Source organism: Acinetobacter sp. AOR14_HL, from assembly GCF_027855175.1.
GTDB lineage: Bacteria > Pseudomonadota > Gammaproteobacteria > Pseudomonadales > Moraxellaceae > Acinetobacter > Acinetobacter calcoaceticus.
Genome location: NZ_JAKTII010000002.1, coordinates 57,672 through 163,417, shown reverse-complemented (window position 1 = coordinate 163,417; position 105,746 = coordinate 57,672). Strand labels below are relative to the sequence as shown.

The window sequence follows — 105,746 nt, the reverse complement described above, 5'->3', positions numbered from 1 at the left end:
CTGGCAGATGAGATTTTTAGGGCGGGGATGAGCTATAACTTTTACGAAGGGTATAGCGCCTATCTGGGATATAACCAGATCAAATATAGCGACAATTCTTATAAATTAGTGTCTGCCAATTTGAGTGGAAGTTTGAACAAGAACTGGGGATTTTATACCTCAGCGTATAAAGATTATGAAAATCACAAAGACTATGGCATTTACTTTGCATTGCGTTATACACCATCTACCAGAGTCAATGCGATTACAAGTATTTCTAATGAAAGTGGTAAAACAACATATAGACAAGAAATAAATGGATTTAATGACCCGCAAATCGATTCATTTGGATGGGGAGGCTACGTTGAGCACGATCAGGATGCCAATCAAAACAATGCATCTATCTATGCATCTTACCGTGCCCGTGCTGCTTATCTGACAGGTCGATATAACAGAATAGGAGAGAACGATCAGGTTGCACTTTCAGCAACAGGATCGTTGGTTGCGGCAGCAGGGCGGATTTTTGCAGCCAATGAAATTGGAGACGGCTATGCGGTCGTGACCAATGCTGGACCACAAAGCCAAATTCTAAATGGTGGAGTCAATTTAGGAGCGACTGATCGAACTGGTCGATTCTTAATTTCAAATTTAAGACCTTATCAGCTTCATCATATCTATCTAGACCCATCATATTTACCTTTAGAATGGGATGTTACTTCAACTAACCAAACAGCATTCGTAGGTTATCGCCAAGGAACCTTGGTTGACTTTGGCGCTCATCAGGTCATTTCAGGATTAGTGAAACTTGTTGATTCGAATAACTCAGCGTTATTGCCGGGTTATAGCGTTCGAATTAATGGACAGCAAGATGGGGTAGTTGGCTACGATGGTGAAGTATTTATTCCAAATCTATTAAAACAAAACAAACTTGAAGTAGATCTTCTGGATCATGGTTCATGCCAAGTTAATTTTGCGTATGAAAATAAGCAATACAGTGCTAAAAAGTTGGGGCCTTATGTATGTCGATAACTACTGTCAGTCATAGTTTTTGGATGAAGGGTAAAAAGCTTTCATTGGCCATAAAGTATATTTTAGCAATTGTTCTGTCTTTTATATTATATGCATTTTTTAGCTCTGCACATGCGGCTTGTACGGTAACTGGAAACACTAATAGTACATATACCTATACGGCTGCCACAATTAATAGTGATGCAAACATCAACTTTTCCGGCACGATTAGATGTCTTGGCGGACGTACTACTCCTGAAATTTCAGCTTATATGTGTATGAAGACGGTATTTACCGGAACCACAAGCGTAAATAATAGCGTTTCATTACCTTATACGGTCACTGCAACTGTAGGTGGCGCAGGTTCTTCTACCACAAATCAGACCTCAAATGTTTGGTATGGACCAGTGAGGACAGTCGCTTCAAATAATATTATTAATTACTCTGTAAATGTAAAAGTCCCAGCACGCACTGGTTCGCTCATTGCATATCCTAAAGGTACATATACTGGTACGGTTCAGCTTTTTTGGGACATGCAGGCAAGCTCTAGTAGTGTCTGTGAAGGTAATAGCGGAGGTGGTTGGGATTCAGGTAATACCACTATAACGGCTAATTATGTTGTACCAAGTTTATGCCAATTAGATTCAACCTCAAATGTAGATTTTGGCAATATTAATGATATTGGTTCGACTAGTCGTGATTACAACGGGCAAGGTGCTGTGAATACGACTTGTAACAATGGAACGCCATATAGTATTTACTTGGGGGATGGAAATAACCGTATTGCTGGAGGTTTTAGACGTATGACAAATGGTAGTAGTCAATATATTCCCTATCAGCTATATCAGAACTCGACTTATAGTACGGTATGGGATACTACAGGTGGTGTAACCGCGGTTGGAGGTTCTGGAGGTGTTTCCAAGACGGGATTGGGGAGTGCTCAAAGCACAAATGTGTATGGAAAAATTCCACAAGGTACTACTATTTCAACGACTCCTGGTAATTACTCAGATACGATAGTTGTTACAGTAACTTATTGATTAAATTTATAAATTTAATGTTAAATATGTTTTTGGTTGGTAATGTGAATATCCGTGATTTTTTAATGTGATGCCTTTAAGCCAAGTTTGATTCGCACATTTAACTCTACCTAAAGGAGCTATCTATAAATTTGATTATTAATTGTTCTAATTTAAAGGAAGTAGAAAAATTTTTAAAGAAAAGATAGTTGAAAAAAAAAACGGTTAACGGTAATGTTGTTTTAGAATAAGTAAAAACAGAAAAAGACAAATTAAAAAAATAAGAAAAAACATCTGATGAATAAATACCTTATGAATATTAAATGTATTTTTACACAAGTTAACACATTGTACAAATTAAATTACAGTTCTCTTAGCTTTATTTAATCTTTCTTATCAATAAAAAAAGCTTTCAGAGGCAAAGTTGGTTATTAATAAATTAGTTATTTGCATTGAAAAACAAAGTATTAGAATTGTAGGGCTGGGAGTTTTTAGATAACTTGTGATATGACTTTGATTAACTAAAGGCCCTCTTCTGAGGTTCTTTAATATTTGATTTCAATTTGCCGAGCATTTGGGTACTGGTTACAAAGATTCCCGCTAAATATCGATTATTGGCGGGGCCTTTTACTTTATGTGTTAAGCTGATCTTTATAATTATATGGATTAGTACAATGTTCATTTGCATTGGTGGTGATTTAGACGGTGAAGTTATAAATAACCGTGAAGGTACGTACTTAGAAGCCAGTGAAATAGATTCAAGTAAACAATCAACATACAATCGCCAGAGCTATATTATTGGTGAAAATACATATCGATTTTGGTTGTGTGCGGAGTTGACCTATGCTGAGACAACAAAAATAGCGAATGATTACTTGGCGCAAAAACATCCATACCTTTCATAATTCGGATATTAAAAGTAAGCCCGCCAATTTTTCTGGGCTTAACCTATCTAAGATGAGTCGGCTAAATACAGCTTAAGTGAAAAAAACAATTAAAAAAGCCCCTCATATCTGAGAGACTAGTCATATCAATTTTCTGGGATGAGTGGCTGTAATTTCTTAAATAACTAAACAAATCAAATTGATAAAAGTAATTAATAGTATAATAAATCAGTGCACTAATTTATTCTTTATAGTAGCAGAGCCTCAAAACAACTTCCAAGGCACTGTTAATAAGAAATTATTTGTTATTAGGATCAGGCTGTTCATTATTCTCAGGCAGATCTTTTACAGTGCCAGGAACTTGTGAAGGCTGAGTTTCAGTAGGTGGTGTTGCTGCAGAATGCTTATTCATTTTAGCTTTGATGACATTGGCATGGTTAGTTGTATTTTGAGAAAAACTTTTAAAACCCGACATTTTTATCTTCTTATCTTCACTAGGGAGAGTTCATAGTACGCTTTAAAAGCCTTTACATTGCGGTAGTTTTAAGACTTATGTGTGTTGATTTGTCCCAGAAAAGATCTTTATCTCGATGACTTATTTCATAAATAAAATCAATTATATATAACCTGTTGAGTCTTATCCTTTAAATTTTGAAATTACGTTATCCAAGTTTCAAGTAGGGGTACATAAAGCACACATATCTAAATTTTTTCAAAGTATGGGTTTAATAAAGTTTTAAAAATTAATTCAATCTAGTTTCCTACAAAATATTGATAGTATAAAAATAGTGTTGAGCATAATATGTATGATTAAATTGGAGCATATTAATGCTAAAAGACATTACAATTATTGATTTCCAAGGTAAAGAAAAAAGAGCGCAGGCAAACTATATAGAAGTAAATACTAATAAAATCAATCACTCATCTAGAGTTCAGAGACCCAAAGTTGAATATATTTTGTTAAAAGGTGAATGTATTTACCCTACTTTAAATTTGGTTTTCAATAGTTCTGATGGAAACAGCTATTATATAGAGTAAACATGACCCACTTCGGTGGGTTTTTTAATAGTTGATTTTAATTTGCCGAACGTTTTATGGCACAAGAGGCCTTGCTAAATATCGATTATTGGCGGAGCTTTTATTTTTAAGTACTCCTTTAAGATTATCTGTTTGTCTTAAACTACTTCCATTGAGAATCTTAAAGTCAAATTTGAAGAAAATATTTTATATGTATTTAATTTTATAACTATGAATTAAATACTAGCGCGTATTTGTTAGTCTAATTATTATGGTAATTCAGTAACATAAGTTCATCTTATTTCGGTGACTTTATCAAATAAAAATATATTAAGAGTTGTTTAATGGAGTTTTAATAATGTTTAAAAAAAATAAAATATTGATCGCTATGTGTTCAAGTCTATTGCTAGTGGCTTGCAATGATTCAGATGAAAATATTGAAGAACCTAAACCAAAAGTTTTTGAACAATGGTCAAGTTTTCATTTTGCTGAAAGAGTTATAGTTACTGGATTAGACGAGCCTCCTGTAAAGCGCGTAATTGCAACAGTAAGGTCTACTTTAACAATTGATGATAATAATTTATTTGAAAAAAAGGATTTCTTTAACTTAAATGAAAAAGAACAAAGATTGACACCTAGCTATGCCACTTATACAGGTTTTTATGGTAGCAATGAAAAACATCAAAAATATGGTGATCTTTTAGGAAAAATTAATACATCGACTATTAATCAATGGACTTTGTCTCCAACACTTTTAAATGGAACAGGCGAATTTAACAGGATTACTAAGTACAAAGTCTTAGATATATCAGGCCAAAATGTTTTTGATACTTTTGATCCTAATTTATCAATTAGATTTAATGGAGTCCCACTATTTGATGATGTATACGGTCTTGCTGCATTAAAATTTTATAAAAAATTATATAGTAGTAATTTTCCCGTAGGATCAAAATGTATTCAGCTCATATCAGTTGAGCAAAATAGTGATGTATTAACTTTAGAAAGGTACCCAGAACCTAATAGTGAAGTCTATAACCAAAACTCAATTAAAGAATGGTGGGAATATAGAAAATCAGAAGGAGACAAGCTTTCTATATATAAGGATACAGAAGCATACATCCTAGATTCTTACACCACAGGGGCAGCAAAAGTTAGCGATACATATTATTGGGCTAACCTGAGTTTGAAAGGAGAAGTTTTTTCATTTGCAAAAACTGTAGCCAAGAATAAAGAAAATTTCGTGGATGAGGAGGAACTATATGAATCAGAAATAAAATACTCTGAAATCTATGATGAGTTATCAAAAAAATCATGTCATTATTTTAATCCTGAAGCTACGATGTTTATTAATAAGTTGGCTGATTTGTAAGATGTTAAGTAAAGATTAAAATTAATTAAATACATGTGCATTTAATTAATTTTAATAAATTGGTATAGTTAAGGCTTTAATTATATTAGGCTAGACCATATAGATAAGTGGAAATCTATTTTTTTCGCTTTTTTATAATCTGCTTTTATATATCGTTAACCTTATATTAATTTTAATTTAAGGTTAACTTGAAATGAAGGCCTTTTTGTTTTTATTTGCTTTTTTATTAGTTATCTGTAAACCAGTTACCTCACATGCTGATACAACTTACGAAACTTTTGATGTACATTTTGTTATTCTTACTTCTAATCCCTCGGCTCAAATGGTCGCAACATTAAATCAAATGCAAGAAGAAGTTAATATTTTAAATAATTACTTTGTCAAAGAAGATCGATCACCTGTAATAAAGTTTCGCTTCAAAAGTGTATCTTTTTATAATGATGTAAAAAATTCAACATGTTCATTTGTTTCAACAGTTAATTCTGCTACTCCATATGATTCTGATGGGTGGGCGACTTTATTTAATAATTGCAATGACCCCAAAGTTAGAGATAAAAATGCTTTAAATTTTTATGTTTATGATGGTTATTCTGAAGCAAACGGTTTTAATGAAGCAGATAGTCATGGAAAAAGAAATTCTAATCGACCATACGTAATGTTGGACTGGCAAAGAATCAATCACAATATTCAATCACCTGAAGAGCATGAAATGGGACATGCTTTTGGCTTAGAGCATGTATGTGCTCCCGGGGCTACCTATAACACTTCAACAAATATCATGACTACTGTTTGCACTGGATCATCAGGAGGTAAGAGAGATATAGGATTTAATGCAGCGCAAGTTAGTACAATTATGTACTATGTGCCATTAATAAAAGCAAAATTATCGTCGCTTTAATTTTTTCTTGATAAAAATCCCCATTATATGGGGATTTTTATAGCTGGGGGCCATGGTCTGGCGGTCGTAGGGGAAAGCTTGTAACAAAGGCGTAGAGTCTTGATTGTTATGATGTAGCTGAAGAGATGGGCTATACCATAGTTCGCCTGAAAGCAGCAGCTAGATTTAAGATTAATGAATTTGGGTCATTACAAATACGAGCAACTTTTGCCAGCCAATCCGCACATGGCCGCAGCAATACATGACTATTTCAATGGCGGAGGTTTTATGGCTTGGTTATTTATTGAGAAAGAAAAGGGGACTGCGTTATACAAACGCATAGGTACTTTTCCTTGGCATTTACTCCCAATGGACCGTTATCATTTATTAAATAGAAATTAATATTTCGGTGTAAATAGTGGGAGTTGAACCCGTGTCCGCAAACTGCTCTCTTCGGAGGGCTTTTTTATGCTATGAGCTAATACAATTTGAGAAAATTAATACTTTTAGGTTTTTAACTCAGATAAACATCGGCACCTCTTTATTATCCCTATCAACAATAAATCAATTTTGTTTTACCCAAAATGATAGAATTGCGCAGATCAGTAATTTGATGTGTAGTTTCTGCTTTAAAAGCATGCAGTCTACAAATTTTTTAAATTGATTGGAAATTAGATTTGTAGACTAGTGAAATGCAACATTCAGCATATCAGTACAAGTGGATGCAACTTTAATTATGATTAACTTTTTGAAAATGCAAGATAAAGCAACTTAATGCAACCACTTACAATCCAAACTAGACTCGGCGGATTCTACTTCTTTTATTATTCCATCGTTGGCACATTCATGCCTTACTGGAATTTATATCTTCAAGATCAAGGGTTTAATTATCAAGAAATTGGTGTTTTATCATCAATTGCCATTGTAACGCGTTTTTTTGCACCTTTAGTATGGGGATGGATTGCTGACAAATCTGGTAAGCGAATGCTATTAGTACGGTTGGCGACTTGGATGGAATCATGTATATGGTTGGCTATTTTTATAGTTCCCAATACGTTTCAATCCATTGCTTTACTCATGCTTATTTTTAGCTTCTTTCAAAATGCTATTTTAGCTCAATTTGAAGGGGTTACTTTATTTTGGTTGGGCGATCAAAAAGCTAAACTTTACGGCAAAATCCGTAAGTGGGGATCTGTTGGATTCATTGTAGGTGTTTTCGTTATTGGTGCACTTCTAGAAATAGTACCTATTTCGATGCTTCCGATTTTATTATTAATTATTGCTTCATTGGCATTTATTTGGTCTTTCACAATTCGAGAACCGGATGGTGCGCCTACCTCACAAAAGCAGTTAGAGCCTTTACTTCCCGTGCTTAAACGCCCGACAGTAGCTGCATTTTTTACAATTGAATTTATTTTACTTTTTTCGCATGCGCCTTTTTATAGTTTTTATAGTAATTTTCTAAAATCTTTGAATTTCAGTACAACTGAAATTGGATTTTTATGGGCTATAGGTGTTTTTGCAGAAATTTTTATGTTTTCAATTGCGTCAAAGATTTTTCAACGTTTTTCATGGCGTAGTTTGGTGATTGTGTGTTTACTAGTGACGAGCATACGCTGGATGTTAGTTGCACTATTTTCACATTATTTTGTTGGTCAACTTTTTGCACAGTGTTTGCATGCTTTTAGTTTTGGTCTATTTCACTTAATTGCGATGCGAGTTATTTTTCAAAATTTCTCGGCTGGACAGCAAGGACGGGGACAAGCTCTTTACAGCACCATGTGGGGCTTAGGGGTGGCTTTTGGCAGTGTTCTGGCTGGACATTTTTGGAAAATTCTTTCCGGTGAAATCATCTTTATGTGTGCCAGCTTGGTTGTACTCTTAGGCTTATGCTTTGTAATGTGGCTTCCTAAACAAATCGATTCTTCAACGGCATAAGCTCGAAATAATGAAAAACAAGGTATTTATATTGAAAAAAGCAAGTAAATATAAAATTGTTTGATGACTTGTTGTAGCACGTTACAGTTGAAAAATATTGTTTTTATATGGTTATGAACCAGTGAATTTGTCAAAAAATATGCTAACTTAAGTTCATGCGTTTAATGATTAATAAATCTATGAAAAATATTTATATTATTGGATTATTGTGGGCTTGTTCTGGTTTAGCTGTGGCAGAAACGGCGACTCAGCAGCCAGCCGAACAACCCGTTCGGACAGCAAGTAATCCTAATGCTATACGTATTGTTACGCGTCCTGAAATTATGGGATTATGGGGAATGGAAATTCCAAATAATAAGAAATGTGTGGAATATTATAATTTCCGTAGTAGTAATGATGTAGTGATCAAAAGTGGTCAAGAATGGTCATATGGCTTATATGAATATCAACCGTCCGATGATCCTAAAGAACAGTTAGCTGCTTTAGTCATGCAAATTAAATTTGATAATAATAAAATGGATTGTTCTGGACAGAAACAAGATCAAACAGGTGATGTTTCTCAATATTTTGTACAGTGGAAAAATGATCATACTATTAACTTCTGTTCAACCGCTAAGGGTGAGCAGTGTTTTGCGACTTTGCGTAGAGTACTACCATAAAGTAATAGATATAAAAAAAGCCTCTTATTTATAAGAGGCTTTTTTTATTATGCAGTTTCAGCTTTCTTCTTTTCTTCCAATTGCTTTAGCAAGTGTTTTTCAAGGTAATGGATGTCCATTGCTTGAGAGCAGAAGCTCTTATCTTGCAAAATAAGATCTTTATGCAGAGGAATATTGGTTTTAATTCCTGTAAGGATCATTTCATCTAACGCTTGACGCATACGTGCAATTGACGTTTCACGGTCTTTACCATGAGAAATCAGTTTGGCAATCATAGAGTCATAGTAAGGTGGAATGCTATATTCTGGATAGATATGAGAGTCTAAACGAATACCTGCACCGCCTGGCGCATAGAAACTTTCAATTTTACCTGGCGAAGGTAAGAAAGTTGTTGGATCTTCTGCATTGATACGACATTCGATTGCATGTCCTTGAACTTTGATATCTTCTTGTTGAAGTTCTAGTCCTAGGCCGCCTGCAATACGTAGCTGTTGTTCAATAATGTCAACACCAGTCACCATTTCAGTAACAGGGTGCTCTACCTGAACACGAGTGTTCATTTCAATAAAGAAGAATTCACCGTCTTCAAATAAAAATTCAAACGTACCAGCACCGCGATATTGCATTAGCTGACATGCATGAACACACGCTTCTAAAATATCAGCTCGAGCTTGTTCTGGCAGGTTTGGTGCAGGCGCTTCTTCTAGCACTTTTTGGTGACGACGTTGTAATGAACAGTCACGGTCATATAAATGAATCGCATGACCATTACCGTCACCAAGAATTTGAACTTCGACATGGCGAGGTTTTTGTAAAAAACGCTCCATGTATACAGTATCGTCACCAAACCACATTTCTGCATCGCGTTGTGCTGCTTGAACTGATTCAAGTAGTGTATCTACACGCTCAACAATACGCATACCACGTCCACCGCCACCAGATGCCGCTTTAACAATAAGCGGGAAACCGATTTCTTTAGCTTCTGCTAAGGCATTGTGGATGGTCACGGCATGGTCGCAACCCGGTACAGTAGGTACGCCAGCTTTTTTCATGGCAACAATCGCAGAAACTTTATTCCCCATGAGGCGAATATGTTCTGGACGAGGACCAATAAAAGTAAAGCCTGAACTTTCTACAATTTCAGCAAACTCAGCATTTTCTGAAAGGAAACCATAACCAGGGTGAATGGCATCAGCACCAGTAATTTCTGCAGCAGTAATAATTGCCGGGATATTTAAATAGCTATCACTACTTGCGCCCGGACCAATACATACTGCTTCATCAACAAAACGTAAATGCATCAAATCCTTATCAGCATCTGAATAGATACCAACAGTCTTGATTCCTAATGTTTTGCAAGCCCGGGTAATTCGTAAAGCGATTTCACCACGGTTTGCAATTAAAACTTTTTGCAACATAGACGTCCCCGAGGTAATTACGCGCGATAACGGAATAAAGGTTGACCGAATTGGATAACATCACCATTTTTCACTAAAATTTCTTCAACCACGCCACTTTGAGTTGCTTCAATTGGGTTCATGATTTTCATTGCTTCAATAATACCCAAAGTTTCACCAGCAGATACAGTTTGACCTACTTTAACAAATGGTGCTTCGCCTGGGCTTGGAGCAGCGTAGAACACGCCAACCATTGGAGAAGGTTCAACTGCTCCACGTGGTGTTTTTGCAACTGGTGCTTCTGCAACAGGAGCTGCCGGAAGTGCTACACCAGCCGCAGCAACGACTGGACTACGACGAGTTAAAGCGATTGATTGATCACCTTCTTTAACTTCAATCGCTTGCAAGTCAGACTCAATCATTAAATCGATGAGTTTCTTAATTTTGCGGATATCCATGGGCGACTATTCCTAAACTAGTTTGGGTTAGATGGTTGAATTTTTTCAATAGCGTAATCGAGTGCAAAACTATAGCCCTTTGCACCTAGACCACAAATCACGCCAATTGCTTTATCAGATAAATAAGAATGGTGTCGGAATGCTTCTCGTGCATGAACATTCGACAAATGTACTTCAATAAATGGAATGGCAACGCCTAGTAGAGCATCGCGTAGAGCAACAGAAGTATGAGTGAGGGCGGCCGGGTTAATAATAATAAGTTTTACGCCTTCAGTTTGTGCCTGATGAATACGGTCAACAATGGCACCTTCCCAGTTGCTCTGGAAAGTATCTAATGTAATTGATGCGTGTTGAGCTTGGGTAATAAGTTGTTGGTTAATATCACCTAAGGTAAGATGACCATATACTTCTGGTTCGCGTTTTCCCAGCAAATTCAAATTCGGTCCATGAATCACCAAAATGGTCGAACTCATTCAGATTGCTCCAGCTCTAAAGTTGCAAATATTCTTTGCAAGATGTCTGCAAAGTTTGCTTATTATGGCATATGTTTCTACAATTTTTTTATAATTTGTTTTAATTGTCGCAGAAAGGGTACGCCAAATTCGGCTTATATATTGTAAATTTTGCGATGATTTAGCAATGTTAAAAAATGACAAAATTTCAAGTAATTTAATGAAGCTTATTTTAAACTGAATTGACAAAAACAGTTCATGTATTTTGTGTAACGGTTGTAGAGTTCTCTTCAATTACGAGTAGCTCATTCCATCGAGTTAGATAGTTTTTTGAACGGTGACATTGTTTCATATGCCAAGATGGGCTACGCGAATGATAGCCCACTTGTAAATAGTGACTACCGAATCGATTACGGACTGTACTTAGTGTTTTCATTAGTTGTTGTCTTTGCTGGATCAGCTCAAGAGGTTGCCATAAATCATCAATGTGATGTTGACGGGCGTGCAAACCACAAAATAAAACTCCAATCTTAATGTATCTTTTATTTTCTTTATATAAAACATCAATTTGTTGCATTGCTGCTTTGGTTAATATGCATAGATCATCTGTTGCATACGTTAAGCCAATTGCTTGAGATGACGCTTTTTTATAAGGTGGTTTATCTGTTTTTTCATAAAGCATGACTTGAATGCAGGCACAGAGTTGTTCTTGTTTCATTAAACGCCGATGAGCACGATTGAGATGAAAGATAAGCGCTTGTTTAATAATCTCAATACTGGATAAAGCTTGAGCGAAACTTCGTGATGCTAAAATTCGTTTTGTTAGGATGGCAGGATCATCAAGTTGAATGCAGGATTGGCCTTTTAGCTCACGAATGGTACGTGCCATAACCACAGAAAAAGCTTTGGCTAGATGGTATTCATTGGCAAAAGTTAAGTCTAGGCATGAATAAATTTCATAGCTTCGTAGTTGTTTGACCAATTGGTAGCCAATTCCCCAGACTTCTTTAACAGAAGTTTGTTGCATGAGGTCTTCAAGAAGTAGGGGATCTAAAGTAGTGAAATTACAAATCCTATTAAAGCTTTTAATTTTTTTGGCATAGTGATTGGCTAACTTTGCCTGAGTTTTTGAATATCCGATGCCAATACAACAAGGTAAGCTTAACCATTCATCTAGAGTTTCTACGACTTTGCCACAATAAGAATGGATCTCTAGAGATTGAAGATAAGGAGTCAGACGTATAAAGCACTCATCAATAGAATAAGCCTCTAAATCATCGGATGAGAAAAACTCCCCAAGAACCGAAAAAAAGCGACGAGACATCTCGGCATATAAAGTGTAGTTGCTTGAATAAACGTGTACGCCTGCTTTGAGAGCTTCTTCTTCAATTTGATACCATGGGGTTGCCATCTTTATACCCAAGTCTTTTGCTTCTTCGCTGCGTGATACAACGCATCCATCATTGTTAGAAAGTACCACAACAGGCAAACCAATAAGTTTGGGATTAAATAGTCGCTCACAACTGACATAACAATTATTAATGTCTACAAGCGCATAAATTTCTCGATGTGAAATTTCCACTATGATTTCCCCTTAAAAATATTGGTAAAGCCACATGCATGAATTGAGTTTCATAAACACGATGTTGAAAAGTGTTGGGAGATAAAATCACATCTTGAATATGTAACGAAATCAAGTTAACAAAATTTCTGGTAGAAAGCTAGGGTAGTCCTGACAGTCGGTTTCAAGTCGACAAAGAAAAAATAGAAAGCTTAAATAATTTTCAAATAAAAAAAGGAGACCGTACTAGATCTCCTTTTTTGTGGCACATTCTATCTAATTTTTAATTACCATTTATGACTATAAGAAACTTTAAGCGTTGCTCCATTTGCCACCAAATGACTAGTGTTATTGCCAGATCTTAATAATTGACTATAGAGAGGGTAGTATTTGCGGTTAAACATGTTCTCTAAACCAATCGTCACAGTGTCTTTTTTGTTAAGCGCAAAGCTACTGATTAAATCGGCTGTTGTATAAGTTTTTACATCGGAGCGACCAAAACTATTTACACCATTCAAGCGGTAATCTTCTGAACCGAAGTAAGTTGCTTGTAGACGGTTGGTCCAAGTTTCAGTTGGGCTATAAGAAACGTAAGCTGTAAGTTTTAATGGTGGAATACGGAAACCTGTCATGTCTTGTTCAGCACCGTTTTGAGGTTTTTCACGGCCTTTCATCCACGTAACACTACCACCAGTTCCCCAAATATTTGCATCGTCAAGATAATCAAGTGTTGCTTCAACACCAGTGACTTTCTCTTTGGTTCTAAGCATAACCAAACTATTACTTACTGGTTGCACAGCACCAAGGTCAGAAGTAGAGTGGAATACCGCTAAACTTGAAGAGAAGTTATTGAAATTTCCTTTCCAGCCCAACTCATAGTTATCAACTTTTACAGGCTCTAAGAATGATGAGCCAAGGTTAAAACCTGTGTCGGCATTTCGGATGATCACACCGACATCAGGTAACTGAGAGCCTTGGTTAAACGATGCATAGATCGAGTGTTGATCATTTGGAGAGAAAGTCACATTAGTATTATACAACCATGCATCAGCTTTCACTTTTCCGCCCGGAACAGTGTAAGGGTTAGTTTTGCCTAATTGTGATAATGGAACAAAGCTATCAATTTGTGCATAGCTGTCTTCATAACGCGTACCAGCTTCAGCTGACCATTGATCATTAAAGCGGTGTTTTAACTGTAGAAAACCACCCACACTTTGCGTGGTGAGTTCAGGTAAATAAATCAGCTTACCAATTTTTACAAACTCTAAACCACCAGATTGATCATAAATTTTTTGATCGAAAATATCCAAAGGCATTTCGCTTTTTTCACGGCTAAAGTCGCCACCCCAAACCAATGAGGTATCACCTAAAAACTCAAGTGGTGTGGTAATAGTTAAACGGCTACCGAGTACGTTATTTTCTTGATAGACCTGATCCACTTGTCCACCGCGTGGGCTGACTTTATCTGGGGCAACACGTGCGTCAAATGGTGAAAAACGAGTAAAGAAGTCACGGTAATAAATTTGAGCATCAACCTTATTACCAAACAGGTCTTTATGGTTATAGGTTAGATTATATATCTGGTTTTCATTTTTAGTCTGGTCTTTGAGTTTTAAGCCTTTAATGGCTTTGGCTGGTACAGTTCCAGCAGGGGTATTCTTAACACTTGTGTCAGATGCATAATCTGAGTCTTGTTCGGCATTATAATAATTAGCAGTAAATTGTAGGTATTGATTGTCATCAATATGGTAACCAAGCTTACCGCCTACGCTGTAGGCATCGGCATCATAAAGGTCGCCCTGACTTGGTTCCGGTGCAACACGGTCACCACTTGCATCGTATGGGCTACCAATACGTTGATAACCAAAGTCGAATGCATAATCAAAGGCATTAAAGCTGCCTGTGAAATATTGGTGAATATCTCCACCCAAAGCATCAGAACGGAAATTCGTTAAAGGTGTTTGTAGCCCAATGACGGTTTTTGCAGTAGGTTCACCACCCGCAGCTTTCGTGGTAATTGAAATAATACCGCCAGAAGCACCGCCACCATAAATTGCATTACTGCCTCGGATCACTTCAATATTTGCAATGCTTTCAGGGTCAATTGAGGAAAGTCCTCTTGATGTGTCCCGTGTAAGGTTCATTGGAACGCCATCGACCAAGATGAGGGCATTACGACCACGTAAAGTTTGACCGTAATCTGTAATAGTACGGCTTGAGTCAGACAGGCCCGGTACAGCTTTTGCTAATACAGTCGCAATACTTCCAGAGGAACCATTTCTTAAAAGTTCAATTTGTTTTTCATCCAACTTGGTGACTTGCTTAGCAGAAGTAGAAAGTTCATCTGCGCGTGAAGCGGTAATTGTAATTGTAGGAAGGGCTTCAGGCTTTTTTTCTGTTTCTATGGTTTCAGGAGATGAAGCTGCAAAGGCAGAGTTTGAGAGAAAAATGACCCCACCAAGTGAAAGGAGTGGAATGATATTTTTAACTTCAGACTTTCTTTTAAAAAGTTTATTACTTTTTATCTTATTTACCATTTTCTCGCCCTGAGAATGATTTTAAATTGAGCGAATTATAAATGAGAATCATTGTAGTTAACAATATTATTAATTGCTTAAAAATAATATATCTGAAATTTATTCAATAGATTAGGGGAATAGATATTTATTCCCCCACAATATTTGAACAGTTATGAGATTTCCTTATAGGCATTCAAATGATTTTGATGCGCACGGCGAATAATGCTTCGGTCATCACCGAGCACAAAAAGCTGAACAGATTGTTGTTCCCAAGCCGCAATATCTTCCGGTAGTCGGGGAATTGCACAGAAATGCTTATTGCTCATTTTTGTCTTTGCATACATCTCTTGAACTTTATCTTTGATCTTCGGATGGCTGGTTTGCCACTGCATTCCCATAGATTGGGAAAGGTCAACAGCACCTTCAAGAATAATATCGATGCCTTCGACTTTTAGAATTTCATCTAGTTGTTCTAGTCCTTCAAAGTGTGTTCCAAGTCGATAATGATAAAATCATAGCTCGCAAGTGCCAGTTGCTCGACATTAATCGGAGAGGCTACGGAACAAATTTGGAGAATGGGTTTCCAAGAATGAGTTTGTATTAATCTTGGCATGTTCATTTGGCGCATCTTGTAAATTTGGTAGAAGGTCTGGCTCGCATAAAAGATGACGACTAAAACGAATACCGTCATGAAAATCTTTCAAGGCTGCCTTAACTGGTAGGCCATTTTTATGAAAAAGTACTATGTGACTCCACGCTAATGCCTTTATTTGCAAATAGTTCAACTAATAGAATAAGCGAAACGTTAATGTATTGTTTCCACCAAAAAGTAATGAAGTCTTTAGCATCGTTCGATTGTAAATTTTGGTTGGGTGCAGCTTGTTGAATAAAGCTTAATAGAGGAATTTCATGGTTCTCCTTAAAATATCTAGTTTTTGAGCTAGAGTTTAATGGTCTGCATGGAATAGATGGATTTTGTTTAGATAAATATTAATTCAATTTTGAAGAGGATAATCCATCAGACCACATAGAATAATTCCACTCACTAACAAGAATTTTTACTAGGCTCTATAGAGTAGGTTTACACATGATATTCCGTAGAGCTTATTTTTTACTCGGCTTTTATCATTTCTTTCAACTAATCCTAGCTAATTGCTTTTTTGTTTTTAGTAATTTGTTTCTCGCTCTATTCAGGAATGAGAAGAAAGCATTGAGGAGGCAAAGTTTCTATTCGTTTGTTAAAAATTACAAAATAATTGTGATTTATATCACACTTAATCAGGATAAATTCATCTGATCCAGTTGTGCATTGATCAGTATTTTAGGAAATTTAAGGTTGAATTTTGCAGTGTGAGTGATTTGACTTGATTTTACTGTGTGAAAAAAATGAAGAGTTGTTAAGTTAATGTAATTTTTTATTATTGAATGTAAATAATAATAATTATCATTTGTATTTGCAATTAAGTGTGGATATTCTCCGTAGGTATTTATCCCTCCACAGAGTAATCCTGATGAGATCAATCACAAATAAAATTGCCTTGCAGCATTTAGTGAACTCATATTTACAAGAAACAGGTCATGGACGCTTTCTCTCTTTAACAGAACAATCCCCTCATTTAACAGAAAGAGGTAAGGGTAAAGTTTTACTGAGTATCCCTTTACACGCAATCAATGGGGTTCTTTATGCACCGATTGAGTATTTCAGTCAGGTGGGGCGACACCGTTTTGCTGACTTACCGTGGGTCGAGCGGGAAGGTCAATATCTGGCACTTAGCCCTGTAAATATTGCGTCAAATCTACTGGAAAATTTAATTGAACAATCCAAAGCTCAGCAACTTGATGCATCTTCATTGCTAGAGTGTTGGATTCAGAGTCACAGAGCACTGCAGCAATTTCTCAGTCATCGTGAACCAGATTTTGATCAGATTATAGCAAAACAGCAAAATTTTATTCAGAGTGAACAGGCATTGGTTCTTGGCCACAGCATGCATCCTTCACCTAAAAGCCGTCAGGGTTTTGTACAGGATGACTGGAAGATTTTTTCACCTGAAACACAGAATACCTTCAAAATGCAATTTCTATATGTGCACCCAGAACATATTGCTTCGGACAATGCACATAAAATTGATATTCCTACACAGTTCAAACATGATTTAGAACCATATTTCAATGCGTTTCACCGAGCTAAAATAGCCCAGTTTCCTGAATATGCATTGTTGCCTTTACATCCATGGCAGGCACGTTATCTAAAGGATAAGGACTGGTATCAACAGCTTCTACATGAAGAGAAATTGATTGATTTTGGCGCGCTAGGCTGGGATGTCAAAGCAACAACTTCAGTACGTACGCTGTACAGTGAGCAATCACCTTGGATGTTCAAGGCATCTATGACTGTGGCTGTGACTAATTCAGTTCGGGTCAATTTGTACAAGGAATGCCACCGTGGTTTGTTGAGTTATCAGCTGTGGCATGATGATTGTCTAAGTGAATTCAGGCAGCGAAATCCGAACCTTCAGGCTTTGAGTGATCCTGCTTGGATTGCATTGAAATTTGATGATCAGGTACTAGATGAAACCATCTGTATTTTGCGTGAAAATCCATTTAAGGTCAGTGATGATGTGACTTGTATTGCTTCATTGTGTCAAGATCATCCTGTATTAGCAAAAAATCGTTTCAGTGAAATTTTTGCAGATATTTCAAAACAAACAGGCCAGTCTCAGTCACAAGTTGCCTTGCTATGGTTTGATCGCTTCCTAGAAATGACTATTCTACCATTGATGGAGTTGTATCATGAATATGGAATGGCTTTTGAAGCACATCAACAGAATACCTTGATTGAACTGGAACAGGGTATGCCTAAAACAGTATGGTTTAGGGATAATCAAGGATTTTACTATATCCGTGAGCTTGCCACAGAAATTTTGAAACATTATCCGACATTGGCAACAGATGGTCAGGCAGTGTGCCCATTGTCACTGGTGGATGAGCGTTTCCGTTATTACTTTATTGGTAATACCTTATTCGGTCTGATTAATGCCATAGGTATGACTGGCGCCGTTCAGGAGCAACAATTAATTGAAATGCTGCAATCTTACCTGTTGCAGGCCTATCAGAAATATCCTGAAAGCAATTTATTAAAGACTGTTTTACATCATGAAACTTTCCCTTATAAAGGCAATATGATGACACGTCTGTATGAGCTGGATGAGTTACAAGCTGATATTTCTCAGCAATCAATCTATGTTGATTTAAAAAATCCACTCTATGTTAGACAAGTTATTGAGGAGGCCGACTATGCTTGATTTCATCGGTGTTGGTCTGGGGCCTTTTAATCTAAGTCTTGCTGCGTTGGTGAATCAGCATGCTTCATTGAAGTATTGTTTCTTTGAAAAACGGGAAAATTTTGACTGGCATGCAGGATTACAGCTACCAGGTGCGATGTTGCAAGTCCCTTTTATGGCCGATTTGGTTAGTCTGGTTGAGCCGACAAGCCCTTATAGCTTTCTGAACTATTTAAAGGCACAGCAACGTCTCTATAAATTTTACTTCCGTGAGAATCTGTATATTCCACGCAAGGAATATAACCATTATTGCCAGTGGGTCGTACAGCAGTTGCATGATCTACATTTTGGTCAGCGAGTGGTGGACGTTGCTCCAATCTCTGGAGGTTTTCAGGTGATTGCTGAACAGTGTGGGCGATTGTCCATTCATCAGACCCGTAAACTGGTATTGGGGGTAGGAACGGTGCCGCGATTACCCAAACCATTACAAGCAATTTCAGAACAAACCGCATCTTGTCTGCACTCTTCCAGCTATCTACAGCAGTGTACCGATAATCTTTCTGGCAATGTGGTACTGATTGGTTCTGGTCAGTCTGCGGCGGAAATCTTTATTGATTTATTTGATCAGCAGATTTCATCAGAAACAGGCAAGCCTAAATTCCATTTGTATTGGTTGACCCGCTCCGCAGGTTTTTCACCCATGGAAAATACACCATTGGGTCTGGAAAGCTTCAGTCCAGATTACATGCGTTATTTCTACCATTTACCAGAAGCTCTCAAGGATACTCTGCCAACTGCACAAGCCCACTTGTACAAGGGCATCAGTAGCAGAACTATTCAGGAAATCTATGAGCGCCTTTATCACCGTAGTATTGGACAAGCGGATACCTGTGTGACTATTGCTGGCAACTATCAGTTGGAGAATGCACAGTTACATGGTCCGAATAATATTCAACTTGAATTTTTACAGATTCAGCAACAGCAGATGTTGAAAATCCGAGCAAGTACCGTGATTGCAGCAACGGGTTATCAATATCCTGCACAGACGTTCTTGAATAAGCTAAATGACGGGATTGTATTAGATACTCAGCAACGCTGGAAAATTAGTGAGCATCATCAACTGCAGTATCAAGGAGATGGTGAGATCTATATACAGAATACCAGTCTCCAACACCATGGCGTTGGTACTCCAGATCTGGGATTGGGTGCATTCCGTTCTGCAAGGATTGCCAATCAGATTCTGAAAGAAAACTATTTTGATGTAGACGGAAAACAAGGCTTTCAGGATTTTCAGCTGGGTAGTCAGGCCTTGACGACTGAATTCCAGATAAATAATTCCCGAACAAATACAGTCATGCCGCGTCCCTCTGGGAAAACCGATGATCAGTATTTAAAAGTCATGAGCAAATAACACAGGGGACAGGAGATGGCTGAACAGCCACAACCACTGTTGCAAACAGAAAATCCTGTATCTTCAGGGTTACAACGTTGGGTGATGATCTGTGTGATGTTGGGGACTGGCACCGTCAGTATAAACAACAGTAGTTTTAACCCCGCTATTCCTCAGTTGATGCATGATTTTCAGATTAATGAAACAGCAGTCAGCTGGGTGATGGTTATTTTTCTGCTGAGTATGAGCCTGAGTTTATTGCTCACAGGTTATTTGAGTCAGCGATTTGGTAAACGTCAGGTATATCTGACTGCGCTGATAGTCTTTGGTTTGAGCTCGCTGTATGGTGCTTTTGCAGAGCATTTTGAAACTGTACTGCTGGTTCGTGCCTTACAAGGCTTTTCAAGTGGATTAATGATCCCATTGTCTCTGGGAATTATATTTATGGTAACTCCGTCTGCGCAGCGGGGTGCTGCTACAGGGCTATGGGGTGCCATGATCATGCTGACTTTGGCATGTGGACCCATGCTGGGTGCACTGGTTTTGGTGTGGTGGAACTGGCAGGCGTTGTTTTTATTGAATGTTCCGCTGGCGATCTTTGCATTAGTGATGGGGTTAAGGTGGTTGCCGTCACAGCAGACTAATGTGAGATTGTTGCGTTTTGACTGGAGTGGTTTTGTACTGCTTGCTGTGGGTATTGTAGCGTTGCTGCTCAGCTTGAGTGGAATTCAGCAGTTGAGTGACATCCAAACGCCTGAGTTTCTGCTGTTGTTCAGTACAGGTATTGCGGCATGTTGCGGCTTTTTCTTGTTCAGTCGTAATAAGCCCAATGCTTTAATTGACTGGCAACTATTTACCAATAGGGGTTTTAACTACAGTGTCATTATTTCAGTTGTGCATACCATCGGACTGTTCATTACCTTACTCCTGATCCCACTACTGTTACAGAATACTTTAAAACTCAGTCCAGTGTGGACAGGGCTGATTCTGATGAGCAGTGCACTGACCACTAGTCTATGTAGTCAATGGGCGGGTAAATATCTCGATCAACATGGTGCCCGACAATTAATCTGTTTTGGTCTTCTGTTGACTGTTGCTGCATTTGCTGGTCTGGCATTGATTCCTGGCACACATGTTATATCCCTGATGTTTTGTATGATCTTACATGGGCTGGGATTTGGTTTGTCCTATATGCCAGCGACAACAGCAGGGTTAAATAGTCTGGAAGATCAGGAACTGGTAACTCAGGGAGCAGCTGTTAATAACTTACTGCGGCGGATCTGCGCTGCAATTGCTGTCGTGATTGCTGCGCTCTATCTGCAAATTCGTACACACAATATTTCATATTCACCAGAACTCGCAATTGCTCAAATTCATGCAATACGGGAACTGTTTTTGATCTGTGCAGGAGTGATGCTGTTGGCATTACCCGCTGCATGGAAGTTTCCGAGTCAAAAGCAAGCGGACGTTTTGGTCCAAAATCAATAAAGGTAAAAATAATGGGTAATTTACATCCAGCACTTTCTACGACCACACATTCTGTGAATGCAAGCACTTTGGCTTGGCAGCAGCCTGATCAAGCCACGATGAAAAAAGTTGAACAGCGTGTGATCAAACAATTGCTACAGGCATTGATTTATGAAGAGGTGATTCCAGCCCAGTTTGAGGATGGTGTTTTTTATATAAATGTGATCAATCCACAAGGGCAATCGGTACGTTACATAGCTGCAGGACAGCGACATCTCAGTTTTGGGCTAGTACGCATGAATGCTACAGATGTTATCCGTGAAGATTATCAGGGTCAGAAAACGGTTGCACAGTTGAATTTAGTGATTGATGAGGTTATCCGAAGTATTCCACAGGCAGCCCAGATTGATGGTTTTATCAGTGAATTGAAGCGAACTTTTATTCATGATGTGCAGTCTCAGCACTGCCAGAATGAGTATGCACTACCAGCAGCACAATATAGTTATGATGTGCTGGAAACCTATTTGATGGATGGCCATCCCTATCATCCTTGTTATAAATCCCGAGTGGGTTTTAATCTGCAGGATAATCTGAAATATGGGGTTGAATATGCACAACCTATTCATCTGGTGTGGATTGCAGTACATCAGTCCATATTTTCCCATAACGCATCCAGTCATTTAAATGCGGATGATTTTCTGCAGCAGCAGTTGACTGAACAGGATCAGCAAGAGTTTACAAAGGTTTTGGATCAGCAAAAAAATGCAGATGAGTATACTTGGTTACCCGTTCATCCATGGCAATGGGAAAATACTATTGTGCATGTGTTCTTTGAGGAAATTGCTGAACAGAAGATTGTTTATCTGGGACGAGGGGAATATGCCTATATTGCTCAGCAGTCACTGAGAACACTGACCAATTTACAACATCCTGAAAAGCCTTATATCAAAATGTCCATGAGTCTGACAAATACCTCAAGTTCACGGATATTGGCGACACATACAGCAATGAATGGGCCGCTAATTACAGATTGGCTACAGGGTTTAAAAAAGAACAGTGAAATTGCCCAAAAATTGGATTTTGATATTCTTGGTGAAGTACATGCCTCAGCAGTGGATTTTACTCGTCTGCCTGCATCACATGCCAAGCAGGCATATGGAACTATTGCCAGTCTGTGGCGTGAAAGTGTTCAGCAGTATCTAAAATCTGGTGAAGACGCTATTCCTCTGAATGGAATTGGTCATGTTCAGCAGGATGGGAAGTTACTGATCGCACCTTGGCTGGATCAGTATGGTGTGGATGCATGGGTTGGGCAATTGCTGTCTGTGGTTATTCAGCCAATTCTATATTTACTCTTTGCTGAAGGAATTGGAACTGAATCGCATGGTCAGAATATTATTTTGGTTCATCGTAATGGCTGGCCAGTACGGATCATTTTAAAGGATTTTCATGATGGAGTACGCTTCAGTCCTGATCATCTGACCCATCCAGAAGCTTTTCCGGCCTTGCATGCATTACCCGCGGAACATGCGAAAGCTAATCGCATGTCATTTATCCTCACGGATGACCTAAATGCAGTGCGGGATTTTAGTTGCGCTTGTCTATTCTTTGTTGCATTGAGTGATATCGCCATAACACTACAACAGCAGCTTGACTTTAGTGAGCAGGTCTTCTGGCAAAAAGCAGCAGATATTATTCATCATTTTCAGCAGCAATATCCTGAACACCAGTCACGCTATGCAGTGTTTGATGTCTTTGCAGAGCAATATTGTATTGAATCGCTAACCCGCCGCCGCTTATTCGGTGATGGTGATGTACAGATGCGTTATGTCAATAACCCTCTGTTCCATTTCCGTCAGCTTGTTTAGGGGAGATAAACGAATGAATACCATGGTATTTTCACCTGCTGTTTCAGGGCAGGAGATATTGATGGATTTGGTCAATAGTCTACTTGCTGAGCAATATATTTCAGAATCGGAGATCCTGACAAAGGATCAGGCTCAACGCCTATGCAGACAAAGATTTCAGCATGGCTTTGAAACACTTTTCGACAGTTATACAGCTGGGGAGCATTTTGCAGTTTTATTTAATTCTGCGCAGACTGAGTGCTTGATTCTATCGCTGAAACAGGGTTTGAAACAGCGTTGGCAGATGCATGTTGGAGCATCGATCTGTAAGCTTAGCATGGACGAAGCACAGGATTATCATGTTCAGAAACTAAGCGCATTGCAGTTATTTGACTTCATGCAGCAATTACAGTGCTTCAACTCTGCTGATACATCAAAACTGGCAGATTTTCGTGCAGATTTAAAACAGGCAATGCTGCATGCAGAATTGTCTCAGCAACATCAATTGTCCTCTTCAGAGTGGTTAACGCAGCATCCCGCAGACTTATTTATACAGCTGGAACAGTATGCCGCTTTGCGGGATCGTCCCTATCATCCTCTGGCCAAATTAAAGGACGGTTTTAGTCCCGATGAATATCAGTATTTCAGTCCTGAATTTGCTCACGATATGAATGTTCACTGGGTTGCAGTAAATAAAGAAAAGTTGGTCTATGGGAAGGATGTTACTGAGATCAGCAGGCAGCAACCTGCACGTATTTTTCTGAATGCGGAACAGTTCCTGATGTTGAAACAGGAATGTGATGAAAAAGCGCTGGGGGATGGTTATTTGGCGATTCCCCTACATGCGTGGCAGTTCAAGCATGTGCTGTCCAACAAATTTTCTGAAGAGTTGCGCCATAAGGATATTGTCCCCTTAGCGTTCCAGTCTAGCGGCTGGTACGCCAGTTCGTCACTAAGAAGCCTTCTTTCAGCGACACAGCCACAGGATAGTCTGAAATTGCCACTTGCAGTTAAATCACTGGGTTCATTGCGTTTTTTACCAATTGTAAAAATGATCAATGGGCAAAAGAATCAGCAACTGTTGCAGCTTGCTAAGCAAAAAGATGAGGTATTGAAAAGACGTCTGTGGTTATGCGATGAAAATCAATGGTGGGCTTATCTTCCAGAACAACAGGAGAATTTAACGCCAGATAATTTAATGCTGTTCAACGAACGACCGATGCATCTCGCTGCACAGCGCCGTAGAATTCCTGCTGAGTTGTTACAAGCACCTTATCAGATTATTCCTATGGCTAGCTTAGGGCAACTGATGGATGGGCAGGGATGTGTATTTGATTTGATTCTAAAATGGCAGAATTTAACTGTTACACCACAGCATATCTACAATACTTTTGCTGCATTATGCCGTGATTTCTTTGAGGTAAATTTGCGCCTGTTCCGTCTTGGTCTGATGGGCGAAATTCATGGTCAAAATATTTGTATTGTACTGGAACAGGGGCAGTTCGCTGGTTTCATGCTCCGCGACCATGATTCTGTCCGTATTTATCAGCCGTGGATGCAGCAGCAGGGCCTGCCTGATCCTGAGTACCTGAGTCCACATGATTTTCGTATTACGTTGTATCACGACAGCGTGAAAAGTTTGATTCTCTATCTGCAGACACTCGGTATACAGGTCAATCTGGCCAGTATCTTGGAAACTGTTGCAGAGTTCTATCAGGTTGACTCGGCTGATTTATGGCGCGTATTGGCTCAGCAGTTACAGCAAGCGCTGGATGATGTGCCATTTACGGATACGGCCCGCGCTGAATTAAAGCATATCCTGTTTGATAGTGAGTTGTGGCCATATAAGCAGCTGATCCGTCCGCTACTTGAGCAAGATAATCGGGTGGGAAGTATGCCAAGCAGTATGGGAACAGTGCCGAATGTATTCAGGAGTGTTGTTTAATTTCATGAATAGAGAAAACTCAGGCGTGCAGTCAAAGATTGCAGTATTGAATATTGGGTCTGATTTTAAAATGACAGAATCTGATATGCCAGTACTTAGGCAGTTGCTGGCTGAACGCCTGAATATTCAATTTGATGTGCTGCCTGTAGAGGGCCAGCAGATACTGAGTTTTACAGATCTGCTAAATCCCTCTGCATGTCTGACAGCATTAAATGATTTTGGTTCCCGTGTGGGTGCAGTGAATTTAACCTGCACTACATCCATGTTCATTAAATACTGGGCTGTTCCTCTGTTATTCCCATATTTTTATGCACTGAGTTCTGAGGAAATTGATTTGCCATGGGAAATATCCTGTATTTCCACAGTGTTGCCTCCTGACTGGTATTGGGACAGAACACTACATCTGATTAATCTGCCTCAATTACAGCATGGGGTCAGTAGAAAACAGCAATCTTTTGAAGGATATGTGCGATTTATACTGGATGACCTGCAAAAGTTATTTGATGTCCTCACCCGTATAGGGAAAGTACAGAAATTTTTGTTGTGGGAAAATACTGCATTACGAATTCTGCAATTTTACGACATGATGAACAGAAAAGGGGGGAACCAAGCTTTCCTCAGCCGTATCCAGTTTCAACGGCAGTTTTTGATAGATTTACCTGCATCTGATCTGGGCCTAAAACAGAACCCATTTTATTTACTGGATCAGAGTCGGCAGCAATCGTCCACGACCTATCAACGTAAAAAATGCTGCTTTTATTTTCAGTTACCTGAAGCACAAAAAGAATATTGTGCAAGCTGTCCATTACTGAGACAGGATGAACACAGAGGTCAATACTCATGCAAGACCAGTTAAATAATTTAATCCAGAGCTATGCAGGTATTGCCAGCTCAACCATTGGTCATGTACTGGACCAAGGGCATTTACCACAGATTCATGCGATTAACCAAATTGGGCATGCTGTGGGGCGAGTGCGTACGGCTACATTGCATTCAGTCAATGGTATGGCACTGCGTCAGGCTTTGCTGAACAGCCAACCGGGTGATGTACTGGTTATTGATGCACGTCAGTTGGAACATCGCGCCTGCTGGGGAGAACAGCGACATCGCGCTGCCATATATCATCAGCTTGCCGCTGTAATCATATTGGGTGCAGTAACGGATGTAACTGCCTTAAGAAACATGAAGGTCCCCGTTTTTGCTTTATCGGTCAGTTGTCTGACTACACGTCAGCAGGGAGAGTGTGTGGTGGAGTTTGACCAGCAAATACAGATGGGAGATACCTGTATTTCCCCTGGCGACTTAATGGTTGGAGATGCTGATGGTGTGTTTATTTTGAGTCCAGATATTGCCCGCCATCATATCGAGCAGTTTCAGCAAATGGAAATCCAAGAAAGGCAGAAACGGGACCAGTTTTTCAGCGAACATTCAGCACAGGATTATTACCACTTTACTGCATCTGCATAAAATTGAATTGAGGAAATATTTATGATGACATTATCTTCACAGCTGTTGGATGAGTTTCATTACGAGGAAAGAGGAATAGCCTATGGATTAAGGGCTGTGCAACTCCCGCAGGATTTTCCATTATTGTATAAATGGATGCATGAACCTCATGTGATTCCCCAGTGGCAGCTAAATAAACCGGAGCTTGAACTGGCAGTTTATTTTGAAAAGATGATTTGTGATGATCATCAGCGGTTATTTATTATTACGATTGAACATACTGATGTTGGTTATCTTGAGATATATGAAGCCAAGCGTGATCGGCTGGCGCTTTATTATGATGCTGATGACTCTGATCTGGGCTGGCATATTTTATTTGGTGAAAAACATGTGCTTGGGCAAGGGCATTTCAGAGCAGTTATGCGCATGATGAGTTATTTTATTTTTGAAAATTCAACTGCCAGTAGAATAGTGGGTGAGCCGGATGAAAATGTAAAATCTTATGCCTATATTGCAGAAGATATTGCTTATCAAGCGCAGAAAAAAATAAAGATGTTAGAAAAAACAGCAGTTCTATATCATTGTTATCGAAATGAATTTTACTCACGCTGTGGAAGTTATCGGCAACGTGATAGACTAAATGAATCAGAAATGAAAGTACAGTAAAATATAATAAATCAACAACTTAATTTTTTATCTCAAATAGTCAGGACCAGTTTGATATACAGCATCATTTTTCATAATCATATGCTCTTACATACCATCTTAATCCATGATCGATTAAAGAAAGAGGGGCAAGTTTTTTTTGGGAAAACCTAAATCAGACTGTTAAAAAAAGTCGAATTTTAATATCTGTATTTCTCTCTAATAGAATAAGAGAGGCTACATGAAATTGTGAAAAATTGATTGATAATTAACCGTTAAACGTGACAAATCATTAAAAAAGTCCAGACACTAGGGTTGGACTTTTTATTAAAAAATAAGGCGTATTATGTTAATTTTAGAAAATTTAGAACAGTCTCTCCCAGTTCTAAATTTAATAATTTATAGTATAACTTAGCACAAAAGTACGACCTTCGGCTGGGATTGCTAACAATGAGTTAGCATTGGTTACTGCTGCTTGTTGAGCGAATACAGTTTTATATTGATTTCCCCATAGATTATAGACACCAAAGTCCACACGACCTTTCGCCACAGGGAAATGTGCTAATACATCCATGGTTGTATAACCTTTAATCTCTGCTGCGCTATTACTATCACTCAGTCCAGCTGATTTTAACTCTAGATCGTCTTTATAAGCTTTATCAGTTCCTTTGATCGCAAGCATTTGAGCACGTACACCATAGCCTTCATTATTCCATTCAGCAAACAACGTACCTTTCATTGGTGAAACTGCAAAAGCATTTAATTCATGCCAATTATTGGCTCCATCCTTGTACTGGCCTCTTGTATAACCTAAAGTCCCACCTACCTTATAATTTTCCATGAATGGGTAACTTACTGTTGCTTCAGCCCCATAAATTCGCTGGTCGGTATCAACAACATTTACAGAACGATCCGAGTTAAATTGAACGACTTTATCAGAAGTATTATAAAAACCTGTTAGGCCCAAATTTAAACCTTTATCTTGGTTCAAGCGCCAGCCTAGTTCATAGCTATTCACAGTGATCGGAGCAATACCAGACGTAGTTAAGGTATATGCTGCAACATCACGTAATACACGTTGCACATCTGGATAACTGTAGCCTTGTGAAAAGTTAGCATAGACTTGCTGAGCATCATTGAGTTTATAGACAGCACCTAGGTTAAACAGGAATTTATCTGAATCTGTAGAGTCTGCAGCCATTAATGTATATGGCTTACGTGCAGTTAAATAGCTGTCTGTATCCGCTTGAACATATTGGTAACGCACACCAGCTTGAATATTAAGCTGATCTGTTACTGCATAGTCTCCTTGTATAAAAGTACCAATATTCTGAATTTCAGTATCTGGTCCTGAGCCTTGTTTTTCTCCAGTTGGGGTATAAACTAAACCATTATTGCTTGGTATGTAGTAGTCCGCCCACTGATGATCTTTTTCCCAGTCATAGTCTAAGCCATAAGTTAGTTTTAAATCACGGTCAGCAACCACAAGATCAGACTGTAAAGTTGAACGAATACCTGCATAATCCACATTTGATTGACTTTGCTTTACACTAACACCGTCAGCTGAATAACCATAAGGTACAAAGCGTGACTTCTCCTTTCGATAGTAAGCTTCCACATTCAGAACTTGACCTAAGAAATCCTGATTTTGGTACTGTGTATTAAAAGCATAACGTTCAGTAAACGGCTGATTATCTAAGCTCCAACCTTTGACAGCTTTGTAGGATGGATCTGTTTTTGTGAGTAAATAAGAATAATCAGGTCCATATTCTGTATCTTGCTCATCTTTATAATACTGAGCACCAAAACTAAGAGTCTGATTATCTGTTAAATTAAAGTTAACACGACCATTCACATCAATGGTGTCGGTATCCATAGTGCTACCCTGCCAAGGGCTTAATGAAATACGATCCCCATTACCATCAAATTGAGAACCTCGATTGGTATAGTCTATGCCAAGAAAACCGTCGACTTTATCATTTGAAAATGAAGCCGTTTGGCCAACTTGATAAGCCAGACTATCACCGCGGAAATTATCGGCCGATGTCACACCTAATTTTGTTTGAAAGCTAACAGGCTTAGACTTGTCAGCACGTTTGGTAATAATATTAATAATTCCGCCAGTCGCACCTGAACCATAGATACTGGTCGCACCTGAAACTACCTCAATATGATCAATCATATTTGGGCTAATACTATTCAACTGACGTGCTACATCACGTGAGCCCGTTTGTGATACGCCATCAATCATCACCAGTACATTACGTCCACGCATAGTTTGACCATAATTACTACTCGTTCCACTGCTTGGTGCTAAAGATGGAATTAGTTGTGCCAAAACATCTGCAACTTTACGACCTGGACCAGCCTGTTGCGCAATTTCATCAGCAGAAATGGTTTGAACTGTTCCCGCAATTTCAGAAATGCTTTTGGGTGTACGTGTCGCTGTTATCACAATTGTCGGAAGTTTAGCTTCAGCATTTTGTGATTCAGTAGTTGTTTTAATTGAACCATCGGCATAAAGATGGGTACAAATTGCTGTTGTAAGGAAGCAAAGACTGAAGTGTGACAAGCGCATTGTTATTCCCAATTAGTAAGTATTAATATTGATGCAAATAGTATTCATTATCATTACAGATGTAAATAGTAGTCATTACTATTATGGATATAAAATCTTTATTGGTTATTTAACATGGTAAGCCCCCCTAAAAATACAGGGTTATGCGATTATGGACGCCCTAGTGAATTTTCCAGCTTATAAGGGGCGAGTGGATTTTGGAATTTATAACGTGTGGAATAAAGACTATCGCACGGTTTATAGCCAGCAGTCAGAAATTACCTTCTCACCTGTGTCTAGTATGCGGGCACAAGGGCATACCTTTGGTTTGAGTTATACTTTTAATTATTAATTGATTTTAGCTAAAAGCTGGTGCTGAGTGTTTAATTTTCACTTATCACCAGCTTTTTTATTATTGATATAATTCAAATTTTTAACTGGATGTAAGTATCGCCATGATCATGGTTCAAAGCTGTTTAGTTTCCCCAAATCTCAGCAACTACTACGATTCACAAGCCAAATAATTTACAGCCACGTCAACAGTACGAAATGCACATGTTGGCTATTAGTTTGAATTGTAAGAATGATTAAGAGAGGGGATTTTGATCAAGTGTCAGTTATTGATATGAAAATGTCTGAAAATGATACGTTTAGATGGATATGATCATGTCCATAAGCGCTATATTTTAAATGGATCAATTGAGTCCAAAAAGTATAGTAATGCGTGTTTCGCATTTTGTCTTATGGGTCTTTCAAGCTGTCTTTTATATAAAAGACAGCTTTTTTTTGTTGATTGATAGGGCCTGTTAGACGAAATTAAGCTGCTTAGCTTGTTCATAAGCCGCAAGATTGATGCATTTATGACCCAGTGCGTTGATTTGCGTTTGGTCTAGTTGAAGGTCATCCCACTTCTGCATTTGCTGAAAGAGCCAATAAAAGTCTTCTACTTTCGGAAGAGCGCTTTCTTTTACCAAATGACGGACAATATTCTGAATCATATAGTATTTGTCGACATGCACTTCTTCTGAGCAATGAAAACGAACAATTCCAAATTCGACCAATAATTTTAAAATTGGAGCAAAGTCTTCTAGTTCGCTAAGTTCTTGCTGAGCTTTCATAATTGCAGCGGTGAGTGCAACCAGCGTTTGTGGATGCTGTTCAGCCCATTCCTGCGTTACGGCTAAAACCTTGTCAGCCACAGGTGGAATAATGTTCTGGCTTGAGCAAATCATTTTACTTAAACCAAGAAGCTCGCCCTGAGTATTCCAAGGTTCTCCGACACAGAAACCATCAATCACATGCTTATCTAGTGCTTCGACCATATAAGGTGGTGGTAAGGTTTTGAGCTGAATCGATTGAGCGAGTTCAGGGTTTGCTAAAGCTAACCATTCTCTTAAACAATAATGATGAATGGAGTGCTTAAATACATGTGCTAAAGAAAGGGAATGACCTTGTTCAATGTAATGCACCACTTTTTGCGCCGTTACTTGAGCTGTATCATTTTCTTGAAGTTTAAGTTGATGTGTTAATTTTTGGCTTAAGCTGATAAATGCACGATTTTCACTCAAAACTAGCGATGTTTGCAGTGGCGTACCAATCTGATCTGATCCTACTGCGGCTGCAGGTAACATTGCAGATAAGCAATGGGCTGCATCTAATAAACCAAAAGCAAGGCGGTCGCGAAGACTTGCCCATGAAGCTTCTTTGACTAAAGTAACATCGAGCCCTACTTCGTCAAAGAAACCTCTTTGTTTAGCCCAAAGCAGTGCAAGACAATCAAGCAAAGGAATATAGCCGAGTTGTAATTGAGTCTTTTCTAATGTGCTCATTTATTCATCCTTTAGTTGATTGCCAAGTAATTTTTGGGCGTCAAGTAAACGCCGTGCCATTTCCCCAATCGTAATGCGGTGGCTCATGGCATTTTTTCTGAGCAGCTGGAATGCTGTATCTTCAGGAAGGCCATGGAGTTGCATAAGTAAAACTTTGGCTTTTTCAACATCTTTACGATCAGCGAGTTTAGTTTGAGCATCTTTTAAATCTCCTTCGAGCTTTTTGTGTTTTTTATATTGCTCAATGGAGATTTCTAAAATGGTATGTAAGCGGGCAGGGTCTATGCCATCAACAATATAAGCAGTCACCCCCGCATCTATGGCTTGTTTGATTGTGTCTTTATCTGAATTTTTCGTGAACAGAACGGTAGGAAGGTCATAGCTACTGACACAGCTTTCAATAATGTCACGGTGAGGATGGTCCATATCAAGCAAGATCACATCAGCTTGTAAATGTTCGAGGCGAAAGATATTCAAGTGGTCCAAAGTAAGGCAAGCGACCACTTCAAAATCATTTTCAAGCAGACTTTTTCTTATATAGTCGGCTCGCGCATGATCATCATCAATAAGGGCTATTTTGAGTTTTGGCATAAGTTCAGAAAATCAGGCTAAGAAAATGCGCCAATTCGACGCGTTTTTTGTTATCAGTTTTTTAAGCAAGATTAGTGCCATCGAAAACTAAAGAAAAAATCAAGCTTTAATGGCACTTTAGCATGCCAAAGCATGGGTCTGATCAATCTTGGTGCAAAAATACGATTCATTTTGTAGCAAGGCGTATTTTTATTTAAACCATATAAGTGTGCAGTGATAGAGCACGCAAAATAAGACGTAATTCTTTATGTGCACATTAAAAGTAATTATCTATATGAAATTAAAGATAAAAAATATTATCTTATTAAGTTTTTAAAATATTGGCATGCAAAGTGCTTACTTAATTACAGGTCGAAGACGACCATGAGTTTTAAAGACGGCCAACGATGTCCGTTCTGATCGAGTTTGTGAGTGCAACCGTACACACAAAGAAGTTACGTTCAGTCGGAGTGAAGGTCATGTCTTTATTTTTATTGCATAAAAAAGTTACATCTGAATTATTTAAATTTTCAGTTCCAGCGATGCGAGCCTTCTCTATGAGGGGGCTCGCTTTTTTTATTTCTTTTTATGACTTTGCTGTGCATTGGGCGTTGTCAACGAGTGAAAAAAATTGGTTTCAAGCAGCTACATGCTTCGTGATGTTGATTCGCTTCTCGGTAGAGCACAAAGCAAAAGAACAACGTCTATTTGAGAACGCAATAACGCAGCTTAAAAGCAACGTGATTTGAGGAGAAACACTATGAAATTGGTAATGATTGGTCATGGTATGGTGGGCCACAAATTCATCGAAGCCATTTTAGAAAAAGCAGATGATGAACTGGAAATCACTATCCTCGCGGAAGAACCTCGTATCGCGTATGACCGCGTACATTTGACTGAATATTTTTCGGGGAAATCGGCAAAAGATTTATCTTTAGCTCGTTTTGACTTTGCTGATGCTCATGGCATAGACCTGCGTTTAAATACAAAAGCAACTGCAATTGATACTGCTGCACAAACAATAACAACCAATCATGGCGATGTGATTAGCTATGACAAATTGGTGTTGGCAACAGGTTCGTATGCATTCGTTCCTCCAATTTCGGGTAATGACCGTGAAAACTGCTTTGTTTACCGTACCATTGAAGACTTAGATGCCATCCGTGCAGCGAGCTTGAACGCTAAAACTGGTGTGGTGATTGGCGGTGGTTTGCTCGGTCTTGAGGCAGCCAAAGCATTACGTGACCTAGATTTAGAGACACATGTTGTTGAGTTTGCTCCACGTTTGATGGCAGTTCAAATTGATGACTTGGGTGGTAAAGTTCTACGCCGTAAAATTGAAGATTTAGGTGTAAAAGTTCACACGCAAAAAGCCACTCAATGCATTGAATGCGGTGATAGCACAACGCATGTCATGAAGTTTGCTGATGGTAGTGAACTTGAAGCAGATATCATTTTATTCTCGGCAGGCATTCGCCCACGTGATGAGTTAGCACGTAATAGTGGTCTGGCGATTGGTGAGCGTGGCGGTATCGTGATTAATGATTACTGCCAAACTTCAGATAGCAACATTTACGCAATTGGTGAATGTGCACTTTGGCAAAACAAAATCTACGGTTTGGTTGCACCGGGCTATGACATGGCACGTATTGCAGCTAAACATGTGCTAGATGAAGAGTGTAATTCTTTTGCTGGTGCGGACATGAGCACCAAGTTGAAATTGATGGGTGTTGATGTTGCATCTGTAGGTGACGCACATGCAATGACTCCGGGTGCATTAAGCTACTTCTATACAGATGAGCATGCACTGGTTTATAAAAAGATTGTTGTAAATGCAGACAAAACTAAATTGCTTGGTGCAGTTTTAGTGGGCGATGCCAAAGAATATAACGACCTTTTACAAATGATGTTAAACGGTCTGGATTTACCGGAAGTACCTGAAAGTTTAATCATGCCGGGCTTTGAGCAATCAGCAGGTAAATCTGGTGGTAGCGGTGTAGATTTACTTCCAGATAGCGCAACGATCTGTTCATGTAACAACGTATCGAAAGCGGACATTTGCCAAGCAATTAGCGATGGCTCGACTTCTTTAGGTGCACTGAAGAAATGCACCAAAGCAGCAACTGCATGTGGTGGTTGTGCACCATTAGTGACTCAAGTATTGAAATCTGAGTTGCAACGTCAAGGTGTGACCGTTAACAACCACATTTGCGAACACTTCCCGTACTCACGTCAAGAGTTGTATCACTTGGTTCGTGTTAATGAAATCAAAACATTTGATGATTTGATTGATCAACATGGTCATGGTTTAGGGTGTGATATCTGTAAACCTGCTGCTGCAAATATTTTGGCATCTTGCTGGAATGACTTCGTACTTGAACCAAGTCATGCCGGTCTGCAAGACAGTAACGACTACTACTTGGGTAACATCCAAAAAGATGGTTCTTACTCGGTCGTACCACGTATGGCTGGCGGTGAAGTGACTCCGGATGGTTTAATTGCCATTGGTCAAATTGCCAAGAAATATAACCTCTATACCAAAATCACTGGTGGTCAACGTGTCGATATGTTCGGTGCACAAGTTCATGAGCTTCCATTCATTTGGGAAGAATTGAATGCTGCTGGTTTTGAATCGGGTCATGCATACGGTAAGTCATTACGTACCGTGAAATCTTGTGTCGGTAGTACTTGGTGTCGTTATGGTGTAGACAACTCAGTTGGTTTAGCGATTGAACTAGAAAACCGCTACAAAGGTTTACGTTCACCACATAAATTAAAAATGGCGGTGTCTGGCTGTACACGTGAGTGTGCGGAAGCGCAAGGTAAAGACGTGGGTATTATCGCGACTGAAAAAGGCTGGAACCTTTACGTGTGTGGTAATGGGGGTATGAAACCGCGTCATGCAGAATTGCTTGCATCTGACCTCGATAAAGAAACATTGATTCGTTATATCGATCGTTTCTATATGTTCTACATCCAAACCGCAGACCGTTTACAACGTACCAGCGTATGGCGCGACAACATGGAAGGTGGTTTGGACTACCTTAAATCTGTGGTGGTTGATGATTCTCTTGGGTTGGCTGCTGAGCTTGAGCGCCGTATGGAACATGTGATTGGTACATATCAAGATGAATGGCGTACTGCGGTAGAAAATCCTGAAGTTCGTAAACGCTTCCAAACTTATATCAATGCAAGTGCAAATGAACAGGCCGATCCACACATTCAATTTACGACTGAACGTGGCCAAATCCGACCATTAACAGACGTTGAGCGTTCAGAAGACCGTATTCCAATGGTTGAAGCATAAGCAGGAGAATTTCTATGAATATTGTACAAGACAAAAATATGCTTCCTGATGGCGAATGGATTGATGTGTGTGCACTAGATGATTTAACCCCAAACACTGGCGCAGGCGCGTTAGTAGGTGATCAAGCAGTTGCAATCTTCAGAGTTGGACATGAAAAACGCGTTTATGTGTTAAGCAATAAAGATCCGTTTAGCCAAGCAAATGTCATGAGCCGCGGCATTATTGGTGATTTACAAGGCGAGCGTGTGATCGCATCACCAATTTATAAACAACACTTTAGTTTGGCTACTGGTCGCTGTTTAGAAGATAAAGACCAGAAACTTTCAGTTTATCCAAGCAAAATTGTTGATGGTCGTGTTTTGATCAACCCCGTGCCACAAAAAACTTATATTACCAATACAGGTGTGTCTCAAGACAAACTTAAACTGGTACTGATTGGTAATGGCTTAGCAGGTATGCGTTGCCTAGAAGATTTACTCGACATGGCGCCAGATCGTTATGAAGTCACGGTGATTGGTGAAGAACCTTGGGGTAACTACAACCGTATTATGTTATCTCCGGTTTTATCGGGTGAAAAAACCATTGAAGACATTATGCTGCACCCGCCAAAGTGGTATAGCGACAAAGGCATCAAATTTATTGCAGGCGACAAAGCTGTAAAAATTGATCGCCCACGTAAAGTGGTTTACACCGAAAAGGAACAAACAGTTGATTATGACCGTTTGATCTTGGCAACCGGTTCTGCGCCATTTATTCCTCCAGTTCAAGGTGTCGATTTAAAAGGTGTTTTAACCTTCCGTGATATTTATGACGTTAACACCATGATTGAGTACTGCGGTTCAAAAACCAATGCAGTAGTGATTGGTGGTGGCTTACTTGGTTTGGAAGCAGCTTACGGTTTAAAGCAACGCGGTATGAATGTGACCGTATTGCATTTAATGGACCGCATTATGGAGCGTCAACTCGACGGCCGTGCGAGTCAGTTACTACGTCATAGCATTGAACAAAAAGGTATTAACATTATTACCGAAGCCAATACAGAAGCATTGGTGGGTGATGAAAATGGTCATGTAAAACAGATTCGACTAAAAGACGGTACTGTTTTAGATGCAGACCTTGTGGTCTTTGCAGTTGGTATCCGACCAAATATTAGCTTGGCACAAAGTGCAGGTTTACGCTGTAACCGTGGCGTATTGGTGAATGACACTATGCAAACCTTTGACCCAAGTATTTATGCTGTGGGGGAGTGTATTGAACACCGTGGGCAAACATTTGGTCTGGTTGAGCCATTATGGGGCCAAGCTTTTATCTGTGCGACGCACTTGGCTGAGCATGGTAGTTTGACCTTTAAGGCACCGACTGTACCGACCCAGTTAAAAGTCAGTGGTGTCGATGTATTCTCTGCGGGCAATTTTGAACCGAAAGATGATTATGAAGATATTATCCTGAACGATGAAAAACGCCAGATTTACAAACGCATTATCATTCAAAGCGATCGGGTAATTGGTGCAGTATTGTTTGGTGATACTGAAGATGGCATGTGGTATGCAGAGTTAATTGCAGATCAAACCCCTGTTTCTTCATTCAGAAATAAACTGTTATTTGGTCGAGATTTTGCATTAAAAAATGCAGGCTAAATAGGGAAAGGAGCAGTTATGAACAGTATTCCAAGCGTTGAAATCGATAGCTCCGATCATGTGGCAAAAACAACTAAAACAACATGTCCATATTGTGGTGTTGGTTGCGGTGTCAGTGTACACGTTCAACAAAAACCTCAAGGGCCTGTGGTTCAAGTTGAGGGGGATGCAGAGCATCCTTCCAACTTTGGACGCTTATGCATTAAAGGTAGCCGTCTTGCGGATACTTTGGGATTAGAAACACGTGTTTTACAGCCAATGATGGGACGTAAGTCTCATCGGACTGTAACTACATGGGACGATGCAATCGATAAGATTGCCGATAAGTTTCAGTCGTGTATCGATCAATATGGTCGTGACAGCATCGCTTTTTATGTTTCAGGACAATTGCTTACTGAAGACTATTATGTCGTTAACAAATTTGTAAAAGGTTACTTAGGTACAGCCAACATCGATACTAACTCACGTCTTTGTATGTCATCAGCGGTGGCTGGACACAAACGTAGCTTTGGTGAAGATCTTGTACCAGCAAGCTATGAAGATTTTGAACACGCAGACATGGTGGTATTGGTGGGTTCCAATACTGCATGGTGTCATCCGGTACTTTATCAACGGATTATGCAGGCAAAGAGCCAAAATCCAGATATGTTTGTGGTGGTGATTGACCCACGCTTTACCAGTACCTGTGAACAAGCCGATTTACATTTGCCGATTTTACCGGGCCAAGATGTCGCCTTGTTTAATGGTTTATTTCAATACTTATATCAAAATGGTCATGCCGATCAGGCGTTTGTAGATACCTATACCGAAGGCCTACGAGAAGTTTTGGCGAGCAGTCAGCCAGAAACTGATATGGAGTATGTGGCAAAGCGGACAGGAATTGCACTAGATAAGTTACAGCAGTTCTTTGAGAAATTCGCTCAGACAGAAAAAGTGGTAACCCTATTTTCAATGGGTGTGAATCAATCCACTCAGGGTGTAAATAAAGCCAATAGTATTATTAACTGTCATTTACTCACTGGAAAAATTGGCAAACTGGGTGCAGCACCGTTTTCAATGACAGGGCAACCCAATGCGATGGGTGGCCGAGAAGTAGGTGGCTTGGCAAATATGCTAGCAGCTCACATGGACTTAGATAACCCACTGCATCAAAAAGTCGTGCAAACCTTTTGGGATAGCCCATTCATTGCTAATCAAGCGGGTTTAAAAGCAGTTGATTTGTTCCGTGCTGTTGAATCAGGAAAAATTAAAGCAATCTGGATTATGGCAACTAATCCAGTTGTGAGTTTGCCAGATGCAGACCAAGTCAAACGTGCATTAGAAAAATGCGAGCTGGTCGTGGTGTCAGATATTTGTGCAGATACAGATACGACAGCATATGCTGATATTTTACTTCCTGCTTTAGGTTGGGGAGAAAAAGACGGTACTGTAACTAACTCTGAACGCCGTATCTCTCGTCAGCGTGCTTTCCTGCCTGCTCCAGGTAAAGCAAAAGCAGACTGGTGGTCAGTGAGCCAAGTTGCGAAAAAATTACGCTTTAATGGTTTTGACTTTGCGGGCCCTAGTGACATCTTTAATGAGCATGCGGCACTATCTGCACAAGATAATGTAGATATAGATGCGCGTGAAGAAAGTAGTATTTTTCGTTATTTCAACCTTAAAGGTTTGATGAACTTAAATGCTGCTGAGTACGATGCTCTGCAACCTCTACAATGGCCAGTGTGGGATAAAACCCAAGATGCTAAAGCCGTTCAGCAACTGTTTGGCAAGGGCCAATTTAGCTATAAAAATGCGAAGGCAAAACTAATACCAACGGTCGCAATTGATCCGGTTCATGCAGTTTCAGAAGACTATCCCCTCATTTTGAACACTGGCCGTATTCGTGATCAGTGGCATACTATGACCCGTACGGGTTTGTCAGCAAACTTAACTAGTCACCGCGCAGAACCGTTCTGTGAGATTCATCCGAGCGATGCGCTAAAGTTTGGTGTACGTGATCAAGGTTTGGTTGAAGTTCGTTCAAAGTGGGGCAGTTGTGTATTGCGTGTGACATTCTCATCAGGTGTACGTCGTGGGCAAATTTTTGCACCGATTCACTGGACTGAACAAGTTGCCTCCGACGCTCGTATTGGTAAAGTCGTTAACCCAGAAGTTGATGCAATTTCTGGTGAACCTGAGTTTAAACATACGCCTGTCACCATTCAGCCGTTCTATACCACTTGGCAAGGCGTACTCTATGTTCGTGAAGGATATGATTCGCATATCCAACAATCGCTACATCACTGTGCATGGTGGACTAAGGTCAAAATGGTTAAAACCAACCGTTATGAGCTTGCAGACCGCCAAACTTTTCATGATACTCAAAAGAACCTGAAAAATTTCTTGCCATTTGCCGATGAAACTTTTGAATGGTTAAGTATTGAAGATATCTCTTCACAACTGAGCCATAGCGTTATTTTGAAAGATGGCATCGTAATTGCAAGCTTATATATTGCACCGCCAGATTTATTGCCAGACCGTGATTGGGTGGCTAGTCTGTTTAAACGCGAACGTTTAAGTGCCTTGCACCGAAAAGCGTTACTGGCTGGCATGCCAATGTCGGCTACTAATAATGATGGGCCTTTAGTGTGTAGTTGTTTTAAAGTAGGTAAGAATAAAATTATTGAAGCGATAAAAACACAAAACATTACCCATGAAAAACAGGTTACTGCTTGTTTAAAAGCCGGTGGAAACTGTGGTTCATGTTTACCTGAAATCCGTGGCTTGATTAAAGCTTGCCAACAGGAGGTGGAAGTGTGAATAAGGGATATCCCGTAACTGATCTGGTCATTCTGGCGGGTGGACAAGCCCGCCGTATGAACGGTTTAAATAAGCTGTTGCAGCAATTTGATGGTGAACCCCAACTTCTTAAAATTCATCAGAAATTAAAATCATCGGTATCTGAACTTTGGGTGAATAGTCATCGCGACTACTCCATCTATCAAAGTATTGTGCCAGATATTAAATATTTTCAAGATGATGCTTCAGGCTTTTTAGGCCCATTGATGGGTATGAAAAGCGCATGGTCAAATGTAGAAGCAGACTATGTTTTGTTTATTCCTTGTGATGTGACCTATATACCAACGCAAGTCGTTGCGAAATTGCATAGTGCACTTCGGAAAAACAAACAAGCGCAAGCAGCTTATGTGTCAATTAATGGAGATGCCTTATACCCATTTTGCTTGTTAAAGCGTGAAAGCCTAATCACGATAACAGAGCAAATTGAAAAACAACGCTTAAGTTTGAAAGAGTGCTTTAAGCTTTTACATGCACAAGTCGCCATATTTCAAAAACAAAATTTATTTTTTCATAGCATCAATTCTCTAGATGAGCTTCAGCAATACAAACAAATCACCGCATTTAAAGAAATTTTTACAGCAAATTAACGATGTATTTGAATAGCTTTTAACCTTACATTGGTCGTGCAAAAAACGTTTTTAATCTTTGTGCCGTTGACTATTTATTATATAAGTTCTATTTTGGAACTTGTTATTTTAGTTCTATCCATATGCATAAAAATAAAGGGAGTCAATCGAAATGGTAGAAGCGCTAAAGGAAAACAAAACGGATGTTACCGCATGTATTTTGTGTTCAAGAAATTGCGGGTTAAGTGTCGAAATTAAAGATAATCAATTTGTCAAAATTAAAGGTAATCCTGAGCATCCATTTTCACAAGGCTACATTTGTCAAAAAGCCGCAAGATTACAGCATTATCAGCAGCATGCGGACCGTTTGACTACGCCGTTAAAACGTCAACCAGATGGTTCATTTCAAGAAATTAGTTGGGATAATGCTATACACGAAATTGCTAATCGATTAGTCCAGATTAGAGATAATTTTGGCGGGACCGCTTTTGCTTCTGTAGGAGGGGGCGGTCAAGGTAATCATCTTGGTGCAGCTTACGGGCGTCAACTTTTGCTAGCCATGAAAAGTTATTATGCTTACAACTCTCTTGCCCAAGAAAAAACGGGTGATTTTTGGCTGAATGGACGTTTATTTGGAAGTCAGGCCTGCCATACGACAGAAGATGTTGAATACGCAGATTATGTTCTTTTTATTGGTACAAATCCGTTTCAGGCACATGGGATTCCAAATGCACGAGACACGCTAAAGCATATTAAAAAAGAGCCCAATCGTACCATGGTGGTATTTGATCCGCGCGTTACCGAAACGGCAAAACAAGCAGATATTCATGTGCAGTTAAAACCTGGAACAGATGCTTTTTTAATGTCGGCCATGATTGCCATTATTATTAAAGAACAACTTTATGATGTGAAGTTCATTGAACAGCATACACAAGGGTTTGAAGAGGTAAAAACAACTTTTAGCCGCGTCCCGATTGAAGAATATATTGCAAAAGCTGATGTACCAGTCGATTTGATTTATCAAGTGGTTCGAGATTTTGCGAAGGCTAAAAGAGGTTGTGTGCGCATCGATTTAGGTATTCAGCATACTTTAAATACGACATTAAACGGATATTTAGAAAAACTACTGTATTTATTGACTGGAAACTTTGGAAAACAAGGCACAAATAATTTACACACCATGTTTATTCCAATTTTAAGTGATACCGATGAAAGAAAATCGAAATATCGACGTAGTGTTTACCATAAAATGTTTCCGATCTCAGGTTTTTTCCCACCCAATATTTTGCCCGATGAAATATTAAAAGCAGGCGAAAAACGAATTCGCGCAGTTTTTGTTGATAGCTGTAATCCTTTATTAACCTATCCTGATACACCTGCATACGAAAAAGCATTTAAAGCATTAGATTTGTTGGTTGTGGTCGATGTTGCCATGACGGAAACAGCTAGGTTTGCAGATTATATTTTGCCGGCACATAATCAGTTTGAAAAATGGGAATTTACTGGGTTTAATCTTGAGTTTCCTAAAAACGGTTTTCACCTGAGACATCCGGTATTCACTGCCCAGGGCAATACGTTACCCGAAGCAGAAATTTATACACGATTACTTGAAGCCATGAAGGTCATTCCTAAAAGCTTTCCAGTGTTAGAAAAAATAGCCGCGGTCGACTCGAAAAAAACAGCCTATTTACCTTATCTGTCGGCTTTAGGTTTAACTTTTGCTCGACATAAAAAATACATTCCTTTTGCAGCTTCAATTCTCTATCGGACGTTAGGTAAACATTTAGAAAATTCGGCGGCGTCAACGGCATTTTTATTACCACTGTCTATTCAATATTCGGTTTTACATGCGAAAGCTGTGCGCCGTGCAGGTTACAAAGGTAATCCTTTAACGTTAGGTGTTCGTCTGTTTGAGCAAATTTTAAATCAGCGTTCAGGTGTAGTGTTATCACAACATGAATATGAAGAAGTTTGGAAGCTCGTTGCATATAAAGACAAAAAAATACGTCTGGCTATTCCTGAAATGTTAAGTGAGTTAGCAAATTTAAAAAATCATCAATTTAGTATTGAAGAGTTTCCTTTCATACTTTTGTCGGGGGAGCGCCGTAGTTATAACGCTAATCAGATTTACCGTGACCCTGCATGGCGAAAAGTAGATGCAGAAGGAGCTTTGCGAATTCATCCTGAAGACGCAACAAACTTGAATGTAGCAGTAGGAGATCAACTCAAATGTATCTCACAACACGGAGAAATTCAGGTAACCGTAGATTTTGATGAGGGTATGCGAAAAGGTGTTGTGTCACTTCCACATGGCTATGGCATGCGTTTTCAAGGTGGAGAGCCAATAGGGCCACAATTAAATCTTCTGGTGTCTGGTGAACATTGTGATCCTTTATCTAAAACGCCATACCATAAATATGTACCCATCCGTCTAGAAAAATGCTAGAAATAATGTAGGGCATATAAGAGATTGAAGTCGCACTAAATTTATACAGTTATAAAATTACAGTTGAAATGGTGCGGCAAAAGATCTATTAAAAAGCTAAAAAGTTATGGATGATAAATAGAATTGGAACAAATTTTGCTTAAACAGCAGAGCACTATAGAAGAGCAAATTTCTATTTTAATTGCTCAGAAAAAGTGCCAGCAATATTTGAACTGTTCTCGATATGAGTGCAAATGATGAAACAATATCACTCTGAAAATACGCCTTTGGTTCTTCAAGACCAATATGGCCGTATAAAGCGAAAGCTACGTATTTCCGTAACTGATCGCTGTAATTTTAAGTGTGTATATTGCATGCCTGAACATCCTGAATGGTTGAATAAGCAAGATCTGCTTGGTTTTGAGGCACTGTTTCAATTTTGTCATTTTATGGTGCAACATGGTGTTGAAAGTATCCGCATTACAGGCGGCGAACCATTAATGCGTCAAGGCATTGTGCATTTTGTTCGTGAGTTACAAGCTTTGAAAGAGTTAGGCCTAAAACGTATTTCAATGACTACAAATGGGCATTACCTTGCAAAATACGCTAGGCAGTTAAAAGATGCGGGATTAGATGACCTAAATATTAGTTTAGACAGTCTTGATGCTATTCAGTTTAAAGAGCTAACCAAGAAAAAATTAGAACCCGTTCTCGAGGGTATTCAGGCTGCTAAGGATGTAGGATTATCATTCAAAATTAACTGCGTACTAATGAAAAATAAAAACGACGATCAGATCTTACCGATGGTTCAATGGTCAATCGCCAATCATATTCCTTTACGTTTTATTGAGTTTATGCCGCTTGATGGCGATGCGCTTTGGTCAAGTAAAGATGTAGTGAGTGAGGCTGAAATTTTACAAGCTTTGCAACCACATTATTCAGTAGAGGTTGTCGAACAACAGCATGAGCCAGCACGCCAATATTTGATCAATAATAGTTACTCTCTTGGGATTATTTCCACAATCACTCATTCATTTTGCCATCAATGCGACCGTATACGGTTAACTGCACAAGGCGAACTCTACAACTGTTTATTTGCCCCGCAAGGTCTAAATATTAAACCGCAGCTTCAATCATTATTACGTGCACGTACTACAGCTGATCATGCAATGTATATTCAACAGTTAACAGATATGGTTATGCCGTATATTTGGCACAAAGCTAAAGGCTTTCATGCCTTACAACATCAACAAACCCGTAAAATCAGTATGCATATGCTTGGGGGATAAATGCAGCAATCTATCCAAATTAAAATCGAAGCGTTTGGCGCAATTGAAAAATTGCTTCCTCAAAACCTTTCGTTGGTTTTTCCCAATCATATTTTGGTTAAAGATGTATTAGATGAAATTGTTTCATTACATCCAGAATCTACACAAGCCATGGAAAAATGTGCATGTGCGATTGGCGATAATGTCATAACGAGACAATCTGCTTTAAGTGAGCCATGTACATTGGTTTTATTGTCACCAGTTGCAGGAGGGTGAGTCATGCGAGATTTTGCACGTATACAAGAGCAGGCTTTAAGTTTAGATACTTTTGATCCTATCCAATCATTTCCTGAATGTGGTGGAATCGATATTTTTATAGGTACGGTTCGTAATCACCATGAGGGTAAAGCTGTTAAAGCGTTGAAATATACGTCATATAAGCCACTTTCTGAAAAAATGATACGTGAAATTGAACTGGAAATTGAGAAAAAGTATCAGGTATCTTATGTGCGGGTCGTTCATCGGATTGGTCATCTGGATGTAGGTGAGACAGCCATTATTGCGATTGCTTATGCAGCCCATCGCCGTGAAGCTTTTCAAGCATGTGAGGAAGCGGTTGAGCGAGTGAAACATGAAGTGCCAGTTTTTAAAGAAGAGTTCTTTACAGACGGTACAAGTCATTATGTAGAAGGTTGTTGTATTCGCAAAGATGCGGCACAAGAACACAAGCATCACCACCATCATGCCGGCCATGAACACCAACACTGAAATATGCACAACTAGGATAAATAATGAAAAACGTAGGAATGAAGCCGGAAAGTTATCGTATTGCTGAAGCACAAGCGATTTTATATGCGCCTCCACATTGTATTGAGTTATTAAGACAAGGGAACACCGAAAAAGGCGATGCATTAAAAACCGCACGTGTGGCAGGAATCTTGGCAGCCAAACGAACTGATGAGCTGATTCCTTTGTGTCATCCACTACCGATTTATCGTGCAGATGTTGAATATGAACTAGAACATGATTTTGTAAAGATTATTACCGTGGTCGAAACGATTGGCCCTACTGGGGTAGAAATGGAAGCCCTCACGGCTGCAAGCCTTGCAGGTTTAACCATTTACGACATGTTGAAACCGCATTGTGAGCCAGAAGAACTCTGGATGGATCAATGTAAACTGCTTAAGAAAAAGGGCGGAAAATCGCACTTTAAACGTGTTCTTCGTCAACCCGTTTCGGCAGCAGTCATTGTGTTATCCGACACTGTTGCAGCCGGTAGAAAACCCGATACAGCCGGAAAGTCTGTGGTAGAAACTTTAACTGAAGCAGGATTCGATCCGATTCATTATCAAATTTTGCCTGATGAGGCGGATACTTTAAAAAACTTAGTGCTTGAGCTGAGTAAGTCATATGCTTGCATTATGACGGTCGGTGGAACGGGAATTGGTAAGCGTGACATTACGGTCGATACGCTAGAGCCACTTCTTGAGCGTAAGCTAGACGGCTTAATGGAAGCTGCACGATCCTTTGGACAAAAACGCACACCTTATGCTGCAATGTCTCGTGGGGTAGCAGGTTTTATTGATCGCTCATTGGTGGTGACTTTACCGGGAAGCCGCGGTGGAGCAAGTGAATCAATGGCAGCTATTTTACCAGCCCTCGTTCATATTTTTGATGTGTGCCGTGATTTACCGCATCCGGGAGGATATGAGTAATGTCAGGTTGTGGTACAGAGCGTGGATTAATTAGTGTAGATGAAGCACTTGAGTTGATTGTTAAGCAGCCAAAAAAGTTGGGTTCGATTAACCAAGTTCTTCAAAACAGTCTAAGCAGATATCTCGCTAAAGAAATTTATTCAGAAATTAATCTTCCAAGCTTTTCTCAAAGTGCTGTAGATGGTTATGCACTTTGTAGCCATGCGGAAGATTTAAATAATCAAAAATTTCAGGTTACGGGCGAGATTCGAGCGGGAAGTGAGAGCCATGACACCCTTCATGAAGGTCAGGCTATTCGTATATTCACAGGCGGTAAAATTCCAGAAGGAACAACACATGTTGCTCGGCAGGAAATTATATCAGTTCTTTCGACCCAAGAAATTTGCTTAACTGAGCATATACGTCCCCAAGCTGATATTCGATTTACAGGTGAAGAAGTCCAGAAAGAACAATTGCTGGCACAAACTGGACAGTTTCTTAATATTGGAAGCTTAGCTGCCTTAAGTATGGCAGGTGTGCAAACGGTTGAAGTTTATCGTGCACCGAAAGTCGCTGTTTTGGTGACTGGTGATGAAGTTGCAGAAACGGCAGAAGATCTTGTCGACGGCAAAATCTTTGATGCAAATGGACCATTATTAAAAGCTTGGTTTGAAGATTATGGCTTGGATGTTGAACTGATTCATGTGGCAGATGAGGCAGAGCAAGTCACGCATTACTTTAATCAGTTAAAAGACAGCCATGATGTCATTATAACCACAGGTGGTGTATCTGTAGGTGATTATGACTTTGTACGACCATGTGCTTTTGAGGTTGGTTTTGAACAAATCTTTTGGAAAGTAAAACAGAAACCTGGGAAACCGCTATTCTTTGCTGAATATTCAAACCTAGAAACAGATCATTGTTGTTATTTGCTCGGTTTGCCGGGTAATCCCGCTGCGGTCTATGTGTCTATGCAGGTGTATGGTAAGGCATTACTAGATACCCTACAGGGAAATCAAACAGGGCCGGAGTGGTTTAGTGCGATTTTAGATCATGACTTAAAAGAAGATGCACGTGAACGTTTTTTACGAATGTATGCTTATTTTGAAAATGGACAGCTTAAAATAAAAAGTCTGGCAAAACAGCAATCACATATGCTGAGTAATTTAATGCAGGCCAATTGTCTGGTTCGTATTCCGGCAGGTGTAAAACTGGAAGCAGGCAATATATTAAAGGGCGTATTTATTTCAAATTAATTATAAAAGATGGTAAATATGACTCATTATGAAAAATGAGTGGGTTATATTTATTTAGCAATTTTTAATAATAACTTTCTCTTTTTTCATAATGAAAATTTTTTTATAAAGTGGATAAGAAGTTATTTTTATAATGAATCTTGCATAAATCGTAGTAAGTGGTTTAGGGTATAAACAATAGGGCCGTTGGGCTAGGAAATATCGAGGAACGCATAAAGATGAAATGGGATGACATCGGTGATCAACCTTGTTCGGTTGCTCGTATGCTATCAGTGATTGGCGATCGATGGACGATGCTAATATTACGTAATGCTTTTATGGGAATACGACGTTTTGACGATTTTCAAAAATCATTAGGCGTAACTCGTCATGTCCTTTCAGATCGTTTAAAACGTTTGGTTGAATATGAAATATTAGCCAAAGCTCCTTATTTTGATCGTCAAGAACGCTTTGAATACAAACTTACGGATAAGGGCTTTGAACTTTATCCAATTATTTTGTCTATGGCGAATTGGGCAGATAAATGGATGGACCAAGGCTTAGGCAAGCCACTAGAATATCGTCATAAAACTTGTGGACATAAGTTTGAACCAGTCATGGTATGTTCGGTTTGCCATGAACCTTTACATGCAAAACAAGTGCAAGTTTCAGCTGGGCCAGGTTATTTTGCATATATTGAACAAAAACAGAAACAAGCTTAATTTTTCTCTCTATAAATTATGAAGACTCTTGTTGAATAGCATCAGCTAGAGTCTTATAAATGTGGTCATGATTTGACTGTGTTACATTAAAACGTATGAATTGACCAGCATTAGGAGCTTGGCTAAAAGCATTGCCTGGCGCAAGAATAACATTATGATTAATACAATATTTCGCAATTTTTGAAGCTTCAATACCCTGTGGCAAATGGCACCAAACAAAAATTCCCGCTTGAGGCTTAATCCATGGCTTTATACCCAGAGGTTCAAGTTTTGTAATGGTATCGTGCATTGCTTTTGCTAAACGAACTTTTAATAGTTCTATATGTTTACGATAAGAGCCATCTGTTAAAGCGGTAAGCAAAACTTCAGCAGAAACACCATTGTGAGAAAAACTGGTGGCAATTTTTAGGTCGGTGAGCTGATCCATCCATTCAGGTTTGGCAATAATATAACCACAGCGAATAGACGCTGATAATGTTTTAGAAAAGCTTCCAATAAAGATGACGCGTGAAAGATTATCTAAAGCCGCGAGCCTAGGTGCTGGTGTATATTCAAAATCTGAGAAAATATCGTCTTCAACTACTATTAAGTTAGATTGCTCAATCAATTTTAAGAGTTGGTGCGCAGTAGAAAGAGAAAGCGTTGCTCCAGTTGGATTGTGAATTCCTGAGTTGGTGATATAAAGACGTGGGTTATAAGTATCAATTGCTTCTTTAAATGCTTCTAAGTCTGGACCTGTTGGTGTGTACGGGATACCAATGACCTTGACTTGATGAACTTTAAGCAATGCATGAAAGTTAAAATAACAAGGATCATCAATCAGAACGACGTCATCGGGCTTTAGTAAAAACCGGAAAACTAAATCGATCGATTGAGTACCAGAATCTGTTAAAAGTACTTGATTCAGATTTGCATCTATTCCTTTTGATTGTGCACGTCTTGCTAATAAATCCCGCAAAGGTGGTAATCCTAACGGGGTTGAATAACCCATTAAACAAGCGTCTGAACTCCTTGCAGCCATCCTTAAAGCTTTACGAATACTGTCTAGTGGCATCCATTCATCGGGTAGCCAACCGCAGCCGGGCTTAAAAACATCTGCTTTCGCTTCTAAAGACTGACGCGAAATCCATAATGGATCAACTGAACGATCTAATTTAGGGCCTAACTCACTTAAAGCTAAGGGTGCGAGCGGACCAACAATATAAAAACCAGATCCAGTTCTTGATTCGATTTTGCCTAAAGCAATTAATCTTTCATACGCTTCTACAACAGTTGATACTGAAAAGCCAAGATCATTTGCTAATTTACGAACAGAAGGTAAGCGTGCTCCGGGCATTAAAGATCGATTTTTTATTTGTTGCTCAATCTCTGAAATGACAATTTCAATTTTTGTTTTGCTCTGGTTCACGGGCTGGCAATCTCAACTGTACTGGTTGTGAGTACATAACAGTTCTTTTAAATTGTACTGCTTTGTATCTGGTTTAATCACCTTAGCACAGCTTAAATTCTTCGTATAGTGACGGAGAAAATTATGAATAGGTTTATGAATGGCTGGGTAAATGGTTTTATTGGCGTGGCTATTTTTGCAGGGTCACTACCCGCAACACGTGTAGCTGTAATGGGGTTTGAACCGGGCTTTCTAACCGCAGCACGTGCGGCAATTGCTGGTATTTTAGGACTTATTCTTATATTGGTTTTAAAACAAAAGAAACCAGCCAAACAAGATTGGTGGCCTCTTGCCATTGTTGCTATAGGGGTGGTGATTGGTTTTCCGTTATTTACCGCCCTCGCTTTGCAATATATGAATGCAGCTCACTCAATTGTCTTTGTTAGTCTTTTGCCACTTGCAACTGCAATATTTGCTGTACTGAGAGGTGGAGAAAAGCCGAATCAATTTTTCTGGATATTTGCAGTCTTGGGGAGTGCGGTTGTTTTCGCTTATATGTTTTTTATTTCTGGTGATACATCACTTGGAATAGGGGACTTTTATATGTTGATGGCGATTATTTTCTGTGGCTTTGGCTACGCAGAAGGCGGTGTACTTTCAAGAAAAATAGGCGGGTGGCAGGTCATTTGTTGGGCGCTCATTTTATCATTACCCTTCATGCTGTTTCTTACTATTTTTTATATGCCTACTTCTTTCCAGAATATATCGGCATCAGCTCTAGTCGGTCTCGTTTATGTGTCTTTGTTTAGCATGCTTATTGGTTTCTTTTTTTGGTATAAAGGACTCGCACAAGGTGGAATTGCTGCGATTAGTCAATTACAACTCTTACAACCTTTAATGGGTCTAGCCATTGCGGCAGCCTTATTGCATGAACATGTGAGCTGGTCGATGTTGGTGGTTACAGCAGCGACCCTTTTATGCGTCGCTGCTGCTAAAAAGTTTGCTTAGCTTTATAAACAATTTGCTGGTTTAGGAACACCTGCCAAACGACTTAAATGGCGGGCAACTAAACCAGTATTAAATTGTTGCTGTAAAACGGCATTGTTAATATCTGGACTTACGGTTTTCATTAAAAATTTAATCAGTGGACGAGTTGCTGGAGAGTGACCAAACTGTTGATAAAACTGACGCACAGCAGCTAAAACTTCGAAATGCCAATCGGTTAGTTCAAGATCAAGTGACTTGGCAAGCTCTTGTGCAACTTCAGGATTCCAAATTGTATAATCAACCAAATGACCATCTTGGTCTAATTCTAAATTCATGAAACTAGCCTAAATCTATTATTTAAGAGAAATACAGCGATTAAAAGTTAAAACTAAATCTGCAAATTGATCATAGTCCAATACATTCATCTGAGCTAAAGTATCTGTATCGAGTAAATCTTTTTCGATGCTTAAGCATGAAACAGATTTAAACTGTTGAATAATTTGAGTTGAAAGCCGCGCAACAGAGTCACCCATAAAAATAATTTGGTCACCTACCTGATAAAGATGACCTAATTCATCAATAACATTCGGTGTATTGTGATAAGTAGATTGCACGAGATAAAGTGTTGATGGATTCATTAAATTTACACCTTCATCTACCAATATAAGACATGGTCAAAAGACTGAATGAACTCATTATTTAACTGAATGAATTCGAGCTCTTGTTCTGTTTGCTGAACAAAAGGATTTTGTTGATTTTTGCTTTCGATAAGAATGGGGCTTAAATCATAAAATTCAAAGCTTTCGACCATATTTGATGCTACTTTGAAGGTATGATGAAACTGGTTAAAGCTCAGGTCATTTTGCAAGAGACTAAGAGCAGCATCTTTCAATAATACTTTGACTGGCGAGCCAAAGGTTGCTAAAACCATAGTAGCGGAAAGGCTTTCATTGATTTGAAGACTAGTTAAGTTGGCTTGGCTTAAAATGACGAGTACAGATTTCACACAATATACCTTTTAAAAGCAACAATCTAAGCAAACAAAGTAACTTAAAATTGAATAAGACGAGATGCTGACTGTACCGCATCAGCAAGTTCACCTAACCCGACGAGTTGAAAGTCTTTGGCAAGGTTGTAATGAGTAAGGTGATGGCGACTGGCATTTTCTGCATCGGTAATACCACGAGCGAGGGCAGCACTCACACATACAGGAAGTCGAATCGAAAGCTTTTGCCATTCATGCGTTAAATTACGCTGGTCGTCAGGAACCCATTGAAAATCATTAGCAACCTGCACACCGTCTTGGTAAAAGAATACACGAAAGTCTTCATTTTTACTTTTGAGTGCCTGGGCAAGTCCTAACGCATGCCAAGCATGAATGGAAGTAGGAGCAGAGGTAATTAGTAGTAATGTACTCATTAAGAATTCACTATGGTCATACGTCTAAATGGGCGTAGATGCATTAAGAGAAAGGTAAGTATACAATGATTTTAGTGACAGGTGGTTTAGGCTTTATCGGTTCACACATTGCTTTGAGTCTAATGGCCCAAGGGCAAGAAGTGGTAATTGTCGATAATTTGGCTAATTCGACCTTGCAAACGCTGGAACGGCTAGAGTTTATTTCTGGTATGTACGTTCCATTTGTTAAACTTGATGTACGTAATACACCAGCATTGAATAAGGTCTTCGAGCAATATTCAATTGATGCAGTTATTCATACTGCTGGGTTTAAATCAATTGAAGAATCTAATCTTAAACCTCTTGAATATTATAATGATAATGTAAGTTGCATCATGAGTTTACTGCGTGCCATGCAACGCACAGGTGTTCGTCACTTTATTCAGCTGTCAAGCCTTGCAGCTTATGGAAAATCTGGTTTGCAATTAAGCGAAACAGAAGAATTTAATTACACTTATCCTAATCCTTATATTAAGTCTCAACAGATGATTGAAGAAATTATCCGTGATACTTATAAAATTGATCATGAGTGGAAAATTGCGATTTTGCGCTTATCTAATATTGTAGGTGCATTTGAACATGGGGTACTCGGAGAGTATGTCGCACAGCTACCTAAAAATATTGTACCGCTTGCGATGCAAGTTGCAGCAATGCAACGCGATTTGATTGAATTACAAGATCAAGCTGAAACATCAGACCATACGACTGAGCGCAGTTTTCTACACGTTTTAGATGTGTGTGAAGCTGTAACTGCAAGCTTACATTGGCTACGTGATCAAACACATTGTTGTGAGGCATTCAATATTGCCCATGACCAAGTTCACTCTATTCGTCAATTACTAGATGAAATTTCACAGGTAACTCAAGCTGAAATTGCGACTCAACCTGCGATTTATAAACATGTTGAGTTAGGGCAGGTTGGGGCAGACATAACGAAAGCAAAAACATTATTGCAATGGACACCTAAACGCTCGTTAAAACAAATGATTGAAGATGAATGGCGTTTTTATCAAAATACATTAAATGGAAGATAAGATAATGATTCTTATTTACAATAATGGAATGCTTGAGTACGATATTAAAAATTAATTAGCCAGAGCAAATACTTGCTTCAGCCCGTAAGTTCTTTAACCAGACAACTGAGGTTTCTATGCAAACACGAATTGAACATGACACTATGGGTGAGATTGAAGTTCCAAATGAAGCATTGTGGGGAGCACAGACTCAACGCAGCTTACAGAACTTTAAAATCGGGCAAGAACGATTACCACGTGCCATGATTCGAGCAATGGGGCTAGTAAAAAAGGCTGCTGCGATAACCAATGCTGAACTTGAACAGTTACCGCAAGATTTGAGCCAATATATTGTGGGCGCGGCTGAAGAAGTAATTGATGGTAAATGGGATTCCCAGTTTCCTTTAGTTGTATGGCAGACTGGTTCTGGTACGCAAAGTAACATGAACTGCAATGAAGTGATTGCAAATATTGCAAACCAAAAATTAGGTCAAGTGTTAGGTGCCCAAAAACCTGTACATCCAAATGACCATGTCAATCGTGCTCAATCAACGAACGACTCATTTCCAACGGCAATCCATGTTGCTGCAAGTTTGCAAATTAATGAATTACTCATTCCAGCTGTAGAGCAGCTTAAAGCGACTTTGCAAAAGAAATCTGATGAGTTTCAATCTATTGTTAAAATTGGTCGTACCCATTTACAAGACGCAACGCCATTAACATTAGGTCAAGAATTCAGTGGCTATGTCTCTCAGCTTGAGCATGGATTAGTTCGTTTGCAACAGGCATTAACAGGCTTATATGAATTACCATTAGGTGGTACTGCGGTAGGTACAGGGCTAAATGCACATCCTGACTATGCAGTGAAAGCAGCGGATCAGCTTGCTTTACTTACGGGCTTACCATTTGTGACTGCTCCAAACAAATTTGAAGCACTTGCAGGACGTGATGCTGCTGTTTTTGCTTCTGGTGCATTAAAAACGCTTGCAGTCAGTTTAAATAAAATTGCGAACGATATTCGCTGGTTGGCCAGTGGTCCACGTTGTGGTTTCGGTGAAATCCGTATTCCTGAAAATGAACCTGGTTCAAGTATTATGCCAGGCAAAGTAAACCCAACACAAAGTGAAGCAATGACCATGGTTGTTGCTCAAGTGCTTGGAAATGATACGACCATTAATGTGGCAGGCGCTTCAGGTAACTTTGAATTAAACGTATTTATGCCAGTGATTGCTTACAACTTATTGCAGTCTATTCAGTTGCTTGGCGATGTTTGTAATAGTTTTAATGATCACTGTGCGGTGGGAATTGAGCCTAATCAGGATAAAATTGATCACTTCTTACATAACTCTCTCATGTTGGTCACTGCTTTAAATCCAGTGATTGGTTATGAAAATTCTGCAAAAGTTGCCAAGACCGCTTATAAAGAAAATAAAACTTTAAAGCAGGTTGCTGTTGAGCTTGGTTTAGTTACGGCAGAGCAATTTGATGAAGTGGTTAAACCTGAAAAAATGGTTTCACCAAATAGTAAATAATCTCTTCTGATGGGCTTTTTTATTGTCAAATACTTCTGTAATATCCGCGAGTTGCTAAGTACAACAAAAGTCCTGAATGATCAGCGCAAAAAATCATAAGGGGAAGGCCTGCTTGAAAAAGTGGGCTTTTTTTATACCTTGAAATACTAATGTCATATCTAGACTTTAATTTTGCTACGTTATTTTATTCTAAGCTCCAATAAATGAAAAAGACTAAATCAATAGTTGTTTTAGCAATAACAGCTTGTACCTTGTCCGGTTGTCTACAAATGTTTCCACCTACTGTAGCTGAGGTGAATCCTGGTGTTTACCAACTTCATGCTCAAAGTAATGCATTTGGTTCAAGAGAAGCTTTGAGGTCAAAGTTAATCGGGAAAGCAGAGGAAATATGTAAAGATAAAGGTTTTGATGAGTTGGATAGCAATAACAAAATCGTAAATCATCATAGTGTCTATAATTCAGCACTGCTAATTCCAGTAAATACCAAAGCAGCCGTTTTAAAAGTTAAGTGTAAAGATTAATTTAAATACAAGTTAGCCCATCGGAGAGTTAGTTCTCTCAGACATATAACGGTATAAGAAACCCGACTAAGTATCGACTAATGGCGGGGTTTTTTATTGTTAAGTATTTCTGTAATATTTATATATTAGTTTGGCGCTGAACGATTAGTGCTAGAAATCAAAAGAAGGGCGGATCTTTTTTCACTAGCTTCATTTCTGCTTGAGAAGAGGAAGCGAGCTTTTTTATTATTTAAGAAAAAACATAATTTTTTAGATGGAATTTAAATAGTGATGTACACAATTAGATATGTTCATCGGAACAATACTTACTATATTGCTTCGAATATCGAAGGGAATTTTATTATTCTTGAGTCAATTGATTCAGAATTCCGTATGGGCCATCAAATTTCTTATGATGGTGAGAAGGTATTTAACCTTACTTTGAATGATGAAACTGATGCAATCATTAAACTACAGAGTGATGAAAAAACAGCATATGAATACTTACTGTCGGTTAAATAAATTAGCTTTTTAGTATGAGATATTTCTGTAAGAACTAATTAAGAGTAAAAAGTACTTCACAGAGTAAAAAAATTAAAAAGCTTTGTTTCTTTTGAAAAAGCTATGGTATGGTTAATCACGCTTTAATTAAGGCAGTTAAAACAAATGAACTGTTTATTGAATAAAATTACTACCACCACCACGACCTTTAAGGAAGGCTGTGTGTGATTTTTTTATTAAAGTGACTTAATAAGATAACCAAACCCAGCCAATAATGGCTGGGTTAATTTTTCTCTGTTCATTATTGGTTTTACAGAGAAAGATTATGAAAAAACTCAGTAGTAACTCAAAATCGGCTTTACTCGTCATTGATATGCAAAATGGCTTATTTAACGGGGACCCTAAGCCACATAATGTCAAACTTGTACTTTCAAATATTCTTAGCCTTATTGAATATTGCTGGTTGAATGATAGACCAATTATCTTTATTCGGCATGTCGGTGAGAAAGGTACACCATTAGATCCAAACGGCCCGAACACTCAACTAATTACAGACTTATCTTTTAATCCACATAAAGATACAGTCATTGAAAAAATGTACCCTAGCAGCTTTAAAAATACTGTTTTAAAAGAAGTATTAGAGAAACTTGATATTGATGAAATCATAGTTACTGGAATGAAAACTGAATATTGTATTGATACTACTGTTAGGGCTGCTTCAGATTATGGATATAAAGTGACACTAATTTCAGATGCACATACAACAACTGATTCGGCAGCTTTAAATGCTCCGCAAATCATTGATCATCATAATCAAGTTTTAAGAAATGCTTTTGCTCAGTTAAAAACTACAGCAGAGTTTATTTCTTAAATTTAATTTAGACATAAAATGAACAATTTTATTCAAAAAGTCTTATTAGCTGTGTATCTATTACGGCACAAGAAACCCTGCTAAAGACAAGTTATTGGTAGGATTTATAGCGATGGCAAGAATTGAGCCTGCATCAACAAAGAGCTCTTTTCGGAGGGCTTTTTGTCAAGAGGGTGTAAGTTTCACTAACTAATGGCGAATTAGCGTTGAATAAGCTGTCATAATTGTTAAAATGCGCACCTTGTCCTGTTTTTATATTGTTTTTGTTTTGCATCTAATTTGCAGAATTGATGATAAAGTAATTAAAAACAGAAGCTTAGCTAAGGATATTTTGAATGCTCTCTATTTATTTAACAGATACCGAACAACATGTGCAATTTAATGATTATCCCGGTGATCAGCCTGTTAAGTTTCTGTTAAATCTTAAAAAGATTTTCCCAAGTACAGGTGACCTGTTATTGCCAGTTTTACCTGATGATAACGATCTAGAAAATGTAACATGGGAATCAACTTCAGAAGATTTTGATGTCTTTAAAAAGCTATTGGCTGGATGGGGTGTTATTGAACTTCGTTTAAATGCAATTACGGCTTATAAAGATAAAAATTTTGCGAATGAGTTAGTGAAACAAGCTCAAGCGAAACGCAAAAAAACTGCCCAAAAAAATCATGAACTCTCTTTGGTTGCACTTGATTATATTTTTATGCACGAAGTTCACGCATTGATTGATGCAGAGTTGGTCACTATTGGTGAGAAATTTTATTTACCAACCTTGCGTGAGCAATGGAAGGGTACAGTTTCAGACCCAGTGCTCAACGGAAAACTCTAATTAAACACAAAAGGTGAATTCATAAAGATTCACCTTTTTTATTTTTATAATTAAATTAATGATTTATAACTTGATAATTATCGGTACAAAAGTTTACAAGAAAAGAATGCGTTTTTTTTAAAGTGGCAGATACATTGCTTATATAAATACAAAATTATTGCGGGAGAGAGGTTCGAAAGAACCCGCCGAAGGAGCAACAAGCCCGGAAACTCTCAGGCAGAAGGACTGTAATAATTAAAAAATCTGGAGAGAAGCTTAGATTTATAAGAAGTGAAAATAATAACTTATAAATTATAAACTCACCGAAGGGGAAGATCTAAACGTTAAAAGGTAACGTTGGGGTCGAAACTCTCAGGTACCAATGACAGATGGGCTGTACTGATGAAATGTTTTGCATTTCTGAGGAGTCTGTTATGCCACATGTTATTGTGATAGGTGCGGGAATCACAGGGGTTACCTCTGCCTATGAATTATCGCAACTGGGTTATCAAGTCACAGTGATTGATCGACATCTATATCCTGCAATGGAAACATCTTTTGCCAATGGAGGGCAATTATCGGCTTGTAATGCCGAAGTATGGAACCAAAAAGCCACTGTAGTTAAAGGCTTTAAGTGGATGAGACAAAAAGATGCGCCGCTATTACTGAATCCTTCATTTAGTTTGCATAAGTATAGTTGGCTGGTTGAGTTCTTATCCCATATTAAAAACTATGAAGCTAATACGATCGAGACGGTTCGATTGGCATTACTCGCCCGTAAGCGCTTGTTTGAAGTTGCAGAAAAAGAGCAACTTCAGTTTGATTTGGAGAAACGTGGCATTCTTCATATGTATCATAGTAAGGCCGATTACGAGATCGCTAAACAAGTCAATGATGTTTTGAATAAAGGTAAATTGGAACGCTATTCAGTTTCACCTGATGAAATGAAAACGATAGAGCCATCGTTAACGGGTGAATATTTTGGTGGTTATTACACGCCAAGTGATGCAACGGGGGATATTCATAAATATTCAACCTCTTTGGCTGAAAAGACTAAACAATACGGTGTTGAGTATAAATTTGGTTTGGAAGTCACAGATATTAAGTGTCATTCAGACAAAGTGATCGTAAGTTGTCAGCCAAGTACAGAGCACCCTTATCTTGTTGAATCCGATAGCATCCAGATCGAAGGTGATGTGCTTGTAGTTTGTGGTGGTGTAGGGAGTTATCAACTCGCCGATATGATTGGTGAGCGAGTAAATGTTTATCCCGTAAAAGGTTATTCAATTACCGTGCAATTAAAAGATGAGCAAAGTGTAAAGAATGCACCGTGGGTAAGTTTACTAGATGAAAGTGCTAAAATCGTGACTTCTCGTTTAGGTAAAGATCGGTTGCGCGTGGCAGGGACTGCTGAATTTAACGGTTACAACCGCGACATACGGGCTGATCGTATTCAACCTTTAGTAAATTGGGTAAACCGTAATTTCGATATTTCAACTGAGCATGTCGTACCTTGGGCTGGACTAAGACCGATGATGCCTAATATGCTGCCTGTGGTGAAGCAGTCTAAACAACCGCGTATTTTCTATAATACCGGACATGGGCACTTAGGTTGGACTTTGTCTGCGGCGACAGCAGTTTTAGTGGGTCAGGATATTGCTCAAAAATATCCGGTCTAGAAAGTAAAAAGCCAGTGTTTAAACACTGGCTTTTATTTTAAGTATTAAATTAATCATATAATCGGTAGATTCCGCTAAATCGCTCACAGCCTTTTTGTTGGGTTTTCACATTAAGTAAAGCTTTTTGAAAATTAAACTGATATTTACAGTTGTGCTCATTGTCCAAAATTTCACTTTTTTGTTCAGGTGAACTATAGGCCATTAGGGAAATCGTTTGAGTTTCTTTACGGTTATTTGGATTGCGGTATGCGATTCCTTCAATCTTGATTTTATCCTTTGCAAGCTGGTGGACTTGAATATGAACAGGTTGTGCAGCTATACGTCCATTTTCAAACTTAAGATAATGTTGGGTAAGCGTTTGCTTAAGTGATGCATAAAAATTTAAGTCATCAGTACGTAAATCAAACTGTTGCTGAATGCATGTATTACTCTTGCATTGCTGAGTATGTTTAGACCATAACTTTTGTGTATCCTGTAAAAGCTGTAAGGGGGCATCAGTAACTAAATATGCGGAAAGATATTTATTATCGAGTTGTTTCTTCGATTCACTAAATGTTTTTGAGCAGATTTTAAGCTCAGTTCCAGAGTTGGAGCAGTCTATTGATTCTGCAAAGACAAGAGATGAACATAAACAACTCAGTGTCACGGCAAAACTTAATCTTTTCAATTGATTCATATCAGTATTAGACAGCATGATCGCTTATACTTTCAGTCTACTTTGCTAGGTGTACTATAGCGAAACAGAAAGGCTGAATACAAGATTTCTTAAGTTTTTATGGAAGGTAATAGTTATATGGTTGCTCAAATTCGAATTGGACAAGGAATGGATGTACATGCCTTTGAAGCGGGGGACTTCGTTACATTGGCTGGCATTCAAATTCCACATACGCATGGCTTGAAAGCACACTCTGATGGCGATGTGGTTCTTCATGCTCTGTGTGATGCTTTGTTAGGTGCTCTGGCACTCGGAGATATTGGACAACACTTTCCTGACACTGACCCAGAATACAAAGGCGCAGATAGTCGAGTATTGTTAAAGCATGTTTACCAACTCATATTGGATCGCGGTTATCAGTTAAATAATGCTGACATTACGGTGGCTTGTGAGCGTCCCAAATTAGCTAAGCATAATTTGGAAATGCGTCAAAGTATTGCTAATGTTTTAAATGTAGATGTTAATCAAATTAGTATTAAAGCGACGACAACCGAAAAACTTGGGTTTACCGGTCGTCAAGAAGGTATTTTAGCTACAGCAACTGTTCTAGTCTCTCATCACACTAAGTGATCGACCTGTTGCAAAGACTGTTGAAGCTCTAGAGTTGCCTTACGGCCTTGTAGCTGTAAGGTAATGCTATGAATAAGCCCTGTCCAGGTTTCATTAGGTTCCCAAATTTCATGGAGTAAATCTTGAGAAGTAGGCATGTCCATATTCATATAAAACTGTCTATAGACATACATGAGGCAACTAGAGCGATCGTTTTTAGTACAGTGAATCCAGACAATTTCATTCTGGACTAAATGATCAATGAGATCGAGTACCAATAAACATTGCTCGGCAGATGGAGTCTCCCAATCAATTGGAATATGGATATAATTTAAACCGAGGTCTAAACAAATACGATCTTCATTTTCAATATGATTTGGTGCGTTACTTAAAGCGAGATTAATGACTGTACTGCAACCATATTCTTTAATCAGTTTCAGTTGTTCGATTGAGGGTTGAGCTGAACTAAATAAGTGCTCATGAATAACAGAAAAAGTAGGGATTTGAGCTAATGATTGTTCAAGAGTGGTCATGATCGTACTCAGCAAGAGTGAGTTTGGCTTATTGTGTTCAATGTTATACACGATTATATATGAGAGATAAAATACGGCTTGCTTATATATTCATCAGCCTAAACAAGAATATTAAAAAAAATATACTAAACAGAAGAAGTAATTTAGAAAATAAAAAACAGCACTATAAAAGTGCTGTTTTTTAATGAAAGAAATTAAGCTTATTTCAGATGTTCATTTAGTAAAAATTCCATCAAGGCTTTTTGTGCATGTAGGCGATTTTCAGCTTCATCCCAGACCACTGCATTTTTATGGTCTAGCATTGTTTCAGAAATTTCTTCACCACGATGGGCAGGTAAACAGTGCATGAACAAACAGTCAGGATGAGCAAGTCCCATTAATTTTTCATTGACCTGAAAAGCAGCAAAGGCTTTTTCACGAAGCTTCTGTTCTTCTTCTTGTCCCATGCTTGCCCATACATCTGTCACGATGAGGTCAGCATTTACAGCAGCGTCTTCTGCATTGTCAAAAACTTCAACACAATGACCAAACTCTGCTAGAAATTCAGGTTTAGGCTCATATCCTTTCGGCGATGCAATTTTGAGTTTAAAGCCCATCATGTGTGCAGCTTCAATATATGAGTTACACATATTATTGCCATCACCAATCCAAGCAACAGTTTTGCCTTTAATGCTACCGCGGTGTTCATTATAAGTCTGTAAATCTGCAAGTAACTGGCAAGGATGATGGTCATCTGTCAAACCGTTAATAACAGGAACTTTTGAATACGATGCAAAACGTTCAACAATGTCATGACCGAAAGTACGAATCATCACAATATCAAGCATACTTGAAATTACACGTGCTGAGTCTTCAATCGGTTCACCACGACCTAATTGTGTGTCGCGAGGCGATAGAAAAATCGCACTACCACCAAATTGATTAATGCCTGCTTCAAAAGAGATACGTGTACGCGTGCTTGATTTCTCAAAAATCATTCCCAATACTTTACCAACAAAAGGTTGGAATACCTTATTGTCATGCTGCATTTTTTTAAGCTCGCTTGCGCGTTCTAAAATGCGATTAAGTTCTAGAGTGGATAGATCACGTAAAGTCAGGAAATGTCTTAGAGCCATGTAGCTACTCCATAATAATTGTTAGGAAATACAACAATTATCTGTTGTTGGCTGGGTGGATGTGGAAAAAAAGAAGTCTACTATACTATAAGCATTTTAAAATGCAAAAGAATTAGACTTTATGGTGGCCCTTGAGGAAGATATCTACGCAATATTCAATATAATCAATAGCTTCTTTCTCGTCTGGTAGAGCAGGCATACCCATAATCATACGCCATTCAATATCGCGTAAAATCCCAAAATACATGAGTGAAGAATAATAGGGAGAATTGCATGTAATTTCCCCTGATTTATCTGCAGACTCTAATGCTTGGGTAAGCGTGTTTTGTAAATTGTGTACCCATTTGTCATATAGGTATTGTATGAGCACAGTATTACACTCGGTCTGTTCGATAATAAGTCGTAAAAAAGCAACATGTTCGGGTTGAATAATGTGAACATAAACACGATTGAGTGTTTGAATAAGATATTCTCTTAAAGTACTTTTTTCTGGTTGGAATGGAATACATACATCTTTAAAAAACATTTCACGTTTATGATCACAAATAGCGGCAAAAAGCCCCTCTTTATTGCCAAAATATTTATAAATAGAAGCCTTAGAGCCACCGGCATGATTAACAATGTCATCAAGTGAAACGGCATCATATCCTTTTTCCAGGAACAGCTCGGTCGCGCTTAACAGAAGAGCTAAACGACGTTCAATACCGCGGCGTGTTTGAGGTTTTTCACATACTGAATGATGTGACTCAAGGACTGAATCATGCATAAAATTTAATAACAACGACTAACTTTGCTTATTTAGTATAGCAAAACTATCTTTAAGGATGGTCATCACTATTTTTTTAGATCAACTGCTGAACAGTAAATAAAATAACTTTAAAATTAACTTATATAAAATAGTTGGTTAGATCTATTTTTAGGGTGCTCTAATGATGTAACCTGATGTTCATTTTTAAATTTAATAAAAAAATAAAGCGGCTAAGACATCCTTAGCCGCTTTTCATTTAGGTAATAAGCTTTTTAGGCTTCAGTTTGGGTAACCTTATGTTCATCTTCTTCATCATCGTCAGCAGAATCCATTCCAAGTTCTTTTAACTTGCGAGTTAAGGTGTTGCGGCCCCAACCCAGTAATTCTGCTGCGTGGCGTTTGCGTCCACGCGTTTGTTGTAAGGCAGCGTTAATTAACGTGCGCTCAAACATTGGTGTAGCGATATCCAAAATCTTCATTTCACCATTCTTAAGTTTTTGAATTGCCCATTGGTTTAACAGTTCATCCCAATGGTGTAAAGAAATGCGTTCAAATGAAGGGGCAGGTTGTCCAGCATCAGTATTCTTTTGCAATGGAACCTGTTTGAGTTCAGAAGGTAAATCTTCTGGATACACTTCACGCCCGGTGATCATTACAGTTAACCAGCGGCATGTGTTTTCAAGTTGTCGAACATTGCCGGGCCATGGCAACTGTTGCATATAGTCTGTTGTCTCGGTACGTAAGATTTTTGGACTTACGCCAAGCTCTTTACCTGCACGCGCAAGAAAGTGCTGAGCCAGCATTGGGATATCTTCGCTACGGTGAGCAAGTTTAGGAATGTGAATGCGAATCACATTTAAGCGGTGATATAAGTCTTCACGGAAACGACCTTCATTTACCAGCTTTTCTAAATCCTGATGCGTTGCTGCAACGATTCGAACATCAACTTTAACTGGGATATGTCCACCTACACGATAAAATTCACCGTCGGCAAGGACACGAAGTAGTCGAGTCTGTGTTTCAAATGGCATGTCGCCAATTTCATCAAGGAATAGTGTTCCGCCATTTGCTTGTTCAAAGCGGCCTTGATGCTGGGTGTTTGCTCCTGTAAAAGCGCCTTTTTCATGACCAAACAACTCGGTTTCAATCAAGTCTTTTGGAATTGCAGCCATATTTAAAGCAATAAAAGGCTTAGCACGGCGTGGAGAGTGCTTGTGTAAAGCATGTGCAACTAATTCTTTACCTGTACCTGATTCACCATTAATTAAAACGGTAATATGAGATTGAGATAAACGACCGATGGCGCGGAAAACCTCCTGCATTGCCGGAGATTCACCAATAATTTCTGTTGATTGAAGAGGTAAAGCTGTTTTTGTAGCTTCTTGCTGTTGTAGCTTGTTGATATGCAAGATTGCACGATTTACTAAAGCTAAAGCTTCATCAATATCAAATGGCTTTGGTAAATATTCAAATGCACCTGTTTGATAGCTTGAAACCGCAGACTCTAAATCGGAGTGTGCAGTCATAATAATGACAGGTAAATCTGGATGAGTGTTTTTGACTTTAGATAAGAAAGTTAACCCATCAATCCCAGGCATGCGGATGTCAGTTAAAATGACATCGGGAGCGTCATGATGCAAACGTTCAAGCGCAGTTTGAGCTTCTTCAAAATTGGTAACATCAAAACCCTCTTCTTTAAAGGTCTTTTCCAATACCCATCGCATGGCGCGATCATCATCAATAACCCATATTTTATTTCGCGACACGGTCTGACTCCCAAGGTAAATATAAGCTAAAAATAGTTTTTCCAGGAACAGATTGGCATTCAATCATTCCGTTATGTTGATGCATAATATTCTGTGCAATACTCAGGCCAAGCCCAGTACCTTTTGCTCGTCCAGTAACCAATGGATAGAACACTGACTCCAAAATACTTTCAGGAATGCCTGGTCCATTATCTTCAATGTCGACCCGAACGGTGGATCGATTCAGTACACCATTAATCGTGACAAGACGCTGTATTCGCGTACGTAGAATTAACTCCGGTTCCTGATCTATAAAAAATGCTTTGTTTTCTGTAATGGCTTGAATTGCATTTACACTAATATTGAGCATGACCTGTATTAATTGATCTCGATCGGCATTAACATCGGGTAATGACAAATCATAGTCACGTATAATTTTAATTTTCTTCTTTGTCTGGTTTGCAATAAGAGAGCGTACTCGTTCTAAGGGTTCGTGTACGTTAACATTTTCATAGCTTGGTAGTTGTCTAGAACCTAACATGGTATCAGCCAAGTTGGTTAAACGATCTACTTCATTAATGATGACATCGGTGAATTCTGCATAAGTCTTATCATTTAAACTACGAGCGAGTAACTGGGTTGCTCCCCGAATACCTGCAAGTGGGTTTTTAATTTCATGCGCAACACCACGCACGAGCTGTCTAGCGACCTGATGCTGTTGAACCAGATTTTCTTCTTTTGAAATCTTTAACATGCGATCGATTGGATTAAGCTCAATCAACAGTAATGGATGGTAGCTTTTACCTGCATTTAATTGAGAAACTGTGTAATCCACATGGAGGTCTTTGAAGTTGACATTAATGACAGCTTCTCGGCGCGTATAGGGTTGTCCGGTTTTTATAGTGTTCAATAAAGCTTCATGCGTATTAAAAGTATCGTCAGGGGCATGAAGCAAGTTTAAAACGGGTTGTCCTGAAGCACGGAGCAAACTAATGTCAAATAGTGCTTCGCAGGCTGAATTTAAATAAAAAATATTCAAGTTACTATCGATTAATAAAATCGCAGTAGTTAAATTGTCTACCAATAGGCGATAGTCGATAGGGTTGTGTTGATCCATTAGCGAATCGTTCCTGTCTTAAAATAGCGCAATGGCATCTTCTTGGTTATCGGATTTTCACCGTTATAGAACATGAACGATGCAAAATATACGCCAACTTTGTTTATGGGTTATTGTAAAGTTTTAAGGTACTTAAAAACGCGCTGAAATCGTTCTTTATATCTTTTGATCAAAGCGGATGGCTCAAGTTTAGATAATAACATGATCTAAATTGGTGCAAAGGTGAGTTTTGGTGCAAATGTTGGTTGTATTTTGGTGCATTACACAAAGAGTAGGCTTTCCACCTATGCTTGAGACAAGAAAAGACATACAATACGCGCATTCAAGTGGAGCGCAGATTCATGAAGACCCCCAAAGTCGGTTTTGTTTCTTTAGGTTGTCCTAAGGCATTGGTAGATTCTGAACGAATTTTAACTCAGTTAAAGACTGAAGGTTATCAAGTTGCATCAGATTATGATGGTGCTGATTTAGTAGTTGTTAATACCTGTGGTTTTATTGAATCTGCGGTACAAGAGTCGCTAGATGCAATTGGCGAGGCCATGAGTGAAAATGGTCGAGTGATCGTTACTGGATGCTTAGGTAAAGACGAAGATAAAATTCGTCAAATGCATCCAAACGTTTTAAAGGTTACTGGTGCAGCAGCTTATCAAGATGTGATGGAAGCTGTGCATGAATATGTACCAGCACCACCTAAACATAACCCGTTTGTTGACTTAGTTCCTGAACAAGGAATTCGATTAACACCAAAGCATTATGCTTACTTAAAAATATCTGAAGGATGTAACCATCGTTGTACCTTCTGTATTATCCCAAGTATGCGTGGTGACTTGGTTTCTCGTCCAGTCGGTAGTGTATTAGAAGAAGCTGCTGCGCTTAAAAGAGCGGGTGTTAAAGAAATCTTGGTTATTTCTCAAGATACATCAGCTTATGGTGTAGACACCAAGTACAAGCTTGACTTCTGGAATGGTCAGCCTGTTAAGACAAAATTCTTCGACATGTGTGAAGCACTAGGCCAACTCGGGATCTGGGTGCGTTTACACTATGTTTATCCATATCCACATGTGGATACGGTAATTGATTTAATGGCACAAGGTAAAATCCTGCCATATCTAGATATTCCATTCCAACACGCAAGCCCACGTATTCTTAAGTTAATGAAGCGTCCGGCTCACAGTGAAAATACACTAGAAAAAATTAAGTTGTGGCGTGAGAAATGTCCTGATCTTGTGATCCGTTCTACTTTTGTGGTGGGTTTCCCAGGTGAAACTGAAGAAGACTTCCAGCTGTTACTTGATTGGCTCTTAGAAGCTCAACTTGATCGTGTGGGTTGTTTTACCTATTCACCAGTAGAAGGTGCAACGGCAAATGATTTGCCAGATCATGTGCCAGAAGAAATTAAACAAGAGCGTTACGAGCGCTTTATGCAAGTCCAGCAAGAAATTTCTGCTGCCAGATTGCAAAAACGCATTGGTCAAACGATGACTGTTTTGGTCGATAGTTTAGAAGATGAATATCCTGTTGCCGTTGCACGTTCTTATGCTGATGCTCCGGAAATTGACGGTAATGTGTTTGTAGAAGATATTGATAAGAACACTATTCAACCGGGCGATATGTTGGAAGTCGAAATTACCGATGCGGATGAATACGATTTATTTGCAAAGTTAATTAAAATTAAATCGGTTTAATCGAAATATATTAAAGAGCATTCAGTTTAAGAGGTTTTGGAGCAAAGTCATGGCGGAAACAATTAGCCCTCGTTATTCACGTATTCTATTAAAATTATCTGGTGAGGCATTGTCAGGTAATAAAGACATGGGTATTGATGCCCAAGTTTTAGATCATATGTCCCTTTCAATTGCACACTTGGTTGGCTTGGGTGTACAAGTGGGTATCGTTGTGGGTGGCGGTAATTTGTACCGTGGTAGTCAGTTGCAAAAAGATGGCTTGGTTGGTCGTGTAACAGGCGATCAAATGGGTATGCTCGCAACTGTAATGAATGGCTTAGCTATGCGTGATGCTCTAGTTCGTCGTAATATCAGAACTCGTCTTATGTCTGCATTGCCAATTGGTACAGTGGTAGAGTCTTATTCAAGTCGTGATGCTATCCGTCATTTGAGCCAAGGTGAAGTTTGTGTTTTCGTTGCGGGTACAGGAAATCCATTTTTCACAACGGATACAGCGGCATGTTTACGTGGAATTGAAATTGAAGCGAATTTGATTTTAAAAGCGACTAAAGTAGATGGCGTTTATAATAAAGATCCAAGTAAATTTGAAGATGCTGTTAAATACGATCATTTAACCTTTGATCAGGTGTTAGATGAAAAACTTGGTGTTATGGATTTGACCGCTATTTGTTTATGTCGAGACCATAATGTGCCATTGCAAGTTTTTGATATGAATAAATCAGGTGCGTTATTGTCAGTAGTAATGGGTGAAAAAGAAGGGACGCGCGTTACTAAATAATGTACGTGTTACCTAAAGCTCTTTATACTAGCGCTAAATTAAATTTGTTAAATATATCTTTGAATAAATAAGTAAGGTAGATCATATGATTAACGATCTGAAAAAAGACAGCGAACAGCGTATGTTAAAAACTCTAGAGTCTTTGGAACTAGGGTTTGCTAAAGTTCGTACCGGCCGTGCACACCCATCAATCTTAAATGGTGTAATGGTTCCTTACTACGGTTCTGATGTGCCTTTAAATCAAGTAGCAAACGTGGGTATCGAAGACTCTCGTACACTTATTGTTCAGCCATTTGAGCGTACAATGGTTTCAGCTATTGATAAGGCAATCCGTGAAAGTGATCTTGGTTTAAACCCGATTACAGCAGATGCAATTCGTGTACCTTTACCAGCATTAACTGAAGAAACGCGTCGTGATATGCAAAAAGTTGCGCGTAATGAAGCTGAAAATGCAAAAGTTGCGATTCGTAATATTCGCCGTGATGTATTGGGTGATATCAAAGCATTGCTAAAAGAAAAAGAAATTTCTGAAGATGATGAACGCCGTGCAGGTGATGATATTCAGAAAATTACTGACAAATATGTTGCAGAAGTAGACAAGCGTCTTGCAGCGAAAGAAGCAGAATTGATGAAGGTCTAATTTTTATGACCGATTCTGAAGAGTATCATCTTCCCAAGCATGTTGCCATCATTATGGATGGCAACAACCGCTTTGCAAAAAAAAATCAAATGCAAAAAGGTGATGGCCATCGGGAGGGTAAAAATGTTCTCGATCCTATCGTTGAACATTGTAAAAAAACTGGTATTCGTGCTTTAACTGTTTTTGCATTTTCAAGTGAAAATTGGAATCGACCGCAGTATGAAGTCGATCTGCTTATGAAGCTTCTTGAAGAAACTATTCATGAGCAAATACCTCGCATGAAGAAATTTAATATTGCTTTGCGTTTTATCGGTGATCGTTCTCGATTATCCTCACACTTAGTTGCCTTAATGGAAGATGCAGAGCAACAGACAGCACACCATGACACTATGACTCTAACTATTGCAATCAGCTATGGTGGGATGTGGGACATTGCAAATGCAGCAAAACAGGTTGCTCAAGCAGTTGCCCGTGGTGAATTTGGTGCTGATCAAATAAATGTTGATTTGTTCGAAAAATATGTCAGTCTAAACGATCTGCCAGCTGTGGACCTATTAATCCGTACAGGCGGAGATTACCGCATATCTAATTTCTTGTTATGGCAAGCAGCTTATGCGGAACTGTATTTTACGGATACTTTATGGCCAGAATTTACAGTAAAAGAGTTCGATCATGCATTGAATGTTTTTTCAGGGCGTGAACGTCGTTTTGGCAAAACATCTGAACAAATTCAGCAAGAGAAAATAGAGAATTTATAATGTTAGAGCGGATTGTTACCGCATTGGTACTTGTTGCAGTTGTTTTAGGCTGTATGTTTGCTACGCAATCACATTATCCAATGTTGGTTCTTATGATTGTTGCAGCAGGGGTTGCGGGGTATGAATGGTATAAATTAATGCCTCGCGAAACTGCAAATGCTGTTAAACCCAAAGCTTGGTGCTACGGTCTGCTTGTTGCATTTGTTTCAGGTGTTGCCCTATTTTTCCATGATATTGCATTACTTTTATGGTCTGCTTCAATTTTGACTTGGATTGTAAGTGTATATTGGGTTAAGTCATTTCCTGAATTTGATGGCTGGTATAACGCGACCTTGTATGTGATTGGCATAATTTTAGTCTGTGCTGCGGTAACGTCAATTTTTGTAGTATGGCAGAGTTCACCATGGTGGTTAATGTATCTGTTCTTGCTCGTATGGGGCGCAGATAGTGGTGCTTACTTTGTTGGTCGCAAATTTGGGAAAAGAAAGCTAGCTCCGACTGTAAGCCCTAACAAATCAGTGGAAGGTTTGTATGGTGGTGTTATTACGACTGTAGTAATAATGTTGGTTGTGCAATATCATTATCTAAATTTAACTTTAATTCAGCAAATTCTGTTTCTTATATTGTCATTAATTACAGTATTTGGTTCAGTTTTGGGTGACTTATTTGAATCAATGATTAAACGTCGTGCCGGTATTAAAGATTCTGGTCGTGTTCTACCTGGTCATGGTGGTGTTTTAGATCGTATTGATTCTTTACTTGCTGCAGCCCCGATCTTTGCAACGGGAATGTATATATTAAAACTTATTGGTGTAGATTTATAGATGACACAATCTGTTTGCATATTAGGTGTAACCGGTTCCATTGGTCAAAGTACCTTAAAAATTTTAAATCAACATCCTGATAAGTATTCAGTGTTTGCAGTTTCAGCTCATAGCCGAATTTCTGAGTTGGTTGAAATTTGTAAACAGTTCCAACCAAAAGTTGTGGTTGTTCCAGAGCAAAAAGTTGTCGAGTTAACAGCATTATTTGCGGATAATAAATTACAAAATATTGAAATTCTGGTTGGTCAGCAAGGTCTGGTAAGCATTGCTTCTCATCCAGATGTTGATGTGGTTATGGCTGCAATTGTTGGTGCCGCAGGTTTGTTGCCCACTTTGGCTGCTGTAAAAGCTGGCAAGCGGGTATTATTAGCGAATAAAGAAGCTTTGGTTATGTCTGGTGAAATCATGATGCAAGCAGCACGTGATCATCAGGCGTTGTTATTGCCAGTGGATTCCGAACACAACGCTATTTTTCAGTCATTACCTCATAATTATTTAGAAGCCGAAAGAAATGGGCAACCGCAGCAGGGCGTATCTAGAATATTATTAACAGCCTCTGGTGGACCTTTTTTAAACCATTCTTTAGAGCAATTAAAAGAAGTTACTCCTCAGCAAGCCTGTAAGCATCCTAATTGGTCTATGGGACAGAAAATCTCAGTTGACTCGGCTACTCTTATGAATAAAGGGTTGGAGTTGATTGAGGCGTGCCACTTGTTTTCAATATCTGAACATTTTGTTACAGTTGTTGTTCACCCACAAAGTATTATTCATTCTATGGTGCAATATGTTGATGGTTCAACATTAGCACAAATGGGTAATCCAGATATGTGTACGCCAATTGCGCATGCTCTAGCATGGCCTGAGCGTTTACAGACTAATGTTCCTGCTTTAAATTTATTTGAGTATTCTCAGCTTAATTTTCAAGCGCCAGATATTCAAAAATTCCCAGCACTTGATTTGGCACGTCAAGCAATGCGTGAGGGAGGTTTGGCACCTACTATTTTAAATGCCGCAAATGAAGTTGCTGTTGCTGCATTTTTAAAGGAACAAATTGGATTTACAAATATTCCACAAGTGGTAGAACATACTTTGCAAAAATTGGAAAATTCAGTTGCTGAAAATATTGAGTGCATTTTAGATAAAGATGAAATAGCACGACACGTAGCCCAGCAATATATATCAAGTATAGGAGGCTGAAATGAGCGCATTATTTATGATTGCAGCAGCGGCTCTTTTACTTGGTCCTTTAATTGCAATCCATGAGTTCGGCCATTATTGGGTTGCACGAAAACTAGGTGTTAAGGTTTTAGTATATTCGATTGGTTTTGGTCCTACCTTACTCAAATGGACATCAAAAAAATCTGGAATCAAATACCAGCTTTCAGCTTTACCATTGGGCGGCTATGTCAAAATGCTCGATGAGCGTGAAGGTAATGTTGCAGAGCAGGATTTACCTTATGCATTTAACCGTCAAAAACCATGGAAACGTATAGCAATTGTTGCAGCTGGTCCCTTAATTAACTTGGTTTTTGCTGTCTTACTTTTCTGGATCTTATTTTTACCCGCACAAGAACAACTAAACACTAGAGTCGGTAAAGTCATACCAAACTCACCAGCAGCCACTGCACAAATGCAAGTGGGTGATAAGATTGTTGCGGTTGATGGAAAAGAAACACAAACTTGGGAAAAGCTTAATTTTGCTTTGATTGATCGTGTGGGTGAAACGGGTAGTGTAAATATTGATTTAGACCGTGCTGGTACTGAGAAAAATATTGTTTTACCCATTAAAGACTTCTTAAAAAATCAGAATGAATCAGCTTTAGATGTGTTAGGTTTTTTACCATATCGTCCTGTTATTCCAGCTGTTATCACTGAATTGACTCAAGATGGAGCTGCAATTCGTCAAGGAATGAAAGTAGGCGATCGTATTGTTTCAATTAATGGTCAAGCAATGAAAGACTGGTTTGATGTTGTCGAGGTCGTACAACATTCTCCAGAAAAATTACTCAATATTGATGTTTTACGTAATGGTCAATTAGTTCATTTGCAAGTCATGCCTCAAGGAAAACGGGACAACATGGGGCAAGTGAGCGGTGTTTTGGGCGTGAAAAGTGATGCAGGAAAAATTACAATTCCTGACGCATATAAGCAAACAATTCAATATACTCCAATACAAGCTTTCGAGATGTCACTAGATAAAACTGGTCAAATCTCTAGCATGATATTGAGTTCAATAGTGAAAATGGTTAAGGGTTTAATTGGTTTAGAGAATCTTTCTGGACCAATTACAATCGCGAAAGTAGCAGGACAAAGTGCGGAAATGGGATGGCAGACTTTTATCTCATTTATGGCTTTAATGAGCGTAAGTCTTGGAATTTTAAATTTATTACCAATTCCAATGCTAGATGGTGGACATCTGGTTTATTACATTATTGAAGCTATTAGAGGGAAGCCTGTTTCTGAACAAATACAAATGTTTGGTCTAAAAATTGGTATGGTACTGCTCGGTAGTATGATGCTTTTGGCTTTATTTAATGATTTTATGCGTTTGTAAACGTATATGGACTTATAACTTACTGGAAAAAACTGGCATGCGGCACACACATTTTTTAATGCCTTTGGCACTTGTTAGCGCTATGGCAGCGGTACAACAAGCATATGCAGCTGATGATTTCGTTGTTCGAGATATTCGCGTAGATGGGTTGGTCCGTCTTACTCCTGCAAATGTTTATACTATGTTGCCAATCAACAGTGGCGATCGCGTTAATGAACCGATGATCGCAGAAGCAATTCGAACATTGTATGCCACTGGACTTTTTGACGATATTAAAGCATCAAGAGATAATGATACTTTAGTTTTTAATGTTGTAGAACGCCCAATTATTTCAAAACTTGAATTTAAGGGTAATAAACTTATTCCTAAAGAGGCACTGGAACAGGGCCTCAAAAAAATGGGAATTGCTGAAGGCGAAGTTTTCAAGAAATCGGCTTTACAAACAATTGAAACTGAATTAGAGCAGCAATATACCCAGCAAGGTCGTTACGATGCTGATGTAACCGTTGATACGATCGCTCGTCCAAATAACCGTGTTGAACTTAAATTAAATTTTAATGAAGGTACAGCCGCTAAAGTTTTTAATATCAATATTATTGGTAATACTGTTTTTAAAGACAGCGAAATTAAACAAGCCTTTGCAGTTAAAGAAAGTGGTTGGGCTTCTGTTGTAACGCGTAATGACCGTTATGCGAGAGAGAAAATGGCAGCGAGCCTTGAAGCTTTGCGTGCGATGTATCTCAATAAAGGTTATATCAATTTCCATATCAATAACTCACAGCTTAATATTAGTGAAGATAAAAGGAACATCTTTATTGAAGTTGCTGTAGAGGAAGGCAGTCAGTTTAAATTTGGTCAAACCAAGTTTTTAGGTGACGCACTTTATAAACCTGAAGAATTACAAGCTTTAAAAATCTATAAAGATGGCGATACTTATTCACAAGAAAAAGTGAATGCTGTTAAGCAATTATTATTGCGTAAATACGGTAATGCTGGTTATTACTTTGCAGATGTGAATATTGTTCCGCAAATTAATAATGACACAGGTGTTGTTGACTTAAATTACTATGTAAACCCAGGTCAGCAAGTCACTGTACGTCGTATTAACTTTACAGGCAACAGTAAAACTGCCGATGAAGTATTACGTCGTGAAATGCGTCAAATGGAAGGTGCTTTAGCCAGTAATGAAAAAATTGATTTGTCTAAGGTTCGTTTAGAGCGTACAGGATTCTTTAAAACAGTTGATATTAAACCAGCTCGTATTCCAAACTCACCAGATCAGGTGGATTTAAACGTAAATGTTGAAGAACAGCACTCGGGAACTACAACGTTAGCGGTAGGTTACTCACAAAGTGGTGGTATCACATTCCAGGCAGGTTTGAGCCAAACTAACTTTATGGGAACGGGTAATCGTGTATCGATCGATTTATCTCGTTCTGAAACTCAAGATTACTATAACTTAAGTGTTACCGACCCTTACTTTACAATTGACGGTGTAAGCCGCGGTTATAACGTTTATTATCGTAAAACTAAACTTAATGATGACTATAACGTTAATAACTACGTTACCGATAGTTTCGGTGGTAGTTTAAGTTTTGGTTATCCAATTGATGAAAATCAAAGTTTAAGTGCCTCAGTTGGTATTGATAATACTAAAGTAACCACAGGTCCCTTTGTTTCTACCTATGTCCGTGACTACTTGAAGGCTAATGGTGGTAAAGCAACAGGCACAGAGACTTACTGCCCAATTGAGAATCAAATTCCTATAGAAGAAGGTGGTGTTATCACCGGCACTAAATGTAAGGAGGGTGGCGAAAGAGAATATGAAAATGCATTTGAAGGTGAGTTTTTTACTTATAACTTAAATTTAGGTTGGTCATATAATACATTAAACCGCCCAATTTTCCCAACATCAGGTATGTCACATCGTGTAGGCTTGGAAATTGGTTTGCCGGGTAGTGATGTTGAATACCAGAAAGCAACTTATGATGCTCAGGCATTCTTCCCTATTGGTACTACAGGTTTTGTACTTCGCGGCTATGGTAAGTTAGGCTATGGTAATGATTTGCCATTCTATAAAAACTTCTATGCGGGCGGTTATGGCTCTGTTCGTGGTTATGATAACAGCACCTTGGGTCCGAAATATTCAAGTGTAAATTTACAAGAAGAGCAAAAAGATGACTCTTCTCCAGAGGAAGTAGGTGGTAACGCTCTTGTGCAATTTGGTACAGAGCTCGCTTTACCATTACCTTTCAAAGGAGATTGGACTCGTCAAGTACGCCCAGTTATTTTTGCTGAAGGTGGACAAGTATTTGATACCAAGTGCGACGTTGGTTCTTATTCTATGATTATGAATGGCCAGCAAATTGCAGACGCTAAAAAATACTGTGAAGATAACTATGGTTTCGACTTAGGTAATATGCGTTACAGCGTAGGTGTTGGTTTCACATGGATTACCATGATTGGACCATTATCTCTTAGCTATGCATTCCCTCTAAATGATAAGCCTGGTGATGAAACCAAAGAGATCCAGTTTGAAATCGGTCGTACTTTCTAAGTACGACTTGACTAAACATGAAATAAGGACACAAATTTAAATGAAAAAATTAAATATATTAATGTTAGGACTAGGTCTGACAGTTTCTGCTATGACCAACGCTGCGGGTTATGGTGTTATTGATCTTGCTAAAGTTGTTGAAAGCAGTGCTTATTTAAAACAACAAAACGCAAGTTTAAATCAATCAGTTAAGCCAACTACAACTCGTCTTGAGCAGTTAGGTAAAGAGTTGGAAGGCCTTCAGCGTCAAGCCCAAACACAAGGGCAAAAAATGAAAGAAGATGATATTAAAAAGCTTCAAGCGCAATATCAGACAAAACTCAATGAATTTAATTCGACTCAACAAGGTTTGCAGTCTAAAGTTCAGACTAGTTTGCAAGGAATGAATTCAACTTTTGAGAATCGTGTGAAGCAAGCAGCTGAACAATTACGAAAAGAAAATAATCTTGACTTCATTTTGAATAAAAATTCAACCGTTGCCTATGACGCTAAATATGATTTAACTGATAAAATGATACAAAAGGTTAATTCAATGAAATAAATTAATGAAAGTGCAACATTATCGTTTAGATGAACTAGCTCACCTCGTAAATGGTGAGCTAGTAGGTACGGGTAGTCTTCAGTTTATAAACTTAGCAAGTTTAGAAAATGCTGAAACTCATCAAATTGCTTTCGTGAATGGCGAAAAGTATATTGACCAAGCAAAGGCTAGCCGTGCGGGTGCGTACATTGTTACAAGCCTTATTAAAGAACAGCTTCCTGACAAACAAAATTTTATTATTGTTGATAATCCTTACTTAGCTTTTGCCATACTTACTCATGTTTTTGAGAAAAAAATCACATCGGTAGGTATAGAAAGTACAGCTCAAATTCACCCTTCTGCGATCATTTCCGAAACAGCATATATTGGTCATTACGTCGTCATTGGCGAAAATTGTGTGGTAGGCGATAATACGATTATTCAGTCTCATACTCGACTGGATGATAATGTGGAAATTGGAAAAGATTGTTTTATTGATGCTCATGTCACCATTACTGGTGAATCTAAATTATCTGATCGTGTGCGAGTTCACGCAAGTACTGTAATTGGTAGTGAAGGCTTTGGCTTTGCGCCATATCAAGGAAAGTGGCATCGCATTGCTCAATTGGGTTCAGTTATTATTGGTAATGATGTTCGTATTGGTTCAAATTGTAGTATTGATCGAGGTGCACTCGACAACACAATTTTGGAAGATGGGGTAATTATTGATAACCTTGTGCAAATCGCGCATAACGTTCATATTGGTTCAAATACAGCTATCGCTGCTAAATGCGGAATTGCTGGTAGTGTTAAAATTGGCAAAAACTGTATTCTAGCAGGGGCTTGCGGTGTATCAGGGCACCTTTCTATTACCGATAATGTGACTTTGACAGGAATGTCAATGGTCACAAAAAATATTTCTGAAGCTGGAACTTACTCTTCAGGAATTGGATTATTTGAAAATAGCCATTGGAAAAAGACAATTGTACGCTTGCGACAATTAGCAGATGTGCCATTGACCCAAATCACTAAACGACTTGATCATATACAAGCTCAAATAGAGTCTCTTGAATCAACCTTTAATTTGCGTAAATAGAATATTATGACCGAGTCAACTACACCTAAATTTGCCATCCCTGAATTACCAATGCAGATTCAAACGATTCGTCAATATTTGCCGCATCGTTACCCATTCTTATTGGTTGATCGTGTGACTGAAGTTACTGACAATAGTATTGTTGGCTATAAAAATGTGTCTATCAATGAAGAGTTTCTACAGGGACATTTCCCAGAATATCCAATTATGCCTGGTGTTCTAATTGTAGAAGCATTAGCTCAAGTTTCAGGCGTTCTAGGGTTTATTATGAACAATGAAACACCGAAACCTGGTTCTTTATTCCTCTTTGCTGGTGCGGAAAGGGTTAGATTTAAAAAACAAGTAGTTGCCGGTGACCAACTTGTATTAAAATCTGAATTAGTAATGCAAAAACGCGGTATCTACAAATATAACTGTACGGCTACCGTTGACGGTATTGTAGCAACAACCGCTGAAATTATGATTTCACACCAAAAAACAGAGCAGGCATGAGCAATCACGACTTAATTCATTCTACGGCCATTATTGATCCATCTGCAGTGATTGCTCCAGATGTCCAGATAGGACCTTATTGCGTTATCGGTCCAAATGTGACGATTGGTGCGGGTACTAAGCTACATTCACATGTAGTAGTGGGTGGTTTTACCAAAATTGGTCAAAATAATGAGATTTTCCAGTTCGCAAGTGTTGGTGAGGTTTGCCAAGACTTGAAATATCAAGGTGAAGAAACTTGGTTAGAGATTGGTGATCATAATTTAATTCGTGAGCATTGCAGTTTACATAGAGGAACTGTGCAAGATAATGCTTTAACTAAAATAGGAAGTCATAACCTATTGATGGTTAACACACATATTGCACATGATTGTATTGTTGGTGATCATAATATTTTCGCGAATAATGTCGGTGTTGCCGGACATGTACATATAGGTGATCACATCATTATTGGTGGTAATTCAGGTATTCATCAATTCTGTAAAATCGATTCTTACAGTATGGTGGGTGGAGCATCACTAATTTTAAAGGATGTACCAGCTTACGTTATGGCTTCTGGTAACCCAGCCCATGCATTTGGTATTAATATCGAAGGAATGCGTAGAAAGGGTTGGTCTAAAAATACAATTCAAGGCCTCAGAGAGGCTTATAAGTTAATTTTTAAATCAGGGCTTACCTCTGTTCAAGCTGTTGAGCAGATTAAAAATGATATTCTTCCGAATGTTCCTGAAGCTCAATTATTAATTGACTCTGTTGAACAGTCAGAACGTGGCATTGTGCGCTAAGACAATATATTAAAAAAAGACACTGCAATATGCAGTGTCTTTTTTTTGCTTAAAATTATTATTTATTAAAAAATTTGGCTTCTTCAGATTTTGGATATTGACTTAAAATCTTAGTTTTATATTGGTTTGCTGAGGCTGGATTTTTATCGACATCTTTAACAATGCTATAGAGTTGATACAGGGCGCGAGGAGCTTTACTAGAATTTGGATATTGAGTTGCTACTACATTGTAGTTCTTTTTTGCCTCATTGTAGTTTACTGGATCAGTTGCTAAATTAAATTCAGCTAACCAAAAGTAAGCATTTCCAGTATAAACACTATTTGGATGATTTTTAATAAAGTTTTGCATTGGAGCGATGGCTTTTTTTGCGCCACCCTGCTTATAGGCGTCTAAAGCTACAGTGTAAGCAGCCTTTTCAAGCTCTACTGGGTTTGATTGATTTTGTGCTGGTGGTTGAGACGCTTCTGGTTGTGGTGGAGGAGTGGTAGATGGACTGCTTGTTGGTGGGGGAGCATTTACTACTTTATTATCTACTGTGGAGGTTCCTGTGCTTGCCGTAGCCGGAGTATCACTGTTCCCAGAATTATCTGGTTGCGTACTTTCAGGATCAACTTTTTGATTAAGGAGTTCTAAGCGCTGATCTAGGTCAGTATAACGATTAGATAAATCTTTTTTCAATTGTTCAATATCGTTTGATTGCTCTTCTAATTGCCCACGTAAGGTACGTATATCATTTTCTAATTGTTGGTTTTTTTGCATTAATTCCCAGTTTAGGTTACTAGGTACCGAAACATTATTAGAAGAAGTGTTACTTGGACTACCACCGCTTTGGCTTAAACCGCGAGACTCAATTGGAATGTTGGCATAGAGAGAGGTAGTGCTCATTAAGGCAATAAATAATAAAGAATGCTTCATCAATCGCATGAGTATAGGTCCATAATTTTATGTAAAAGCCAACTTGGGAAAGGAATATATAAACTATTCTCTTAACTATCTAAGGTTTTAATTGGTTAATGCAATTAAAACAGCTAACAATATAAATGCAAGAATAGTTTACAATCTTCAAGCATATTTTATCCAAAATAAGATACAAAAAAGAATAAGGGAGAGAGAAGTATAGAAAGTTATGTATTTTTGCTGATGAATTAATCAATCGAAACATAAACTTGCTTAAAACTGGGAAGAAGGCTTGCAACTCTTTTAAAAATCTCTATACTTTGTCTGGCAATGGTAGCCCTGCTGGTGGCTTCGCAATTGTACTCTGTGAACCCCGCCAGGACCGGAAGGTAGCAACGGTAGCAGATCTATGATGTGCCGAAGTTTTGCTAGTGGGGCTGCCACCATTCTTATTAGTCCACTTTTCGTTGGACTGCTTTTATAATTACATCTAAATCAAATCCTCTATATTGTAAAAATCTAATCTGTTTTGCTTTAAGCTTTGGATCTTTTTCCACTTCTTCACCAAATTTTTTCACTTTGAGCTCATACGCTTGCTCGACCCAATCAATATCATGAATTTCATCTGCAATTAAATCATTTTCAAGCTGTTTAGTTTTTAAAGCTTGTTGAATACGTTTTGGTCCTCTACCTTTACGAATTTGGCTAGCAAGCATTTGTTCAGCAACACGTTGATCACTTTGATAATTTTGTTCAGATAGCTCTTCAACGAGTTGCTTAACCTCTTCTGGGTTCTGAGCATAACGAGTCAATTTTTCAGTAAGTTCTGCTTTTGAATAGTCTCGGCGAGTTAGTAAAGCAAATGCATAAGAGCGTAAACGCTGGCCAGTAAGCGGAGTTCGTTGTTGAGACTGTTCTTCAGTTCTTTTGAACATATTAGGATTCCCTTGTAAAAAAACGCCCCGAAGGGCGTTTTATGAAGAATGAGCAATTAAGATTCTAATAAAAGATCAGCTTCTTCCTCATCTTCAACTTGAGCAGTATTAGTACCTGTTGTTAACAGTTGTTCACGGATATTACGTTCAATCTCTCCAGCCATTTGAGGGTTCTCTTCAAAGTGGCGAATAACATTGTTCTTACCTTGACCAATTTTATTACCTTGATATGAATACCAAGCACCTGCTTTTTGTACGATATCTTGCTGTACAGCTAAATCTACAAGTTCGCCTAGCTGGTTTGTGCCTTTACCATAGAGAATTTGGAAAAGAGCCTCTCTGAAAGGAGGAGCCATTTTGTTTTTAACAACTTTAACTCGAGTTTCAGAGCCGACGATTTCATCGCCTTCTTTTACTTGACCAATACGGCGAATATCTAAACGTACAGAAGCGTAGAACTTCAATGCGTTACCACCAGTCGTAGTTTCAGGGCTACCAAACATTACCCCAATCTTCATACGAATCTGGTTAATGAAAATAACCATACAGTTTGAGCGTTTAGCATTACCAGTAATTTTACGAAGTGCCTGACTCATTAAGCGAGCTTGTAAGCCCATATGAGAGTCACCCATCTCACCTTCAATTTCTGCTTTAGGGGTAAGTGCAGCGACTGAGTCGACAACAATCATATCAATTGCACCAGAACGAACTAGCATATCCGCAATTTCAAGAGCTTGTTCACCGTTATCAGGCTGTGATACAAGCAGGTTATCAATGTCTACACCGAGTTTACGTGCATATTGTGGATCTAATGCATGCTCTGCATCGATAAATGCACAAGTACCGCCAGCTTTTTGACATTGTGCAATCGCTTGTAGAGTCATTGTGGTTTTACCAGAAGATTCTGGACCATAAATCTCAACAATACGGCCTTTTGGTAAACCGCCAATCCCCAATGCAATATCTAAAGTCAAAGAGCCTGTAGATACAGCTTCAACAGCTTGAACAGTGTTGTCACCGAGACGCATCACCGTATTTTTGCCAAATTGTTTCTCAATTTGACTTAGCGCGGCTTGTAATGCTTTGCTTTTATTCTCATCCATCTCAAAAACCTCAATACTCTATGTTCATCACGTTTAACCCAAGTGGATGCATTGAATCTCAACTTGTTTCACTAGGTTAATAGTGACAGATTTTTTCTATAGCTTCTATGTGTTGTATGTGTGTGTGCGACACAACTCGACGTTTTTATTCATCATCGTATGACCAATTTTGATCATTCTCCTGTTTAAACCGAATAATTTGTCGACGATCCTTTTTACCCGGTCTATGGTCAGGTCGAGCTAGATTATGCAATTTTCGTTGGGATGCAATCAACTCCCGTCTAGCAATACTCACTTCGGTTTCTTCATAAAGTTGCTGTGCAACTGGCGCTGGGCCACGTGTATTAGAAAGCGCTTTTATCACAACAGTTTTTTTATCAAACCCTTGCTGAATAATAAGCTCCATTCCCACTCGAATTTCTTTGGAAACTTTTACACGTTCATTATTGTGATGTACTTTACCTCCTTCGATTGCTGCTTTAGCAATTGAACGAGTTTTAAAAAAACGAGCAACCCATAACCATTTGTCAACACGCATGGTCTCTACAGCATCGTCTTCACGCAATTTTGACATCGTTATCCTTTCTATCAATTTGATTCAATATAGACAGCAACTCTGTAAGTCGATCTAGTGCTTTATATTCTAGTTCCTGATGCTGTCTTATAACATTTAGACTTGAGGGCTGTGAGATAGTAAACAAGTGTTTAATACCAAATTTTTCTGCTGTTTTTAACACGGGAGTCGTATCGTCAATAAAAATTGTTTCATCTGGATTGAAGGAGTGTAATCGTTGGAGTTCTTTCCAAAAATTAATATCTTCTTTTGCATAACCAACTTGTTCGCTTGATATGATTACGTCAAAAAAATGTTCGATTGCAATATTATCGAGTTTTAAGCGTAAGCTAGGGCGGTCAGCATTAGTCACTAGCCAACAGGTGTATCCTAGTTCTTTAAGTTGCTGTAGAAGCTCAAGACAGCCCGAGCGTGCTTGGATTTTAGATTGAAATTCTTGTTGTAATTTGAGTACATCAACGCCTACTGTTTTTGTCCAATAGGTTGATGAATACCAAACAAGAGTGTGCCGATGTGATTGATAAAACTGATATAGCTTTTTTTTACTCTCGGCGAGGGGAATTTGATGTATTTGCGCATGTCTCATCGGGAGACATTCATTCCAAATGAAGTCATCAAAAGCTAAGTCTAATAGCGTACCATCCATGTCAAACATTATGATTTTAGACATATTTTTAAATATCTCCAAAATCATTCAAAGCAAACTTTCTAAGACACATCTACCATATATCCTTTTAAAATCATAAATTAATTCAAAGCTCCATCCATTAATTTTTCTAAAAATTGTATAGATTAATGGTATGGATAGGGAAGATAAATGGTTTGAAATTATAACGCGGAAGTTTGCAAAACAAAAAATAATAATGAAACAGTTTAGTAGAAAATTCTTCCTTTATTTTGAGTAAAACAATAGTCAGCATCTTCTAAATTAGAAATCCAAATGATTATCTAATAGTTTTCTCTAATTATAGTTACATACGATACTTTTTGATAAACAATATATAAATTGAAGAGTACTCAATTAGCGCTATATTGAAAATTATCCTAATAAGAATTTAGAGAAAGCAATGAAAATTGGATTTATTGGTGGAACCAATGACGGTATCGTAATCAATGCTGCCGATGGCCTCGATACTTATAAGCTTGAATGGCACTACAAAGCAGAAAAACACTGTGAATCGCAACCTACACTAGGGCTTAGTGGACCCGAGTATGATTATTACAACTTATTAATTCTAAGAAAAAATAAAGAGGCCAAACTCTTTTACGTACTGACTACAATGGAAAAAGAAGAAATAGCAAATAAAATCCATGAATATTGGGAACAGTCTACTTCTGTTGGGTATGATTTCGATGAGTAAGCATTTTCACATTTTTAGTTGTCTAAAGGCGTAAGTTTTAACTTTAATCATAAATTGAATGAAAAGTTAGTGATCTCATATAGCACATGCGCTCTTAATTCATGATGGAGAGGCACTTTGGGGTGATCAAAGTTTTTAACTTTTTGCATTCCTATCCGCTCCATTACAGCTTGAGAAGGTGTATTAAGAGTAGCTGTGAATGAAACGATCTTATCTAAATTAAGTATATTAAAACCATAGTCTAAAACAGCTTTTGCTCCTTCGCTAGCATAACCTTGTTTCCAGAATTCTTTTGCAAGTCTCCAACCGATTTCGACACATGGAGAAAAATCAAATTGCTCAGGTTGGTTGTGTAAACCAATAAACCCGATAAATTGATGGCTTTCTTTTAATTCTACTGCCCAAAAGCCCCAACCATTTTCATCAATGAGACGTGAAATTTTCTGGATTAAGTTAAGACTTTCTTGAGGTGTTAGGAGGCTTGGGAAGAATTGCATGACGTCTTGATCTAGGCCCATTTTGATAAAAGGTTCAAAGTCACTTTCTTTCCATTGTCTTAGGATTAGACGTTCAGTTTCAATCATAGAATAACTCTTTAATAAACGATAATTTTTTCATAAGAAGGTTAAAGCGGTTTCTGCACAATCTTCTGTAAAATGATTTTGGAATTAATACTGACGACACCTTTAATTTTGTTTAAGGTATTAATGACAAAATGGGAAAACGAATTTAAATCTTTAGTCGCAACGTGCAAAACATAATTAGATTCGCCTGTAATAATATAAGCATTAATGACTTCATCAAAATTTTTGATCTGACTTAAAAAAAAGTTGTGATCGTTTTCGGTTAATTGTGCAAGTTTAATTTCGACAATTGCCTCAATTTTTATGCCTAATTTTTCATAATTAACTTTTGCCTGATATTTTTCAATTACTCCATTTGCCTCTAAAATTTTAACGCGTCGATGACAAGCCGATGCTGAAAGATTAACGAGATCGGCAAGTTCCTGGTTACTTAACCGCGCGTTATCTTGCAAATGCTTTAAGATTTTTAGATCGATTGCATCTATATTCATTTTAGAATTTCATCCGGATTTTTTAATTGTATTTGGAATTTTATACGAAAATTAAAGATTTTAATCAAATATTATCGAATAAATCATAAGAATTGCCATGATAAAATTCTAAAACAAAGGAAATGTTGAAATAGGTGAAATAACAAATGATTACTCATGAACAGTGTCTCTATTGGGATCAGGAAGATGAACTCAAAAAATTTAAAGAGGAATTTGCGCTTCCAAAAGAAGTGATTTATTTAGATGGTAATTCTTTAGGTGCGAGACCGAAGAAATCATTAGATGTTGCTCAGCATATTATTTCCCAAGAATGGGGAGAGGACTTAATTAATAGCTGGAACAAAGCAGATTGGTGGGGTTTACCTACTCGACTTGGCGATAAAGTAGCTAAACTTGTTGGTGCAGAGCAGGGTGAAGTTGTTATTTCTGACTCTACTACTCTGAACTTATTTAAAGTTCTATCAGCTGCGGTAAAAATTCAAGCCGAAAAATTTCCAGAACGTAAAATTATTGTGGCGGAAAAAGATGCTTTCCCAACAGACATTTATATTATTGAGGGTTTCATTGATTTAATTCACCAAGGTTATCAAGTTGAATTGATTGATGGCGTAGATGATTTATCACGGGTATTAGAAAAGCACGTAGCAGTAGTTGTACTTTCTCATGTGAATTATCGGACCGGATATTTCTATGATATGGCATCTATTAATCAACAAATTCACTCTAAAGATGCTTTGATTATTTGGGATTTATGCCACTCAGTTGGTGCAGTTCCTATGGATCTAAACCAGAGTAATAGTGATTTTGCGATTGGATGTACTTATAAATATTTAAATGGTGGCCCAGGTTCTCCTGCTTTGTTATGGGTAAATCAAAAGCATCGTGACCAGTTTTGGCAACCTTTATCGGGTTGGTGGAGTCACAGGAAGCCATTCGATATGGCACAGCATTATGAGCCAGCCAATAGTATCCGTCGTTACCTATGTGGAACTCAGCCCATCATTTCTATGAGTTTGATTGAATGTGGTGTCGATATTTTCTTGCAAGTGGATATGCAAAAAATACGCGAGAAATCTCTTAAATTGACTGATTTTTTTATTCAACTCGTCCATCAGGAATGTGGTCAATTTGGTTTTAAACTCATTACACCTTTGGCTCATCAATATCGTGGTAGCCATGTGAGTTATCGCCATGAATATGGCTATGAAATTATTCAGGCACTCATTGCCCGAGGCGTAATCGGCGATTACCGAGAGCCAGAAGTATTACGTTTTGGAATTACTCCCCTATATCTAGGTTTTGAAGATGTTTGGAATGCTGTACAGCATCTTAAGCAAATTATGCTGAATAACGAATGGAAAAATGAGCGTTATCTGGTTAGAGGCGAAGTGACCTGATATTCAGGAAATCAAAATCAGCAAAAGGCTAGGAGGGCCTATGAGTAGCTTTGACGAAATACAAAATAGAGAAGCGGGCTTACATAAGAAATTATCCGCAAAACAAATGGGAATGATTGCAATTGGTGGAGCGATTGGTACAGGACTGTTTATGGGAAGCAAGTTTGCAATCAGCTTTGCTGGCCCAGCAGTCATTGTAAGCTATGCCATTGGTGGTTTAATTGCATTTGCTATCATGGCTTGTTTAGCTGAAATGACAGTTCAGCATCCCACTTCAGGTTCCTTTGGAGCCTATGCAGAACATTATATTAGTCCACTTGCCGGGTTTTTAGTCCGTTATTGCTATTGGGCATGCATTGTATTAGCCGTGGGCACAGAAATCACAGCAGTTGCTGACTATATGAAATTATGGTTCCCACATGTTGGTTCTTGGATCTGGATTGCTTTTTTTTCAATGACCTTGCTGGTGGTGAATGCATATAGTGTTAAAGCTTTTGGATTGGTTGAATATTGGTTTTCGACCATTAAAGTTTTTGCCATTATTGTATTTATTCTTCTATCTGTTGGCATCTTGACTCAAAGTCATGAAGGAACTGGGCAAGTCATTTCCAATTTAACAGAACATGGTGGCTTTTTTCCCCACGGCTTTAGTGGGGTCTGGATTGGGGTCATTATTTCAATATTTAGCTATTTAAGTATCGAAATGATTGCTGTTGCGGCAGGTGAGGCTAAAGATCCGGAACAAGCTGTTAAAACAGCCTTTAAAAGTACGGCTATTCGGTTAATCCTGTTTTACTTATTGTCTTTATTTTTAATTGTGGCGCTTGTTCCATGGACAGATTTAATTGGTTCTGAGGCGACTAGTCCTTTTGTAATGGTAATGAAGATTGTAGGCGTTCCATATGCAGACAGTATTTTAAACTTCATTGTAATTGTCGCAGCTCTATCGGCAATGAACAGCATGCTCTATATCTCAACACGTATGTTGTTTAGCTTGTCACGAGCTGGTGACGCACCGAAACTCTTTGGGCGCATTAGTAGCAATGGTGTACCCGTTAACGCGCTGCTCTTGTCTGCTGTTGGTATTGGTATTGCGAGCATTGTCTATACGATTAATCCTGCTTCGGCTTTCCCGATTATGATTGCGCTATCCATGTTTGGAGCATTGTTTACGTGGGGCAGCATCTTTGTTACCCACATGTTTTTTAGAAGAAATATGGCGCAACAAGGTTTACAGTTAAAGTTTAAAGTTCCTGCTAGTCGGTTAATTTCTATGTTGGGATTAATTGCAATTTTAAGTATCACGGTTACGACTTGGTTTACTAACGAATTTAAGTCAACTTTACAATTTGGTGTTCCTCTAATTATCGTTCTTACCTTTTTCTACTATTTAAAACGCTCATCAGCCAAGCTCTCTTTAAGTGCTCATGAAGAATCATTAAAGTGAGAAAAGCATGAGAGAATATGATAATGCGACGACAGTGCCTAATGAGGATGAGATACTGACTGACTTTCGGATAAGAAGCTTGGTGAGCTATCAAAAATATAGACATATCCGAGATATTCAATATGGTGTTCATCCCAGATCAACGTTGGATTTATTTCCTGTAGAACAGGCGAATAAAACCATTATTTTTATCCATGGTGGATATTGGCAGTGGTGTGAGAAATCAGATTTTGCATTTGTCGCTCCCCATGTTTTAGCGCAAGGTATTCAATGTATTCTGTTGGAATATGATTTAGCACCCCAGAGTAAAATTGCAGATATTGTGACTCAAGTTCATGAAGCGCTCGATTTTATTGCAAAGCAAGAGTGGAGAACCAATGAAGTTATGTTGGTTGGTCACTCAGCTGGAGCACATCTCGGCGCATTAGTTGTAGGCCATCCGCTCATATCTGAGGTGGTCTTATTAAGTGGAATTTATGATTTAGAGCCAATACAAAAGACTCATTTAAATCATGCACTGAATTTGACAAAAGAAGATATTTTGAAATATAGCCCAATTCATCATAAAGAGCGGATTGCTATCCCGTGCAAAATTTTATGTGGAGAACTTGAACTCGAAGAATTGAAATGGCAAAGCCAAAACTATTTTGAAAGTAAAAAAGATCAAGAACAGGGATTAGTATCTTTTACACTTATTCCTCACATTAATCATTATACGATTTTAGAGTATTATTTTAGGCATATATTAAGTTAAGTATTTGAAAGATAATATATATAATATTGTTTTATAAAATTCTTAACCTAAGCCGATCATAAGAAATGTGAGATAAATCACAACTTACCCTGATTTTTACAGAAAGTGCGAGTTGTTCTTGACCTTAATATAGAACTTAATTAGATTAAAAAGATAGTGCTTTCTCACTAAGCGACAAAATGTTTAGCTGTTGTTTAGATGAGTTTTTAAGTCCGTAGCTTCCCAAGATACGGACTTTTTTATTTTTTAATTAAAAGTAAAATATAATAGTTATTTATTATGATTTTAGAACTTATTTGGAATCTATAGTTTTTAAATGTGTTCTTATAAAAGCATTTAATAATAAAATTTATGTACAACATAATTAAAAAAATCTTCATCAATCTGTAATATCTCTTGGTTAAAGTAAAAGTAGAAAAACAAAAAGAGAAAACTATAACGAATAATTAAATAATAGGTAGTGTTCTTATGTGGATAGATTGAGTCGGCTCATATGGGTTGGCTTTTTTATTTAAAAAGGAGCCTTTATGAAAGTACAATATTTTGAGGGTGGGATGTATGAACATATGTGTCCGGCTTGTGGGCATCTCCACTATATTCCGGTAGAGCATCCCTTTTCTAATGGGAATCAGTGGTCCTTTAACGGTAGCCTTGAAAAACCAACATTTAATCCGAGCATAAGTATTATTGGACGTTGTTATTATTTTATAGAAGAAGGTTTTATTTAATACTCTCTTAATTGTAAACATCATTTAGCGGGACAGAAATTGGAGTTGCCTGAACTAAAAATCAAGAATAATTTATAATTACATAATATATTTATATTTTTTTGAAGTAATATTTTTTTACGTATTTGATACTGAACCTTTATAGTTAAAAAAATTGTAAACCTCTTCTGGTTGCTGATTTATTTAAAGTCTGAAATAATTTTTATAAATAATTGTTTTATTATATTTTTATGGATATCTGGAAATTTTTGCGAAGTTTTAATACAGTTGGTACCTATCTTGCACTTTCTACTTTTATATTATTGGTAATGATTATATATTTTTATATTGTAAATCCTTCTTGAAGTTTTATAGTCAAGAATAATAATTAATCTTTAAACCCAAATCTATACTTCTCTGATTTTTAGAATTGGTTCACATTTTTGATCTAAAAAAGATACTAGCGTTGTACAAAACAAAGTTTTATGAAAATATGATTTAGTTTTGATGTAGGGAGAGGCCAATCAAAATTTCTTACCAAAAATGTTTTAATTCTTAAATATAACGACAGTACAAATCATAACAACGATGTATGAATAAAAGATATGGAGATTTTTCATGAAGTTTTGCCAAGTATCGGCTGCTTTCTTAACATTGGTCGCCGTCAATCTAGCCCATGCAGCACCAAACACAACAATCTCTTTACTAGATTCTTCTCAAGCAAAGGGAATTATTAAAAACCAATATATTGTTATTCTTAATAAAGATGCTGGACCATCTATAGGTTTTGCCCAGAATATTGCTAAGCAACATGGAGGTAAGATTCTACAGTCGTACGACACTGTACTTCAGGGTTTCGCAATTTATTTACCCGATACAGCGGCTACTGCTTTTGTCGAAGCAATGAAAAAAAATCCGCAAGTACTGTCTATAGAAAACGATACAGTCATGAAAATTGATGCCACTACGCAGAGTAATCCGGATTGGGGACTAGATCGTATTGACCAAAAAGCTTTACCTTTAAATTCTGCTTATTCATATTTACAGACGGGTTCTGGTACGACAGCTTATATTGTTGACACAGGTATATTGTCTAGCCATCAACAATTTTCTGGGCGGGTATTAAGCGGGTATACCGCAATATCGGATGGGAATGGTACAACTGACTGTAATGGGCATGGTACACATGTCGCAGGAACGGTTGGCGGAAGTACTTATGGTGTTGCTAAGAATGTAAATTTGGTTCCAATCCGGATTTTAGGATGTGATGGCTCTGGTGCATCTAGTAATGTGATTGCTGGTTTAGATTGGATATTAAAAAATGGTAAAAAACCGGCTGTTGTGAATATGTCATTAGGTGGGGATGCGAGTACCTCTTTAGATAGTGCAGTTGAAAATTTATTTGATAATGGTTATGTCATGGTCGTGGCTGCTGGAAACTCAAATACTGATGCTTGCAGTGCCTCACCAGCAAGAGTAAGTAAAGCACTTACAGTTGCTGCTACAGATAATACTGATACGCGAGCCAGCTATTCTAATTATGGAAGCTGTGTTGACATCTTTGCACCAGGAAGCCAAATTAATTCTTCTTGGATAGGCAGTAATACGGCTACTAAAGTTCTAAATGGAACATCGATGGCTACGCCACATGTTGCAGGCGTCGTTGCTGAAATGCTGCAAAGTACACCCACTGCGACGCCACAAACCATCTCTACTAATCTTTTAAATCAAGCAAGTAGTAATGTGGTAAAAAATCCATCTGGTAGTCCAAATCGTTTGTTGTATAAATCTCCTTAATAAAAAATTTAATCTGTAGATCGTAAAAGGTCCCGAAGGACCTTTTTTAAATTTTAGCGTGAGTACCATATTTATCAATCATGATGGAACTGGCTTCATTTAAACCACGTACAGTAACTTTTATGCCATTTTTTTGAAATTTATTGATAGCCGAATCAAGCATTGCTACTGAAGTTACATCCCAAATATGTGAGTGTGTAAGATCTATAATGACTTCTTTTATATCTTCCTTAAAGTTAAACCCTTGCATGAACTTTTCAGAAGAACTAAAAAATATTTGTCCTCTTAAATCATACACACGCGTTTCACCTTCAATGGATGTATTTACATGAATATCATTTTCAAGTTTATTGGCTAAGAACAACGCGGAAAGTAAAACACCGGTTAATACGCCTAGTGCTAGGTTATGGGTAGCCACAACAACAATGACAGTTGCAATCATAACAACATTGCTACTTTTAGGATTCGATTTAAAGTGAATCAGCGACTTCCATTCAAAAGTACTGATTGACACCATAATCATGACAGCGACAAGAGCTGCCATAGGAATCACCTTTAACCAATCACTTAAAAATACAACTAAAATCAGTAAAAATATGCCTGCACAAAATGTAGATAGGCGTGTGCGACCACCAGATTTTACATTAATCATTGATTGGCCAATCATGGCACAACCAGCCATTCCTCCCATAAAGCCTGAGGCAATATTGGCAATCCCTTGACCTTTACACTCTTGGAACTTATCGCTTGGTGTATCCGTCATTTCATCAACAATTGTTGCTGTCATCATTGACTCAAGTAAACCAACAGCAGCAAGGGCTAATGAATAGGGAAGAATAATAAGCAGTGTTTCTAAATTAAAAGGAATATCTGGAATTAAAAATATAGGTAGGGTATCTGGTAATGATCCCATATCACCTACTGTTCGAATATCAATACCTAGAAAAATGGCGAGTAGTGTAACGACGACAATACAAATAAGAGGGGAAGGAAAAAACTTTCCAATTTTGGGTACATAAGGGAATAGGTAAATAATTGCTAAACCAATTGCTACCAATAAGTAGACATGCCACGTCACGCTTACTAATTCTGGTAGTTGAGCCATAAAAATGAGTATGGCGAGGGCATTAACAAACCCAATAACGACTGATTTGGAAACAAAACGCATGAGTTTGGCGAGTTTGAAATATCCAGCTAAGATCTGTATGGCGCCAGTTAAAACAGTTGCTGCAAATAGGTATTGAAGCCCATGGTCCTTTACCAGTGTAGTCATGACTAGAGCCATGGCACCTGTAGCTGCCGAAATCATAGCGGGACGACCGCCTACAAATGAGATAATGACTGCAATACAAAAAGATGCATATAACCCAACTTTCGGGTCTACACCCGCAATAATTGAAAATGCAATTGCTTCAGGAATTAAAGCAAGACCAACAACAAGACCGGAAAGAATGTCTGCACGGACATTAGAGAACCATTGTTCTCGGACATTCGTTAACATGAGGGGGATAGCCTATAGTTCTAAATTTTGGAAAGGCTAGTGATGCGATATATCAACACAAACGACTACACCACATCACTAAACAGTGATGAGTTATTTACAATGGGTAAGGGTAAATAAACTTAAAGTGGCGTAAGTGTCATAATGATAGAGAATTTGAGGCTTTAAAAGTGGCCGAAGAATAGCATAAGTTTTTAAGGTTGACTAACCTGAGCTTAGGAAATTTGCATAGCAAAAACCTTATAATTGAATGCTTTTCATCATTGGGTTTATGAAATTTTTTTAAGAAAGGGTACTGATCTGCATTCATGGTTAATAGCGATATTGTGCTAACTTTAGAAGACCATTTCAAAAAACATTAAGATATAAAATTAATTGAGCACGTATAAAAATATATCAAACTTAGCTTTAAGTTACTCATCTTAAAAAGACTTTGTGAGAGTGTTCATCCATTTTTAATTGCTACTTTTATGCAACAGAGCCTTTCAGAAATTTAGATTTTAATAGATTCGTTATTCATCATAATACAAATCATATAGAGAACTCCTACAAACCCTTTATTAACGGTTTAAAAATTCTCGGAAAATTTTGACAATTTATAAGGTGGACATATGAATAAACATTTATTGGCTAAAATTACTTTATTAGGTGCTGCTCAGCTACTTACGCTCAATTCAGCATTTGCTGATGTCCCTCTTACACCATCTCAATTTGCTAAAGCGAAAACAGAAAGCTTTGACAAGAAAGTTCTTCTATCTAATTTAAATAAGCCACATGCTTTGTTGTGGGGGCCTGATAATCAAATTTGGTTAACGGAGCGGGCAACAGGTAAGATTCTAAGAGTGAATCCAGAGTCGGGCAGTGTAAAAACAGTTTTTCAGGTTCCTGAGATTGTAAATGATGCTGATGGACAAAACGGTTTATTGGGTTTTGCCTTTCATCCTGACTTTAAAAATAATCCTTATATCTATGTTTCAGGTACTTTTAAAAATCCGAAATCTACAGATAAAGAATTACCCAATCAAACTATTATTCGTCGATATACCTATAACAAAGCAACAGATACTCTTGATAAACCAGTAGATTTATTAGCAGGATTACCTTCATCGAAAGACCATCAGTCGGGTCGCCTTGTCATTGGTCCAGACCAAAAGATTTACTATACGATTGGTGATCAGGGACGTAACCAGCTGGCTTATTTATTCTTGCCAAATCAAGCACAGCATACGCCGACTCAACAGGAACTGAGCGGCAAAGACTATCATACCTATATGGGTAAAGTATTACGCTTAAATCTGGATGGAAGTATTCCAAAAGATAATCCAAGCTTTAACGGTGTAATTAGTCATATTTATACGCTCGGTCATCGTAATCCACAGGGCTTGGCATTTACTCCAAATGGTAAACTGTTGCAATCTGAACAAGGTCCAAACTCTGACGATGAAATTAACCTCATTGTCAAAGGTGGTAACTATGGCTGGCCAAATGTAGCGGGTTATAAAGATGACAGCGGTTATGCTTATGCAAATTATTCAGCAGCAAGCAATAAAGCACAAATTAAAGATTTAGGACAAAATGGTTTAAAAGTGGCAGCTGGCGTTCCAGTGACTAAAGAGTCTGAATGGACTGGTAAAAACTTTGTACCGCCGTTAAAAACTTTATATACCGTCCAAGATACCTATAACTATAATGACCCAACCTGTGGGGATATGACCTACATTTGCTGGCCAACAGTTGCGCCGTCATCTGCTTATGTCTATAAGGGAGGCAAAAAAGCAATTTCTGATTGGGAAAATACCTTATTGGTTCCATCTTTAAAGCGCGGTGTTATTTTCCGTATTAAGCTAGATCCAACTTACAGTGCTACTTATGATGATGCTGTGCCGATGTTTAAGAGCAATAACCGTTATCGTGACGTGATTGCAAGTCCAGATGGGAATGTTTTATATGTATTGACTGATACTTCCGGAAATGTCCAAAAAGATGATGGCTCTGTAACGAATACATTAGAAAACCCAGGATCTCTGATTAGATTTACATATAAAGCTCAGTAAAACAGGCTATTAAAAAAACCGATCTACATAAGATCGGTTTTTTTGAGCTTCAGAAAAACTATTCAGTTACGACTAATACCGGTAAATGAATTTCTCCTAAAAGAGCTTGAGTCACACTTCCTAAGAAGAACTTTTTAAACCCTTTTCGACCATGAGAGCCAATGACTAATAAGTCTGCTTTGAGCTCCGTCGCTGCTTTAATAATTTCCGTGTGAATTGTTTGACCTTCAACAATTTTTGTTTCAACAGAAATTCCATGCTGGCTAAATTGTTCTTTCGCTTGGTCTAAAATACCCTGAATTGATGCTCTAGCTTTATTAAAATAATCCTGTGCTAATTCTGTACTATCAATGAATTCTACAGAAATAAAAGGATCTATAGTAAGCGCATATACTAGAGTCACTTTACTACCAAAGGCCTTAGCAAGTGCTGCTGCATGATTAACAGCAATGAGTGAAGTAGGAGAACCATCGACTGGAACTAAGATATGGTGATAACTCATATATTGCTCCTTATTGTCCTATGACAATGTATGGTGCCAAAACACCGATTTATTATCTTTATGCTTATATTATGAACAATTTTTAAAAACTTATTGTTTATTTTTAGTATGAATAGAGGCGAGAAAGTTTATTAAAGATTTTATCTTAAAGCATTGTAATGACTTTCTAGGTAGGGTTGATTCTGTTTGAGAATTGAAATGACTTGATTGGCATCTATAGCGGACTCAAACAAGAATCCTTGACCTATACTATATCCAAATTGTCGAAGTAGTTCTTCTTGTTCTGGAGTTTCAATTCCTTCTGCAATGAGCCCCAGTGATAAATTTGGAGCGAGTAAACCAATTGCTTGGACAATCGCATAAATTGATGGGTCATGTTGCATCTTTTGTATAAAACTACAATCTACTTTTAAACTGTCAATTGGATAATCGCGAATATGGGTTAGCGATGAAAAACCAGTACCAAAGTCGTCTAATGCAATACGTACGCCATGCTGTTTTAATTTATTAAGTGCTCGGATCACATATTCTGAACCTCGGTCGCCCAGCATATGTTCGGTGACTTCTACTTCAATATAATGTGTCGGTATTTGAAATTGATTGATCTTTTTCAAAAGCTTTTCAGCATAGTTGTCTCTTAAGAACTCAACTGGTGCAGCATTGAGCGAAACAGGAAGAGGTTTAATACCAAGATCTATCCATTTGGCGATGTCTCGTAAAACTTGATGTTGCATCGTTTCACCGATCTTACTCGCTAAATTATAATCTTTAAAAGCCTCTGCAATTTGTGCAGGGTAACCTCTTTGAGCTGAAGTAGTATGCCATCGTAATAGAGCTTCAAAACCTACAACACGATGAGTTCTTAAATCTACTTTGGGTTGGTAGTAGGGCTGGATAGTATGATGGCGAATAAGCTGGCGTGCTAAATTAAGTTGAGAAGCAACTGTTTCGGTCATTTGCATCATGCATGGATCATACATACGGATACCACCACGACCACGTGCTTTTAAGTCATGCAATGCCATATCCGCACAACTTAGTAAACCTGACTGGTCTACGGCATCTTGAGGATAAATTGCACAACCAATACTCATACCACCATTTAGAACATTGCCTAAATAGGTAATAGGTTGATTTAGCTGCTGAAGTAAAATTGCGGCTAGGTCACGCACATCGCTTTCAGATTTTAGGTTATTAATAATAACTGCAAACTCATCTCCACCTAGTCTTGCGACAAAGCATCTTTCATCATCAACACAATGACTAAAGCGTTTGGATAAAACTTTTAAAAGATGATCGCCTGCGCTATGCCCTAAAGTGTCATTAATATGCTTAAAATGATCAAGATCAATTAATAGTAAACCCACACTTGTTTGACTATCTTTTGAATATGCAAGGGTCCGTTTAAGTTGAAATTTAAATGAGCGCCGATTACATAAACCGGTCAGGTCATCTCTTTCACTCATATTTCTAAGCTGATTTTCTGTTAGATGCTGTTGAGTAACGTTACGAGATACACAAAGTATTTGTCCGATTTCACCATTTTCCCGATGAATCGGAGTCAGCATATTATCCCAATATTCGGGGTCCTGATCTGGTAAACAGCTCATTCCAGCAAATCTGGCAACTTTGCCTTGAAGAGCTTTTTTTAAAGCGACGCGTCCACGTTTACGAATATGAGGTGGCAAAAGCTCAAGCCATTTCATTCCAAATTCTGTTTCATCAACAGGAACGCCTAAAGCGAGGCATCCTGATTTATTCATATGAGAAACTGTGCCATCAACATTTAATACTTTAATGCAATCAACACTGATGTCTAACATTTGATTTTGTATTTCAATATTCTTTTGCAAGTTTTGTTGTTCTTGAATATCGTGATCAATATCTAAAAAGCTGACATACCATTCACTGGCTAAAGAAGAGCCGCGATATTTGGAGGCTTGAATAGAAAGTTTGCACCATCTATATTGATTGCCACTTTGTAAAAGTCGGCATTTTAATTCTATTCTTTTTTGCAGGCGAATTGCTTCGAGCCATCTATTTTTGACTTCATCTAAATCGACAGGAGATATAAAATCTAACCATTGCTGAGGTAATGGAGAAAAAGTATCCTGCCAATATTCTGTACACTCTACATTGCAATATAATATCAAGCCATTTTCATCACTTACCCAAGTCGGTAGTGGAATTTGCTCAACAATAAAATGCTTTTGGGTGTTGTTCGACATTGAAGTCATAACATGCCTAGAAAGATTGTATGGGGTTAATCTATTTATAAGTCATTATTGTAATCTTTCTGTAGTAATCAAAACAGCAATAAATAAATTTAACCTGTCTTTTTTTTGAACTAAAATTGAGGTGTTAAATATATTATATACTTAATATTTAATTTATGTTTTTGTTATTTATTGATTTTTATCTGTGTTAAGTTAAAAAAAAGATTTATGCTTATTTTTGTAAAAAACTTATTAAAACAGAAGCTTATAATTGTCTTTAGAAACCTATCTTAATAAAACTAATAAAAATAAATTATAAAATGATGAGAAGTAAATTGTGATGATTAAAATTTTAATAACTCAAATTTTAACCATAATATATAAAGAGGGGCAGGTTTAAAAAATTCTAGATAAATACAATAACCACCATTAAGTTTACAAAAGTAATATAAAATAAAGGCTTATATTATCGTAAAATTCTTTTTATCAAGAAGGATATATATTTCCTTTTTGTGCATTTTATAGCCTACATTTTCCCCAAGATGTAGGTTTTTTTTATTCCTAATTTTTGATTTTATAATTTCAAACTATTAAAAATAAAAAAAAGCCAAATGGCTTTTTTATACAGTTTCAGGTTTTTTCAACTCTTGTTGAATGTAAAGATTCATATAGTATTGTTCAATATAATCATCTGCATAGTTGTTTGCTAAGGTTTTGGTTGCCACTTGTTCATGTTTTAAATAGCAGTTTGATTCGAGGTCTTTTTCAAGTACCCACCATTGACGGTTAATACGGCGCACTTGAAACTTGTCACTTTTGTATTTTCTTTTAGCCATTTTCAAAAATTTGCTATTCAGTTATTGAAAGAGAATTTCTACTGGAGTTAAGAGCTCAAGTCAACAGATGTGAAGTTAATTGATTATTTTATGTAGGGTATTGTTTCTATCAATGCTTAAACGAGGCATTAAAATAGAAAAAGCTCTCCTGACAGAGAGCTTAGTTCTTACTGACGAGTAAAACATTTATTCCATTTTTAACGAGAAAGATTTTTTAAAAGCAATTTTAAACTTTCCATCATTTTTTCTAATTGCAATGGAGTGATACCTTCGAATGATTGCTCGAGTACTACGCTGGTTAGATCATTAATCTTATTGATCATTTCAGTACCTTTTTCTGTAAGTACCACGCGGGTGATTCGACCATCAGTCTGACAAGAATAAGTTTCAACTAAACCTTCATCTTTTAAACGATAGACAATTTTAGTCGTCGTCGACATTTTTGAAATAATCATGTCTGAAAGTTCAGAAACACTCGCATGAGGCTTACTGCTTAAAGCCAACATAATGCGTCTACGTGAGTTATCTAAACCATATTTTTTTAAAGCATTATCAATATTTTGTACATACTGAGCATGTACTTGAGTAATCCAATAATATGGAAAATCTTCAAGAGTAAAAGATTCTGTTGTAGGTAAAAAACGCGCATACTTCTTTGTCATTGACTTTTCCCCATACCTTGGTGGATCGCATTTCTGGTGAACTATCTTTAATAGTTGAAAAATATAGTTTCATTAAGCAAGTTATATCAGGACTTTACTTGCTGAGCAAAATTTATATAGCTAAATTTAACAATGACATGGTTTAGTTACCCTTGTCTTGATAAACATCCCTATACTTTGCACAAACTACAAATACTTTTCTTCCATAGTCAAAGTTTGTTGAAAATTAATTTGACTTGATAAGTCATAGCCATTAATTCCTTAAAATCTTTGAACAGATATACAAGATTGCATCTAGGCTTACTTGATCGTTAATTAAACGATATTGGCTTGCAAACGCATCGTAGAAAAAAAATTATGATTTGACCGTGGCATTGAACGAGATAGTTTTTGTCTCTAAAGTCATAACTATGAAAAATCAAGATATTTAAATAAAAAATATTTATAAATATCATTATCTTAATTTGTTTTATTGTTGGTGGAATTTACCATACATTTAACATGAATCATCTATTATTTAGCAAAATAAAATGGGTTTGTTTAGTAACTTATTAATTTTTTTATATAAAATTAAAAAACTAGTTGAATGGTTAGCGTTATAAATTTAGCTTTTTTGTCTATAAATTATATTTTTAACAATTTTTACTCATGCAGTATGTCGCTCATCTACTAAATCCCCAAAAAAGAACCAGCTTAACTGTAATGTTGGCAGAAGAAGTACCTGCACAGATTATGGCAAGATCTACTCAGATTAAGTGATATAAGCACTATTAAAACAGATTGTTGAATAGTATTTAATTTAAAAAAGGGAGAATTAATATTCTCCCTTTTTTAATTATGAAATGGTCACAATTTTTTCTTCTACTTTTTTCTTAACGATTGCATAGCTTATTCCTGTAACAATACTACCTGCAGCAATTGCAGCAAGATATAACCAAGCATGGTTAATTGCATTTGGAATTAAAAGAACAAATACACCACCGTGAGGAGTAACTAACTCGCAGTGGAATAGTGCAACAAGTGCTCCCGTTACTGCACCACCTAAAATACAAGTTGGAATAACGCGCATTGGGTCTTTTGCTGCAAAAGGAATAGCACCCTCGGAAATAAAACATAACCCTAATACGAAAGCAGCTTTTCCGGCATCTTTCTCTCCTGTACTAAATTTATTTTTAGCCACGAAAGTCGCAATAGCCATACCAATAGCAGGGACCATACCGCCCGCCATTGTTGCTGCCATAGGCATATAGGTATTTGTTGTAAGCAATCCGACAGTAAAAGCGTAGGCTGCCTTATTGATTGGGCCACCTAAATCGATACACATCATGCTTGCTAATATAATTCCCATTAACACGGCATTTGTTGTACCCATATTATTTAGGAAGTCTTTCATGAGCTCGAAAATATGTGCTACAGGCTGTCCAACCACATAGAACATAATAAGGCCAACAAATAATGTACCTAATAAAGGAATAATTAAAATCGGTTTAAGTGCTTCTAGACTAGTAGGAAGTTTGAGTTTTTTTGCAATAAAAAGTGCGATATAGCCCGCAAGGAAACCTGAAACGATGCCGCCTAAAAAGCCTGCTTGTAATTGAGAGGCGAGTAAGCCGCCAATTAAACCAGGTGCGAGGCCAGGGCGATCAGCAATGGAGTAGGCAATATAACCCGATAACATCGGGACCATGAGCATAAATGCAGCGGCCCCAATTTGTTTTAATATGGCTGGTAAACTGCCTGCTTGCTCAGCAGCATTTAAGCCAAAGCATAGGGATAGGGCAATTAGAAGACCACCAGCCACCACCATAGGTAACATATAAGAAACACCTGTTAAGAGATGTTTATATACGCCAACTTTTTCGGTTTTATCCTTTTTCTCTGCTGATGTTTGTTGCTTACCTTGATCTAAAACTTGTGCATTACTAATCGCTTCAGCAAAAGCTTTATCTGTTTGCTTTAATGCAAAACCAGTACCGCATCGGTAAACACGCTTGCCCACAAAACGGTCTGTACTAACTTCAATATCAGTAGCAAGAATCACGATGTCCGCTTCAGCAATAGCTTGGGCTGATAAAATATTTTTTGCACCAACGGAACCTTGTGTTTCTACTTCAATATCATAACCAAGTTTTTCTGCACCTTGTTGTAATGCTTCAGCAGCCATAAAGGTATGGGCAACACCTGTAGGGCACGCAGTGATTGCAACAAATTTAGTCGCTTTATTTGGTGATGGCGTATTATCACTCTGCCAATCTTGAGCTGGCTTTAAATTATCTAAGCCAGCTTGGAAAGCTGAATGAGCATCATTTTTGATTTCTTCAATGCTAATTAAAGATAAAGGATGTGTACCAAAAATATTAAGATTTTTCGGACGTTGTCCAATAACAATGATTTGATCAAAGTTTTGATTTTCTTCGAATTCATCGAGCGAAATTATATTATTTTCGTAACCCTGTTGGGATGCTACCTGTGCAAGCTTTCGCGCTAAAATCAAAGCATTGACTTGCTGTTGCGGACTATTAATGACAAATAATAAATGTTTAGCAGTTGGCATCAGATTCACTCAATGAATTGATTGTAGTTTGGGCTTTTAATTGGTTTAGCATTTCAGCATTTGGAATACGAAAGCCAATTTGTGTTACAGCATGGCTCGCGATTGCCGTAGCCGTTTTCAATGTTTCTTCGGCAGAGAAGTTATTTATTAAGCCGTGAATCATGCCAGCTAAAAGAGAGTCGCCCGCACCAACGGTACTTTTAACGATCACTCTAGGGGCTTGGGCATGTAGTGGATGTGTTTCATGTAGCCAGTTTACACCGTCTTCACCCATCGAAATAACGACATGCTCAATTTTAGCTAAATTTTTAAAAAGCTCTTTTTGCTGGACATAGGTTGTTGCAGGAAGCTGATAGCTTTCTACTAACTCATCGGTGTTTGGTTTAATCATCCAGGGTTGGCATTCAATTGCAGCGACTAACGCTTTACCACTTGTATCAAGGGCAACTTTTTTACCATGTTTTTGAATGAGCTTAATAAGCTTTTGAAACTCATCAATACTAAAACCTTGTGGAAGACTACCAGCAATAGCAACAACTTCTACTTGCGGCAAAATCATTTCGATTTTTTGGAATAGATTCTTTTTATCTAGTTCAGATACTAAAAATCCTTTTCCATTTAAATCGGTCATACGACCGGAATGTTCAGCAATTTTTATATTCTGGCGCGTCTCACCCTCAATATAAATAAATTCAGATTGAAATTGAACTTGCTCAAAATGTGTATCAAAAATCTGTCGATTACTACTTCCTAGAAAACCGGAAACAATAACATCATGTCCTAAATCTTTTAAAACTTGTGCAACATTAAGCCCTTTTCCAGCAGCATGAATCTCTACAGATTCTTGGCGATTTACTTCACCTATCTGCAACTCATTGAGTTGTATCGTGACATCAATTGCAGGATTTAAAGTAATTGTTAAAATTTTAGCCATTACCATTCCTAATCTTTACAGTTCTTGTTCGGATAACTGACGTACAGCAGGGGCGCTATCACATTCAAGTGCACGCTGTGCAAGTATTTGAGCTTTGCTGTAGTTTAGTGTACGAATCTGTGCTTTTACCAAGGCAATACTATTCGGTGACATACTGAGTTCATCTACACCTAATCCCATAAGAATAGGTACAGCTTTTGGATCAGCTGCTAGTTCACCGCATATTCCTACCCATTTGCCATGTTTGTGTGCAGCTTTTACTGTTTGATCAATCAATTGCAAAATACTTGGATGCAGACCATCTGCTTCAGCAGAGAGGATAGGATGGCCACGGTCAATAGCTAAGGTATATTGAGTTAAGTCATTTGTTCCAATACTGAAAAAGTCCACTTCTTGAGCAAGAATAGGAGCAAGTAATGCGGCAGAAGGAACTTCTATCATAATGCCAACTTGTAAGTTCGCACATGTATATGCAGCTTTTACTTCATCAAGAATTGCTTTAGCCGCACGCCATTCCTCTACACGGCCAATCATTGGGAACATGATTCGTAAAGGACGGTCATCTGCTGCTTTAAGCAAAGCAGTAAGCTGTTGACGTAATAGCTCTGGCCGTCTTAAGGTTAAGCGAATGCCTCTTAGTCCTAAAAACGGATTTTCTTCTTCCGCAATTGGTAGGTAAGGCAGAGGTTTATCGCCTCCTACATCTAAAGTGCGTACTACGAGAGGACGACCAGCAAGTGCATCTAAGACAACCCGATAATCTGCTTCTTGGGCTGCCTCATTTGGGGCGCTGCTATGAGCCATAAAAACAAGCTCTGTTCTAAGCAGGCCAATTGCTTCCGCGCCACATTCTACTGCGTGGGCTGTGGCTTGAACTTTTCCTAAATTGGCTGCAATTTCGATCTGATGTTGATCGAGAGTAATCGCAGGTTCTTGGCAGTGGCGTTCAGCCTCTTCACGAATTTTTTGTTGAAGCTCACGTTCTTGTTTTGCGTGTTCGATTTGTTGAGCAGTTGGATCTAAAACGAAAGCTCCCGTGTCTCCATTAATTAGAAGAGAGCTTTTCTGCTCAATGTCTAATACTTGATCACCAGCACCAACAATGGCAGGAATACCTAAAGCACGCGCAACAATAGCACTATGGGCACTAGCACCGCCAACAGCTGTTAAAATACCAGCAACACGATCTTTATTAAGGCGAGCCACATCACTTGGCCCGACATCATACATAATTAGGATATAAGGCTCTTTAGGTTCTTCGATGATAACTTCACCACAGAGTTGAGCCAAAACTCGATCACCAATATCACGTAAGTCTGTAGCACGCTCAGCCAGTAAACGGTCTGGTAAAGCCGCTTGCTCTTTAGCTGCTGCTTCAATATGTTCATGCCAAGCAGCAGGGGCAGAAAGATTTAAGTTAATCTTTTGATAAACACCATTAATGAGATCGGGGTCATCAAGCATTTCCAAATGTGCTTGGAATATTTGCTTAATTTCAGAAGCTTCAGATTTCGCAATCACTTGGTGAATATTATTTTTAACTGCATGAAGAGCAATATCCAGTTTCTCTTTCTCAGCTTTAACACTTAAACCCATACGTTCATATTGATAAACTTTAGGTTTAATGACATGTACTGGGCCAAAAGCTAAACCACTAGAAGCTGGAATGCCGGTATTTGTACTTAATGTTTTTGGTAATGATGTTACTGTTTGAGGTGTTTGGTCTTCTTTGTTATCTGAAGAGAGTAGCGGTTCAATTTCTTCCCCTAAGCCTTGTTGTACTGCCAAAATCACTTTATCTAAAGCTTCTACTGCATCTGTTCCTGGTTCTGCAATGAAACGTAAAGTTTGACCGCGTTTACATCCTAAAGCCAATAAGCGAGTCAAACTCTTAGCTGAAACAAAACTACCTTCATCTACTGCGACTTGAATATCGCCTTGAAAAGTTTTTGTTAAGTTCACTAAATGAGTTGCGGGTCTGGCATGTAATCCATGTGCATTGGCCAATACAACTGAACGGTTTGGCCAATCGGGAATCACTTCCGCACCAATAATTTTAGCAATTTCATTTGGTGCTTGGGTTTGATCTAATTGTGCAACTTGTTCTGGATTAAATAAAATATCAATCAGCCGATTAAATCTTTGGCTATCTAACTGATCATTTGCAGCAACACAGACTAAAGTATTTAGTTTCTGCCCGTTTAAATCTAAAGGATGACGTGGTTTTACAATACTAATAGCTGGTTGTTGAACAAACTGATTACTAGAGACAGACCAGATCTGGTCTTGCAACTGAATGACTTGCTCTGGAGCTAGAGAACTTAAAAAACCACATTTTACGAAATTCTGTTTTTTAAGCACTTGAGTTGCTGCCCAAAACAAATCTTCAATATCTTGAGCTTCAATTTCAGTTTGAATTAAATTTTCATGTAATGTTAAAGATAATGGTTGAGCTTGTAATAGTTCAATAATTTGTTCAGGTTGTGATGCATTTTTTACTTGTTCACTTACATCGTGCATTAACGCTCTAGTTAATATTTGTAATACTTGTAAATGTTCATCGGATTTTGCTGCAATAACAACAGCTAAATAAATCGTATTTTCCCCATCCCATATTATTCCTTCTGGAAAATGGGCTAAACGAATACCAGTTTTTAAAATAAATTCTCGTGACTGAGGCGTCCCATGGGGGATTGCAATTCCCTGACCTAAATAGGTCGCACTTTGCTGTTCACGGTTGATAAGTCCTGTTATATAGTCAGGAGTAACCAACCCATCTTTCACTAATATATCTACTAGACACTGTAATGCATGTTGTTTATCAACAGCATGTTGATTCATATGAATATGTTGAGGCTCTAGTGCTAGCATAATTATCCTTGAACAATTTCTTTGGCTTTAGCTAAAACAGAAAAAAAGAAGCTGTTTGTATTAAAATAGGTTAGTTTAACCGTTTTTAAACAACAGCTTCAGATAAATTACCATAGCAGAACTTTAAAGCTATATCGACGTATTTACGTAAAAAAATGCTCGTTTTTAATACAAAGAAGTGAATGTTGAATATATTTTACTTTCTTGTGATAACTATAAATTTAATAAGATTATTTTATAAAAGAGAAGGGCGTTTTAATAATAAAAAAAACCTCTAAACCGGATTACTGGTATAGAGGCAAAAAGTAACTGATGAATTGAAAATTAGTATTGAATTTCTTGCTCTAAAAGAGGCCAGATCTTTTGATGTGATTTTTTAAACATTAACATGTGTCCAATTGATTTATATCCGAGTTTTAGAGGGTTTAGCTCTAGCATTTTAGTAGATGCATTAGGATATAAATTTAATAATTCTTCAACGTTATGTTGAGTGGCAATTTCATCGTCACTTGCCCAAATCGAAGTAATCGGGCAAATAATTTCAGTATGAAAATCCTGAAAGACAGTTTTACCTATGGCATTTTTTACATAGCCTGGGTTGCTACAAAACTCTCGCCATTGTTGAGCAACTTTTTTAGGCAAGTTTTCACCCATCCCAATAAATTGAGTAGCGGCATAACCTTTTAAAGTACTAGAAATTGGAAAGATAACCTTAAACATGACAGGTGCCAGAAACTTGGTTTTACCTTTAAGACCTTTTACGTTGCCAGTAGAACCTGCTATCGCAACAACTTTTGCTACTTTGCGAAAATTAGGCACAATTCCTAATAGTTGCCCACCAGCACTATGACCAAGAAGAGTAACTTGTTCTGCTTGTGTTTTTTCTAATAAAGCATCAATTGCACAAGGAATATCAAGCGTTCCCCAATCATTAATACTTGCTTCACTTTGCTTTAAAGGTCCATGCAATGAGTCTCCAATTCCACGGAAATCAAAACTTAATACTTCATAACCTTGTTGGCTTAACCATGTAGCAAAAGGATGATAAAAATTTTTGGTAATACCTGTGGCTGGGCAAATCAAAACAGGATTGGCCGACTTTTTTGATTGAGCTGGATAAAATTGTGCAGCAAGTTGATAACCATCTTTGCAGGTCATCCAAAATGATTCAAAAGTGTTATCCATAATATTAAGTAATGATTAGCTTGTTGATGGCTTTAATTTACATGAGTTCTAAAATGATACTTGATTAAAATGTGACTATAAAGTCAGGATTTATGCTATACAGCTCATTAAATTTTAATAAAATGAATAATTGGGAAAAAGATGGATTTACCAAAAGCTGTACAATTAGCGATTGTTTTTAGCGGCATATTTTTATGGATAGGAATGTTAACAGGGGTATGGAAATATTGGCAAATACGCCGTTCGGAATTAAGTCGTGCACATTATTATGTGGATATTGCTCATCGAAGCAGCTTACTTTACGCAGCTGCTAGCTTAATTCTTGCTGTGCTAAGTTATTTTACTGTTTTAAGCGAAAATATTACTTTGTGGTGTGTGTTAGCAAATCTCTTGTTTTTTAGTTTTTCAATTTTAGTTTATATCGTACATGGGTACTTACAGGATACGACAAATCAATTTAAACAACCCCATCGGTTAGGTCGTTTTAACCTGCCTTCATGGTTAATGTCTTTAATGATGGTTGCATTGATTATTGCTGAATTATTAGCTACAGCTATTTTAGTTATGGGAACAATTTTTTTATTTTTAGGTATATAAAAATGGATGATCACTCATCCATTTTTTTAATCTTA

Annotated in this window: 95 protein-coding genes, 1 other RNA gene, 5 pseudogenes and 1 riboswitch; of the genes and pseudogenes, 63 read left to right on the top strand and 38 right to left on the bottom strand. The window is 38.0% G+C overall.

Features of this window, described 5'->3' with window-relative positions:
* The 3 genes from MKL38_RS00970 to MKL38_RS00960 form a co-directional block, all read left to right on the top strand.
* Positions 1–1,008: fimbria/pilus outer membrane usher protein (locus MKL38_RS00970; RefSeq protein ID WP_270902237.1), on the top strand; the 1,008-nt coding region annotated here is incomplete at its 5' end.
* A 23-nt stretch (positions 1,009–1,031) separates the two neighbouring features.
* Positions 1,032–2,027 (top strand): Csu type fimbrial protein, encoded by a 996-nt coding sequence (locus MKL38_RS00965; protein WP_442866687.1) that lies wholly within the window; start codon positions 1,032–1,034, stop codon positions 2,025–2,027.
* A 653-nt stretch (positions 2,028–2,680) separates the two neighbouring features.
* The gene (locus MKL38_RS00960) at positions 2,681–2,911 is read left to right on the top strand and encodes a hypothetical protein (protein ID WP_005046549.1); all 231 of its coding nucleotides are present in this window, start codon (positions 2,681–2,683) and stop codon (positions 2,909–2,911) included.
* 277 nt (positions 2,912–3,188) lie between these two features.
* On the opposite strand, the gene MKL38_RS00955 is transcribed toward MKL38_RS00960, so the two are convergent.
* The gene (locus tag MKL38_RS00955; protein WP_004643166.1) at positions 3,189–3,365 is read right to left on the bottom strand and encodes a hypothetical protein; all 177 of its coding nucleotides are present in this window, start codon (positions 3,363–3,365) and stop codon (positions 3,189–3,191) included.
* Positions 3,366–3,718: 353 nt separating this feature from the next.
* On the opposite strand from MKL38_RS00955, the gene MKL38_RS00950 reads away from it, so the two are divergent.
* The 7 genes and pseudogenes from MKL38_RS00950 (at position 3,719) to MKL38_RS00920 (ending at position 8,750) form a co-directional block, all read left to right on the top strand.
* Complete coding sequence (locus MKL38_RS00950; protein WP_209831000.1) at positions 3,719–3,928, top strand: hypothetical protein; 210 nt, start codon at positions 3,719–3,721, stop codon at positions 3,926–3,928.
* A 337-nt stretch (positions 3,929–4,265) separates the two neighbouring features.
* Positions 4,266–5,276 carry a hypothetical protein gene (locus MKL38_RS00945; RefSeq protein WP_270902235.1) on the top strand — a complete coding sequence of 337 codons (1,011 nt, stop codon included), beginning with the start codon at positions 4,266–4,268 and terminating at the stop codon, positions 5,274–5,276.
* Positions 5,277–5,469: 193 nt separating this feature from the next.
* A complete protein-coding gene (locus MKL38_RS00940) occupies positions 5,470–6,174 on the top strand; it encodes a hypothetical protein (protein ID WP_270902234.1) in 705 nt (234 codons plus the stop codon).
* A 47-nt stretch (positions 6,175–6,221) separates the two neighbouring features.
* A pseudogene (locus tag MKL38_RS00935) lies at positions 6,222–6,419 on the top strand (hypothetical protein); the annotation flags it as partial.
* Positions 6,349–6,555, top strand: a complete 207-nt coding sequence (locus MKL38_RS00930) for a hypothetical protein (protein ID WP_270902233.1) — start codon at positions 6,349–6,351, stop codon at positions 6,553–6,555. The pseudogene MKL38_RS00935 and the gene MKL38_RS00930, both read left to right, overlap by 71 nt.
* Positions 6,556–6,927: 372 nt before the next feature.
* The gene (locus MKL38_RS00925) at positions 6,928–8,091 is read left to right on the top strand and encodes an MFS transporter (RefSeq protein WP_270902232.1); all 1,164 of its coding nucleotides are present in this window, start codon (positions 6,928–6,930) and stop codon (positions 8,089–8,091) included.
* Positions 8,092–8,246: 155 nt separating this feature from the next.
* Positions 8,247–8,750 (top strand): hypothetical protein, encoded by a 504-nt coding sequence (locus MKL38_RS00920; protein WP_003652266.1) that lies wholly within the window; start codon positions 8,247–8,249, stop codon positions 8,748–8,750.
* A 47-nt stretch (positions 8,751–8,797) separates the two neighbouring features.
* On the opposite strand, the gene accC is transcribed toward MKL38_RS00920, so the two are convergent.
* The 7 genes and pseudogenes from accC to MKL38_RS19235 form a co-directional block, all read right to left on the bottom strand.
* Positions 8,798–10,168: an acetyl-CoA carboxylase biotin carboxylase subunit gene (accC, locus tag MKL38_RS00915; RefSeq protein ID WP_003652264.1), complete on the bottom strand. Its 1,371-nt coding sequence runs from the start codon at positions 10,166–10,168 to the stop codon at positions 8,798–8,800.
* Positions 10,169–10,185: 17 nt separating this feature from the next.
* A complete protein-coding gene (locus MKL38_RS00910) occupies positions 10,186–10,605 on the bottom strand; it encodes an acetyl-CoA carboxylase biotin carboxyl carrier protein (protein WP_003652263.1) in 420 nt (139 codons plus the stop codon).
* A gap of 17 nt (positions 10,606–10,622) precedes the next feature.
* Entirely contained in the window at positions 10,623–11,078 is a 456-nt protein-coding gene (gene aroQ / locus MKL38_RS00905) for a type II 3-dehydroquinate dehydratase (RefSeq protein WP_270902231.1), read from the bottom strand.
* 235 nt (positions 11,079–11,313) lie between these two features.
* The gene (locus tag MKL38_RS00900; RefSeq protein WP_270902230.1) at positions 11,314–12,639 is read right to left on the bottom strand and encodes a Y-family DNA polymerase; all 1,326 of its coding nucleotides are present in this window, start codon (positions 12,637–12,639) and stop codon (positions 11,314–11,316) included.
* A gap of 266 nt (positions 12,640–12,905) precedes the next feature.
* Positions 12,906–15,155, bottom strand: coding sequence for a TonB-dependent receptor (locus MKL38_RS00895; RefSeq protein WP_270902229.1), 2,250 nt, complete (start codon positions 15,153–15,155; stop codon positions 12,906–12,908).
* A gap of 152 nt (positions 15,156–15,307) precedes the next feature.
* Positions 15,308–15,619 (bottom strand): annotated as a pseudogene (locus MKL38_RS00890) (aldolase/citrate lyase family protein); the annotation flags it as partial.
* A 66-nt stretch (positions 15,620–15,685) separates the two neighbouring features.
* Positions 15,686–15,916, bottom strand: a pseudogene (locus MKL38_RS19235) (hypothetical protein); the annotation flags it as partial.
* Between the two features lie 732 nt (positions 15,917–16,648).
* Here MKL38_RS19235 and MKL38_RS00880 point away from each other — a divergent pair.
* Genes MKL38_RS00880 through MKL38_RS00845 form a run of 8 tightly spaced genes read left to right on the top strand, consistent with a single transcriptional unit; the run spans position 16,649 to position 27,179 of the window.
* On the top strand, positions 16,649–18,439 hold the full coding sequence (locus tag MKL38_RS00880; RefSeq protein WP_005039918.1) for an IucA/IucC family protein: 1,791 nt from the start codon (positions 16,649–16,651) through the stop codon (positions 18,437–18,439).
* The gene (locus MKL38_RS00875) at positions 18,432–19,829 is read left to right on the top strand and encodes a lysine N(6)-hydroxylase/L-ornithine N(5)-oxygenase family protein (protein ID WP_205469043.1); all 1,398 of its coding nucleotides are present in this window, start codon (positions 18,432–18,434) and stop codon (positions 19,827–19,829) included. The genes MKL38_RS00880 and MKL38_RS00875 overlap by 8 nt, the downstream gene beginning before the upstream one ends.
* A gap of 15 nt (positions 19,830–19,844) precedes the next feature.
* Positions 19,845–21,296: a DHA2 family efflux MFS transporter permease subunit gene (locus MKL38_RS00870; RefSeq protein WP_017392190.1), complete on the top strand. Its 1,452-nt coding sequence runs from the start codon at positions 19,845–19,847 to the stop codon at positions 21,294–21,296.
* An 11-nt stretch (positions 21,297–21,307) separates the two neighbouring features.
* Positions 21,308–23,143: an IucA/IucC family protein gene (locus tag MKL38_RS00865; RefSeq protein ID WP_270902228.1), complete on the top strand. Its 1,836-nt coding sequence runs from the start codon at positions 21,308–21,310 to the stop codon at positions 23,141–23,143.
* Positions 23,144–23,156: 13 nt separating this feature from the next.
* Complete coding sequence (locus tag MKL38_RS00860; protein ID WP_270902227.1) at positions 23,157–25,067, top strand: IucA/IucC family protein; 1,911 nt, start codon at positions 23,157–23,159, stop codon at positions 25,065–25,067.
* A complete protein-coding gene (locus MKL38_RS00855) occupies positions 25,045–25,923 on the top strand; it encodes a (2Fe-2S)-binding protein (RefSeq protein ID WP_333724263.1) in 879 nt (292 codons plus the stop codon). Before MKL38_RS00860 ends, MKL38_RS00855 begins: the two co-directional genes overlap by 23 nt.
* Positions 25,908–26,534: an RraA family protein gene (locus tag MKL38_RS00850; protein WP_270902225.1), complete on the top strand. Its 627-nt coding sequence runs from the start codon at positions 25,908–25,910 to the stop codon at positions 26,532–26,534. Before MKL38_RS00855 ends, MKL38_RS00850 begins: the two co-directional genes overlap by 16 nt.
* Before the next feature lie 21 nt (positions 26,535–26,555).
* Positions 26,556–27,179: a GNAT family N-acetyltransferase gene (locus tag MKL38_RS00845; RefSeq protein WP_270902224.1), complete on the top strand. Its 624-nt coding sequence runs from the start codon at positions 26,556–26,558 to the stop codon at positions 27,177–27,179.
* A 370-nt stretch (positions 27,180–27,549) separates the two neighbouring features.
* Here the strand turns inward: MKL38_RS00845 and MKL38_RS00840 are convergent, their stop codons facing one another.
* Positions 27,550–29,736: a TonB-dependent receptor gene (locus MKL38_RS00840; protein ID WP_270902223.1), complete on the bottom strand. Its 2,187-nt coding sequence runs from the start codon at positions 29,734–29,736 to the stop codon at positions 27,550–27,552.
* Positions 29,737–29,866: 130 nt separating this feature from the next.
* Between MKL38_RS00840 and MKL38_RS00835 the strand changes: the two are divergent.
* A pseudogene (locus MKL38_RS00835) lies at positions 29,867–30,067 on the top strand (hypothetical protein); the annotation flags it as partial.
* Positions 30,068–30,405: 338 nt separating this feature from the next.
* Positions 30,406–30,525, top strand: coding sequence for a hypothetical protein (locus tag MKL38_RS00830; protein WP_080632082.1), 120 nt, complete (start codon positions 30,406–30,408; stop codon positions 30,523–30,525).
* Here the strand turns inward: MKL38_RS00830 and MKL38_RS00825 are convergent.
* Together MKL38_RS00825 and MKL38_RS00820 are read right to left on the bottom strand one after the other, a co-directional pair.
* Positions 30,522–31,544, bottom strand: coding sequence for an ABC transporter substrate-binding protein (locus MKL38_RS00825; protein ID WP_270902222.1), 1,023 nt, complete (start codon positions 31,542–31,544; stop codon positions 30,522–30,524). The two genes, MKL38_RS00830 and MKL38_RS00825, sit on opposite strands and share 4 nt — an antisense overlap.
* Positions 31,545–32,135, bottom strand: coding sequence for an ANTAR domain-containing response regulator (locus MKL38_RS00820; RefSeq protein ID WP_003652246.1), 591 nt, complete (start codon positions 32,133–32,135; stop codon positions 31,545–31,547).
* Between the two features lie 386 nt (positions 32,136–32,521).
* Here MKL38_RS00820 and MKL38_RS00815 point away from each other — a divergent pair, with 386 nt between their 5' ends.
* The 12 genes from MKL38_RS00815 to MKL38_RS00760 all read left to right on the top strand — a co-directional run bounded on the left by MKL38_RS00815 (position 32,522) and on the right by MKL38_RS00760 (position 47,806).
* A complete protein-coding gene (locus MKL38_RS00815) occupies positions 32,522–32,863 on the top strand; it encodes a hypothetical protein (protein ID WP_132069403.1) in 342 nt (113 codons plus the stop codon).
* 11 nt (positions 32,864–32,874) lie between these two features.
* Positions 32,875–35,421: a nitrite reductase large subunit NirB gene (gene nirB, locus MKL38_RS00810; protein ID WP_270902221.1), complete on the top strand. Its 2,547-nt coding sequence runs from the start codon at positions 32,875–32,877 to the stop codon at positions 35,419–35,421.
* A 14-nt stretch (positions 35,422–35,435) separates the two neighbouring features.
* Positions 35,436–37,058, top strand: coding sequence for a nitrite reductase small subunit NirD (gene nirD, locus MKL38_RS00805; RefSeq protein WP_005046594.1), 1,623 nt, complete (start codon positions 35,436–35,438; stop codon positions 37,056–37,058).
* A gap of 18 nt (positions 37,059–37,076) precedes the next feature.
* Complete coding sequence (locus MKL38_RS00800; RefSeq protein WP_270902220.1) at positions 37,077–39,857, top strand: nitrate reductase; 2,781 nt, start codon at positions 37,077–37,079, stop codon at positions 39,855–39,857.
* A complete protein-coding gene (gene mobA, locus MKL38_RS00795; RefSeq protein ID WP_005039948.1) occupies positions 39,854–40,483 on the top strand; it encodes a molybdenum cofactor guanylyltransferase in 630 nt (209 codons plus the stop codon). The genes MKL38_RS00800 and mobA overlap by 4 nt, the downstream gene beginning before the upstream one ends.
* A 151-nt stretch (positions 40,484–40,634) precedes the next feature.
* Positions 40,635–42,908 (top strand): molybdopterin-dependent oxidoreductase, encoded by a 2,274-nt coding sequence (locus tag MKL38_RS00790; RefSeq protein ID WP_270902219.1) that lies wholly within the window; start codon positions 40,635–40,637, stop codon positions 42,906–42,908.
* Between the two features lie 227 nt (positions 42,909–43,135).
* Positions 43,136–44,176: a GTP 3',8-cyclase MoaA gene (gene moaA, locus MKL38_RS00785; RefSeq protein ID WP_270902218.1), complete on the top strand. Its 1,041-nt coding sequence runs from the start codon at positions 43,136–43,138 to the stop codon at positions 44,174–44,176.
* Positions 44,177–44,431, top strand: a complete 255-nt coding sequence (locus MKL38_RS00780; protein ID WP_270902217.1) for a MoaD/ThiS family protein — start codon at positions 44,177–44,179, stop codon at positions 44,429–44,431. It begins immediately after the preceding gene.
* 3 nt (positions 44,432–44,434) lie between these two features.
* Positions 44,435–44,923: a molybdenum cofactor biosynthesis protein MoaE gene (locus MKL38_RS00775; protein WP_270902216.1), complete on the top strand. Its 489-nt coding sequence runs from the start codon at positions 44,435–44,437 to the stop codon at positions 44,921–44,923.
* Positions 44,924–44,946: 23 nt separating this feature from the next.
* Entirely contained in the window at positions 44,947–45,870 is a 924-nt protein-coding gene (gene moaCB, locus MKL38_RS00770; RefSeq protein ID WP_270902215.1) for a bifunctional molybdenum cofactor biosynthesis protein MoaC/MoaB, read from the top strand.
* Positions 45,870–47,105, top strand: a complete 1,236-nt coding sequence (locus MKL38_RS00765) for a molybdopterin molybdotransferase MoeA (protein ID WP_270902214.1) — start codon at positions 45,870–45,872, stop codon at positions 47,103–47,105. Before moaCB ends, MKL38_RS00765 begins: the two co-directional genes overlap by 1 nt.
* A 218-nt stretch (positions 47,106–47,323) precedes the next feature.
* On the top strand, positions 47,324–47,806 hold the full coding sequence (locus MKL38_RS00760; RefSeq protein ID WP_004643133.1) for a winged helix-turn-helix transcriptional regulator: 483 nt from the start codon (positions 47,324–47,326) through the stop codon (positions 47,804–47,806).
* 16 nt (positions 47,807–47,822) lie between these two features.
* Here MKL38_RS00760 and MKL38_RS00755 read toward each other — a convergent pair whose 3' ends face one another.
* Positions 47,823–49,214, bottom strand: coding sequence for an aminotransferase-like domain-containing protein (locus MKL38_RS00755; RefSeq protein WP_270902213.1), 1,392 nt, complete (start codon positions 49,212–49,214; stop codon positions 47,823–47,825).
* A 123-nt stretch (positions 49,215–49,337) separates the two neighbouring features.
* Here MKL38_RS00755 and MKL38_RS00750 point away from each other — a divergent pair, with 123 nt between their 5' ends.
* Entirely contained in the window at positions 49,338–50,201 is an 864-nt protein-coding gene (locus tag MKL38_RS00750) for a DMT family transporter (RefSeq protein WP_270902212.1), read from the top strand.
* A gap of 2 nt (positions 50,202–50,203) precedes the next feature.
* On the opposite strand, the gene MKL38_RS00745 is transcribed toward MKL38_RS00750, so the two are convergent.
* The 4 genes from MKL38_RS00745 to tusD are packed head-to-tail and all read right to left on the bottom strand — an operon-like array spanning position 50,204 to position 51,599.
* Positions 50,204–50,515, bottom strand: coding sequence for a TusE/DsrC/DsvC family sulfur relay protein (locus MKL38_RS00745; RefSeq protein WP_003652222.1), 312 nt, complete (start codon positions 50,513–50,515; stop codon positions 50,204–50,206).
* 18 nt (positions 50,516–50,533) lie between these two features.
* The gene (locus MKL38_RS00740; protein ID WP_270902211.1) at positions 50,534–50,818 is read right to left on the bottom strand and encodes a DsrH like protein; all 285 of its coding nucleotides are present in this window, start codon (positions 50,816–50,818) and stop codon (positions 50,534–50,536) included.
* A 17-nt stretch (positions 50,819–50,835) separates the two neighbouring features.
* On the bottom strand, positions 50,836–51,186 hold the full coding sequence (locus tag MKL38_RS00735) for a hypothetical protein (RefSeq protein WP_003652218.1): 351 nt from the start codon (positions 51,184–51,186) through the stop codon (positions 50,836–50,838).
* Positions 51,187–51,230: 44 nt separating this feature from the next.
* Positions 51,231–51,599 (bottom strand): sulfurtransferase complex subunit TusD, encoded by a 369-nt coding sequence (tusD, locus tag MKL38_RS00730; protein ID WP_003652216.1) that lies wholly within the window; start codon positions 51,597–51,599, stop codon positions 51,231–51,233.
* A gap of 65 nt (positions 51,600–51,664) precedes the next feature.
* Here tusD and MKL38_RS00725 point away from each other — a divergent pair, with 65 nt between their 5' ends.
* The 7 genes from MKL38_RS00725 to MKL38_RS00695 all read left to right on the top strand — a co-directional run bounded on the left by MKL38_RS00725 (position 51,665) and on the right by MKL38_RS00695 (position 58,540).
* Positions 51,665–52,672, top strand: coding sequence for an NAD-dependent epimerase/dehydratase family protein (locus tag MKL38_RS00725; protein WP_045431017.1), 1,008 nt, complete (start codon positions 51,665–51,667; stop codon positions 52,670–52,672).
* A gap of 116 nt (positions 52,673–52,788) precedes the next feature.
* Positions 52,789–54,183 carry a class II fumarate hydratase gene (gene fumC, locus MKL38_RS00720; RefSeq protein WP_270902210.1) on the top strand — a complete coding sequence of 465 codons (1,395 nt, stop codon included), beginning with the start codon at positions 52,789–52,791 and terminating at the stop codon, positions 54,181–54,183.
* Positions 54,184–54,386: 203 nt separating this feature from the next.
* A complete protein-coding gene (locus MKL38_RS00715) occupies positions 54,387–54,704 on the top strand; it encodes a hypothetical protein (RefSeq protein WP_270902209.1) in 318 nt (105 codons plus the stop codon).
* 270 nt (positions 54,705–54,974) lie between these two features.
* Positions 54,975–55,205: a hypothetical protein gene (locus MKL38_RS00710; protein WP_270902208.1), complete on the top strand. Its 231-nt coding sequence runs from the start codon at positions 54,975–54,977 to the stop codon at positions 55,203–55,205.
* A gap of 304 nt (positions 55,206–55,509) precedes the next feature.
* On the top strand, positions 55,510–56,055 hold the full coding sequence (locus MKL38_RS00705; RefSeq protein ID WP_270902207.1) for a cysteine hydrolase family protein: 546 nt from the start codon (positions 55,510–55,512) through the stop codon (positions 56,053–56,055).
* Positions 56,056–56,390: 335 nt separating this feature from the next.
* Positions 56,391–56,882: a hypothetical protein gene (locus tag MKL38_RS00700; protein WP_003652204.1), complete on the top strand. Its 492-nt coding sequence runs from the start codon at positions 56,391–56,393 to the stop codon at positions 56,880–56,882.
* A 150-nt stretch (positions 56,883–57,032) separates the two neighbouring features.
* A riboswitch (glycine riboswitch) is annotated at positions 57,033–57,120 on the top strand.
* Positions 57,121–57,295: 175 nt separating this feature from the next.
* Positions 57,296–58,540 (top strand): D-amino acid dehydrogenase, encoded by a 1,245-nt coding sequence (locus tag MKL38_RS00695; RefSeq protein WP_270902206.1) that lies wholly within the window; start codon positions 57,296–57,298, stop codon positions 58,538–58,540.
* Positions 58,541–58,589: 49 nt separating this feature from the next.
* Here the strand turns inward: MKL38_RS00695 and MKL38_RS00690 are convergent, their stop codons facing one another.
* The gene (locus tag MKL38_RS00690; protein ID WP_270902205.1) at positions 58,590–59,234 is read right to left on the bottom strand and encodes an A1S_1983 family putative colistin resistance protein; all 645 of its coding nucleotides are present in this window, start codon (positions 59,232–59,234) and stop codon (positions 58,590–58,592) included.
* 99 nt (positions 59,235–59,333) lie between these two features.
* On the opposite strand from MKL38_RS00690, the gene ispF reads away from it, so the two are divergent.
* Positions 59,334–59,825: a 2-C-methyl-D-erythritol 2,4-cyclodiphosphate synthase gene (gene ispF / locus MKL38_RS00685; RefSeq protein ID WP_004643119.1), complete on the top strand. Its 492-nt coding sequence runs from the start codon at positions 59,334–59,336 to the stop codon at positions 59,823–59,825.
* Here ispF and MKL38_RS00680 read toward each other — a convergent pair.
* The 5 genes from MKL38_RS00680 to glnL form a co-directional block, all read right to left on the bottom strand.
* On the bottom strand, positions 59,813–60,337 hold the full coding sequence (locus tag MKL38_RS00680; protein ID WP_004643117.1) for a protein tyrosine phosphatase family protein: 525 nt from the start codon (positions 60,335–60,337) through the stop codon (positions 59,813–59,815). The two genes, ispF and MKL38_RS00680, sit on opposite strands and share 13 nt — an antisense overlap.
* A gap of 200 nt (positions 60,338–60,537) precedes the next feature.
* On the bottom strand, positions 60,538–61,452 hold the full coding sequence (argF, locus tag MKL38_RS00675; protein ID WP_270902204.1) for an ornithine carbamoyltransferase: 915 nt from the start codon (positions 61,450–61,452) through the stop codon (positions 60,538–60,540).
* A gap of 112 nt (positions 61,453–61,564) precedes the next feature.
* Positions 61,565–62,218 carry a TetR/AcrR family transcriptional regulator gene (locus tag MKL38_RS00670; protein WP_005039977.1) on the bottom strand — a complete coding sequence of 218 codons (654 nt, stop codon included), beginning with the start codon at positions 62,216–62,218 and terminating at the stop codon, positions 61,565–61,567.
* 254 nt (positions 62,219–62,472) lie between these two features.
* On the bottom strand, positions 62,473–63,966 hold the full coding sequence (gene glnG, locus MKL38_RS00665; protein ID WP_005039979.1) for a nitrogen regulation protein NR(I): 1,494 nt from the start codon (positions 63,964–63,966) through the stop codon (positions 62,473–62,475).
* Positions 63,953–65,062 carry a nitrogen regulation protein NR(II) gene (glnL, locus tag MKL38_RS00660; protein WP_003652188.1) on the bottom strand — a complete coding sequence of 370 codons (1,110 nt, stop codon included), beginning with the start codon at positions 65,060–65,062 and terminating at the stop codon, positions 63,953–63,955. Before glnL ends, glnG begins: the two co-directional genes overlap by 14 nt.
* 341 nt (positions 65,063–65,403) lie before the next feature.
* Between glnL and rimO the strand changes: the two genes are divergently transcribed.
* The 12 genes from rimO to lpxA all read left to right on the top strand — a co-directional run bounded on the left by rimO (position 65,404) and on the right by lpxA (position 77,751).
* A complete protein-coding gene (gene rimO / locus MKL38_RS00650; protein WP_270902203.1) occupies positions 65,404–66,747 on the top strand; it encodes a 30S ribosomal protein S12 methylthiotransferase RimO in 1,344 nt (447 codons plus the stop codon).
* A 49-nt stretch (positions 66,748–66,796) separates the two neighbouring features.
* Positions 66,797–67,525, top strand: a complete 729-nt coding sequence (gene pyrH / locus MKL38_RS00645) for a UMP kinase (protein WP_003652185.1) — start codon at positions 66,797–66,799, stop codon at positions 67,523–67,525.
* A gap of 85 nt (positions 67,526–67,610) precedes the next feature.
* Positions 67,611–68,165 carry a ribosome recycling factor gene (frr, locus tag MKL38_RS00640; RefSeq protein ID WP_004791853.1) on the top strand — a complete coding sequence of 185 codons (555 nt, stop codon included), beginning with the start codon at positions 67,611–67,613 and terminating at the stop codon, positions 68,163–68,165.
* A 5-nt stretch (positions 68,166–68,170) separates the two neighbouring features.
* The gene (gene uppS, locus MKL38_RS00635; RefSeq protein WP_209830968.1) at positions 68,171–68,923 is read left to right on the top strand and encodes a polyprenyl diphosphate synthase; all 753 of its coding nucleotides are present in this window, start codon (positions 68,171–68,173) and stop codon (positions 68,921–68,923) included.
* Complete coding sequence (locus MKL38_RS00630) at positions 68,923–69,747, top strand: phosphatidate cytidylyltransferase (RefSeq protein WP_005039985.1); 825 nt, start codon at positions 68,923–68,925, stop codon at positions 69,745–69,747. Before uppS ends, MKL38_RS00630 begins: the two co-directional genes overlap by 1 nt.
* The gene (gene ispC, locus MKL38_RS00625) at positions 69,748–70,944 is read left to right on the top strand and encodes a 1-deoxy-D-xylulose-5-phosphate reductoisomerase (RefSeq protein ID WP_003652181.1); all 1,197 of its coding nucleotides are present in this window, start codon (positions 69,748–69,750) and stop codon (positions 70,942–70,944) included.
* Between the two features lies 1 nt (position 70,945).
* The gene (gene rseP, locus MKL38_RS00620; protein ID WP_270902202.1) at positions 70,946–72,301 is read left to right on the top strand and encodes an RIP metalloprotease RseP; all 1,356 of its coding nucleotides are present in this window, start codon (positions 70,946–70,948) and stop codon (positions 72,299–72,301) included.
* A gap of 37 nt (positions 72,302–72,338) precedes the next feature.
* Positions 72,339–74,858, top strand: a complete 2,520-nt coding sequence (bamA, locus tag MKL38_RS00615) for an outer membrane protein assembly factor BamA (RefSeq protein ID WP_442866684.1) — start codon at positions 72,339–72,341, stop codon at positions 74,856–74,858.
* Between the two features lie 40 nt (positions 74,859–74,898).
* Positions 74,899–75,399, top strand: coding sequence for an OmpH family outer membrane protein (locus MKL38_RS00610; RefSeq protein ID WP_080027278.1), 501 nt, complete (start codon positions 74,899–74,901; stop codon positions 75,397–75,399).
* Positions 75,400–75,403: 4 nt separating this feature from the next.
* Positions 75,404–76,474, top strand: a complete 1,071-nt coding sequence (gene lpxD, locus MKL38_RS00605; protein ID WP_045431049.1) for a UDP-3-O-(3-hydroxymyristoyl)glucosamine N-acyltransferase — start codon at positions 75,404–75,406, stop codon at positions 76,472–76,474.
* A 6-nt stretch (positions 76,475–76,480) separates the two neighbouring features.
* Positions 76,481–76,966, top strand: a complete 486-nt coding sequence (gene fabZ / locus MKL38_RS00600) for a 3-hydroxyacyl-ACP dehydratase FabZ (RefSeq protein ID WP_003652176.1) — start codon at positions 76,481–76,483, stop codon at positions 76,964–76,966.
* A complete protein-coding gene (gene lpxA, locus MKL38_RS00595; RefSeq protein ID WP_003652175.1) occupies positions 76,963–77,751 on the top strand; it encodes an acyl-ACP--UDP-N-acetylglucosamine O-acyltransferase in 789 nt (262 codons plus the stop codon). The genes fabZ and lpxA overlap by 4 nt, the downstream gene beginning before the upstream one ends.
* 58 nt (positions 77,752–77,809) lie before the next feature.
* On the opposite strand, the gene MKL38_RS00590 is transcribed toward lpxA, so the two are convergent.
* Positions 77,810–78,676: a YbgF trimerization domain-containing protein gene (locus MKL38_RS00590; RefSeq protein ID WP_270902200.1), complete on the bottom strand. Its 867-nt coding sequence runs from the start codon at positions 78,674–78,676 to the stop codon at positions 77,810–77,812.
* Positions 78,677–78,989: 313 nt separating this feature from the next.
* On the opposite strand from MKL38_RS00590, the gene ffs reads away from it, so the two are divergent.
* Positions 78,990–79,086: signal recognition particle sRNA small type (gene ffs / locus MKL38_RS00585), an RNA gene on the top strand.
* Positions 79,087–79,101: 15 nt separating this feature from the next.
* On the opposite strand, the gene MKL38_RS00580 is transcribed toward ffs, so the two are convergent.
* The 4 genes from MKL38_RS00580 to MKL38_RS00565 all read right to left on the bottom strand — a co-directional run bounded on the left by MKL38_RS00580 (position 79,102) and on the right by MKL38_RS00565 (position 81,931).
* Entirely contained in the window at positions 79,102–79,584 is a 483-nt protein-coding gene (locus MKL38_RS00580; RefSeq protein ID WP_056480607.1) for a regulatory protein RecX, read from the bottom strand.
* Positions 79,585–79,640: 56 nt separating this feature from the next.
* The gene (gene recA / locus MKL38_RS00575; protein WP_005040004.1) at positions 79,641–80,687 is read right to left on the bottom strand and encodes a recombinase RecA; all 1,047 of its coding nucleotides are present in this window, start codon (positions 80,685–80,687) and stop codon (positions 79,641–79,643) included.
* 145 nt (positions 80,688–80,832) lie between these two features.
* On the bottom strand, positions 80,833–81,261 hold the full coding sequence (locus tag MKL38_RS00570) for an RNA-binding S4 domain-containing protein (protein ID WP_045431059.1): 429 nt from the start codon (positions 81,259–81,261) through the stop codon (positions 80,833–80,835).
* Entirely contained in the window at positions 81,245–81,931 is a 687-nt protein-coding gene (locus MKL38_RS00565) for an HAD-IA family hydrolase (RefSeq protein ID WP_270902199.1), read from the bottom strand. Before MKL38_RS00565 ends, MKL38_RS00570 begins: the two co-directional genes overlap by 17 nt.
* A 397-nt stretch (positions 81,932–82,328) precedes the next feature.
* Here MKL38_RS00565 and MKL38_RS00560 point away from each other — a divergent pair, with 397 nt between their 5' ends.
* Complete coding sequence (locus MKL38_RS00560; protein WP_045431062.1) at positions 82,329–82,622, top strand: hypothetical protein; 294 nt, start codon at positions 82,329–82,331, stop codon at positions 82,620–82,622.
* A gap of 47 nt (positions 82,623–82,669) precedes the next feature.
* Here the strand turns inward: MKL38_RS00560 and MKL38_RS00555 are convergent, their stop codons facing one another.
* Both MKL38_RS00555 and gigD read right to left on the bottom strand, forming a co-directional pair.
* The gene (locus tag MKL38_RS00555) at positions 82,670–83,206 is read right to left on the bottom strand and encodes a GNAT family N-acetyltransferase (protein WP_270902198.1); all 537 of its coding nucleotides are present in this window, start codon (positions 83,204–83,206) and stop codon (positions 82,670–82,672) included.
* Between the two features lie 41 nt (positions 83,207–83,247).
* The gene (gigD, locus tag MKL38_RS00550) at positions 83,248–83,697 is read right to left on the bottom strand and encodes an Lrp/AsnC family transcriptional regulator GigD (RefSeq protein WP_270902197.1); all 450 of its coding nucleotides are present in this window, start codon (positions 83,695–83,697) and stop codon (positions 83,248–83,250) included.
* 146 nt (positions 83,698–83,843) lie between these two features.
* On the opposite strand from gigD, the gene kynU reads away from it, so the two are divergent.
* From kynU to MKL38_RS00520, 6 genes and pseudogenes are all read left to right on the top strand, one after another.
* On the top strand, positions 83,844–85,094 hold the full coding sequence (gene kynU, locus MKL38_RS00545; protein WP_270902196.1) for a kynureninase: 1,251 nt from the start codon (positions 83,844–83,846) through the stop codon (positions 85,092–85,094).
* 40 nt (positions 85,095–85,134) lie between these two features.
* Positions 85,135–86,541: an amino acid permease gene (locus MKL38_RS00540; RefSeq protein ID WP_270902195.1), complete on the top strand. Its 1,407-nt coding sequence runs from the start codon at positions 85,135–85,137 to the stop codon at positions 86,539–86,541.
* Positions 86,542–86,548: 7 nt separating this feature from the next.
* Entirely contained in the window at positions 86,549–87,295 is a 747-nt protein-coding gene (locus tag MKL38_RS00535; protein WP_270902194.1) for an alpha/beta hydrolase, read from the top strand.
* A 527-nt stretch (positions 87,296–87,822) separates the two neighbouring features.
* Positions 87,823–88,101: pseudogene (locus tag MKL38_RS00530) on the top strand (DUF6527 family protein).
* A 152-nt stretch (positions 88,102–88,253) separates the two neighbouring features.
* Positions 88,254–88,367 carry a hypothetical protein gene (locus MKL38_RS00525; RefSeq protein WP_227508779.1) on the top strand — a complete coding sequence of 38 codons (114 nt, stop codon included), beginning with the start codon at positions 88,254–88,256 and terminating at the stop codon, positions 88,365–88,367.
* 253 nt (positions 88,368–88,620) lie between these two features.
* Positions 88,621–89,799: a S8 family peptidase gene (locus tag MKL38_RS00520; RefSeq protein WP_270902193.1), complete on the top strand. Its 1,179-nt coding sequence runs from the start codon at positions 88,621–88,623 to the stop codon at positions 89,797–89,799.
* Between the two features lie 46 nt (positions 89,800–89,845).
* Here the strand turns inward: MKL38_RS00520 and MKL38_RS00515 are convergent, their stop codons facing one another.
* On the bottom strand, positions 89,846–91,300 hold the full coding sequence (locus MKL38_RS00515) for a SulP family inorganic anion transporter (protein ID WP_270902192.1): 1,455 nt from the start codon (positions 91,298–91,300) through the stop codon (positions 89,846–89,848).
* Between the two features lie 611 nt (positions 91,301–91,911).
* On the opposite strand from MKL38_RS00515, the gene MKL38_RS00505 reads away from it, so the two are divergent.
* Positions 91,912–93,354 carry a glucose/sorbosone family PQQ-dependent dehydrogenase gene (locus MKL38_RS00505; protein ID WP_270902191.1) on the top strand — a complete coding sequence of 481 codons (1,443 nt, stop codon included), beginning with the start codon at positions 91,912–91,914 and terminating at the stop codon, positions 93,352–93,354.
* Positions 93,355–93,412: 58 nt separating this feature from the next.
* On the opposite strand, the gene MKL38_RS00500 is transcribed toward MKL38_RS00505, so the two are convergent.
* The 8 genes from MKL38_RS00500 to MKL38_RS00465 form a co-directional block, all read right to left on the bottom strand.
* Positions 93,413–93,856 carry a universal stress protein gene (locus tag MKL38_RS00500; RefSeq protein WP_005046644.1) on the bottom strand — a complete coding sequence of 148 codons (444 nt, stop codon included), beginning with the start codon at positions 93,854–93,856 and terminating at the stop codon, positions 93,413–93,415.
* A gap of 140 nt (positions 93,857–93,996) precedes the next feature.
* Positions 93,997–96,093, bottom strand: a complete 2,097-nt coding sequence (locus tag MKL38_RS00495) for a sensor domain-containing protein (protein ID WP_209830953.1) — start codon at positions 96,091–96,093, stop codon at positions 93,997–93,999.
* Between the two features lie 599 nt (positions 96,094–96,692).
* Positions 96,693–96,908: a hypothetical protein gene (locus tag MKL38_RS00490; protein WP_003652142.1), complete on the bottom strand. Its 216-nt coding sequence runs from the start codon at positions 96,906–96,908 to the stop codon at positions 96,693–96,695.
* A 197-nt stretch (positions 96,909–97,105) separates the two neighbouring features.
* A complete protein-coding gene (locus MKL38_RS00485) occupies positions 97,106–97,570 on the bottom strand; it encodes a MarR family winged helix-turn-helix transcriptional regulator (RefSeq protein ID WP_002121027.1) in 465 nt (154 codons plus the stop codon).
* A gap of 835 nt (positions 97,571–98,405) precedes the next feature.
* Positions 98,406–100,124, bottom strand: a complete 1,719-nt coding sequence (locus MKL38_RS00480; protein WP_270902190.1) for a fructose-specific PTS transporter subunit EIIC — start codon at positions 100,122–100,124, stop codon at positions 98,406–98,408.
* Positions 100,111–101,058, bottom strand: a complete 948-nt coding sequence (gene pfkB, locus MKL38_RS00475; RefSeq protein WP_270902189.1) for a 1-phosphofructokinase — start codon at positions 101,056–101,058, stop codon at positions 100,111–100,113. Before pfkB ends, MKL38_RS00480 begins: the two co-directional genes overlap by 14 nt.
* Positions 101,059–101,073: 15 nt before the next feature.
* Positions 101,074–103,929 carry a phosphoenolpyruvate--protein phosphotransferase gene (ptsP, locus tag MKL38_RS00470; RefSeq protein WP_270902188.1) on the bottom strand — a complete coding sequence of 952 codons (2,856 nt, stop codon included), beginning with the start codon at positions 103,927–103,929 and terminating at the stop codon, positions 101,074–101,076.
* A 324-nt stretch (positions 103,930–104,253) separates the two neighbouring features.
* On the bottom strand, positions 104,254–105,114 hold the full coding sequence (locus tag MKL38_RS00465) for an alpha/beta hydrolase family protein (protein WP_270902187.1): 861 nt from the start codon (positions 105,112–105,114) through the stop codon (positions 104,254–104,256).
* Positions 105,115–105,255: 141 nt separating this feature from the next.
* Here MKL38_RS00465 and MKL38_RS00460 point away from each other — a divergent pair, with 141 nt between their 5' ends.
* Positions 105,256–105,711 carry a hypothetical protein gene (locus tag MKL38_RS00460; protein ID WP_132069467.1) on the top strand — a complete coding sequence of 152 codons (456 nt, stop codon included), beginning with the start codon at positions 105,256–105,258 and terminating at the stop codon, positions 105,709–105,711.
* Positions 105,712–105,746 lie beyond the last annotated feature (35 nt).

Coding starts and splice junctions, on each gene's coding strand:
- MKL38_RS00895 (WP_270902229.1), bottom strand. CDS start 15,155: ATGGTAAATAAGATAAAAAGTAATAAACTTTTTAAAAGAAAGTCTGAA.
- MKL38_RS00495 (WP_209830953.1), bottom strand. CDS start 96,093: ATGACTTCAATGTCGAACAACACCCAAAAGCATTTTATTGTTGAGCAA.
- uppS (WP_209830968.1), top strand. CDS start 68,171: ATGACCGATTCTGAAGAGTATCATCTTCCCAAGCATGTTGCCATCATT.
- MKL38_RS00875 (WP_205469043.1), top strand. CDS start 18,432: ATGCTTGATTTCATCGGTGTTGGTCTGGGGCCTTTTAATCTAAGTCTT.
- frr (WP_004791853.1), top strand. CDS start 67,611: ATGATTAACGATCTGAAAAAAGACAGCGAACAGCGTATGTTAAAAACT.
- MKL38_RS00590 (WP_270902200.1), bottom strand. CDS start 78,676: ATGCGATTGATGAAGCATTCTTTATTATTTATTGCCTTAATGAGCACT.
- bamA (WP_442866684.1), top strand. CDS start 72,339: ATGCGGCACACACATTTTTTAATGCCTTTGGCACTTGTTAGCGCTATG.
- MKL38_RS00750 (WP_270902212.1), top strand. CDS start 49,338: ATGAATAGGTTTATGAATGGCTGGGTAAATGGTTTTATTGGCGTGGCT.
- MKL38_RS00690 (WP_270902205.1), bottom strand. CDS start 59,234: ATGCTGTCTAATACTGATATGAATCAATTGAAAAGATTAAGTTTTGCC.
- MKL38_RS00505 (WP_270902191.1), top strand. CDS start 91,912: ATGAATAAACATTTATTGGCTAAAATTACTTTATTAGGTGCTGCTCAG.
- MKL38_RS00960 (WP_005046549.1), top strand. CDS start 2,681: ATGTTCATTTGCATTGGTGGTGATTTAGACGGTGAAGTTATAAATAAC.
- ispF (WP_004643119.1), top strand. CDS start 59,334: ATGGTTGCTCAAATTCGAATTGGACAAGGAATGGATGTACATGCCTTT.
- MKL38_RS00670 (WP_005039977.1), bottom strand. CDS start 62,218: ATGCATGATTCAGTCCTTGAGTCACATCATTCAGTATGTGAAAAACCT.
- MKL38_RS00760 (WP_004643133.1), top strand. CDS start 47,324: ATGAAATGGGATGACATCGGTGATCAACCTTGTTCGGTTGCTCGTATG.
- MKL38_RS00930 (WP_270902233.1), top strand. CDS start 6,349: ATGAATTTGGGTCATTACAAATACGAGCAACTTTTGCCAGCCAATCCG.
- MKL38_RS00830 (WP_080632082.1), top strand. CDS start 30,406: ATGGATCAATTGAGTCCAAAAAGTATAGTAATGCGTGTTTCGCATTTT.
- kynU (WP_270902196.1), top strand. CDS start 83,844: ATGATTACTCATGAACAGTGTCTCTATTGGGATCAGGAAGATGAACTC.
- MKL38_RS00815 (WP_132069403.1), top strand. CDS start 32,522: ATGTCCGTTCTGATCGAGTTTGTGAGTGCAACCGTACACACAAAGAAG.
- gigD (WP_270902197.1), bottom strand. CDS start 83,697: ATGAATATAGATGCAATCGATCTAAAAATCTTAAAGCATTTGCAAGAT.
- MKL38_RS00480 (WP_270902190.1), bottom strand. CDS start 100,124: ATGCCAACTGCTAAACATTTATTATTTGTCATTAATAGTCCGCAACAG.
- MKL38_RS00840 (WP_270902223.1), bottom strand. CDS start 29,736: ATGCGCTTGTCACACTTCAGTCTTTGCTTCCTTACAACAGCAATTTGT.
- MKL38_RS00800 (WP_270902220.1), top strand. CDS start 37,077: ATGAACAGTATTCCAAGCGTTGAAATCGATAGCTCCGATCATGTGGCA.
- rimO (WP_270902203.1), top strand. CDS start 65,404: ATGAAGACCCCCAAAGTCGGTTTTGTTTCTTTAGGTTGTCCTAAGGCA.
- lpxA (WP_003652175.1), top strand. CDS start 76,963: ATGAGCAATCACGACTTAATTCATTCTACGGCCATTATTGATCCATCT.
- MKL38_RS00520 (WP_270902193.1), top strand. CDS start 88,621: ATGAAGTTTTGCCAAGTATCGGCTGCTTTCTTAACATTGGTCGCCGTC.
- MKL38_RS00570 (WP_045431059.1), bottom strand. CDS start 81,261: ATGTCAAAATTGCGTGAAGACGATGCTGTAGAGACCATGCGTGTTGAC.
- MKL38_RS00715 (WP_270902209.1), top strand. CDS start 54,387: ATGAAAAAGACTAAATCAATAGTTGTTTTAGCAATAACAGCTTGTACC.
- MKL38_RS00630 (WP_005039985.1), top strand. CDS start 68,923: ATGTTAGAGCGGATTGTTACCGCATTGGTACTTGTTGCAGTTGTTTTA.
- lpxD (WP_045431049.1), top strand. CDS start 75,404: ATGAAAGTGCAACATTATCGTTTAGATGAACTAGCTCACCTCGTAAAT.
- MKL38_RS00920 (WP_003652266.1), top strand. CDS start 8,247: ATGCGTTTAATGATTAATAAATCTATGAAAAATATTTATATTATTGGA.
- ispC (WP_003652181.1), top strand. CDS start 69,748: ATGACACAATCTGTTTGCATATTAGGTGTAACCGGTTCCATTGGTCAA.
- MKL38_RS00870 (WP_017392190.1), top strand. CDS start 19,845: ATGGCTGAACAGCCACAACCACTGTTGCAAACAGAAAATCCTGTATCT.
- MKL38_RS00485 (WP_002121027.1), bottom strand. CDS start 97,570: ATGACAAAGAAGTATGCGCGTTTTTTACCTACAACAGAATCTTTTACT.
- MKL38_RS00965 (WP_442866687.1), top strand. CDS start 1,032: ATGAAGGGTAAAAAGCTTTCATTGGCCATAAAGTATATTTTAGCAATT.
- MKL38_RS00955 (WP_004643166.1), bottom strand. CDS start 3,365: ATGTCGGGTTTTAAAAGTTTTTCTCAAAATACAACTAACCATGCCAAT.
- MKL38_RS00790 (WP_270902219.1), top strand. CDS start 40,635: ATGGTAGAAGCGCTAAAGGAAAACAAAACGGATGTTACCGCATGTATT.
- MKL38_RS00775 (WP_270902216.1), top strand. CDS start 44,435: ATGCGAGATTTTGCACGTATACAAGAGCAGGCTTTAAGTTTAGATACT.
- MKL38_RS00535 (WP_270902194.1), top strand. CDS start 86,549: ATGAGAGAATATGATAATGCGACGACAGTGCCTAATGAGGATGAGATA.
- MKL38_RS00565 (WP_270902199.1), bottom strand. CDS start 81,931: ATGTCTAAAATCATAATGTTTGACATGGATGGTACGCTATTAGACTTA.
- MKL38_RS00880 (WP_005039918.1), top strand. CDS start 16,649: ATGAGATCAATCACAAATAAAATTGCCTTGCAGCATTTAGTGAACTCA.
- fabZ (WP_003652176.1), top strand. CDS start 76,481: ATGACCGAGTCAACTACACCTAAATTTGCCATCCCTGAATTACCAATG.
- MKL38_RS00490 (WP_003652142.1), bottom strand. CDS start 96,908: ATGGCTAAAAGAAAATACAAAAGTGACAAGTTTCAAGTGCGCCGTATT.
- MKL38_RS00560 (WP_045431062.1), top strand. CDS start 82,329: ATGAAAATTGGATTTATTGGTGGAACCAATGACGGTATCGTAATCAAT.
- glnL (WP_003652188.1), bottom strand. CDS start 65,062: ATGGATCAACACAACCCTATCGACTATCGCCTATTGGTAGACAATTTA.
- aroQ (WP_270902231.1), bottom strand. CDS start 11,078: ATGAGTTCGACCATTTTGGTGATTCATGGACCGAATTTGAATTTGCTG.
- MKL38_RS00950 (WP_209831000.1), top strand. CDS start 3,719: ATGCTAAAAGACATTACAATTATTGATTTCCAAGGTAAAGAAAAAAGA.
- MKL38_RS00850 (WP_270902225.1), top strand. CDS start 25,908: ATGCAAGACCAGTTAAATAATTTAATCCAGAGCTATGCAGGTATTGCC.
- MKL38_RS00825 (WP_270902222.1), bottom strand. CDS start 31,544: ATGAGCACATTAGAAAAGACTCAATTACAACTCGGCTATATTCCTTTG.
- MKL38_RS00845 (WP_270902224.1), top strand. CDS start 26,556: ATGATGACATTATCTTCACAGCTGTTGGATGAGTTTCATTACGAGGAA.
- argF (WP_270902204.1), bottom strand. CDS start 61,452: ATGGCTCTAAGACATTTCCTGACTTTACGTGATCTATCCACTCTAGAA.
- MKL38_RS00740 (WP_270902211.1), bottom strand. CDS start 50,818: ATGAATCCATCAACACTTTATCTCGTGCAATCTACTTATCACAATACA.
- rseP (WP_270902202.1), top strand. CDS start 70,946: ATGAGCGCATTATTTATGATTGCAGCAGCGGCTCTTTTACTTGGTCCT.
- tusD (WP_003652216.1), bottom strand. CDS start 51,599: ATGAGTACATTACTACTAATTACCTCTGCTCCTACTTCCATTCATGCT.
- MKL38_RS00765 (WP_270902214.1), top strand. CDS start 45,870: ATGTCAGGTTGTGGTACAGAGCGTGGATTAATTAGTGTAGATGAAGCA.
- accC (WP_003652264.1), bottom strand. CDS start 10,168: ATGTTGCAAAAAGTTTTAATTGCAAACCGTGGTGAAATCGCTTTACGA.
- MKL38_RS00700 (WP_003652204.1), top strand. CDS start 56,391: ATGCTCTCTATTTATTTAACAGATACCGAACAACATGTGCAATTTAAT.
- MKL38_RS00865 (WP_270902228.1), top strand. CDS start 21,308: ATGGGTAATTTACATCCAGCACTTTCTACGACCACACATTCTGTGAAT.
- MKL38_RS00940 (WP_270902234.1), top strand. CDS start 5,470: ATGAAGGCCTTTTTGTTTTTATTTGCTTTTTTATTAGTTATCTGTAAA.
- MKL38_RS00780 (WP_270902217.1), top strand. CDS start 44,177: ATGCAGCAATCTATCCAAATTAAAATCGAAGCGTTTGGCGCAATTGAA.
- MKL38_RS00910 (WP_003652263.1), bottom strand. CDS start 10,605: ATGGATATCCGCAAAATTAAGAAACTCATCGATTTAATGATTGAGTCT.
- MKL38_RS00860 (WP_270902227.1), top strand. CDS start 23,157: ATGAATACCATGGTATTTTCACCTGCTGTTTCAGGGCAGGAGATATTG.
- MKL38_RS00680 (WP_004643117.1), bottom strand. CDS start 60,337: ATGACCACTCTTGAACAATCATTAGCTCAAATCCCTACTTTTTCTGTT.
- MKL38_RS00610 (WP_080027278.1), top strand. CDS start 74,899: ATGAAAAAATTAAATATATTAATGTTAGGACTAGGTCTGACAGTTTCT.
- MKL38_RS00695 (WP_270902206.1), top strand. CDS start 57,296: ATGCCACATGTTATTGTGATAGGTGCGGGAATCACAGGGGTTACCTCT.
- nirB (WP_270902221.1), top strand. CDS start 32,875: ATGAAATTGGTAATGATTGGTCATGGTATGGTGGGCCACAAATTCATC.
- nirD (WP_005046594.1), top strand. CDS start 35,436: ATGAATATTGTACAAGACAAAAATATGCTTCCTGATGGCGAATGGATT.
- MKL38_RS00745 (WP_003652222.1), bottom strand. CDS start 50,515: ATGAATTTAGAATTAGACCAAGATGGTCATTTGGTTGATTATACAATT.
- pyrH (WP_003652185.1), top strand. CDS start 66,797: ATGGCGGAAACAATTAGCCCTCGTTATTCACGTATTCTATTAAAATTA.
- MKL38_RS00540 (WP_270902195.1), top strand. CDS start 85,135: ATGAGTAGCTTTGACGAAATACAAAATAGAGAAGCGGGCTTACATAAG.
- fumC (WP_270902210.1), top strand. CDS start 52,789: ATGCAAACACGAATTGAACATGACACTATGGGTGAGATTGAAGTTCCA.
- MKL38_RS00500 (WP_005046644.1), bottom strand. CDS start 93,856: ATGAGTTATCACCATATCTTAGTTCCAGTCGATGGTTCTCCTACTTCA.
- MKL38_RS00465 (WP_270902187.1), bottom strand. CDS start 105,114: ATGGATAACACTTTTGAATCATTTTGGATGACCTGCAAAGATGGTTAT.
- MKL38_RS00515 (WP_270902192.1), bottom strand. CDS start 91,300: ATGTTAACGAATGTCCGAGAACAATGGTTCTCTAATGTCCGTGCAGAC.
- MKL38_RS00855 (WP_333724263.1), top strand. CDS start 25,045: ATGTATTCAGGAGTGTTGTTTAATTTCATGAATAGAGAAAACTCAGGC.
- pfkB (WP_270902189.1), bottom strand. CDS start 101,058: ATGGCTAAAATTTTAACAATTACTTTAAATCCTGCAATTGATGTCACG.
- MKL38_RS00925 (WP_270902232.1), top strand. CDS start 6,928: ATGCAACCACTTACAATCCAAACTAGACTCGGCGGATTCTACTTCTTT.
- ptsP (WP_270902188.1), bottom strand. CDS start 103,929: ATGCTAGCACTAGAGCCTCAACATATTCATATGAATCAACATGCTGTT.
- MKL38_RS00705 (WP_270902207.1), top strand. CDS start 55,510: ATGAAAAAACTCAGTAGTAACTCAAAATCGGCTTTACTCGTCATTGAT.
- MKL38_RS00710 (WP_270902208.1), top strand. CDS start 54,975: ATGTACACAATTAGATATGTTCATCGGAACAATACTTACTATATTGCT.
- moaCB (WP_270902215.1), top strand. CDS start 44,947: ATGAAAAACGTAGGAATGAAGCCGGAAAGTTATCGTATTGCTGAAGCA.
- MKL38_RS00945 (WP_270902235.1), top strand. CDS start 4,266: ATGTTTAAAAAAAATAAAATATTGATCGCTATGTGTTCAAGTCTATTG.
- MKL38_RS00525 (WP_227508779.1), top strand. CDS start 88,254: ATGGATATCTGGAAATTTTTGCGAAGTTTTAATACAGTTGGTACCTAT.
- recA (WP_005040004.1), bottom strand. CDS start 80,687: ATGGATGAGAATAAAAGCAAAGCATTACAAGCCGCGCTAAGTCAAATT.
- MKL38_RS00580 (WP_056480607.1), bottom strand. CDS start 79,584: ATGTTCAAAAGAACTGAAGAACAGTCTCAACAACGAACTCCGCTTACT.
- MKL38_RS00460 (WP_132069467.1), top strand. CDS start 105,256: ATGGATTTACCAAAAGCTGTACAATTAGCGATTGTTTTTAGCGGCATA.
- MKL38_RS00820 (WP_003652246.1), bottom strand. CDS start 32,135: ATGCCAAAACTCAAAATAGCCCTTATTGATGATGATCATGCGCGAGCC.
- MKL38_RS00725 (WP_045431017.1), top strand. CDS start 51,665: ATGATTTTAGTGACAGGTGGTTTAGGCTTTATCGGTTCACACATTGCT.
- MKL38_RS00555 (WP_270902198.1), bottom strand. CDS start 83,206: ATGATTGAAACTGAACGTCTAATCCTAAGACAATGGAAAGAAAGTGAC.